Origin of the sequence: Streptomyces filipinensis, from assembly GCF_014649495.1 — a bacterium.
Classification (GTDB): domain Bacteria; phylum Actinomycetota; class Actinomycetes; order Streptomycetales; family Streptomycetaceae; genus Streptomyces; species Streptomyces filipinensis.
Genome location: NZ_BMTD01000001.1, coordinates 455,865 through 571,207, shown reverse-complemented (window position 1 = coordinate 571,207; position 115,343 = coordinate 455,865). Strand labels below are relative to the sequence as shown.

The following is a 115,343-nucleotide window of genomic DNA, read 5'->3' as shown; positions in this document are numbered from 1 at the left end:
ACCATCCCGGCGCGGACAAGGACCCCCCGAACTCCTGCACGGACAGAGCGGCGGTCAGCCCGGCGAAGGCCAGCCGGTCCGCCAGCGGCCACCCCGCCAGCGACCCCGTCACGAACCCGGCGACGAAGACGTCCCCCGCCCCCGTGGGGTCCAGCGCCTGCACGGCGATCGCCGGCACCTCCGCCGCCTCCCCCGTCCGCCGGTCCACCGCGTACGCCCCCTCCGGCCCCAGCGTCACCACGGCCACCGGTACGTACTCGGTCAGGGCATGCGCGGCGAGACGCGGACAGTCGGCCCCCGTGTACCGCTTCGCCTCCTCCGCGTTCGGCAGGAACGCCTCGCAGTGCTCCAGATCGGCGAGCCCGGCGAGATCCCAGGCCCCGGTCTCGTCCCAGCCGACGTCGGCGAAGATCCGGGCGCCCGCCCGTGCGGCCTGCGCGATCCAGGGCGCGCGCGTACCCGGCGTCAGCGAGGCCACGGCCGCACGGGCGCGGGGCACCCGGTCCGGGGCGCCGTCCTGGACGAACACGGCCTGCGGCGGCGGCTCGTGCCCGTGGGAGACCATCGTCCGCTCGCCCTCGTACGCCATGGACACCGTCACCGGCGAGTGCCAGCCGGGTACGGTCCGTGACGCGGACAGATCGATGCCCTCGCCCTGTTCCAGGGCGTCCCAGCAGTACTCGCCGTAGTGGTCGTCCCCGAAGGCCGCCGCGAGGGAGGTCCGCAGTCCGAGCCGGGCCAGGGCCGTGGCCATGTTGGCGACCCCGCCGGGGCTGGAACCCATGCCCCGGGCCCAGGACTCGGTGCCGCGCACGGGTGCCGAGTCCAGGCCGGTGAAGATGATGTCGAGGAAGACCGTGCCCGTCAGATAGACGTCCCACGGCGGGTCACCGGGTACGCGCAGCGCGGCGAGCGGGTCGATCTGGGACTGACAGCGCGCTGCCTGGGTGAGGTGTTCCGGTTCCTCTCCGGTGAGGGTGTGCGACGGGGTCACGGGCGCTCCCTGGCGTGGTGCGGATCTGGCCAGTGTGCACCACATGCAGGGCCGCGCAGGGGGTTACCAGCGGGGCATCACCGGTTGCCGCCACCCCGGTTCGGCCACCCGCATCGCCGCCGCGTCGTCGCGGTCCCGCAGCGCGCCGTCGTCGTCGGCCCACCGCCGGTGCAGCCGGGCCAGTTCGTCGCGGTCCAGCTCGACGCCGAGTCCTGGCGCGTCGAGGACCGCGACCCTCCCGTCGCGGAACCGCAGCCGCTCGGTGAGGACGTCCTCGGACTGCCAGGGGTAGTGGGAGTCGCAGGCATGGTGGAGACCCGGGACCGTGGCCGCGACCTGGGTCATCGCGGCGAGGCTGATCCCCAGGTGCGTGTTGGAGTGCATCGAGACCCCGACCCCGAAGGCGGCGCAGACCGCGGCGAGCTGCCGGGTGTTGCGCAGGCCGCCCCAGTAGTGGTGGTCACAGAGCACGACCTGCACGGCGTCGCGGGTGAACGCCTCCTTGATCTCCCCGAAGGTGGTCACACACATGTTGGTGGCGAGCGGGACCGCCGTTCCCGCCGACACCTCGGCCATCGCGGCCGTGCCCAGGGCCGGGTCCTCCAGGTACTCCAGGACGTCCCCGAGCTCCTTCGCCACCTTCAGCGAGGTCTCGACCGACCAGGCCCCGTTGGGGTCGAGGCGCAGCGGATGCCCGGGGAAGGCCTCGGCGAGGGCCCGTACGGCCGCGACCTCCTCGTCGGGCGGGAAGACACCGCCCTTGAGCTTGAACGACGTGAAGCCGTGCCGCTCCTTGAGCAGCCGCGCCTGCCGCACGACCCCGGCCGGGTCGAGGGCGGCCCCCCAGTCGTCCTGCTCGCAGGCCACGCCCGCCGGGTGGCGGGCCCACTTGTAGAACAGGTAGGCGCTGTACTCCACGCTGTCCCGGACCTTGCCGCCGAGCAGGGCGTGCACCGGCAGCCCGAGGGCCTTGCCCTGGGCGTCCAGGCAGGCGACCTCGAAGGCGGACAGCACCGACAGCCGCAGCTTGTCGGCGCTCTGCACCCCGCGCAGCCCGCCGGCGTCGACCTGTCCCTCGACCCGCGACGCGTCCACGCCGAGATCGATCCCGAACAGTCCGTTCACATCCATGACCGACCGTCCGGTGAGCCGTTCGGCCAGGGGACGGGCCAGTTCCAGGTACTTGGTGTCGCCGTAGGTCTCGCCGAACCCGGTGACCCCGTCGGCGGTGACGAGCTCCACGATCAGCCGGGGGGTGTACGGCTGGTGCACGCCCTGGGTGTTGAGCAGCGGCGGGTCGGCGACCAGGATCGGCGTCAGCCGCACCTCGGCGATGGTCAGGTCTCGGGTCACAGGGCGGCTCCTACGAGGTCGAGTCCGGCGGTGAGCAGGGCCTTGAGGTCGGCGAGGTCGGCGGGCGCGGGGTCGGTGAGCGGGGCGCGCACGGGTCCGACGCGCTGTCCGCGCAGCCGGGCCGCCGCCTTCACCAGGGACACGGCGTACCCGGGGGCGCGGTCGCGGAGTTCGGCGAACGGGACGTAGAACTCCCGCAGCAGCTTGTCGGCGCTCGCGTGGTCGGCGCCCTGGAGTGCGGCGAAGAAGGCGCCGGCGATCTCGGGGGCGAAGGCGTGCACGGCGGAGGAGTAGGCGGGGACGCCGACGGCGGCGTAGGCCCGGGCCTGGATCTCGGCGGTGGCGGCGCCGTTGAAGAAGAGGAAGCCGTCGGGGGCGGCGAGGGTGAGACGCTGGAGACGGTCGAGGTCGCCGTGCCCGTCCTTGAGGCCGATGACGTTCGGGACGCGCGCGATGCGCCGCAACGCGTCCACGGTGTAGGCGACTTGGCCGCGCTGGTAGACGATCAGCGGCAGCCGGGTGCGGTCGGCGAGCCGCTCCAGCTGGGCGGCGAGACCCCGCTGCGGGGCGTCGACCAGGTAGTGCGGCAGCACGAGCAGCGCGTCGGCGCCGGCCTCCTCGGCGATCCGCGCGAACCGCGCGGCCTGCGCCCAGCCGTATCCGGTCCCGGCGACGACCGGCACCCTCCCCGCCGTCTCCTCGACGGTGATCCGGACGACGGTCCGGTACTCGTCCTCGTCCAGCGAGAAGAACTCCCCGGTGCCGCAGGCCGGGAAGACCGCGCCGGGTCCGGCGGCGAGCCGGCCGGCGACATGGGCGCGCAGGCCCTCGGGATCGAGAAGGCCGTCGTCGCGGAACGCGGTGAGCGGGAAGGACAGCACACCGCGCGCCATCCCCTCGCGCAACCGCCGCGCCACTGCCCCGGGATGGGGATCGCCGCCCACCTGACCATCTCCTCTTATGAATGGCGTCTACATATGAGAACGAACGTAGCGCTTCTTACCCCGGCCCACGGCAGGCAAACCGAAAAGTGATCCAGATCGCACCCCCCGTTCTTCTGCCGGTACCGCGTGCTTGATACAACTTGCTCGCGCGTTCCTGTCCGTCGACGGTCGTCGCCCCCTCCCCTCCCCCGCACCCGTCCTTTCGCCTGCCCTGGGAACGCCCGTGTCCGCCCCCCTCCCCCGCCCCTGGCCTCTCGTCGCCCTTTTCACGGCCGGGTACCTCGCGCCGTATCTGCTGCCGACCACCGTCGGCCGGCTCGATTCCGGGCTTCCGCTCACCGCCACGCAGGCCGGGGCCATCGGCAGTGCGCTGCTCCTGGCCTCGGCGGCGGCCGGCTTCCTGCTGGCCTCCCGCGTCGACCGGACCGGCCCCCGCGCACTCGCCCGCCTCGGGCTCGCGCTCGCCCTCCTCGGCTACGGCGGTGCCGCCCTCACCACGCTCGTCCCGGCCGTCGTCGCGGGCGCGGTCATCGGCGGATTCGGGTCAGGTACGGTCACGGCGGTCGCCGCGAGCGGTATCGCGGCCCACCGCGATCCGCACCGGGTCACCACGCTGGGGCTCCTCGGGGTGTCCGCGCTCGCGGGCGCGGTCTGTCTGGCGGTGCCGCATCTGGGGCCGGGCCACGCTCAGCCGCTGGCGGCGCTCGCGCTCACCGCGCTCGCCAGCTGGCCGCTCACCGGGCGTCTGCCCGCCCGCCGGGCCGGTGCCGGGCCGGCCCCCCGCACGGCCGCCGCCCCGGCCACCCGCCCGCGACCCGCCGCCCGCCTTCCCCACCTCGGCTCCGGCCTGGTCCTCGCCGTCACGATGCCCTGCTGGTCCCTCGCCCAGAACGCCCTGTGGGGGATGAGCGGCCGCATCGGCCTGACCCAGGCCGGCCTGACGGAGTCCACGGTGGGAGCGGTGTTCGCCGTCGCCCTGGGGGCGGGACTGCTGGGAGTGACGGGGGCGGGGGCGATCGGCCCGCGGTTCGGCCGGGCGCTGCCCATCGGCGCCGGTACGGCCCTGATCGCCGGCTGCGTCGCGGTGAGCGCGTGCGCCACCCGTCTGACGTCCTTCGCCACGGGCGAGATCGCCTGGAACCTGCTCTACCCGATCGTGCTGTCGTACCTCATCGGCCTCGCCGCCTCGCTGGACACGCACGGCCGTTGGGCGGTGCTCGTGGGCTCCGCCTCGTCGCTGGGCACGGCGGCGGGACCGCTGACCGGCAGCCTGCTGGCCGCGCAGGCGGGCTTTCCGGTCATGGGCGCGGTCCTCGCGGCCGGGCTCCTGGTGATCGCGGCACCGATGACCGCGGTCGCGCTGCGGGCCGGGCGCAGGGCGCCGGCGGTGGTGGAGATCCCGGTGGACAGCCCGGCCGTGCCCGCCCGGCGTGCCTACGACACAGCGGCCGCCACGCCCTAGAGGACCCGGCGGCCACGCGCGCTAGAACTCGTACGCCGCCACCTCGGCGAGGTAGCGGGCCCGGCGCTCCTCGTCGTCCTCCAGGAAGGAGGCGAGGAAGGAGTTGCGGGCCAGCTCGCGCAGCCGGTCCCGGGAGAGGCCCAGGGTCGTGTGCACGGCCTCGAAGTTGTCGCCCGCGTAGCCGCCGAAGTAGGCGGGGTCGTCGGAGTTGACCGTGCACAGCAGCCCCGCGTCGAGCATGGCGGGCAGGGGATGGGCGGCGAGGGTGTCCACGGTCCGCAGGCGGACGTTGGACAGCGGGCACAGGGTGAGCGGGATCCGCTCCCGCACCAGCCGCTCGACCAGCTCCGGGTCCTCCACGCAGCGCAGCCCGTGGTCGACGCGCTCCACGCCGAGCACGTCCAGGGCCTCGCGGATGTACTCCGGCGGCCCTTCCTCACCGGCGTGCGCGACGCGGCGCAGCCCGAGCGCGGCGGCGGCCTCGTACACCTCCCGGAACTTCACCGGCGGATGTCCGACCTCGGCCGAGTCCAGGCCGACGCCGGTGATCCGGTCCAGGTACGGCCTGGCGGCCTCCAGCGTCTCCATGGCCGACTCGGCGGACTCGTCCCGCAGGAAGCACAGGATGAGTTTGGTGGAGACGCCGTGGTTCTCCTCGCTGCTGCCCAGCGCCCGCCACAGCCCCTCCACGACCGTGCCCAGGGACACCCCGCGGGCGAGGTGGGCCTGCGGGTCGAAGAAGATCTCCGCGTGCCGGACACCCTGCGCGGCGGCGCGGGCCAGGTAGGTGTTCGCCAGGTCCGCGAAGTCCCGCTCGGTGCGCAGGACGGCCATCAGCTCGTAGTACAGGTTCAGGAAGGACTGGAGATCCTCGAACCGGTAGGCCTCGCGGAGCGCGTCCGTGTCGGCGTACGGCAGCCGGACGCCGTTGCGGGCGGCCAGCTCGAACGCCAGCTCCGGCTCCAGAGTGCCTTCGATGTGGAGGTGCAGTTCTGCTTTCGGGAGGGGCATCAAAGCATCGTACGGGTGTTTTATCGCCGTTTCGGAACCGGCACCCGCTGCAGATCGTGCGCCACGGTCAGCTCTCCCTCGAAGCCGGCGGCCCGCGCCTGCCGTTCGAACTCCTCCGGGTCGGTGTAGCGCTGGCTGAAGTGCGTGAGGACGAGGTGCCGCACCCCGGCGTCCCGGGCCACCGTCGCCGCCTGTCCCGCCGTCAGATGGCCGTGCTCGACGGCGAGTTCCACGTCGTCGTCCAGGAACGTCGACTCGATGACGAGCAGGTCGCAGCCCTCGGCGAGCGCGTGCACGCCGTCGCAGAGCCGGGTGTCCATGACGAACGCGAACCGCTGCCCGCGCCGCACCTCGCTGACGTCCTCCAGCGCCACCTCCCCGATCCCGCCCTCGCGCTGCAGCCGGCCCACGTCCGGTCCCGTGATCCCGTGCGCGGCGAGCCGGTCGGGCAGCATGCGGCGGCCGTCGGGTTCGATCAGCCGGTAGCCGTAGGACTCCACCGGATGCGACAGCCTGCGGGCCTCCAGCGTGTACGACGAGGTCACCGCGAGGATGCCGTCGGCGGCGACCGGTTCCTCGGTGAGCCGGACCGTCTCCCGGTAGGCCGTCGCGTAGCGCAGCCGGTCGAAGAAGCGCTGCCCGGAGCGCGGGTAGTGCGCGGTCACCTCGTGCGGCACCTGGTCGAGGTTGATCCGCTGGATGACGCCGGCGAGGCCGAGGGAGTGATCGCCGTGGAAGTGCGTGACGCAGATCCGGTTCAGGTCGTGGGCGGCGACCCCGGCGCGCAGCATCTGCCGCTGTGTGCCCTCGCCGGGGTCGAACAGGATGCCCTGGCCGTCCCACCTCAGCAGGTAGCCGTTGTGGTTGCGGTGCCGGGTCGGGACCTGGCTGGCGGTGCCGAGGACGACCAACTCACGTACGGACATGGCTGGTCATCCGGGGGGCCACTGCATGCCACGGCCGCCGAGGACGTGCGCGTGGGCGTGCCAGACGGTCTGGCCGGCGCCACCGCCCGTGTTGAAGACGGTGCGGTAGCTGTCGAGCTTCTCCTCGTCCGCCACGGCCTGGGTCGCCGCCAGGACGTCAGCGGCGAGTTGCGGTGCTCCCGCGGCGAGTGCGGCCGCGTTCTCGTAGTGGGCCTTGGGGATCACCAGGATGTGGACGGGGGCCTGGGGATTTATGTCCCGGAAGGCGACGGTGGTCTCTGTCTCGCGGACGATCGTCGCCGGGATCTGCCCTGCGACGATCTTGCAGAACAGGCAGTCGTCCTGCGGTTCGCCTGCCATGCGTGTGCCTCCTCACGCTGATGATCAGTACCGGGGCATCGTAGTCGTATCAGGCCGGCATTCCCGGCGGAGTTTTCGCGGGCCGCTCCTCCAGCGCCTCCAGCGCGAGCCTGACCGCCTCGTCCAGTTGGGCATCGCGGCCCCGCGCCCAGTCCTGCGGGCGCTGGACGACCTCCACGTCCGGATCCACCCCGTGGTTCTCCACGTCCCACCCCACCCCCTCCAGCCATATCGCGTACTTCGGCTGGGTGACCAGGGTGCCGTCGATCAGGTGGTAGCGGCTGTCGATGCCGATGACGCCGCCCCAGGTGCGGGTCCCGACGACCGGGCCGATACCGAGGGCCTTGATCGCGGCGTTGACGATGTCGCCGTCGGAGCCGGAGAACTCGTTGGCGACGGCGACGACCGGGCCGCGCGGGGCGTCCAGGGGGTAGCTGGTGGGGCGCATGCCGCGCGGGAGGTCCCAGCCGATGATGCGGCGCGCCAGCTTCTCGACGACCAGCTGTGAGGTGTGGCCGCCGCGGTTCTCGCGGACGTCGACCACCAGGCCCTCGCGGGCCACCTCCACACGCAGGTCGCGGTGGATCTGCGCCCAGCCGGGAGCCTGCATGTCGGGCACGTGGAGGTAGCCGAGACGGCCGTCGGAGGCCGCGTGGACGTGCGCGCGGCGGTCGGCGACCCAGGCGTGGTAGCGCAGGGGTTCCTCGTCGGCGACCGGGACGACGACGGTGTGGCGGGGTTCGCCTCCGCCCGCCGGGGAGACGGTCAGCTCCACCGGGTGGCCCGCCGTGCCGACGAGCAACGGCCCCGGTCCCGTCACCGGGTCGACCTGGTGGCCGGCGACGGCGATGATCGCGTCGCCGGGGCGGACGGCGACCCCGGGGGCGGCGAGCGGGGAACGGGCGTCCGGGTCGGAGGTCTCCGAGGGCAGGATGCGGTCGATACGCCAACTGCCGTCCGGATGGCGGGAGACGTCCGCGCCGAGCAGACCGTGCCGGGGACCGCCGGCGCCGCCGGAGGGGATGACGTAGGCGTGCGAGGTACCGAGTTCGCCGTGCACCTCCCACAGCAGGTCGGTCAGGTCGCTGTGGGTGGCGAGGCGGGCCAGGAGGGGGCGGTAGCGGTCGAGGACACCGGTCCAGTCGGCGCCGCCGAGGTCGGGACGCCAGAAGTGGTCGCGCATGAGGCGGCCGGTCTCGTCGTACATCTGCCGCCACTCGGCGGCCGGGTCGAGGGTCTGCCGGACGCGGGCGAGGTCGACGGAGACGCTGGTGTCGCCGTCGTCGTCGCCGGTACGGCGGTCGCTGGGGACGACCCGGAGCCGGCCGTCGGTCCACAGCAGCACACGTTTGCCGTCACCGCTGACCTCGAAGTGGCCCGCGTCGGAGGCCAGGTGCTCCAGGCGCCGCTGGGCGAGGTCGTAGCGCTCCAGCTCGGTGTGCGGGTCGGGGTCCTCGGGGTGGGCGCGGGCTGCGCCGAGGACGCCCTGCACGGGGTGGCGCAGCCAGAGCACGCCGTCCTTGGCGGCGCGGAGGGTGGAGTACCGGCCGGCCTCCACCGGGAACGGGACGATGCGGTCGGCGAGGCCCTCCAGGTCGATGCGGGTGGCCGGGGTGCCCTCGCCGTCGGGGGTCTCCTCCTTCTCGGCGGCCTCGAAGGGGCGGCCGTGGCGCTGCGGGCCGAACGGCGAGGGCGTGGTGGCGGCCAGGGTGATCAGGTGCGGGCGGGCGCCGACCACGAAGGCGAGGTCGAAGACGTGCTCGTCGTAGACGGGGTCGAAGGCGCGGTTGGAGAGGAACGCGAGGTGTTTGCCGTCGAGGGTGAAGGCGGGGGCGTAGTCCTGGAAACGGAGCGGGGTCGCCTCGGTGACCGAGAGGTCGGTGGTGTGGGCGATGCGCAGCTGGGAGAGCGGGCGGGGGCCGGGGTGGGCCCAGGCGAGCCAGGCGGAGTCGGGTGAGAAGGCCAGTCCGGACACCTCGCCGTCGTCGCTGCGGTCGACCTCGCGGACCTCGCCGGTCTCCCGTTCGACGAGCAGCAGCCGGCCGTCGTGCGCGGCGACGGCGGCCCGGCCGCCGTCGGGGGCCACGGCCAGCTCCAGGACCCGGCCGAGCTGTCCGGCGGCGAGCCGGCGCGGGGTGGCGCCGGGCACGGTGCCGGTGGCCGGGGCGAACTCCAGGGCGTCGTCGCCCTCCGCGTCGGTCACCCACACCACCCACTCCTCGCCCTCCGCACGGAAGGCGCGCGGCATCCGGGCGCGGACGCCGGGGGTGGCGGCCAGTGCGCGGGCGGGGCCGGAGCGGTGGGTGACCCAGTGGATCCCGCCGCGTACGCAGACGGCGCTGCCGCGCGCGGTGTGGTCCGGGGACGCCTCGCCGAACCAGCGGGAGGCGTCCACCGGCCGGGGGCGCAGGTCGATCCGGGGCCCGCCGAGGCGCACGTCCAGCCGGCGCGGCTCGGCGCTCTCCAGGTCGTCCAGCAGCCAGAGTTCACCGGCCGAGGCGTAGACGACCCGGCTGCCGTCACCGGCCGCCTGCCGGGCGTAGAAACCTCCCCCGCGCTCGGCTTCGTCCGAGCCGGAGGCACCCCCGAGCGGGGTGTGGCGGCGCAGGTCGGAGCCGTCGGCGAGGGAGGAGTACAGGGCGCCGGTGCCCTCGTGGTCGGACAGGAAGGCGATCCGCTCCCCCGCCCACACCGGGCACTCGATGTTCCCGTCGACGTCCTCGTGCAGCCGGACGAACTCCCCGCTCCCGTCCCGGTCGATCCACAGCTTGCCCGCCGTACCGCCCCGGTAGCGCTTCCAGTGGGCGGCCTCGCGGCCCATCGGCGCGGACAGCAGCACGGTGGCCGGGCCGAAGGCCACGTCGCCGACCGGACCGTACGGCAGGGTCTCGGCGGGTCCGCCGTCCAGGGGAACGGCGTGCGCCCATGTGTGCCGGGAGCTGTGGCGCCCCTGTGCACCGAGCGCGAGCACCCGCCCGTCGGCGGTCCAGCCCCTGACCTCCGTTCGGCGGTTGCCCCAGTACGTCAGCCGGTCGGCGGGGCCGCCGTCGACGGGGGCGACATGTACCTCGGGCGCGCCGTCCCGGGTCGAGGTCCAGGCGAGGAACCGTCCGTCCGGGGACATCCGGGGCGTGGTCGCCGGCATGTTGTCGGCGCTGACCCGCCAGGCCCGGCCGCCGTCGAGCGGCGCGAGCCACACGTCGTCCTCGGCGACGAAGGTCACCAAGTCACCGTGCAGGTGGGGGAATCGGAGATAGGCGGCACCCTGAGTCACCCCGTCACTGTACGCAGTGACCGGTGTGCCCCGCTCGCGGTTCCGATCACTTGCCCTGCGCGGGCCAGCAGGTGGGGTCGCCCTTGCACCAGAGGGTCCGGGTGACGGTGACGGTCACCGTCGGCTGACCGCCGCCGGGCCGATAGGTGGGCGGCCGGTACGTCGGCGCCGGCCTGGCGTCGCAGTCGCCGAGCCCGTCGACGTGGAAGACCTGCCTGCCGCCGACCTTGGCCGTCAGATCACCGCGCACACATGCCCCGTCGACGGCCTTGGTCACCTTGCCGGTGAGGGTGATCTTCCGCCCGTCCCTGGTCTGGCCCCGGCAGTAGACGGAGATGACGGTGCTCTCACTGGGCGAGGGTGTTCTCGCCGGCTCGGCGCGGCCGTAGTCCCCGGTGCAGGTGAGCCAGTCGACGTCGATGCGCTGCTGCTTGAGCCTGGCGGTCGCGGTGGTGTCGGTGGTGTAGGCGGCGGAGGCGGAACTGAGGCCGGTCGGCTGACAGGCCACCACGGCCCCACCGGCCCCCACGACCAGCCCGGTGACGGCCAGGATCCGCACTCCGCGTCGATTCCCTCTCAAAACCCCCATGCAGGGCAGCGTGCCACCGGCCCGGGCACCGGGGAAGACCGCATACGGCCACTCACCCGTTCGGGGCGCGGCGCTGTGTCCGGGTCCCCGCCGGCCAAGCTCCTACCCGCGCAGCAGCAGCCACTGCTGGAGTTCGACCAGATTGCCCTCCGGGTCCTTGAGGTGGGCCACCCGCATGCGGTCGGTCATGGGGGCCGGGCCGTGCAGCAGGGTGGCGCCGCGGGAGGTGATCTCCGCGCAGTAGGCGTCCAGGTCGTCGACGCGCAGCACGACCAGGGAACGGTGACCGGTGACGGTCTCGCCCAGCTCACCCAGGACCTCGGCCATCATCGCCCGGTCCTGCAGCGCGATCCCCGCGGAGCCGACGTGCGGGCTGAACTTCTCGTACGGGCCCTCGGTCGCCCCGGACTGCGGCTTGAGGCCGAGGACGTCGGCGTAGAAGCCGTAGCAGGCGGCGAAGTCGCTGACCAGGAGCCGGACTTGGGCGAGTTCCACGGTGTCCCCCGGGTGTGTCAGGACCAGCGGCCGGTGCGGCCCAGCAACAGGGCCACGGCGGCGGTGCCGGCGGTGGATGTACGCAACACACTAGGACCGAGCACGCACGCCTTGGCACCCGCCTCCTCGAAGAGCGCCAACTCGTCCCGGGCGACGCCCCCTTCGGGTCCGACGACCAGCACGATCTCACCCTCGGCGGGGAGTTGCGCGGTGGCCAGCGGCTCGCTGACGTGCTCGAAGTCGGAGTGCAGCACGGCGGCGAAGTCGGCCTTGGCGAGAAGTGCGGCGACCTGCTTGGTGCTTGCCGCGTCCGTGACCTCCGGGAAGCGCAGTCGGCGGGACTGCTTGCCGGCCTCGCGCGCGGTGGCCCGCCACTTGGCGAGTGCCTTCAGGCCCCGGTCGCCCTTCCACTGGGTGATGCAGCGGGCGGCCTGCCAGGGCACGATCGCGTCGACACCGGTCTCCGTCATGGTCTCCACGGCCAGCTCGCCGCGGTCGCCCTTGGGGAGGGCCTGCACGACGGTGATCCGGGGGCTCGGCTCGGGTTCCACGGGGAACTCGAACGGCTCGACGACCAGGTGGTCCTTGCCCGACACGCTGACGACGACCCCGGCCGCGCCCCGGCCCCTGCCGTCCGTCAGCACCACGTCCTCGCCGGGCTGCAGCCGCCGTACGGAGACCGCGTGCCGCCCCTCCGGGCCCTCGACGTCGACGACCGAGCCCGGGCCCACGCCCTCCAGCGAGTCGACGACGAACACCGGCGCGGTCATCACAGGCCTCCCTCGGCCGACAACGCTGTCCTGGCGGCGTCGAGTTCCTCGGCCAGGACCTCCACCAGCCGCCCGGCCGGCAGCTCGCGGGCCATTCGGTGGCCCTGGCCCGCCCACAGCGCCATGCCCTGCGCGTCCCCGGCCTTGGCGGCGGCCTTGCGCAGCGGCGAGGTGAGGTGGTGGATCTCGGGGTAGGCGGCGGGGGCGTACGGGCCGTGCTCGCGCACGAAGCGGTTGACCAGTCCGCGGGCCGGTCGGCCGGAGAAGGCACGGGTCAACTCGGTGCGCACGAACAGCGGGTCGGTCAGCGCCTGTTTGTACACGGCCGCGGCGCCGGACTCGGGCGTGGCGAGGAAGGCGGTACCCAGCTGGGCCGCGCTGGCTCCGGCCGCGAGGACGGCGGCGATCTGGCCGCCGCGCATGATGCCGCCGGCGGCGACGATCGGGATGCGCACGGCCTCCCGTATCTGCGCGACCAGCGCGAGCAGTCCGATGCCGGAGCCGTCGTTCTCGGCGAGGTCCCGGTGGGTTCCCTGGTGCCCGCCGGCCTCCACGCCCTGCGCGATCACCGCGTCCGCGCCGGCCCGCTCGACGGCCCGGGCCTCCTCCACGGTGGTGGCGGTGACCAGTGTGAAGGTGCCGGCCCGGCGCAGTTTGTCGAACACCTCGCGGCCGGGCACGCCGAAGTGGAACGAGACCACCGGCACCGGGTTGTCGAGGAGCACCGCGAGCTTGGCGTCGTAGCCGTCGTCCCGGCCGCTGTCCGGGTCGCCCAGCTCGGTCTCGTACCACGCGGCCTCGCCGGCCAGCTGGTGGGCGTAGACCTCGACCGCGCCGGAAGGGGGCACGGCGCCCGCCGCTCCGGTGGGGCCGGTGCCCGCGCCGGGGTACTCGGGCTGCGGCATGAACACGTTCACGCCGAAGGGGCGGCTCGTGAGCCCCCGCAGCTGCTTGATCTCCTGGTACATGCCGTCGGCGGTCTTGTATCCGGCGGCGAGGAACCCGAGGCCACCGGCCTCGGAGACGGCGGCGGCGAGCTGCGGGACGGAGACTCCGCCCGCCATGGGGGCCTGCACGATCGGGTGGGGGAAGAGACCGGTCAGCGCGGAGGACATGACCGCATGTTGTCACGTCCTTCGAACAAGTCCGAATCGGGGCTTCCCCCGGCATAGGACAACGGCATACGGGGTGCCGCGGCACCCCGTACCCCACGTCCGAGCGCCCGTGGAACGCCGTCCGTCAGCCCCCGTCAGCGACCGTTGAACGCGTCCTTCAACCGCGAGAACAACCCCTGCTGCCCGGGCTGGAACTGCCCCTGGGGCCGCTCCTCGCCGCGCAGCTTGGCCAGCTCGCGCAGCAGGCGCTCCTGCTCCGGGTCCAGCTTGGTCGGGGTCTGCACCTCGACGTGCACGATCAGGTCGCCCCGGCCGCCGCCGCGCAGGTGCGTGACACCCCGGTTGTGCAGCGGGATCGACTGGCCGGACTGGGTGCCGGGCCGGATGTCGACCTCCTCCATGCCGTCCAGGGTCTCCAGCGGCACCTTGGTGCCGAGCGCCGCCGCTGTCATCGGGATCGTCACCGTGCAGTGCAGGTCGTCGCCGCGCCGCTGGAACATCGCGTGCGGCAGCTCGTGGATCTCGACGTAGAGGTCACCGGCGGGACCGCCGCCGGGGCCCACCTCGCCCTCGCCGGCGAGCTGGATCCGCGTGCCGTTGTCGACACCGGCCGGGATCTTGACGGTCAGGGTCCGGCGCGAGCGGACGCGGCCGTCGCCGGCGCACTCCGGGCACGGCGTCGGCACGACGGTGCCGAAGCCCTGGCACTGGGGGCAGGGCCGCGAGGTCATGACCTGGCCCAGGAAGGACCGGGTGACCTGGGAGACCTCACCGCGGCCGCGGCACATGTCACACGTCTGGGCGGAGGTGCCCGGCGCCGCGCCCTCGCCGTTGCAGGTGTTGCAGACGATCGCGGTGTCGACCTGGATGTCCTTGGTCGTCCCGAAGGCCGCCTCGTCCAGCTCGACCTCGATGCGGATCATCGCGTCCTGGCCGCGCCGGGTGCGCGAGCGCGGGCCGCGCTGCGACGCCGTACCGAAGAACGCGTCCATGATGTCGGAGAAGTTGCCGAAGCCACCCGCCCCGAATCCGCCCGCGCCGGCCCCGCCCGCCTGCGAGAGCGGGTCGCCGCCGAGGTCGTAGACCTGCTTCTTCTGCGGGTCCGACAGCACCTCGTAAGCGGCGTTGATCTCCTTGAACCGCTCCTGGGTCTTCGGATCCGGGTTGACGTCCGGGTGCAGCTCGCGCGCGAGCCGACGGAACGCCTTCTTGATCTCATCCTGCGACGCGTCGCGGCGCACGCCGAGAACGGCGTAGTAGTCCGTGGCCACTTACGACTCCGCCAGGATCTGTCCGACGTACCGTGCCACTGCGCGTACCGCTCCCATCGTTCCCGGGTAGTCCATGCGGGTCGGTCCGACCACGCCGAGCTTGGCAACCGCCTCGCCGCCCGAACCGTAGCCCACCGACACCACCGAGGTGGAGTTGAGTCCCTCATGGGCGTTCTCGTGCCCGATGCGCACCGTCACGCCCGGATCCTTCGCCTCGCCCAGGAGCTTGAGGAGCACGACCTGCTCCTCCAGGGCCTCCAGGACGGGCCGGATCGTGAGGGGAAAGTCATGCCCGAAGCGGGTGAGATTGGCGGTACCGCCGATCATCAGCCGCTCCTCGTTCTCCTCGACGAGTGTCTCCAGAAGAGTGGAGAGCACCGTCGAGACCGTACCGCGGTCCTCGGCCTCGAAGGCCTCCGGCAGGTCCTCGACCAGCTTCGGCACGTCCGTGAACCGCCGGCCCGCGACCCGGCTGTTCAGCCGCGCGCGCAGATCGGCGAGCGAGCTCTCGCCGAACGGCGCCGGGCAGTCGACCATCCGCTGCTCGACCCGGCCGGTGTCCGTGATCAGCACGAGCATCACGCGCGCGGGAGCGAGCGAGAGCAGCTCCACGTGCCGGACGGTGGACCGGGTCAGGGACGGGTACTGCACGACGGCGACCTGCCGGGTGAGCTGCGCGAGCAGCCGCACCGTCCGCGCCACGACGTCGTCGAGGTCGACGGCGCCCTCCAGGAAGTTCTGGATGGCCCGCCGCTCGGGCGCCGTCATCGGCTTGACGCCCGCCAGCTTGTCCACGAACAGCCGGTAGCCCCGGTCGGTGGGGATGCGCCCCGCGCTGGTGTGCGGCTGCGCGATGTACCCCTCGTCCTCCAGGGCCGCCATGTCGTTGCGGACCGTCGCCGGGGAGACCCCGAGGTTGTGCCGCTCGGTCAGGGCCTTCGACCCGACCGGCTCCTCGGTGCCGACGTAGTCCTGGACGATGGCGCGCAGTACCTGAAGCCTGCGTTCACTCAGCATTCGCGCGCACCTCCAGCACGTCGTCCCCTCTGTCCCGCGGTTCCGTCCGCCTGGCACTCTTCGTATGTGAGTGCCAGCGTTCCAGGGCCCAGTGTACGGCTGTCGGGTACACCCAGGGCAAGGTCGGTGCGGTCACGGGGGCTCGTGCAGCTAGCGTCGCGGCATGACGGTGACTTGGGAAGAGCTGGGGTGGGAGCGGCTGGCCGCCGGGATCGGGCGGTGCCGCCTGCCCGGCTGGGACTGCACGGCCGGGCTGGTCCTCGGGGAGGGTGCGGCGCTGATGGTGGACGCCGGCTCCAGCCTGGCCGAGGGAGCGCGGCTGCGGGCCCAGGCCGAGGCACTGGCCGGCGGCCGTGTGACCCATCTCGCGCTGACCCACCCCCACTTCGACCATGTCCTCGGGGCGGCGGCGATGGCGGGCGCGGAGGTGTACGGGGCGGTGGGCCTGGACGCGGTCCTCACGCACGAGCGGGAGGACCTGCGCCGGGACGCGATCGGAAACGGCCTGCCGGCCGCGGCGGCCGACGAGGCGCTGGACGCGCTGGCGCCGCCCCGGCACCTGGTCTCGGGTGAGTGGACGCTGGACCTCGGGGGCGGCCGCCAGGCGCTGCTGGCGAACGTGGGCCCGGGTCACACGGCCCACGATCTCGTGGTGCTCGTGCCGGGGGCTCCGGAGGTGGTCTTCTGCGGCGACCTGGTCGAGGAGTCCGGCGAGCCCCAGGCGGGTCCGGACGCGGTCCCGGCCCGCTGGCCGGACGCGCTCGACCGGCTGCTGGCACTGGGCGGCGAGGACGCGGCGTACGTGCCCGGTCACGGAGCGGTGGTGGACGCGGCGTTCGTGCGCCGGCAACGCGACGAGCTGGCCCGCCGCTTCGGCGTGTCGTGACACCTGGGTCCGGGCTTCTCCTATCGTCATCCGAATGCGCCAGTACTCCGCCGACCTGACCCCGCCGTGGAAGAAGCAGCAGCCCGCGCCGGAGGTGGCGGCGGAGCCGGGCCTGGTGGTGGAGGAGCCCGGCACCGGGTTCTGCGGGGCGGTGATCCGCTGCGAGGCGGGCACGGTGACCCTGGAGGACCGCTTCGGCAAGCACCGGGTGTTCCCGCTGGAGCCGCGGGGCTTCCTGCTGGAGGGGCGGGTGGTGACACTGGTCCGCCCGTCGTCCCCGGGTCCGGTACGCCCCACCCGTACCGCCTCCGGTTCCGTCGCCGTCCCCGGTGCCCGCGCCCGCGTGGCGCGGGCCGGCCGTATCTACGTCGAGGGCCGGCACGACGCGGAGCTGGTGGAGAAGGTGTGGGGCGACGACCTGCGCATCGAGGGCGTGGTGGTGGAGTACCTGGAGGGCGTGGACGACCTGCCCGCCCTCGTGGCCGAGTTCGGCCCGGGGCCGGACGCGCGGTTGGGTGTCCTGGTGGACCACCTGGTCCCGGGCACGAAGGAATGGCGGATCGCGGAGTCGGTGACGAGCGAACACGCGCTGGTGGTCGGCCACCCGTACATCGACATCTGGGAGGCGGTGAAGCCGTCGGCCCTGGGGATTGCGGGCTGGCCGCGGGTGCCGCACGGACAGGACTGGAAGACGGGGGTGTGCCAGGCGCTGGGGTGGCCGTCGGAGAACACCGGGGCGGTGTGGCAGGCGATCCTGAAGCGGGTGGGGTCCTACAGGGACCTGGAGCCGGAGTTGCTGGGGCGGGTGGAGGAGCTGATCGACTTCGTCACGGGTAGCGGTGGGGCCTGACGTCGGGCAGCGTGACGAACTCGGTGGGGATCTCTCCGGCTGCGCAGATCGAGCGTCTGACCGGCCGGCGTTCCGGGGCGATGCGCTCGCCGGAGTGATCAATCCACTAGATCCCGCACCACCGCGTCGGCCAACAACCGCCCCCGCAGCGTCAGCACAGCCCGCCCCTCCTCGTACGGACCCTCCTGGAGGAGCCCCTCCGCCAGCGCCCGCCGCGAAGCCGCCAGCCCCTCCTCCTTCAGCAGCGCCAGCGGCGCCCCCTCCCGCAGCCGCAGCTCCAGCAGGATGCGCTCGACCCGCCGGTCCTCGTCGGACAGCAGCTCACGCCCGGCCCCCGGCGACCGCCCCGACGCCAGTGCCGCCGCGTACGCCCCCGGGTGCTTGACGTTCCACCAGCGCACCCCGCCCACGTGCGAGTGCGCCCCGGGACCGGCGCCCCACCAGTCGGCGCCGCGCCAGTACAGCTCGTTGTGCAGACAGCGGCCCGCCTCGGAGGTGGCCCAGTTGGAGACCTCGTACCAGTCGAAGCCCGCCGCCGACAGGGTCTCCTCGGCGATCAGATAGCGGTCGGCGTGGACGTCGTCGTCGGTCATCGGGACCTCGCCCCGGCGGATCCGGCGGGCCAGCTGGGTGCCCTCCTCCACGATCAGCGCGTACGCGCTGACGTGGTCGGGGCCCGCGCCGATCGCCGCGTCCAGCGAGGACCGCCAGTCGTCGTCGCTCTCGCCCGGGGTGCCGTAGATCAGATCGAGGTTGACGTGCTCGAAGCCCGCCGCCCGTGCCTCCGCCACGCAGGCCTCGGGGCGGCCCGGGGTGTGGGTGCGGTCGAGCACGCGCAGCACATGCTTCTTCGCGCTCTGCATGCCGAAGGAGATCCGGTTGAAGCCGCCCTCGCGGAGGGTGGCGAGGTACGCGGGGTCGACGGACTCCGGGTTCGCCTCGGTCGTGATCTCGGCGTCCGGCGCCAGTCCGAACTCGTCGCGGATCGCCCCCAGCATCCGTACGAGATCGTCCGCGGCCAGCAGCGTGGGCGTACCGCCGCCGACGAACACCGTACGGACCTCGCGCGGGTCGTCGCCGAGCACCTTGCGCGCGAGCCGGATCTCGTCCGTCAGCGTGTCCGCGTAGTTGTCACGGGAGGCCAGTACGCCGCCCGTGCCGCGCAGCTCGGTGGCGGTGTAGGTGTTGAAGTCGCAGTAGCCGCAGCGGGTCGCGCAGTACGGGACGTGCAGATAGAAACCGAGCGGGCGGTGGGCGGCCCCGGCGAGCGCGGGTGCGGGCAGCGCGCCGTCGGCGGGGACGGGCTCGCCGTCGGGCAGGGCGGAAGGCATGCCTTCCATTGTCCAGCACCGGCGCGGTTACTCCGCCTGCAGCACCAGCAGGGCGAGGTCGTCCTCGGGCAGGCCGCCCCCGAAGTCGTGCACCAGGCGGCGGATCCTTTCCGCGATCAGTTCGGCGCTGAGCCCGGCGCAGCCGGACAGGGCGCGGGCGAGGCCGTCGCCGTCGTCGAACTGGCGGGGACCGGAGCGCCGCTCGGTCACCCCGTCGGTGACGCACAGCAGGCTGTCGCCGGGCCGCAGGTCGAGGGTCTCGCTGGTGTAGGTCTCGTCCTCGACGACGCCGAGCAGGGTCTGCGGGCGGGCGGCGGTGCGTACGGTGCCGTCGGGGCCGAGGACGAGCGGCAGCGGGTGGCCGGCGGAGGCGAGCGTGCAGCGGACCCCGCCGCCCTCGTAGGGGGTCAGCTCGCCGTAGAGCAGGGACAGGAAGCGGGTCTGCGGGCCGTCTCCGGGGGTCACGGGGCGGCCGCCCACGGCGACCAGGGCGCGGGCGGCGGCGTCGGCGGCCTCGGTGGCGTCGTCCAGGAGGAGCTGGTTGAGGCGGTCGAGGACGTCGGCGACGCGGTAGCCCTCGCGGGCGAGGAGGCGGAGCCAGGGGCGGGCGAGGCCGATCACGACCGCCGCCTCGGGGCCCTTGCCCTGGACGTCGCCGACGGCGAAGCACCAGCGGCCGTCGCCGGCCGGGAACAGGTCGTAGAAGTCGCCGCTGGGGCCGCCCTTGTCGCAGGGTTCGTACACGAGCGCGCTGCTCACGCCCGGGATCTCGGCGACGGCGCCGGGCAGCAGGCCGCGCTGCAGGACGGCGCTGATGGTGGCCTGGCGGGCGTACTGGCGGGCCGCGCCGATGGCGAGGGCGACCCGGCGGCTGAGGTCCTCCACGAGCCCGGTGACCTCGTCGGGGAAGCCGAGCAGCCCGCACCGGCCGATCACCAGCGTGCCGACCGGCCGGCCTCCCGCGATCAGCCGGAACGCCAGCGCCGTGCCGTCGCTGCCCTGCGGGCCGAGCGCGTGCCCGGGCCAGGGGTACGGCTCGGGGCCGGAGCGCAGCCCGTCGCGCGGGCAGGGCGGCTCCTTCTCCAGAGCGCAGCGCAGTTCCTCGATGCCGCTCTCGCTGGCGTGCCAGACCCGGTCGGGGCCCATGCCCGCCCCGCCCCGCACGGTCGCCTCGTCCTCCAGCCAGACGGCGCACCAGTCGGCGAGCCGGGGGACGATGAGCTGGCCGGTCAGGGCCGTGACCAGGTTCTCGTCCAGCTGCCCGGCGAGCAGGTCGGAGGCCTCGGCGAGGAAGGACAGCGCGCCCCGGCCGAGCCACTCCCGGTCGCCGTCGACGCGGTGCGGTTGCGGGGCGAGGTCCTCGGCGACCTCCAGGGCCGCGTCCGGCACGGGGGTGTCCGGGTCCTCGACACCGCCGGGGGGCAGCCGCGCCCAGACCGTCTTGGCGCCGGCGCGGTAGGTGACGCCCCAGGATTCGGCGAGCGTGGTGACCAGCCGCAGGCCGCGCCCGTACTCGGGGGTGTCGTACGGCGCCTCGGCGCCCAGGGCGTCGCGCGGGGCGCGGGAGGGATGGCGGTCGCCCACCTCCACGACGAACGCGCCGGTCTCCTCCAGCCGCCAGTCGATCTCCACGTCCGTACCGGCGTGCACGACGGCATTGGTGACCAGCTCGCTGACGACGGCCATGGCGTCGTCGACGAGCCGGGCCGAGACCCCGGGCGCCTCGGCCAGCACGGCCCGCACCAGCGCACGGGCGGACCCCGGTGCCAGGGGGCTTCCGGGCAGCGTCGTGCGCCCCTTGGTCTCCCTGGCCCGGGGCTCACTCTCCCGTTGCGTCGGTATGGCCGCCATGTCCATGCGGCCCAGGGTGACAGACCGGGGGCACCCATAAGCGGTGGGTTACCGAAATGGACAGAAGAGGGCGCCTTTTGAGCGCAGGCGAGCACAATCACCCAAGGGCTACGGGGCCGTGTCGACGCACGGCCCCGCCGAGGGGGGCGCGGCCGGCCATGAACGGCCCGCGGCCCCCGCTCACCGCACCGTCCCCTACTTCTCCCGCGCCCCGGCGTACATCTCGTCGATGAGGTGCTTGTACTCCCGCTCCACCACGGGCCGCTTCAGCTTCAGGCTCGGCGTGATCTCCCCGTGCTCCACATCGAGGTCGCGCGGCAGCAGCCGGAACTTCTTGATCGTCTGCCACTTCTGCAGCCCCGCGTTGAGCTGCCGCACATACCCGTCGACCATCTCCACCGTCTGCGGCGCGGCGACGATCTCGGCGTACGCCCTGCCCTCCAGGCCGTTCTCCTTCGCCCAGTCCAGCAGCGCGGGCTCGTCCAGGGCGATGAGGGCGGTGCAGTAGTTCCGGTCGGCGCCGTGCACCAGGATGTTGGAGACGTACGGGCACACGCCCTTGAACTGGCCCTCGACCTCGGCCGGGGCGACGTACTTGCCGCCGGAGGTCTTGATCAGGTCCTTCTTGCGGTCGGTGATGCGGAGGTAGCCGTCGGGCGACAGCTCGCCGATGTCACCGGTGTGGAACCAGCCGTCGGACTCCAGCACCTCGGCGGTCTTCTCGGGCAGCCCGTGGTAGCCCTCCATGATGCCGGGGCCGCGCAGCAGGATCTCGCCGTCGTCGGCGATCCGCACCTCCGTGCCGGGCAGCGGCTTGCCGACCGTGCCGGTGCGGTAGGCCTCGCCGGGGTTGACGAAGGAGGCGGCGGAGGACTCGGTGAGTCCGTAGCCCTCCAGGATGTGGATGCCGGCACCGGCGAAGAAGTAGCCGATCTCGGGTGCCAGCGCGGAGGCACCGGAGACGCAGGCGCGCAGCCGGCCGCCGAAGGCCTCGCGGAGCTTGGAGTAGACGAGCGTGTCGGCGACCTTGTGCTTGGCGGCCAGCCCGAAGGGGGCCGAGTGGCTGCCGGTGCGGCGGAAGTTGTCCTGGGTGACCTTGGCGTACTCGCGGGCGACCTCGGCGGCCCACTGGAAGATCTTGTACTTGGCCGGGCCGCCCTCGCGGGCCTTGGCGGCGACGCCGTTGTAGACCTTCTCGAAGATGCGCGGCACGGCCGCCATGTACGTCGGCTGCACCACCGGGAGGTTCTCGATGATCTTGTCGACGCGGCCGTCGACGGCGGTGACGTGGCCGACCTCGATCTGGCCGGAGGTGAGCACCTTGCCGAAGACGTGCGCGAGCGGCAGCCACAGGTACTGCACGTCGTCCATGGTGACCAGGCCGGTCGCGGCGATGGCCCGCGCCATGTACGCCCAGTTGTCGTGCGGCAGGCGCACGCCCTTGGGGCGGCCGGTGGTGCCGGAGGTGTAGATGAGGGTGGCGAGCTGGTCCCTGGTGATCGCGCCGACCCGCTCCTTGATCAGCTGCGGGTGCTGCTCCAGGTAGGCGGCGCCGCGCCGCTCCAGCTCGGCGAGGGTGATCACCCAGTCGCTCGTCTCGGCGCCGGCCGCGTCGATGACGACGACCTTGGTGAGGTCGGGCAGCTCGGCGCGCTTCTCCAGGGCCTTGGCGGCCTGGGCCGCGTCCTCGGCGATCAGCACCCGGCTCTCGGAGTCGGAGAGGATGAACGCCGACTCGTCCGCGTTGGTCTGTGGGTAGATGGTGGTCGTCGCGCCGCCCGCGCACATGATGCCGAGGTCGGCGAGGAGCCACTCGACGCGCGTGGAGGAGGCGAGGGCGACCCGCTGCTCGGGCTGCACGCCCAGTTCGACGAGACCGGCCGCGATCGCGTACACCCGCTCGGCCGCCTGCGCCCAGCTGAGCGACTTCCATTCGTCGGGGCCCTGGCCGGAGGCGGGCGGCACCGGGTAGCGGTAGGCCTCGGCGTCCGGTGTGGCCGCCACGCGCTCCAGGAAGAGGGCCGCCACGGACGGCGGACGGTTCTCGATCAGGGTCTGTGTGTCGCTCACGACATCCTCCGGGGGCCCGCGACGGTGCGGCTGACTCGGTGCGGCTGGGTTAACTCACGGTGGGGGTTTCGCGCTGTTGTTTAACTCGCGAGTAACTATCGAGCAGGGATCAGAGTAAGCCGCGACCGGCCGCTGCGTAAGGGGCATCGGCCTGTCACTTTCCACGCAGAGCGACCCTACGCACGCGTAGGGGCCCGCCGCACTTTCGTACGACAGGCCCCCACGCGCCCGTTTTACGGACACCAGCGGTTGTTACCGATGGTTACTTCTTGCCCTTGGCCGACCCCGCGCTGTCATCACTGGACAGGACGGCGATGAAGGCTTCCTGCGGAACCTCCACGGAACCCACCATCTTCATCCGCTTCTTGCCTTCCTTCTGCTTCTCCAGCAGCTTCCGCTTACGGGAGATGTCACCGCCGTAGCACTTGGCGAGGACGTCCTTGCGGATGGCGCGGATGGTCTCGCGGGCGATCACCCGCGAGCCGATGGCGGCCTGCACCGGCACCTCGAAGGCCTGCCGCGGGATCAGCTCCTTGAGCTTGGCGACGAGCCGCACGCCGTACGCGTACGCCTGGTCCTTGTGGGTGATCGCCGAGAAGGCGTCGACCTTGTCGCCGTGCAGCAGGATGTCGACCTTGACCAGGGAGCTGGTCTGCTCGCCCGTGGGCTCGTAGTCCAGCGAGGCGTAGCCGCGCGTCTTGGACTTCAGCTGGTCGAAGAAGTCGAAGACGATCTCCGCGAGCGGCAGCGTGTAGCGGATCTCGACGCGGTCCTCCGAGAGGTAGTCCATGCCGAGCAGGGTGCCGCGCCGGGTCTGGCACAGCTCCATGATCGAGCCGATGAACTCGGTGGGCGCGAGGATGGTGGCCCGCACGACCGGCTCGAAGACGTCGTTGATCTTGCCCTCGGGGAACTCGCTCGGGTTGGTGACCGTGTGCTCGCTGCCGTCCTCCATGACCACGCGGTAGACCACGTTGGGGGCGGTGGCGATCAGGTCGAGTCCGAACTCGCGCTCCAGGCGCTCCCGGATCACGTCCAGGTGCAGCAGGCCGAGGAAGCCGACGCGGAAGCCGAAGCCGAGGGCCGCGGAGGTCTCCGGCTCGTAGACGAGGGCGGCGTCGTTGAGCTGGAGCTTGTCCAGGGCCTCGCGCAGTTCCGGATAGTCGGAACCGTCGAGCGGATACAGCCCGGAGAAGACCATCGGCTTGGGGTCCTTGTACCCGCCGAGGGCCTCCGTGGCGCCCTTGCTCTGGCTGGTGACGGTGTCACCGACCTTGGACTGCCGGACGTCCTTCACACCGGTGATGAGGTAACCCACCTCACCGACGCCGAGGCCGTCGGCGGGGAGCATCTCGGGCGAGCTGACGCCGATCTCCAGCAGCTCGTGCGTGGCGCCGGTGGACATCATCCTGATGCGCTCGCGCTTGTTGAGCTGGCCGTCGATGACACGGACGTACGTCACGACACCGCGGTAGGAGTCGTAGACCGAGTCGAAGATCATCGCGCGGGCGGGGGCGTCCGCGACGCCGACCGGCGGCGGGATCTCCTTGACGACCTTGTTCAGCAGCGCGTCCACGCCGAGACCGGTCTTCGCGGAGACCTTGAGGACGTCGTCCGGGTCGCAGCCGACCAGGTTCGCCAGCTCCTCGGCGAACTTCTCCGGCTGGGCGGCCGGCAGGTCGATCTTGTTCAGCACGGGGATGATCGTGAGGTCGTTCTCCATCGCCAGGTAGAGGTTGGCGAGGGTCTGCGCCTCGATGCCCTGGGCGGCGTCGACGAGGAGGATGGTCCCCTCACAGGCGGCGAGCGACCGCGAGACCTCGTAGGTGAAGTCGACGTGCCCCGGAGTGTCGATCATGTTGAGGATGTGGGCCGTGCCCTGGTCGGGGCCCTCGGTGGGGGCCCAGGGCAGACGCACCGCCTGGGACTTGATCGTGATGCCGCGCTCGCGCTCGATGTCCATCCGGTCGAGGTACTGAGCACGCATCTGCCGCTGCTCGACCACACCGGTCAGCTGGAGCATCCGGTCGGCGAGCGTGGACTTGCCGTGGTCGATGTGCGCGATGATGCAGAAATTGCGGATCAGAGCCGGGGCGGTACGGCTCGGCTCGGGCACATGGTTAGGGGTCGCGGGCACGCAGGGTCCTGTCTCTTGAGGCGCCTTATGCCTCGGGTCGGATCGATACGTAGTCTCCATGGTCCCACGCGGAGGGACCGGACACCGTTTTGGGCCGCTCGCAGGGCCACTGGTACTGTAGATGGCTGTGCCTCATGCCCTCTCAGCGCGAGGCACGTCAGAGAAATTTTGGATCACCGGTACGGGACCCGTGCGGCCCCGCGCCTGAACCTGAAAAGGCTCCTTCGTGGCGAACATCAAGTCCCAGATCAAGCGGATCAAGACCAACGAGAAGGCTCGGCTGCGCAACAAGGCCGTCAAGTCCTCCCTGAAGACCGCGATCCGCAAGGCCCGTGAGGCCGCTGCCGCGGGTGACGTCGAGAAGGCCACCGAGCTGCAGCGCGCTGCCGCGCGTGCGCTCGACAAGGCCGTCTCGAAGGGCGTCATCCACAAGAACCAGGCCGCCAACAAGAAGTCGGCGCTTGCTTCCAAGGTCGCGACCCTCAAGGGCTGAACTCCCTTTCTGATCTGACCGCCGGAAGGACCCAGAGCGGGCCCTCTCTCATCCGCTCCCGCCCGGCACCCCGGACTCGCACGCGGCCTGCGTTCGCCACGCGGGTGCGAGTCCAACCAGCTTGAGCCGAAGGCCTCGGTGCTTCCCCTTCCCCAGGGTGGGCACCGGGGCCTTCGGCATGGGGTGAACGGCGCCGGGCGCCGGGGGCTGGGGCTGCTGGCCGGGGGCTGGGGCTGCAGGCCGGGGGGCGGGGCTGCTGGCCGGGGGGTGGGGGCGCTGGCCGGGGTCTGCCGGTCGGGGGCGCTGGCCGGAGGCCGGAGGCCGGGGACTGCTGGCCGGGGGTTGGGGCGCTGGCCGGAGGCCGGGGGCCGCTGTGCAGCGAACGGTTTCCGGGGTGGGTGGGCCGGGCCCGATGGTGAATGGGGTGGGCTGGGCTCGGTGGTGGGTGAGCTGAGCCCGGTGATGGCTGGGCTGAGCCCGGTGATGGCTGGGCTGAGCCCGGTGGTGGGTGAGCTGGGCGGAGTCCGGGGGTGGGGTCCTTGGCCGGAGCGCCGGCGGGGGCCCGTGCAGAGCGCCAGCGCGCCTACCCGCGCCCGCGCGACCGGGCGGCCCTAGCGATCACCACGACGGCCTTCTCCAGCGCGTACTCGGGATCGTCGCCGCCTCCCTTCACGCCCGCGTCGGCCTCGGCGACGGCCCGCATCGCCGCCGCCACCCCGTCCGGCGTCCACCCCCGCATCTGCTGCCGCACCCGGTCGATCTTCCACGGCGGCATGCCCAGCTCCCGCGCCAGATCGGCCGGCCGCCCCCCGCGCGCGGAGGACAGCTTCCCGATCGCCCGCACGCCCTGGGCCAGCGCGCTGGTGATCATCACCGGCGCCACGCCTGTCGCCAGCGACCACCGCAGCGCCTCCAGCGCCTCCGCCGTACGCCCCTCCACGGCCCGGTCGGCGACCGTGAAGCTGGAGGCCTCGGCCCGGCCGGTGTAGTACCGCCCGACGACCGCCTCGTCGATCGTCCCCTCCACGTCGGCGACCAGCTGGGACACCGCCGACGCCAGCTCCCGCAGATCACTGCCGATGGCGTCGCACAGCGCCTGGCACGCCTCGGGCGTCGCCGACCGCCCCGCCGCCCGGAACTCACCGCGCACGAACGCCAGCCGGTCCGCGGGCTTGGTCATCTTCGGGCAGGCCACCTCGCGGGCCCCCGCCTTGCGCGCGGCGTCCAGCAGCCCCTTGCCCTTGGCCCCGCCCGCGTGCAGCAGCACGAGCGTGATCTCCTCGGCGGGCGCCCCGAGATACGCCTTCACGTCCTTGACCGTGTCGGCGGACAGGTCCTGGGCATTGCGTACGACCACGACCTTCCGCTCGGCGAAGAGCGAAGGACTGGTGAGCTCGGCGAGCGTGCCGGGCTGCAACTGGTCCGGGGTGAGGTCGCGTACGTCCGTGTCGGCGTCGGCGGCCTTGGCGGCGGCCACCACCTCCCGCACGGCGCGGTCGAGCAGGAGGTCCTCCTGGCCCACGGCGAGCGTCACCGGGGCGAGAGGATCGTCATTCGCAGTCTTCCTGGCCATCGCTCACAGCATCCCACGCGCCACTGACAACGACCCCACACCCACGGGCGTCCTCACACCCTCCGGCTGCGGGCATCCCCCCACACCCCGGCGGCGGGCAGCGCGGGCGGGCGGCCCGACGCCGGGCCGGCCCCGACGCGCCCCACTCCGGCCGGCCCGAACACCAGCCACCAGCCACCAGCCACCAGCAGGACTACGGCTCCTCCCGCCACCCCTCCCACTCCCCCGCGAACGCGTCCAGCTCCACCGGGTCCAGCCGCCGCTCCGCGTCCCGCAGGACCACCAGCCACTGCGCGTCCTCGGCATCGTCCTCGCCGGCCAGCGCATCCCGGACGAGCTGCGGCTCCTCGGCCAGCCCGAACCGCTCCCCGAGCGCCTCGGCCGCCTCCTCGGCGGCATCCCGGTCGGGCAGCACCAGCACGTGTCTCACATCGCTCACGGGCCCATTCTCCGACACCCCACGACAACCGAACGGCCAGGTCAGCCTTGGACACCGTCAGAGGCACGGACTCCCGTCCCGCACCGTCGGCACACAGTCCAGCTCGATCCCGAACCGCTCCCGGTACACCGTCAGCACCTCCTCGTCCGTCTCCAACTCCCGTGTCCCGCGCTTCCCGTCACCGCCCGTCGTCTTCAGCACACGCCCGCTGAGCGTGATCCTCCCTCCGTCCTCGGTGACCCTTGAGCAGACCAGCGACCGGGTGAAGTGCGACAGCGGCGAGGTCCTGTGCCACCAGGCCCCGGCCACGAAGTCCCCGAGCACCCGGGGCCGGGTCTCCAGCCGGTACTGCGGGCTGCCGTCCCGTACGACGTCCAGGTCCCCGGCCCCCGTCGAGCCGCCACCGCGCGCCCCGGCCTCGTCCGGACCGGCCTCCACCACCCGGAACACACCACCCGGGTCGGCCTGCTCCGCGCGTTCCGCGTATCTCAGCGGGTAGTGGCTGTGGGCCCCGAACCCGACGTCCGCGAGCCATGTGTCCCCCTCCACGGTCCGCACCCGCAGGGCGAGATGGTCGTACGGGATGCCGAGCCGCCCCTCGTCGCCGTACACACGGGCCGCGAGCAGTTGGACCTCGTAGCCGAGAGCGGCGAGCAACGCGCCGAACAGGCCGTTCAGTTCGTAGCAGAAGCCACCCCGCCCGCGTCCCGCCACCTTGTCCAGCAGCCACTCCTCCTCCAGCTGGATCTCCTCGCCGAGGTGGATGGACAGGTTCTCGAAGGGAACGGTCCGCAGATGACACAGATGCAGCTCACGCAGCGCCTCGGCGGTGGGCCGGTGCGGGCGCTCGGCACCGATCCGGCGGAGATAGTCGTCGACCTCGTGGGAGTCCATGGCCCCAGTCTGGGCGAGGCCGGTCAGTCTCTGGCCACCCGCACCTCCCCACCCGTCCCTCCCGTTCCGCCGACCGCGAGCTCTCCGTCCCGGTCGGTGCGCAGCACCAGCGCGCCGCCCGCCCGCAGCGCGGCCACGGTCGCCGGAGCCGGATGACCGTACGGGTTGTCCGCGCCGCAGCTGATGAGCGCCACCCGGGGAGCCGCCAGCCGTATCAGCTCCGGGTCCTGGTAGGCCGAGCCGTGATGGGCCACCTTCAGTACGTCCACACCGGCCAGCTCGGCCGCCACCGGTGACCGCGACAACGCCTGCTGGGCCGGCGGTTCGAGATCACCCAGCAGCAGGAGTCTCAGTCCGCCCGCACGGACCAGCATCGCGACGCTCGCGTCGTTCGGACCGTCCGGTTCGGGCACCGGGCCCGGCCATGCCGGGTATCCCGGGTCCGACGGCGGCCGTGTGCTCGGCGGGGGCCACAGGATCCGCCAGGAGAGCGGTCCGGTACGCCCTTCCTCGCCCGCGACGGCCCGCGTGAGCGGGATGTGCCGCGCCGCGGCCACCCTGGTGACGAACTCCGCCTGCTCGGGGGGTTCCTCGAAGCCGGTGGTCTCGATCGCGGCCACCGAACGGCCCCGCAGGACACCGGGCAGTCCCGCCACATGGTCGGCATGGAAATGGGTCAGGACGAGCAGCGGGACGCGCGTGATGCCCAGCTGCCGCAGACAGTGGTCGACCAGCGCGGGATCGGGTCCGGCGTCCACGACCACCCCGGTCCCCTCGCCCGCCGCCAGCACGGTCGCGTCTCCCTGCCCGACATCGCACATCGCGAACCTCCAGCCCGGCGGCGGCCAACCGGTGATCACCCGGGTCAGGGGTGCCGGCCGCACCACCACCAGCACCAGCAGCACCGCGAGCAAGGCGGCCCACCACGGGTGTCGCGGCAGTCGCCGGACGGCCAGGACGAGAGCCACGGTGACCGCCGCCAGCGCCAGCGCTCCCGGCCAGCTTCCCGGCCAGCCCACTCCCGCGCCGGGCAGCGCCGCCCCCGTCCGGGCCACCCCGGCGATCCATCCGGCCGGCCAACTCGCGCACCAGGCCAGCGCCTTGGCCGGCCCCATCGCCAGCGACGCCCACACGAGCGCCGCGAACCCCAGCACCGTGGCCGGCGCCACCGCCACCTCGGCCAGCAGGTTGCACGGCACCGCCACCAGGCTCACGCGCGCCGACAGCACCGCCGTGACCGGGGCGCACACCGCCTGTGCCGCGGCGGCCGCCGCCAGCGCCTCCGCGAGCCTCGGCGGCACCCGGCGCCGCCGCAAGGCCTCGCTCCAGCCCGGTGCCAGCACCAGCAGCGCGCCGGTGGCCAGCACGGAGAGCAGGAAGCCGTAGCTGCGGGCCAGCCAGGGGTCGTAGAGCACCAGCAGCAGGACGGCCGTGGCCAGTGCGGGGACCAGTGATCTACGGCGCCCGGTGGCCAGGGCGAGCAGTGCCACCGCGCCGCAGACGGCGGCCCGCAGCACACTGGGGTCGGGCCGGCTCACGACGACGAACCCGAGCGTGAGCGCTCCGGCGAGCAGCGCGGTCCCCCGCAGCGAGAGCCCCAGGCGCGGGGCCAGACCCCGGCGCTCGGCCCGCTGGGCCAGGCCGGGCGGCCCGATCAGCAGCGCGAGCAGGATGGTGAGGTTGCTGCCGGACACGGCGAGCGTGTGCGTCAGGTCCGTCTCCTTGAACGCCTCGTCCAGTTCGGGCGTGATCCGTGAGGTGTCGCCGACGACCAGCCCCGGAAGGAGCGCCCGCGCGTCCTGCGGCAGATCGTCGGTCGCCTCCCGCAGCCCGGCCCTGAGCCGTCCCGCGAGCCGTTGCGGCCCGCTGGGGCCCGCCACGATCCGCGGCCCGGGCCGGCCGCGCACCCGCAGCACGGCCGCGGTCGGGTCTCCGCCGGTCAGTGCCGGCGCCAGCCGGCCGCCCACGCGCAACCGCGTGGACGGCAACAAGCCGAGCCAGGCATCACGCGCACGCCGCCCGTCGCGGACCCCGGCTCCCGCCGTGCCCCACGCCGCCGCACCGCCGTTCCGAGCAGCACCGCCGTACGGCGCGGGGATGTCCGCGTCGACGACCAGCAGTACCGGGGTCCGCGTCCGCACGCTCGTCCCGTCGGTCCGCGCCACGCGCCGCACCTCCGCCCGGGCCAGCACCGCCACCGGCGCCGCGTGATCGCCGCGCACCCGCGGCCGGCTCAGCCAGGGATCGCCGCTCACCTCCACCTCGGCGGTCACGGTCGCGTACCGCCGGGCCAGGTCGGGCACGGGACCGCGGCGTACGTCCGCCCCGTGCAGCCCGGCGGTGGCGGCCGCCGCGGCGACGCAGAGCAGCACGGCGGCGATCGGGGCGCGGGCCCACCCGGACCGCTGGAGCGTCCGTGCTCCTCGCGTCTTGCGTCCGTCCCGGCGGGTCGGCGAGGCCTCTGCGGGCCGTCCGGCCCGGCCGGAGCCGCGGGCCGACAGCAGAACGATCCCGCCTGTCAGGCAGGCGATCGCGAGGACGGCCGTCCAGGCCGCCGGTGCGTCCAGCGTCGCGGCCGCCGTGGCCCAGGCGGCGAGCGCGGGCGGCACCAGGCGCAGGTCCAGCGGCCCGGGCCGGTCGACGTGCGCGGCCCCGTCCTCCTCACGGTCACGTACCTCGGCGTCTGCGGCCCCCCGGTCCCGCGGCCGCCGGCCTCCTCGCCCGGCGTCCGCGAGCCCGCCGGGCCTTCCCCGTCCCGGCGGCCCGCCGCCGATCACTTGGCTCATGGCCGTACCAGATTCCGCAGATCGCCGAACCGGCGGTCGCCGATGCCGTTGACCTCGCGCAGCTCGTCCACCGAGCGGAAACCACCGTGCTGGGTGCGGTATTCGATGATGTGCTGCGCGAGCACCGGGCCGACTCCGGGCAAGCCGTCGAGCTGGTCCGCCGTGGCGGTGTTGAGGGAGACAGGCTGCGCAGGGCCCGCGCCCGCCGGTCCGGCGGCCGTCCCGGACGCCGGACCGGGGCCCGGTCCAGGCGGTGCCGCTGCCCCGGTGGGCGCGCCGACGACGACCTGTTCGCCGTCGACCAGGAACCGGGCCCGGTTGAGCCCCTCGGTGCTCACGCCCGGACGGGCACCGCCGGCCGCCCGCAGCGCGTCGGCCACCCGGGAACCGGCCGGCAATCGCCGGACCCCCGGCCTGCGGACCTTGCCGCTGACGTCCACGACGATCTGTCCGGCCGGCGTCGGCGACGCGCCCGCTCGCACAGCGGGCTTCGCGGCATCTTCCCTGTCGGCGTAGGGAGTGTGCGCGCGCACCACTTGGGGGGCGCTCACTGACTCCGTCCGCCCGGCCCAGAAGTGCTGCACGGCGAACACCGCGGCGACCACGAGGATCACGGAGAGCGCCACGACTCCACGCCGCTCCACGGCGAACTGTGTCTGCAACCGCACCGGCAGCCGCTCCCGCAACGCCAGCCGGGCCCGCTCCCGCCGACCGGGGCCGACCGGCTCCGAGGGCGCCAACGGGTTCAAGGCGTCGGCGGGTTCGGCTTCCGGTGACGTACGTGGCGCCGGTGGTGCCGTCTGGTCCGTCGGCACAGCGTTCGGTGGCGTGACCGGGCGAGGTGCGGCCGTGGTCGCTGCCCTCGCCGGACCCGGAGTGGTGACTGTCCTCGCCGGACCCGGAGTAGCCGCTGTCCTCGCCGGACCCGGACCGTGCAACAGGTCCGCCGTCACCGTCTCGGTCGCCAGGGGCGCGGGATCTTCCCCGTCCGGAGGCCCGTTCCCCGACTCCCGCCACCGTACGGCTCGTTCGCCGAAGAGGAGCTCGGCGCGGCGGCGCAGTTCCTCGGCCGGTGCCGGCGCGTGACGGGAGCGGCGGTGGTCGTGGCCACGGTGGTGGCGGACACGGCCGTCTGAGGTGGGACCACGGCCGGGGCCGCTGGTCGGAGTGGCTGTGCGTGAACGTGATCGAAGTGCCATGCGACGAGGATGGAACATCCCGCCGATTCGCGATGATCTTGGTCAATTCCCGGGGACGACGGCCCCGTTGTGGATAACACCGCCACCCGTACGAGTGAAGGATCAGCCCGCAGGTGATGGATCAGCGGGGTGAGACCACCGCTCCCAGCAGCCCGGGACCGGTGTGTGCCCCGATGACCGCCCCGACCTCGCTGACATGCAGGTCGGCCAGGCCGGGCACCCGTTCCCGCAGCCTGTCCGCGAGCGCGGCGGCACGGTCGGGGGCGGCGAGATGGTGGACGGCGATGTCGACCTCGGCGCTGCCCGCCCGGTCGGCGGCGATCTCCTCCAGCCGCGCGATGGCTTTGGACGCCGTACGGACCTTTTCGAGCATTTCGATGCGGCCGCCGTCGAGCTGGAGCAGCGGTTTGACGGCGAGCGCGGATCCGAGCAGGGCCTGTGCGGCTCCGATGCGACCGCCGCGGCGCAGATAGTCGAGGGTGTCGACGTAGAAGTATGCCGACGTGCCCGCGGCCCGCTTCTCGGCGGCCGTGACGGCCTCGTCAGCGGTCCCGCCTGCCTCCGCCGTCTCGGCCGCGGCGAGCGCGCAGAAGCCGAGGGCCATCGCGATCATCCCGGTGTCCACCACTCGTACCGGCACCGGTGCTTCACGCGCCGCGAGGACCGCCGCGTCGTAGGTGCCGGACAGCTCGGCGGACAGGTGCAGGGAGACGATGGCACGCGCGCCGGACTCGGCGACCCTGCGGTAGGTCTCCGCGAACACCTGCGGGCTCGGCCGGGAGGTCGTGACAGGACGGCGCTTCTGCAGCGCCTGGGCGAGCGAGCGTGTCGAGATCTCGGTGCCCTCTTCGAGTGCCCGGTCGCCGAGGACCACGGTCAGCGGCACCGCCGTGATGCCGTGACGCTCCATCGTCCGCGGCGGCAGGTAGGCCGTTGAATCGGTGACGATCGCGACATGGCGGGACATGAGCTGGAGGTTACCTGCCGTAGTGCTCGCGCGGCAGCCCGGCCCCTTCGAGGCGGGCCGGGACGGCCGCTCAGGTGGTGCTCTCGGGCCGGGGCCGCTTCTGCCAGGGGTACGCGGGCCGGGGCGACGGCGGGGTGATCGCCTGCGGCGCCTGCTCCTCGGCCGTGCGGGAGGTGCGCGAGCGGGCGTGCCTCCGCGCCGGGTCCTCCGCGGCGGACGGAGCCGTGGACGAAGCGGACGCGTCGGGCCGTCGACCGGGCGTCGGTGCGGGGCCGGCCGGGGTCCAGTGACGCAAGGCGTCGGCCTCGATGTCTATCTGGTCGCTGAGCGCTCCCAGATCGTCCTCGACGAAGCGGCGCGCCCGGTCGCGGACGGCCCAGCGCAGTGAGTCCGCGGACTTGGTGATGCGCTCGGTGCGGGCGCGCAGCTCGGGCAGCCGTGCGCTGAGCTCGGCCCGGTCCGGCTCCGACTCCAGGCGCCTGAGGTCGGCGTCCAGTTCGCGCCCGTGCGCGCTGAGCCGCTCGAAGAGACCGAGGGACTCCTTCAGCGACTCGTCCTCCGCCGCGCCCGCGCGCAGCGCGTCCTGGGTGGCGCGCATGGAGGTGCGCAGCGCGAGCCGCAGTTGGGCGATCTCGGCGGCCGGGCCGACCTGGACGAAGGACTTGGCGCGCAGCGTGTGGTCCTCCACCGTGCGCCGGGCCTGCTCGATCGTCCGGTCCACCCCGCGTCTGGCGGCGGCGACCGCTTTGACCGTGGCGTAGGCGCCCAGGCCGACGAGGAGCAGGAAGAGCAGGGTGAACACGACGATCACTGCTTCCACGACGCTCCTCCTCCGGCCGGCGCGGCACTCGCCGCTGCGCTTTCCACGGTAAACGCAGCGGGCAGGTTCGGAGTTCCAGAAAAACCCCGAACCTGCCCGTAGGGGACTACCCCGATACCGGTCTCACCGGCGTCCGGTCACCGGCTTACCGGCCGTGCCGGACAGGTGTCCGTCACGCCGGAACGATGTTCACCAGCTTGGGCGCCCGGACGATCACCTTGCGGATGCCCGCGCCGTCCAGCGCCGCGACGACCTTCTCGTCGGACAGGGCCACCTTCTCCAGCTCCTCCTCGGAGATGGCGGGCGGCACCTCCAGGCGGGCCTTGACCTTGCCCTTGATCTGCACGACGCAGGTCACGGTCTCGTCCACGACGTAGTCCGGGTCGGCGACCGGGAAGTCCTGGTGGACGACCGAGTCGGTGTGGCCCAGCCTGCGCCACAGTTCCTCGGCGACGTGCGGGGCCAGCGGGGCGACCAGCAGCACCAGCGACTCGGCCACGGACCGGGGCACGGCGGTGCCGGCCTTGGTCAGGTGGTTGTTCAGCTCGGTGACCTTGGCGATGGCGGTGTTGAAGCGCAGGCCCTCCAGGTCCTGGCGGACGCCGTCGATCGCCTTGTGCAGGGCGCGCAGGGTGTCCTCGTCGGGCTCTGCGTCGGTGACGGTGACCTCGCCGGTCGTCTCGTCGACGGTGTTGCGCCACAGCCGCTGCAGCAGCCGGAACTGGCCGACCACCGCGCGCGTGTCCCACGGGCGGGAGACGTCCAGCGGGCCCATGGCCATCTCGTACAGACGCAGGGTGTCGGCGCCGTACTCGGCGCAGATCTCGTCCGGGGTCACCGCGTTCTTCAGCGACTTGCCCATCTTGCCCAGCAGGCGGCTGACCTTCTCGCCCTGGTGGTAGTACGCGCCGTCGCGCTCCTCCACCTCGGCGGCCGGCACCGCGATGCCACGGCTGTCCCGGTAGACGTAGGCCTGGATCATGCCCTGGTTGAACAGCTTGTGGAACGGCTCGGGCGACGAGACGTGGCCCAGGTCGAACAGGACCTTGGACCAGAAACGCGCGTACAGCAGGTGCAGCACGGCGTGCTCGGCGCCGCCGACGTACAGGTCGACGCCGCCGTGCGGCTGGCCCTCGCGCGGCCCCATCCAGTACTGCTCGACCTCGGGGTCGACCAGCTGCCGGTGGTTGTGCGGGTCCAGGTAGCGGAACTCGTACCAGCAGGATCCCGCCCAGTTGGGCATCGTGTTGGTCTCGCGGCGGTACTTCTTCGGCCCGTCACCCAGGTCCAGGGTGACGTTGACCCATTCCTCGTTGCGCGACAGCGGCGTCTCGGGCTGGGTGTCCGCGTCGTCGGGGTCGAAGGTGCGCGGGCTGTAGTCCTCGACCTCGGGCAGCTCCAGCGGCAGCATCGACTCGGGCAGCGCGTGGGCGATGCCGTCCTCGTCGTAGACGATCGGGAAGGGCTCGCCCCAGTAACGCTGGCGGCTGAACAGCCAGTCGCGCAGGCGGAAGTTGACGGTGCCCTCGCCGATGCCCTTCTCCTGCAGCCATGCGGTGATGCGGGCCTTGGCCTCGGCGACGCCCAGGCCGTCCAGCGAGATCTCGTCGTTGGCCGAGTTCATGATCTTCGCGTCGTACGACCCGAAGGCGTTCTCCCATGTCGAGGTGTCGGTGCCCCGGCCGTCGGTCGGCTCCACGATGCAGTGGATCGGCAGCTCGAAGGCGCGCGCGAACTCGAAGTCGCGCTGGTCGCCCGCCGGGACGGCCATGATCGCGCCGGTGCCGTAGCCCATCAGGACGTAGTCGGCGATGAAGACGGGGATCTGGTCGCCGTTGACCGGGTTGGTCGCGTACGCGCCGATGAAGACACCGGTCTTGTCCTTGGCCTCGGCCTGCCGCTCGACATCGGACTTGGAGGCGGCCTGTGCGCGGTAGGCGGCGACGGCCTCGGCCGGGGTGGCGTGTCCGCCGGTCCACACCGCGTGCGTGCCCTCGGGCCAGGCCTCGGGGGTGAACTTCTCGACCAGCGGGTGCTCGGGCGCCAGCACCATGTAGGTCGCGCCGAACAGGGTGTCCGGGCGGGTGGTGAAGACCGTGATGCGTTCGCCGTCGATCGGGAAGTCGACGCGGGCGCCCTCGCTGCGGCCGATCCAGTTGCGCTGCTGCAGCTTGATCGCCTCGGGCCAGTCCAGCTCCTCCAGGTCCTCCAGCAGCCGGTCGGCGTAGGCGGTGATGCGCATGTTCCACTGGCGCAGCTTGGCCTTGAAGACCGGGTAGTTGCCGCGCTCGGACCGGCCGTCGGCGGTGACCTCCTCGTTGGCCAGCACGGTGCCCAGGCCCGGGCACCAGTTGACCGGCGCGTCGGAGGCGTAGGCCAGGCGGTACTCGCCCAGGACGTCGGCGCGCTCGCGGGCGCTCAGCTCGCTCCACGCGCGCGTGGTGCCCGGGATCGCACGCTCACCGGACTCGAACCGGGCGATCAGCTCCGAGATCGGGCGGGCCTTGCGCGCCTCCTCGTCGTACCAGGAGTTGAAGATCTGCAGGAAGATCCACTGGGTCCACTTGTAGTAGTCCGGGTCGATCGTGGCGAAGGACCGGCGCTTGTCGTGGCCCAGGCCCAGGCGACGCAGCTGGGCCTTCATGTTCTCGATGTTCGCCTCGGTGGACACGCGCGGGTGCGTGCCGGTCTGCACGGCGTACTGCTCGGCGGGCAGGCCGAAGGCGTCGAAGCCCAGGGTGTGCAGGACGTTGTGGCCGGTCATGCGCTGGAACCGGGCGAAGACGTCGGTGGCGATGTAGCCCAGCGGGTGGCCGACGTGCAGGCCCGCACCGGAGGGGTACGGGAACATGTCCATGATGAACTTCTTGGGCTTGGCGACCAGCTGCGGGTCGCCGGCCAGGTCACCCTTGGGGTTCGGCGCCGCGTAGGTGCCCTCGGCGTCCCAGAAGTCCTGCCAGCGTGCCTCGATCTCGGCTGCCATGGCGGCCGTGTAGCGGTGCGGCGCGGCCACCTCGGCGGCAGCGGGGTTCGTCTCGCTCATGATCCTCAAAGCTCCATCGATCGTCTCTGCCAGCGGCTGTGACTTCCAAAGAAACGAAAAAACCCCTCGCACAGGAGGGGAAGCCGCGCCGATGCCGACCTCGCGGTTCGACCGGGGTCGGTACTGATCAGCGCGGCCCGCTAAGCAGAAGGCGTACGGCACGCATGGCGCTAGGGTACCGCAGGCCCTGAGCAAGCCGCGACGGCCTTGAGCAAGCCGCGACGCGCTTCCGTATCCCTTGTGGACATGCCAGGAAGCCCCACCGGAACTGAACCAAGGTCAAGGATTACTTCGCGTACCGTCCGCTAAGGGACACCGTCCCAGTCACATCGTCCGTTGATAACAACGCAATAACTCAAACCCCGTACTGATCGGTATGGCGCCACTTAGAGTTCGGCAGCGGGACCGCTTTCCCGAAACTGCTCGGAGTTGCCCCCATGAACCCTCGTCGTAGTACCCGCTCCCTCCCCAAGCCGGGCCGCTCGGCCTATGGGGTGGCATCGGCTGTCGTCCTGCTGCTCATACCCGTGGTCGTGCTGGTCGGAGGCAACCAGTTCCGCGACTTCCTGAACTTCGGCGCGGGCGTGCTCTCCCTCGTCTCACTCAGCTGCTCGGTGATCTGGGGCCTGTTCGCCCAGGACCGGATCTTCCTCAACACACGGCAGCGGATCGTCGGCCAGGCGGTGCACCGGACGACGGCGGTCGCCTCGATCGCGTTCCTGCTGCTGCACATCACCACGAAGGTCGCGCTCGGCCACACCCAGCTGATCGCCGCGATCATCCCGTTCTCGCTCGGCGTCACCGGGATCGGCGGCCTGATCGGGCTGGGCTCGCTGGCCGGCCTGCTGATGATCTTCGTGGGCGTCACCGGCGCCCTGCGCAGCAACTTCGCCACCCCCGCCCCGGTCGCCGCCCGCTGGCGCGCCATGCACATGCTGGCCTACCCGGCCTGGTGCGCAGCGCTGGTCCACGGCCTCTACGCGGGTCGCTCGGCCAAGCCGGTCTTCGTGATCCTCTACAGCCTGTCCCTGCTGGGCGTGATGGGCGCCCTGGCGCTGCGCGCCGCCCCGCGCCCCGTCAAGCGCAGGGTCGCCGACCGGATGGTGGCACTGTTCGGCAGCTCCGAACGGCCGGGCCTGGAGGAGCTGGACGCCAGCCGTTCCCGGGTGGCCGAGCCGGCGCCCGCGGGCTTCGAGGGCCGACGCGAGCCCAGGGCGGCAGCCGCCCCTTCCGCGCCGCTCTACCAGTCCCCCGTCACTCCCGCCGCGGAACCCGCGTCGGGCTTCGCCGCCGCCTACCGCGCCGTCTCCGCGCCGGGCCGCCCCCAGCAGTCGTACGCGGCCGGCCAGGGGGCCCGCATGGACCTGCCGATGGACCTGCAGCCCACCGAAGCCGTCCCACGCGTGGACGGCCCCTCCAGCACATCGGGCAGCTGGCCGATCCCGTCCCCGCCGCCGGTCGGCGAGGCCCCGCGCTCCATGTACGACCCGCTCCAGGACACCGGGCAGACCATGCCGGTCTACGGCAATGCGGACGCGGCCGGTTACGGCGGAAGTGACATGTACGACACCCGTGAGACAAACGGCTTCTACGGCGCGTACAACCCGAGTGACACGTACAACAGCGGTCCCGCTACCGAAACGCTGCCCGGCGCGTCGTACGACACATACGACACACCGGGTTCGGGCGAACCTTGGAACATGCCGTCCGGAGGCTTTAAGTGAACGAGGCCCTGCCCGACGTCCCCGAAGTCCGCGTGGTCGGCCTTCCCCAGCTCACGTCGGGCTTCGACCTTGTGGAACGACTCGACCTGCCCATGCACCTGAAGGTGCACGGGCCGCTCGACCCGCTCGGCGGCGAGCAGCTCGCGCAGCTCGCCGAACGCATCAACCTCAAGGGCCGCGGTGGCGCGGGCTTCCCCTTCCACAAGAAGCTGCGTTCGGTCGCCGAGTCGGCGATCAAGCGCGGCGTGCGCCCGGTCGTGGTGGTCAACGGCAGTGAGGACGAACCGGCCTGCCGCAAGGACACGGTGCTGATCAACCGTGCCCCGCACCTGATCCTGGACGGCGCGCTGCTGTGCGCCGAGGCGCTCGGCGCACGGACGCTCGTGATCGGCGTCACGCGCGAGTCCACGCAGCGCTCCATGGAGGCCGCGCTCGCCGAACGCGGGCTGAGCAACAGCCGTAGATCGGCGCTACGCGCGTGGGTGCAGCGCAATCCTGTGAGGATGGTCACCGGGGCCGCCGCCTCGCTGATCCGCTCGATCGACGGCGGCCCGGCGATCCCCCCCGGCCGCAAGATCAGTGCCTCGCAGACCGGCGTGGGCGGCGCTCCCACACTGCTGTCGAACGCGGAGACGTTCGCCCAGCTGGCCATCGCCGCCCGCATCGGCCCCGAGCGCTACGGCAACACCGGCCTGTACGACGAACCGGGCACCGTCATGCTCACGGTCTCCGGTGCGGTCGCGCGCCCGATGGTGCTTGAGGTCCCCACGGGCGTGCCGCTGCGCTACGTGCTGCAGCTGGCCGGCGCCCCGCCGGTACCGCAGGGCGTGCTGACCGGTGGCTACCACGGCAAGTGGATCGACGCGGCGACCGTCAACGAGGCGATCGTCTCCCGTAACTCGCTGGACGCGGTGGGCGGTTCGCTGGGCGCGGGCGCGATCCTGCCGATCAGCCAGGAGACCTGCCCGCTGGGCGAGTCGCTGCGGGTGGCGCAGTGGCTGGCCGAGGAGAGCGCCGGCCAGTGCGGCCCCTGCTATCTCGGACTGCCCGCCGCCGCGCGCGGGATGGAGGACATCCTGAACGGCGGCGGTCCGGCCGCCCTGGAGGCGCTGAAGCAGGTCGCGAAGAACGTCAAGCGGCGCGGCGCCTGTTCGCATCCGGACGGCTCGGCGATGTTCCTGGAGTCGACCATCAAGGCGTTCACCGACGACCTGGCCGCCCATGTGCTCGGAAACGGCTGCGGACGGCCCGTGGAGGGCGTTCTGCCGCTCTTCGAGGGCGGCAGGGCCCCTGCGGGCATCGCGGGCGGCGGAGAGCCCGAGGAGACCGGTTCCAGCCGCCAGAAGATCTACGTCGACTGGACGCTGTGCCGGGGCCACGGACTGTGCGCCGACATCCTCCCCGAGGTGTTCGAACTCGGCGCCGACGGTTTCCCTACCGTCGCCCAGGCGCAGGTGCCCCGGTACGCGGAGGCGAAGGCGCTGCGCGCGGTGCGCCGCTGTCCGGCACTCGCCCTGCGCATCGAGGAGGACACGCGCGGGCAGGCACCCTCCCGGAACCTGCCGGTCGTCTCCCAGGGCCGCGGCCGGCGCGCTCTCGGCCGCTGAGCGCGCGAAAGGGGCGGGTCACCCGGCTCGGGTGGCCCGCCCCTTTCGCGCGGCCGCCCGTCCTTCGGCGCGCACCTTTGCGCAACACACCGAAGGCGGACCATCCTTCGGATGATCCGCCTTCGATTTCTGTGGAGCTAAGGAGAATTGAACTCCTGACCTCCTGCATGCCATGCAGGCGCTCTACCAACTGAGCTATAGCCCCTTGTTTTCTTTTGTTTCGCCCGGTTCCCCCGGCGACGTCGTAAACATTACAGGCCCGGGGACGCAGCGCCAAATCGGTTTCAGGCCTGGACCGATACGACCGCTAATGTCTGCTTTCGTGACCGTGATCGCGCCGTCAGCAGCCCACCGCCGCACGCCGGTCGCGCTGGGGGTGTGCCTGGCGTCCTTCGCGGCGTTCTGCGCTGCTCAGCGAGCCGCGCACGTGTCGATGATCGACCTGATGGTGTACCGGGCCGAGGGCGCCACCGTGCGCGCCGGCGGCGACCTGTACGCGCTGCGCGCGACGGCCGCGCACCTGCCCACCACCTATCCGCCGTTCGCGGCGCTGCTCTTCACCCCGCTGACCCTGCTGGACACCGCGCCCCTGCGGCTCCTGGCGACCGCCGGGAACCTCGCGCTCCTGGTGGTCTTCGTACGCCTGTCGCTGAGACTCGTCGGCCACGCGCGCGTGGACACCGTCTGGTGGGTCGCGGCGCCGGCCGTGTGGTGCGAGCCGGTGTGGACGACCCTGCGCTACGGCCAGGTCAACCTGCTGCTGGCCGTCCTGGTGCTGGGCGACCTGTCCCGCCGCCGCGCCGGCCGGCACGACCACCTGGCGGGAGCGGGGCTGGGGGTGGCCGCGGCGGTCAAGCTGACGCCCGCGCTGTTCCCGGTGTTCCTGCTCGCGACAGGGGTCGTGGCACACCTGCGGGGCAGGGACGCCAGGCCGTGGCTGGGGCACGCGCGCGGGGCCGGCGTCGCGTTCGCCGGGGCGACGCTGCTGGCGGCGGCCGTCCTGCCGTACGACTCGTGGCGGTTCTGGACGGACGTGGTGTTCCGCGTGAGTCGGGTGGGGCATGCCGAGGACACCGCCGACCAGGCCCTGCGCGGCGTCCTGGCCCGAGTTCTGCACACGCCCGACCCGGGAGCGCCCTGGGTGGCCGCGGCGGCCGTCGCGGCCGTCCTGGGCCTCGCGGCGGCCGTGGCGGCGGAGTTGCGCGGGCGGCGGGACTGGGCGGTGTGCGCCTGCGCCGTCACCGCACTGCTGATCAGCCCGGTGTCATGGACGCACCACTGGGTGTGGTGCGTACCCCTCGTGCTGCTGCTGTGGTCGCACGGGCCCAGGCCCGCGGCCCTGGGCACGCTGCTGGTCTTCTGCTCGTACGCCCCCTGGTGGGTGCCGCACGGCACCGGGCGCCCGGAACTGCACCAGAACACCACGGAGTTGACGCTCTCGGCCCTCTACGCGGCAGCCGGCGTGCTCTTCCTCGCGCTGACGCGGACATCGTTGCCGCGGCGCGGCAGCGGTGCGGGCGGCGTCAAGCCGTCACAAAGGAATAGAACCGCTTGAGTGTGCAGTGCTCCTCCAGGAGGCGGCCGTAGATCGGCTCACCCTCCAGTTCCCGGTACGTCTCGATCGGGTCGCCCTTTATGATCAGCGCCCGCGCGCATTCCTCGCACCAGTACTGGTAGTCGGGATTGATCGGTTCCATGTCACGGACGATCGGGGTACCGCTCCCGCACCAGTCGCACTTTCGCCTGTGTGCACCCATCGATCAGCTCCAGCTGTGGCCGCAGGCCGTGCACACGTAGGAGATTCCGCCGTTGTCGCCGAGAACCTGGGCGACATGCGCGGAACCACAGGAAGGGCAGCTCAGCCGCGTTGTCGTGTTCCGTATCAACGCCGCACCGAGGAGGTGGCCGACCTCCTCAAGGATGCTCGCAGGCATCGCTACTCCCTCCCGTCGGGCCGCGCCCCCTTCCGGCCGTTTGATTCTGCCACGGCCGGAGCAATACGGTCAGCGACGCCTCAGTACCAGTCCGGACACGGCCCCCGCCGCGGCCGTCGCGGCCAGCGCCCAGGCGCACACCCAGAACGCCTCCGCAGAGCTATACGAGCGCACGACGCCGAGTGACTCAAGCCGGTTCAGGAACAGTGTGCCGAAGGAGGCCACGCCGATCAGCTGACCGAGCTGGGCGACCGTCGCCAGCAGGCCGCTGGCGTCCGCCGCGTCCTCGGGGCGCACGGTGGCGAGCGCGCCGGTGAGCGTCGGGCTGAAGGCGAGCGCGAGCCCGGCGCCCACGCCGGCGTATCCGGCGTACAGGACCGCTCCCCCGTCGCCGCCCGTGTGGAAGGCCACCCCCACGACGGCCACGGACACCGCGGTCAGCGCGAACCCGGCGGGGGTCAGCACGCGCCGCAGGCCCGCGGGCCACCTTCGCCAGGTCACGCTGACGGCCCCGAAGACGGCGGCGGTCGGGGCGAAGCCCAGGCCGGCCCGCAGCGCGCTGTAGCCGAGGCCGCCCTGGACGTGCAGGGTCAGGGCGAACAGGAAGCCGGCGTTGACCGACATCACGGCGAGGATGCGGAAGACGGCCAGGCCCATCCCGGGATGGCGCAGCACCCGGGGTGCGATCAGCGGGGCGCCACCGCGCCGGGCCAGTCGGGACTCGTATCCGCAGAACAGCCCGAACAGCAGCGCGGCTCCGGCCAGCGACAGCCAGGACCACACCGGCCAGTCCTCCTGCTGCCCGAGCACCAGCGGCACCGTCAGCATCGACACGGACGCGCCCAGCAGCACCAGTCCGGGCAGGTCGAGCGCGCGGGACCGCCCCTTTCCGCCGGCGCCGCCCAGCGGCAGCACGCGGCGGCCCAGTACCAGCAGCAGGACGCCCACCGGCACGTTGACCAGGAACACCGGCCGCCAGCCCGTGCCGAAGAGATCGGCGCTGACGAGCACGCCGCCCGCGATCTGGCCGGCCGCCGCGCCGACGGCGAGGACCGCTGAATAGGCGCCGAGCGCCCGGGCCCGCGCCTCGCCGGTGAACGTGCGCTGGATCAGGCTGAGCACCTGCGGGATGGCGGACGCCGCACCGGCGCCCTGCACCAGACGGAAGACGATCAGTTCGGTCGCCCCCTGCGCCAGGCCGCAGGCGAGCGAGGCCGCGGTGAACAGGGCGACGCCGGCGAGATGCACCCGGCCGTGGCCGAGCCGGTCGCCGAGCCGGGCACCGGTGATCATCAGAACGGAGTAGGAGATGGTGTAGCCGGCGATGACCAGCTGCAGATCGGCGCCCGTCGCATGGAGTTCGGAACCGATGGTGGGGGCGGCGACGTTCACGATGAAGACGTCGAGGGCCGCCATGAACAGGGCGGTGAGCAGGACCGCGAGGAGCAGCCGGGGCCGGTTGTCAGTGCCGGGTGCTTCACTGTGGGTGACGGATGATCCCGCACCGTTCGCGGTGGCGAGGTCACTGTCAGTGGCGGATGGTTCACTGATCTCAGGGTGGGGAGCGGGCCCGGGGCCCGGTCCGGACCGGGATGTCGTCGTCATGGCGTCGAGCCTGACGACGAGCCGGTACCGGTGCCGAGTGCCCGGTGATGCTGGTACTGCCAGCACCTGGCAGGACCGGGCCCGGCTGCCGACGATGGAAGACGGGGACGACGGGGGGCTTGACGATGGCGATGGAGCCGACGAACACGACGAGGGCGGCGCGGGCGCCGAGCACGCAGCGGCGCAGGCCGGAGCTGGCCGTCTTTCTGCGGAGCAGGCGGGCGCGGGTGACACCGGCCGACGTGGGGATGCCACCGGGCCTGCGCCGGCGCACGCCCGGGCTGCGCCGGGAGGAGGTCGCCCAGCTCTCCGGCGTGGGCGTGACCTGGTACACATGGCTGGAGCAGGGCCGGCCGATCAACGCCTCGCCGCAGGTGCTGGACGCGGTCGCGCGCACGCTGCGGCTGGACGCGCCGGAGCGGGAGCATCTGTACCGCCTGGCGGAAGTCCCGTTCGAGGCGGCGGCGCAGGATCTGCCGCGCCGGGTCGCCCCGCGGGTGCAGGACGTCATCGACGCCCTCGACCCGCTGCTGGCCGTGGTCTACAACGCGCGTTACGACGTCCTGGCCGCGAACCCGGCGTACCGCGACCTGTTCACGGTGCCGGAGGCCGGTGCGATCGGCGCGCCGAACGTGTTGTGGACGCTGTTCACGCTGCCGGAGGAGACGTGCCCGGTGGTGCACCGGGAGCACGAGCTGCCGGTGATGGTGGCGACGCTGCGGTCGGCGTACGGCCGGCACGTGGGCGAGCGGGCCTGGGAGGACTACATACGCGCGCTGTCGGCGGCGAGCCCCTGGTTCGCGAGGCTCTGGGCGAGCGGCGAGGTGATACCCCCGGGCCCTCGGGTGAAGACGTTCCGTCACGCGGCGGTGGGTGACATGCGGCTGTCCTCGCAGTCGCTGTCCATCGACGGGATGCCCGAGTGCCGGATCGTGGTCTACACACCGGAGGACGAGAGGTCACGCGCGAAGGTCGCGGCGCTGCGGGAGCGAAGAGAGCGGCTGTGGCCCCCGACCCTGACAACAGAAAACCCCGCCCCCTGAGGGGACGGGATCCTCATCACCGATCTTTGACAACTCAACAGAGTGTCGATCTGTGGAGCTAAGGAGAATTGAACTCCTGACCTCCTGCATGCCATGCAGGCGCTCTACCAACTGAGCTATAGCCCCGTGTCTTCCCGCTCGGCGGGCCGAACAAGAAGAACTTTAGCCTGTGACCTGCCAGAAAGTGAAATCCGGGGTCCGCGAGCCTGCGACGGCTCAGTCGTCGTCGCCGAGGACGGGCTCCGGGAGGGTGCCCGCGTTGTGCTCCAGCAGGCGCCAGCCGCGGGCGCCCTCACCGAGCACGGACCAGCAGCAGTTGGAGAGGCCGCCGAGGCTCTCCCAGTGCCCGGCCTCCAGACCCAGGAGCCGGCCGATGGTGGTGCGGATGGTGCCGCCGTGGCTGACGACGACCAGGGTGCCGTCCTCGGGGAGCTTCTCGGCGTGCCCCAGGACGACGGGTGCGGCACGGTCGGCGACCTCGGTCTCCAGTTCGCCGCCGCCGCGGCGAACCGCCTCGCCGCGCTTCCAGGCGGCGTACTCCTCGCCGTAGCGGGCGATGATCTCCTCGTGCGTCAGTCCCTGCCAGACGCCCGCGTAGGTCTCGCGGAGGGCTTCCTCGCGGGTGATGTCGAGGCCGGTGAGGGTGGCCAGCTCCGCGGCCGTGTCCGCCGCCCGCTGCAGGTCCGAGGAGATGATGGCGTCGGGTCCCAGGGAGGCCAGCAGCCGGGCGGCGCGACGGGCCTGGCCGATGCCGGTCTCGGTCAGCGCGACGTCGGTGCTGCCCTGGAAGCGGCGCTCGACGTTCCAGGCGGTCTGGCCGTGCCGCCACAGGATGATGCGGCGGCCGCGGCTCCTGCGGTCGGACACCTCTCCGGTGGCGCTCATCACCACTCCCCGCCGGGTTCCTGCTCGGCCTCGGCAGCCTGCAGCTTGGCGTGCTCCTCGGCCTTGCCGCGGGTGGCCTTGGCGTCGGCGGGCAGCTCCAGTTCGGGGCAGTCCTTCCACAGCCGCTCCAGAGCGTAGAAGACCCGCTCCTCGCTGTGCTGGACGTGCACGACGATGTCGACGTAGTCGAGCAGGATCCAGCGGGAGTCGCGGTCGCCCTCGCGGCGTACCGGCTTGGCGCCGAGTTCCTTCTGCAGGCGCTCCTCGATCTCGTCGACGATGGCCTTGACCTGGCGGTCGTTCGGCGCGGAAGCCAGCAGGAAGGCGTCCGTGATCGACAGCACGTCGCTGACGTCGTAGGCGATCACGTCGTGGGCGAGCTTGTCGGCCGCTGCCTGGGCGGCGGTGTGGATGAGCTCAAGGGAACGGTCGGTGGCGGTCACTACGAAGCTTTCGGTCGGCGGTCGCTGGACCTCAAGGGTCTCACGGACCGCCCGGCGCACCCCACGCGATTACGGTGGCACGTGGGGTGCGCGGGCTGGGTCAGGACGCGGCGGGCCTGTAGTCCTGGCCGAGGACGACCGAGACGTCGGCACCCGAGGAGACGGTTCCCTTGGTCACGGAGCCGCCGGGCAGGCCGAGGGTCTTGGCGACCTGTGTGGCGTCCGCCTTGTGGGAGGCGTCCGAGTAGACCACCTTCGAGGCGGTCTGGGCGCCGGAGGCCGTGCCACCCTCCAGGAAGGTGAAGCCGCCGTTGAGGAGGACCACGCGGGCCTTCTCGCTGTCGTCCTTCACACCGGTGGCGTTCCGCACCGAGACCCGGACCGCGGAGCCGGCGTCGGGGCTCTTGGCGGTGCCGCCGAGGATGTTCTTCACCACGCTGTCGCTGGTCTGCGCGGTCAGGGTGCCGTCGGCCTGCACGGGCAGCAGGGCGGTCTTGTAGTCGCCGCTCTTGGCGAGGTCGGCGAGCCTGGCGAGGAAGGTGCCGAGGTCCTTGTCGGTGAGCGGCGGATCGAGGATCTGCGCGAGCGTCTGCACGGTGGTGGTGGCCGACGACGGGTCGGAGGACAGCTTGCGCAGTACGCCCTGCATGACCTGGCCGAACCGCTCCAGCTGGACGTTCTGGGACTCGCCGGCGGCACGGTAGGTGGCGTAGGCGACCGCCATCTTGCCGCTGAGGGTCTGGGCGCTGCCCTTGTGGACGAGCGGCTCGGCGCCCTTCTTCTTTGCGTCCGGGTCGGGCACGTCCGTGTTGGTGTCGAGGTCGATGTTGCCGACCAGGTCGACGAGGTTCTGCAGGTAGGGGGTGTCGAGGCGCCAGGTGCCCTGGATGTTGGTGCCGAGGACGGTGTCGAGCTGGTCGCGGGTGCCGGAGGCGCCGTCGCCGTCGACCGACTTGGCGAGGGTCGTGGTGGAGCCGTCGTCGTCGCTCAGCGCCAGGGAGTTGGGCAGCAGTACGGTGCTGCCCTGCTTGGTGGTGGTGTTGTCCACCAGCAGTGCCGTGGAGGTGCCGCCCTTGCCGGTGTTGTGCAGGTGGACGACGATCACGTCGCGTTTCTGGGCGCTGACGGGCGTGGCCGCGCCGGGCTTGGAGCCGGAGGAGGACAGGCCGGGCAGTTTTCCGGCGTACCAGAGGTAGCCGACGCCGCCGACGGCGACGAGGGCGAGGACCACGAGGAGGGCGATGATGCGGCTGCGTGCGCGGCGGCGGGCCTCCTCGCGGCGCTCGGTGCGGTTCTCGGTGAACTTCAGCCAGTCGATGACGTCCTCGGAGTCGCCGTCCGGCTCCTCGACGAACGCGAACTGCTCGGTGTGGTAGTCCGGTTCGCCCTCGTCCCGCGGCTCCTCGGGCTGGGCCGGGGCGTGCGGGTGCTCCGCCGGGCCGGCCTGCTGCGGGATGTAGGCGGTCTGCTCGGTGACCCGGGGCTGCTGTCCGCTGCTCGCGGGCTGCCCGTAGGGGTCGTAGCCGCCGCTGTGCTGGGTGCCGGCGCCGTAGGGGGCCTGGGAGCCGTACGGGTCGTACGCCGGCGCCGGCCGGCCGGAGTCGTACGAGGGCACCGGCGGCTGCTGGCCGGTGGCGTACGGGTCGTATCCGTAGCCCTGCTGCTGGGTGTACGGGTCGTAGGTCGCCTGCTGGGCCTGCTGTGCCGGGACCTGCCGGTACACGGGCTGGCCGTACTCGTCGTAGCCCACGAGTTCGTACGGGCCGGCGCCGTAGCCGCCGTCACCCGCGTCGTATCGGTCGTTCACCGGTGCCCCTCTCGGCTCACTCGCCGCGGTACAGCTGGCGCTTGGCGATGTAGCGCACGACTCCGTCCGGCACCATGTACCAGATGGGGTCTCCCTTGGCGACTCTCGCCCGGCAGTCCGTGGAGGAGATGGCCATGGCCGGAACCTCGACGAGGGAGACACCGCCCTCCGGCAGACCCGGATTGGTCAGGTGGTGGCCGGGCCGGGTGACGCCGATGAAGTGGGCGAGGGAGAACAGTTCCTCGCTGTCCCGCCAGGTCAGCAGCTGGGCGAGGGCGTCGGCGCCGGTGATGAAGAACAGGTCGGTGTCGGGGTTGAGGGCGCGCAGGTCACGCAGCGTGTCCACGGTGTAGGTGGGACCACCGCGGTCGATGTCGATGCGGCTGACGGAGAACTGGGGGTTCTCGGCGGTCGCGATGACCGTCATCAGATAGCGGTCCTCGGCCGGGGAGACCTTGCGGTGGGACTTCTGCCACGGCTGGCCGGTGGGCACGAACACCACCTCGTCCAGCTGGAACTGCGCGGCGACCTCGCTGGCCGCCACGAGGTGCCCGTGGTGGATCGGGTCGAAGGTTCCGCCCATGACGCCCAGGCGTCGCTTGCCCGTGTGGACGGGGCCGTTGCCCGGGCCGTACTGCGGGTGCTTCACCGTGTCGTCGGCGCTCTCGTACGCCGGACCGGTAGGCATGTCCTGCTCTCCCATGCGTGCAGACCCTACCGGCCCGGCCTGTGGCGTCCGGCCGGGGACGGGGTCCCTGCTCAGCGGTCGCGGTTGAAGCGGGTGGTGATCCACAGCAGGAGCAGCAGGATGACCAGGGCGCTGCCGCCGGTGATGGCAGGGTTGAGGCTGTCGTGGTTTCCGCCGTGCGGCTCGCCCTCGGCGGCAAGGGTGACCAACTGGGCTGCGGCGCTGTGGAAGCTCATCTTCGGCAGGACCTATCGCGTGTGGGCGGGATAAAGATGTCGGCTCATCGTAAGCGGGCGGCCGCGCGGCGATCACGCCGACTCCTCCGTTGGGGACGGCCACCGGAACTTCCGCCGGCCGTCAGTCGTCTTTCTGCTTGTAGCCGCGCAGCAGGAACCAGGCCGTCAGTACACAGCCCAGGATCATCACGATCAGGACGATGCGGAGCATATTCCCGGACCCGTGCTGCTGGACGGCGCTCGTGGCGGCCTCGGTCAGCCGGGCGGCTGCGGGGTGGTGATCCATGCGTGGACTCCTTCGGCTGTACTGCCCGTCCACGGTATCTCCGCCTAGGCTGGGCCCCGCCTCGGGGGCACAGTGGCACTCACACGCACATGGGGGAAGACATGCCCGATGACGGCCAGCAGCAGACGGGGCACGAGCGCGTGCCGAGCAGGCAGCGCAGGCGCTTCCCGGGGATCTCCTCGCGTGCCTACGAGCATCCGGCCGACCGCTCCGCCCTGGTCGCGCTGCGCAAGCTGAGCGGGTTCGACACCGTCTTCAAGGCACTCAGCGGGCTGCTGCCCGAGCGGAGCCTGAGACTGCTGTTCCTGTCCGACTCGGTGCGGGTCTCCGAGCGGCAGTTCCAGCACCTGCACGACATGCTGCTGGACGCCTGTCACATCCTGGACCTGGAGAAGGTCCCGCCGATGTACGTGACGCAGGACCCGCAGCCGAACGCGATGTGCATCGGCCTGGACGAGCCGATCATCGTCGTCACCACGGGGCTCGTGGAGCTCCTCGACGAGGAGGAGATGCGGGCGGTCGTCGGGCACGAGGTGGGACACGCGCTGTCCGGGCACTCGGTGTACCGCACGATCCTGCTGTTCCTGACCAGCCTGGCCCTGAAGGTGGCCTGGATCCCGCTGGGCAACCTCGCGATCATGGCGATCATCACGGCGCTGCGGGAGTGGTTCCGCAAGTCGGAGCTCTCCGCGGACCGGGCGGGGCTGCTGGTGGGACAGGACCTGCGGGCCTCGATGCGCGGTCTGATGAAGATCGCGGGTGGCAACCATCTGCACGAGATGAACGTCGACGCGTTCCTGGAGCAGGCCGAGGAGTACGACTCCGGGGGTGATCTGCGCGACTCGGTGCTGAAGATCCTGAACGTGATGCCCCGCTCGCATCCGTTCACCACCGTGCGGGCCGCCGAGCTGAAGAAGTGGGCCGAGTCCCGCGACTTCCAGCGGCTCATGGACGGCCACTACCCGCGGCGTGACGAGGACAAGGACACCTCGGTCAGCGACTCCTTCCGCGAGTCGGCGGCCAGCTACGCGAGCGATGTGAAGACCTCCAAGGACCCGCTGATGAAGCTGGTCACGGATCTCGCGGGCGGCGCGGGGGACCTGGGCGGCCGGGTCCGCCGAGGCTTCGAGGGCTTCAAGACCCCGCCCCCGCCGAAGGACGGCCCGGCGGACACCGCGGAATAGAGCCGGCCGGCGTCACACCGTCGGCTGAGCCCTGGTGGCCAGCGTCCCGCACAGGGCCGCGGGGCTGTCCGTCTCGTAGGGATCGGTGCCCGCGGGGGCGCCGGTGCGGGCCGTCTGGCCGGCCAGGAGCGGGCGGAGGTAGGCGGCGGAGTCCTCGGCGCAGGCGAGCGGGCCCGCCTGCACAGAGGACGTGACCAGCTGGACCTGGTGGGTGCGCAGGTCGTCGCGGGTCAGGCGGAAGGTCAGCTCGCGGCGGACGGTGAACAGGGACGCGGGTGCGTTCGCCGCGGCGCCGGTGGGGCGCAGGGCGTAGACGAAGGTGTGGTCGGCGGTGACCTCCAGCGTGCCCGTGTCGGTCTCGGTGGCCTGCAGGTCGCCCTGGACGCGGACGCGGTCGTCGGCGAGCTGGACGCGGGAGGGGTCGAGACGGACCAGCCAGCCGGTGGCGGCGTGCCGGCCGTCCGCCGCCGGGTGGCGGATGCTCTGGTCGAACTGGTCGAGCTGGTCGGCGTCGAGGAGGGTCCGCGCGGGGTGCACCTGGCGGCCGGTCAGCACCTCGGGGTAGAGCGAGGAGCGGACGATGTAGTCCTTGGCGGTGGTGAGGGCGGTCACCACCTGGCTGTCGGAGAAGTGGGCGGTGCTGCGGGAGGCCGGCAGGGGTATGCCCTCCGCGCCGATCTCGAACTGGTCGGCGGGGCTGTGCGCGTACAGGCTCTCGGCGTCGGAGGCGCCCGGCACCCTTCCCGTCGGGGCGAGCGGGATCACCGTCGTCCGCAGGGGTTCCACGGTGCGCCGGGCCTGCGGCGTGCTGTAGGGGTGGCGGACGCCCATGTAGACCGCGGTGCCGAAGGCGACGGCGATCAGCAGGACGAGGATCAGGGCCTGCCGGGTGAGTCCGCGGTGCAGGTGCGGGCGGCGGCGTACGGCGGGCGCGTGGTCGGTCATCCGTTCCTCGGCGGAGTACTCCTGGAGGCGGGCAGCACGGACGAAGGACTCGTCGAACACGACGGATCGGTACTCGTCCTCTCCACCGGCGGGGCCGCCCTCGGGTGTGCCCTCCGGTGGGTCTCCAGGCCCGCCCATACTTTCAGAGTAGGTCTCGTGGGCCTCAGGTAAACGCCCTGCTACACGACAAGTTCTGACAGGTGCTCACCAAGAGTGGGGCGGGAGTTCAGGGGGAGCGCGGGATGGCCGAGGCCGCCGGCTGGGAGGTCTCGGCGGAGGCGGAGGGGGCGGCGGCGCTGCCCTGCTCCAGACCGGTCGAGGCGGGGGTGGGTATCCCGTCACGGGTGTCGGCGGAGCCGCCTCGGTAGACGGCGGCGAAGGCCAGGGCGACCATGCCGATGCCCATCACGACGGCCAGCACCCAGGCCACGGGCCGGTGCCAGCGGACCTGTCTGCCGTAGGAGCCGAAGGGGCCGTGGCGGTCGCCGAGGACATAGGTGTCCTCCAGCTCGTCGTCGTCCGGATCTTGACCGAAATCGGTCCCCTCGGGACCGTAGGCGTCGTCGTAGCGCTCGCCTCGGGCGTGGGCGCGGCGGGCCTCCGCCTCGGAGGCCTCGGCTCTGGCCTGGGCAGCGGCCAGGAGGCGTTCGACGGCGGTCGGCTCGTGGAACGTCGCCGCCTGTACGAAGGCCTCGTCGAAGACCACGGAGGCGAACTCTTCGTCCGACACCCCGCGGTCGTGGTCGTCGTCGGGCTCCCAGCCGTCACGGAACGGCGTGCCCCCCACGTCCTCCGGCACGGATCCAGAGTAGACCTGGGGGGTCAATTTGGGCAGACGGTATGGAAATTCATCCGCCTGATGAGACACCTTTCGGACGTGCCGCCGCACCCCGGGGCCGCACGGCGGCCGCCCCCGGGACGTACGGCCGAACGGGTGGGTCTCAGGGGCGCACGTGGCCGTCGCCGGTGACGATGTACTTGGTGCTGGTCAGCTCGGGCAGGCCCATCGGACCGCGCGCGTGCAGCTTCTGCGTGGAGATGCCGATCTCCGCGCCGAAGCCGAACTGGCCGCCGTCGGTGAAGCGGGTGGAGGCGTTGACGGCGACGGTGGTGGAGTCGACCAGCTGGGTGAAGCGGCGGGCGGCCTGCTGGGAGGTGGTGACGATCGCCTCGGTGTGGCCGGAGGTCCACAGCCGGATGTGCTCGACGGCCTTGTCGAGGGAGTCGACGACGGCGGCGGCGATGTCGTACGAGAGGTACTCGGTCTCCCAGTCCTCGGCCACGGCCTCCACGACCGTCGCCTGGGAGTCCTTGGCGTAGGCCATCACGCGCTCGTCGGCGTGCACGGTGACGCCGGCCTCGGCGAGGGCGTCGAGGGCGCGCGGCAGGAACTCGGGCGCGATGTCCTGGTGGACCAGGAGGGTCTCGGCGGCGTTGCAGACGCTGACCCGCTGGGCCTTGGAGTTGATCAGGATGTCGATCGCCATGTCGATGTCGGCGGCCGCGTCGACGTAGACGTGGCAGTTGCCGGTGCCGGTCTCGATGACGGGGACGGTGGACTCGCTGACCACGGTCTGGATGAGGGAGGCGCCGCCGCGCGGGATGAGGACGTCGACCAGGCCGCGGGCGCGCATCAGCTCGCGGACGGAGTCGCGGCTCTCGCCGGGCACCAGCTGGACGGCGTCGGCGGGCAGCCCGGCGCCGCCGACGGCGTCGCGGATGACGCGGACGAGGGCGGTGTTGGACTCGTAGGCGGAGGCGGAGCCGCGCAGCAGGACGGCGTTGCCGGCCTTCAGGCAGAGGGCGGCGGCGTCGACGGTGACGTTCGGGCGGGCTTCGTAGATGATGCCGACGACGCCGAGCGGCACCCGGACCTGGCGCAGGTCGATGCCGTTGGGGAGGGTGGAGCCACGGACGACCTCACCGACCGGGTCGGGCAGCTTCGCCACGTCCCGGACGTCGGAGGCGATGGCGCGGACCCGCTCGGGGGTGAGGGTGAGCCGGTCGACGATGGCCTCGCTGGTGCCGCTCTCCCGGGCCTTGGCGATGTCCTTGGCGTTGGCCTCGACGATCTCGCTGGTACGGACCTCCAGGGCGTCGGCGATGGCGAGCAGCGCGTCGTCCTTCTCGGCGCGCGGGAGCGGCGCGAGGTCGGCGGCGGCGGCCTTGGCCCGGTAGGCGGCCTGGGTGACCGGGGACATCGAGTCGTACGGCGAGAGCGTGGTCATGGGGGAAGGGTAGTGCGCGGCGCGGCACCGTTCAGCCGTCGTCCCACACCCCGAGACACCCTAAAAGGGGCGAACCACTCCCCCTGGGGCTCGGGCAGCCCAGATCCGGCGCCCGGACGCTCGAAACCCGCCGCTCGCTCCGGCGCCCGCCCGCTCGGAGCCGCCGTCCGGCCCGCGTCCGGCCCGCGTGCCGCTCACGCTCACGGCCTCCCGCTCAGAACGGATGCACTCCCACCGGCGTGGCCGGCGCCGGGCCGTAGCCCTCGGCGATGCGGTGGTGGTAGGTCTCGCGGTCGATGACCTCCAGGCCGACGATCTCCCAGGCGGGCAGCCCGGCACTCTGCCGGTGCTCGCCCCACAGGCGCAGTGCCACGGCGGCGGCGTCGTGCAGGTCGCGGGCCTCTTCCCAGTACCGGATCTCGGCGTGGTCGGTGGCGTATCTGCTGGTCAGCAGGAAGGGGTGGTCATGCGCCAGCTGTTCCAGGGCCCGGCGCAGGTCGGACAGGGGGACGTGCTCCCCGGAGACGCTGAGGGTGACGTGCCACAGCCGGGGCAGGTCCTTGGGCTCCTCGTAGACGTCCCCGGCGGCGACGCTCGTCAGAGCACCGCGCGACGTCGCCCCAGGGCGCGCTCGTCTCACGACGGCCTCCTTCACGCATGGCTCGCATGGCCCCTTGATGGAACGTGTTCCTGCAACACGTCCCAGACACAAAGTTGAGCAGGCCGCAGGGCTCCGCGTGGTGGTTTTACGGAACGTCCCCCACCGGGGTCGGTCCTTACGCCCCGTTTTACGCGTTGCTTTGCGACAGTCACGCGTGCAGGAGCACCAGGTCGTCCCTGTGTACGACCTCGCGTTCGTACGCCGGGCCCAGCTCGCGGGCCAGCTCGCGGGTCGAACGCCCGATCAGCCGGGGGATCTCCTTGGCGTCGAAGTTGACGAGCCCCCGGGCCACCGCGCGGCCCGCCGTGTCGCGCAGCTCGACGGGGTCGCCGGCGCTGAACTCGCCCTCCACGGCGGCGATTCCGGCGGGCAGCAGGGACGTGCGGCGCTTCACGACGGCGTCCACCGCGCCGTCGTCCAGGATCAGCGCGCCCTGCGGGGTGGAGGCGTGCTGCAGCCACAGCAGCCGGTCGGCGGAGCGCTTGCCGGTCGGGTGGAAGTAGGTGCCGGTGTCGCCGCCGCTCAGCGCGTCCGCCGCGTGCACGGCGCTGGTCAGCACCACGGGGATGCCGGCGGCGGCCGCGATCCGGGCGGCCTCGACCTTGGTGACCATCCCGCCGGTGCCGACCCCTGCCTTGCCCGCGCTGCCGATCTCGACCTCGGCCAGGTCCTCCGGCCCGCGCACCTGAGCTATCCGGGACGTGCCGGGCCTGCTGGGGTCGCCGTCGTAGACGCCGTCGACGTCGGAGAGGAGGACGAGGAGGTCGGCGTGGACGAGGTGGGCGACGAGGGCGGCGAGGCGGTCGTTGTCGCCGAAGCGGATCTCGTCGGTGGCCACCGTGTCGTTCTCGTTGACGATCGGGAACGCGCCCATCGCGAGGAGCTTGTCGAGGGTGCGGGAGGCGTTGCGGTGGTGGGCGCGGCGGCTCATGTCGTCGCTGGTGAGCAGGACCTGGCCGACGCGGACGCCGTAGCGGGCGAAGGAGGCGGTGTAGCGGGCGACGAGCAGACCCTGGCCGACGCTGGCGGCGGCCTGCTGGCGGGCGAGGTCCTTGGGGCGGCGGCGCAGTCCCAGCGGCGCGAGGCCGGCGGCGATGGCGCCGGAGGAGACGAGCACGACCTCCCGCTCTCCCCCGCTGCGGCTCTTGGCCAGCACGTCGACCAGCGCGTCCACGCGGTCGGCGTCCAGTCCGCCGGCCGCGGTGGTCAGCGACGAGGAGCCCACCTTGACGACGATCCTGCGGGCCTCGCCCACGGCCTGCCTTGCCCTTGCCACCTTGTCCTCTGTTCCTTCTGCCGCTGCGCGCGGTTCCGGCTGCCCGTACGGCAATCTACGCGAAGTGGATCGCCCGGCGCCCACCGGTCCAGCCTCCGGACAGGCGGTGCGTAGCGCTTCGCTCACGGTGTGCGCACGGCAAAGGGTCGCACCAGACGCCGGACACCGAGGTCGTCTCCCACGGATCGTAGTTCGGCGCAGGGCACGAGCCCGGCGCCCGCCGTGTGGTGGGCCGCCCGCTGCGGCGGGCGCTGCAGTCGGGCAGGCAGTAGCGGACCGGGCCGGTCAGGCGGCCGCCTTGAACTCCCTCGCCGACATCATGCGCCGCACCTTGCGCAGCGCCCGGCGCAGGAAGGAGTTGGCGGCGGCCTCGCGGTAGCCGTGGAAGGCGCGCGCCTCGCGGGGCTCGGCGAGGTAGATGTCGTCGGGAACACCGGCCGTCTTGGACCGGAAGTGCGGGTAGACGAGGTAGACGCGGGTGCCGCGCTTCTCCAGGATCGCGGCGGCCTGCTTCTTCGCCTTGACGAACTTGACGACGTCGAGCAGCAGATCGGACCGCTGCAGGGCGACCAGGTGCAGCCGCAGCCGCTCGTGGACCTTCAGGCGGCGGGCCACGCCGGGCGTCCAGTAGGCCTCCATCAGCGGCTTGGCCAGCTCCAACTTGTGCCGGCGCACCTCTTCGCTGTCGGTGAGGAACTTGGGCCCGAACTGCGGGAGCAGGGTGATGAGGAAGGGCCGGAGCATCAGCAGGTCGCGCTTGTCGCCGGCCGGGACCATGTCCGCGATCAGCTTCATCAGGGCGCGCGCGGAGTCGAAGCGCAGGGTGTAGCTGCCGGACTTGGTGACGTGCTTGCCGTCGTCGCGGCCGACCAGGTAGTAGCAGGGGTAGTCGGCGAGGACGGAGACGCCGTCCGCGCGCAGGTACGCCTCCAGGGTGAACAGGGCGTCCTCGCCGGTGAACAGCGACTCGTCGAACCGCATGCCGTGCTTCTCCAGCAGTTCACGGCGGAACAGCTTCTGCGCGCTCAGCGTGAACTTGATGTTGGAGGAGAAGACGTCGGTCCGGCCGAGGGTCTTGCCCCACATGGACTTCGGAGCGATGCGGTTGATGCCCTCGACCTTGCCGAGGACCACGTCGGTGCCGTTCTCGTCGCCCATGGCGACCATGCGTTCCAGGGCCTCGGGGCCGAGCCGGTCGTCGGCGTCGAGGAAGAAGACGTAGCGCCCGGCCGCCTTGCCGAGGCCGACGTTGCGGGGACCGCTGGGGCCGCCGGAGTTCTCCTGGTGGATGACCGTGACCGGCATGGGGGCGCGGGCCGCGAACTCGTCCAGACACTGCGCGGTGCCGTCCGTGGAACCGTCGTCGACCGCGATGACCTCCAGGCGCGCCGGGTCGATGGTCTGCGCCTCGACGGACGCCAGGCACTCGACCAGGTACGGCATCGCTTCGTACGCCCCGATGATCACGCTCACATCAGGCTGCGGCACGACGGTCACTCTTCCCCCTTGTCAACGGAACTTTCCCAGGACATTCCCGGAATATTCCCCGCGTTTCACCTTATTGGCGCCCTGTTAGACGGGCGACTGGTGCAAGCGGTTGCCCTGTGCGGGGCAATCAGTGGTGTACGTCACACAGGATTCGGAAAGCAGGGATCCGCTCACCGCTCCCGCCCTACAGTACGTAGGGTCGGTAAGAGACCCTCATCCCAGGTAAGAGACGCGAAAGGGCCGGCCCCGGGATCGCTCCCGGGGCCGGCCCTCGTGACGGCGGGCTCAGCCCGCGTGGTGACGGCGGGGATCAGCCCGCGTTCACACCGTCCGGGTCGCCGGCGGACGCGGTCCGCTGCCCGGGCACCGCGTTGGTCAGCTCGGCGGTCTCGGCGGGGTCCGCGTTGGCGGCGCCCAGCCGGGACTCCTGGCCGACGTTGCGGGCCTCGGACTTCAGGGCCAGACCGGCCACCGCGGCGTTGAACTGGTCGATGGACCGCGGCTCGTCCGGGCCCAGCAGATACCGCTTCAGCTCCGTGCGGGCGCCCATCAGCGGGTCGGCGGACGGGTCGCGCACGGCGTCCAGCAGGCCGCCCAGCTCGGCCGCGTCGTTGGACAGGATCACCGCGGCGCGCACGGCCGTGTTCTGCCGCCTGAACTCCTCGTGGCCGAGCTCGCCGGAGTCGGTGACCGCGTAGGGCTTGCCGCTCGCGATGAAGTCGGAGACCACCGAGGAGATGTCCGAGACCATCGCGTCGGAGACGTTGAAGCAGTCGTACAGGCGCGGTTCGGCGCCCGTGATCACGCGGTGCTCGTGGGCGGGGAAGGAGCGCCAGTAGGCGGTGTTCCACTCGGTGCGCAGCCGGGCGATCTCCTCGTGCCGGGCCACGTCGACGACGCCTTCGCGGGTGGCCTCGGCCTCGTCGCCCCGGTCGCCGCGGGCCGCGGCCAGCTCGGCGAGCCGCGCCTCGATCCGGGCCAGCTCGGCCTTGGCCGCGGCGATGGCAGCCCCGTCGCCGGTGAAGCGGGAGTCGGCGCCGCGCTCGGCGGCGGCCTTCTCGACCAGCGCGGTGATCCGCTTGTGCGCGGCGCCGGCCTCCTTGCTGACGGTGCCGGTGAACGGGTGCGGCTTGTACAGGACGCGCACCGGCGGGTCGGCCGCGACGAGCTTGCGCACGATGTTCTCGCCGGCGAGCACGACGGAGGTGTTGCCGGGGTTGCCGTCCCAACCCTCCCAGGTCGGCGCGTAGAGAACCGTCGGGATGCGGTCCTCGGGCACGCCCTGCCAGCTCTGGATCGGCGCGAGCTGCGGGCGGCCGACCTCCACGATGTCGTCGTCCCGGACGCCGACGTCGGCGATGGCGTAGCGGTCCCGGCCGGCCCGGCCGGCGGTCCACACCTCGTCGTAGACCTTGCTGTACGGGTTGACGCTGGCGAGCTTGTCACTGTCGCCGTGACCGATGAAGACGTGCTTCATCGTGGGCACGCGCAGCATGTGGATGTTCTTGCCGACGTTGGCCGCGTACAGGGCGACGCGCACGGTCGACAGGTCCATGTTCATCAGGTGCACCCCTCCGGGCACGCAGATGACGGGGACCGTGGTCGGCGCGAGGCTGTTCAGGATGGCCCGCTCGCGCAGGATGATCAGCGGCCGGGTGTCCAGCTGCTCCATCGTCTCCAGCCACATGTTGACCTGGTACGCGGAGTCCTTGGAGCCGGAGAAGTACAGAGCCGTCTCGGGCTTGTAGGAGGCCAGCCAGTCGTCGACCGCGGCGAGGACCACATCGCCCCTCGGCGGGATCTTCCGACCGCGCACGAACGGCACGAGCACCAGGACGTACAGCACACCCAGGGCGACGGTGAGGCCGATGCCGGCGAAGCCGGCGGCGGAGGAGTCCAGCTCGGCGGAGACCAGGATGCCGACCATCGCGCACAGGTCGAGGTGGAGCATCTTCTCCGCGCTGCGGTGCAGCAGCTTGCGCGGCGGGGCGTCCGGGATGCGGATGCGGGACTTCAGGTCGATGTTGCGGGTGGCGACCGGCATCCGGCGGCGGTTGCGGATGAGGGTGACCAGCGCGCCGTGCGGGGCCTGGAGGCCGTAGAAGGCGATGAAGCAGGCGACGGCGCCGTAGAAGATCAGGTCGTCCGCGTGCGACAGACGGGCCAGCAGCAGGATCAGCAGCAGCTGCCGGATCAGGAAGCGGATCGACAGGCCCGCCCGGATCTTGCTGAGGCGGTTGATCAGGTAGCTGCCCTTGCGGTGCAGATAGTGGTCCGCCAGGTACGTCACGGCGGCCAGGGCCGCGAAGGCGGGCACGCTCGGGACGAGCGCGGCCAGCATGAGCGCCGGGAAGCCCAGGATCATGAGGGCCGCCGCGGTCAGCTCGGCCGCACTGCCCACCCGGGCGACGCGAATAGCGGTGGATATCACGGAGAAACCTGCTCTGGGAGGGGGAGTGCCGGTTCGCGAAAGATGTAAGAGATGTAAGAGATGTGTGCGATGTACGGATTCAGGCCTCTGCTAAACGCCCGGTGAATGAGCGACGGCAGAGGCCTGAATTCCGAAAAGGTATTGACGAATTATTACACGCCGTCCTGGCGGTCCAGGACCGTGGCCAGCGCCTGTTCGAAACCGGAGGCCTTCGCGGCACCCGCCGTCGGGTCCTGCTGGCGGACGTCGATGACATGGCCGGTCAGCTCGGACAGCAGCACGTCCAGGGACGTACCGGCCACGGCCTCGGAGGAAAGCAGCGAACCCGCGGGCTCCTGGCCGAAGGCCTTGGTGCGCATCGGGGTGGCGGTGCGCTCCGGGTTGATGCAGTTCACGCGGATGCCGTCGCCGGCCCACTCGTCGGACAGCGCCTGGGTGAGGTTCACCATGGCGGCCTTGGTGGAGGAGTACAGGGAGTACTCGGCGCGGCCGCGGGTGTAGCTGCTGGAGGTGTACAGCAGCAGCTGGCCGTTGGTCTCGGCGAGGTACTTGTAGCTGGAACGGGCGATCTGCACCGGGGCCAGGTAGTTGACCTTCAGCGCCTCCTCGATGGTGGCGTTGTCGGTCTCGGCGAGCTTGCCGATGCGCAGCACGCCCGCGGTGTTGACGACGTAGTCGATCCGGCCGGTCTCCGCGTACGCCTTGGACAGCGCGTCGTCGACCTCCTCCGGGTTCTCCACGTGGGTGCCGGTGGTGGAGCGGCCCAGGGCGTAGACGTTCGCGCCGTAGGACCCGGCGAGTTCGGCGATGTCCTTGCCGATGCCGTAGGAACCGCCGAAGATCACGATGGTCTTGCCGGTGAGGAGCTCGCGGTAGGCCTCCTCGCCGTTCTGCTCGGGCGCGGCGGTGGAGGCGAGCTGGAACAGCTTGTCGGCGATGAAGACGTCGACCGGCTGGGTCACCTTCATGTTGTACTCGTCACCCGCGACGACGTGGATCGGCACGTCCGGCAGGTACCTGAGCACGACGGAACAGTCGTCCGTGGCCTGGAAGTTGGGGTCGCCCGCGGCGACCTCGTAGGCGCGGCGGATCGTGGACAGCTTGAACGCCTGCGGGGTCTGGCCGCGGCGCAGCCGGGAGCGGTCCGGGATCTCGGTGATGAACTCGCCGTCCTCGCCGTGGGTGCGGGTCACGATGATCGTGTCCGCGGACGGGATGGCGACGTCCACGGCCTGGTAACGCTCCAGCGCCGCCACGCAGTCGTCGATGACCCGCTGCGAGAGCAGGGGGCGCACGGCGTCGTGGAAGAGGACGTTACGGTCCTCGCCCTCGGCCAGACCCTCGCCGAGAGCGGTGATCGCACGCTCGGTGGTCTCGTTCCGCGTCGAGCCGCCCTCGATGATCTTCTTCACCTTGGTGAAGCCGGCCTTGGCGACGATCTTCTCGATGTCCGGCACATAGCCCGGCGCCATCAGCACGATGATGTCGTCGATCGAGTCGGCCCTCTCGAAGGTGGTCAGGGTGTGCTCGATGACTGCCTTGCCGGCGATCTTCAGCAGCTGCTTGGGGATCGACAGACCCACCCGCTGACCGGTGCCACCGGCCAGGATCACTGCGGTGGTACGGGGCTTGGCTATGCGCTGGGACACAGGTGACCTACCTTGGGGCGACAGGGAACCGTGAAATGGTCCCACTTTCGGTAAGCGCAGTGCAAGGTGAGCGACATCCCATGCATATGTGAGCGCAACCTGTCATTCACCTGGCACGCATGGTGATTGCGCTCGGGCCCCGCGAACACCCGTGAATTTGCTGTGAGTAAGTCCACAGGCTCCTCCCGGAGCCCTGCCCACGCCCCGTTCGGCGCCGCCGGAACGGCTTCGGACAGCGGTGTCCGGGCACCCGCACGCCCGGCGCGGGGTCACTATCTTCACGTCTGCGGCGTGGGGGAACACACGTTCTTCATAGCGGGCACGGCGCCGCCCCGGACAAGGCGGGAATACGGTGCGGCCGGCACTTGATTGCCACGGAATTCCACATCAAGATTGCGCAGCTTTTCGGTCTCGCCGGGAACAAGGGCCGCTGCGCGGTGCGGCGCGTACGAGCGCACCGCGGGACCGACGTGGGTCCCGCGGTGCCACTGCCGCTGCTGTCGCCCCCGCCGTCAGACGACCTGGACGCCGGGCTCGTCCGTCTCCACCCGCAGCCGGGCCAGCGTGCTCGCCGTGGCCTGCGGCCTGACGACGGTGTCGACGACGCGGACCGCCGCGTCGACGCCGTCGCAGCGGATGTCGAAGAGGTGGTAGCCGCGGTGCGCGTCGATCACCTTCCAGTGCGGGTTGTCCGCCTTCAGCGGGTCCCACTGGGCATGGAAGGCGTCCTGGTCCTGGTCGCCGTTGGTGGAGATGGACGTACCGACGAACTCGGCGCCGACGACGTCGGAGTCCGGGTCGGCGAAGTCCTCCCTGAGGTCGCTGATCATCGTCAGGTGCCGGTCGCCGCTGAGGACGACCGGGTTGCGGATGCCGGCGAACTCCTCCAGCAGGGCGTTGCGTTCGGCCTGGTAGCCGTCCCAGGCGTCGTAGTACCAGAGTTTGCCGTCACCGGGCAGCAGATCGGTCTCGGCCATCATGATCTGCGAGGCGATCAGGTTCCAGCGGGCCGGGGAGTCGTGCAGCCCGTCGAGCAGCCACTGCTTCTGCTCGGCTCCCAGCATGGTCATCGAGGGCGACTCGGCGCCCTCCTGCGTGGTCGCCTGGTCGCTGCGGAACTGCCGGGTGTCCAGCACGTTGAGCCGGGCCAGGCGGCCGAACTCCAGGCGGCGGTACATCTGGATGTGCGGGCCGGTGGGGATCGCAAAGGCTCGCACCGGCATGTGCTCGTAGTACGCCTGGAAGGCCGCCGTCAGCCGGGCCACGAACGCGTCGTGCGACTGCTTGTCCGGGTCCTGCGGGATCTCGCCGGCCCAGTCGTTGTCGACCTCGTGGTCGTCGAAGGTGACCACCCAGGGCGCGTTCGCGTGCATCGCGGCCAGGTCGGGGTCGGTGCGGTACTGGGCGTACCGGTTGCGGTACTGCTCCAGGGTGTACGGCTCCCCCTTGCCCTCGTGCCGCCGCACGGCCGTCGACGAGGGCGCGGACTCGTAGATGTAGTCACCGACGAAGAGGACGACGTCGGGGTCCTGCGCGAGCATGTCGGCGTACGGCGTGAAATAGCCGTGCTGCCAGTTCTGGCAGGAGGCGAGGGCGACGCGCAGCGAGCCGCCCCGCTGGTGCGGGTGGGGCGCGGTGCGGGTGCGGCCGGCGGGCGAGAGCTGGCCGCCGGCCCGGAAGCGGTACCAGTACGGGCGGTCCGGGCGCAGCCCGCGGACGTCCACGTGGACGCTGTGGCCGAATTCGGGCCGGGCCTGGGCGGTGCCCCGGCAGACGCTCCGGTGGAACCGCTCGTCCTCGGCGAGCTCCCACTCCACGGGGAAGACCTCGTCGGGCATGCCGCCGCCGTTGAGCGGGTCGGGCGCGAGTCTGGTCCACAGCACGATGCCGTCGGGCAGCGGGTCGCCGGAGGAGACGCCCAGGGTGAACACCCCGTCGGGGAGCGGGGTGCCCGCGGCGCGGGCCGTGCCCGGCAACCACAACTGGGCGGAGGCCGCGGCACCGAGTACGGCGGCCCCGGCGGTCAGAAAGCGGCGGCGATCGGGCGATGCTGCGGTCATGCGCTGACTCCCTTGCCACGGTGGCCTCTTCGGACACGGGGAAACTCCCACGGCCGGACGGTCCGCCTGCTGAACGAAGTCAATCGCGAGCATGACAAATGAGGAGACGGCAGGAGATCCGTTCCGGCATGGGAACACCCTCGCTCCACAACAGATCTGACGACAGATCGGAAACGCGCCGGAGAATCAGGAACCGAAGCGGTAACCCAGCTGCGCGCCCGTGGCCACCGTGCCGAGGGTGCCGCTCGCGAAACCGAACGAGCCGGTCGGGGTGATCCCCGCGGAGGTGCCGCGCAGCACCCACACGGCCCCGGCCTTCGTGTTCTCCCCCGGGGCGCCCACGGCCAGGTCGGCCCGACCGTCGTGATCGGCGTCCACCAGGCGGACGGCCGTACCGAACCAGTCGCCCGACTCGCCGGCACCGGGCACGCCCGCGGTGTCCTGGCTGAACGCCTTCGCGCCCGTGCCCGTCGGGCCGTTGGCGGTGCCGCGCAGGGTGACGACCCGTCCGCCGCCGCTCGCGCCGGGCACACCGACCGCGATGTCGCGGTAGCCGTCGCCGTCGATGTCCGCGATCGAGAGGCCGGTGCCGAAGCCGGACCCCGGCACGGCGGCACCCGGGACGCCGGGGCTGTCCTGGTTCATGATGACCGCCTTCGTGCCGTCGGGGCCGGCCGCGGTGCCCGGGATCCAGGCGATCCGGCCGCCCTTGGCGAGCGGGGTGTCCACATCGCTGTCGGCCCCCTCCATCGCCCGGCCGACCACGATGTCGGCGTAGCCGTCCCGGTTCACATCACCGACGGCGAGGCTCTCGCCGCCCTGCATCGCGTAGCCGCTCTTGTCACGCACCATCGTGTACGGGTCGAGCCCGTCGTGGGTGCCGGTCCAGACGGCGACCCCGCGGGCGTCCCACTCGTCACCGTCGTTGACGGCGGCGACGACGTCGGTGATCCCGTCGCCGTTCACGTCACCGGCGGCCAGGTCCAGGAAACGGCTGTCCTCGTGGTCGGTGACCACCTGTCCGCCGTGCGTGGTGGAGCCGTCTCGCGCGAACGGCCCGCTGAACACCCGCACGTTCTGCGCGCTCTCCACGGTGACCACTTCGGGTGCGCCGTCCCCGTTGACGTCCCCGACCGTGAGATGGCCGTGGGCGCCGAACGCGTCGTACGCCTTCCCGCCGGCCAGAAGCGCCCCGCCGGACAGCCCCTTGGGGCCACCCCAGAGCACCTCGATCATCCCGGCGTCGGTGCCGGCGGCCGAGTCCTCCCCGCCGACGCCGACGACCAGGTCGGCGTAGCCGTCCCGGTCGAGGTCGGCGGTGGACACGGCGCTGCCGAACGCGTCGTCGGTCTCGGCGCCGCCCGGCACGCCGGCGCTGTTCTGGCTGAAGACCTGCCTGGTCGAGGTCTTCAGCCCGCTCGACGAGCCGTAGACGACGGCGACATAGCCGGCGCCCTTCCTGCCGTCCACGGTCGCCGTGGGCGCGGCGACGGCCAGGTCGGCGTAGCCGTCCCCGTTGAAGTCGTCGTGCAGGTGCCTGCCGCTGGGCACCGACGCGGTGGCCGCGTGGGCGGGGACCGCGAGAGCGCCGGCGGCGAGGGCCATGCCGGTGGCGATCGTGAGGGCGCGCCGGCGAAGACGGGGGTGGGACACGGGAGCTCCGGGAGCCGTGCAGACAGGAGTGCGGCGCCGAGAGAGCTCGGCGCCGCACCGTTCGACTCACCGGGGCGGGGTGCGGTTGCCCTGGAGTGTGCCGCGGGTTTTCGCGGCGTTCATACGACGGCGGGTCCGGGGCCTGCGGATGCCGTTCCGGCCGACGCGCCGGGCCGGGGGCGGCAGTCCCCGGCCGGCGACGGCAGCCGGCCGCGTCCTACTCGAACGGGTCGAAGTCGTCGTACTCGCCCTGCGCCTCGTCCCGCTCGGCCTGCTTGTCCCGGCGACGCTGGGCCGCGGGCCTCGGCGCCTCGAAGCGGTGGTCCTCGCCGCGGCGGCCCAGCATCTCCGCACCGGCCATGACCGTCGGCTCCCAGTCGAAGACGACGGCGTTCTCCTCGGGACCGATGGCGACACCGTCGCCGGACCGGGCGCCCGCCTTCATCAGCTGCTCTTCCACACCGAGGCGGTTGAGCCGGTCGGCGAGATAGCCGACGGCCTCGTCGTTGTTGAAGTCGGTCTGGCGCACCCAGCGTTCGGGCTTCTCGCCGCGCACCCGGAACAGCGGCTCGCCGTCGGCCTCCTCGCGGGTGACGGTGAAGCCCGCGTCGTCCACGGCCTTGGGCCTGATGACGATCCGCGTCGCCTCCTCCTTCGGCTTCGCGGCACGCGCCCGGGCGACCAGCTCGCCGAGCGCGAACGACAGCTCCCGCAGCCCGATGTGGGCGACGGCCGAGACCTCGAAGACGCGGTAGCCGCGGGCCTCCAGGTCGGGACGGACCATCTCGGCGAGGTCCTTGCCGTCGGGCACGTCGACCTTGTTCAGGACGACGATCCGGGGGCGGTTGTCGAGACCGCCGTACTGGCGCAGCTCCTCCTCGATGATGTCGAGGTCGGAGAGCGGGTCGCGGTCGGACTCCAGGGTCGCGGTGTCCAGCACGTGCACCAGCACGCTGCAGCGCTCCACGTGCCGCAGGAACTCCAGGCCCAGGCCCTTGCCCTGGCTGGCGCCCGGGATCAGACCCGGCACGTCGGCGATGGTGTAGACGGTCGACCCCGCGGTCACCACGCCCAGGTTGGGCACGAGGGTCGTGAAGGGGTAGTCGGCGATCTTCGGCTTGGCCGCGCTGAGCACGGAGATCAGCGAGGACTTGCCGGCGCTCGGGTAGCCGACGAGGGCCACGTCGGCGACGGTCTTCAGCTCCAGGACGATGTCCTGCAGGTCCCCGGGCACGCCGAGCAGCGCGAAGCCGGGCGCCTTGCGGCGGGCGGAGGCCAGCGCCGCGTTGCCGAGGCCGCCCCGGCCGCCCTGCGCGGCGATGTACGACGTGCCGTGTCCGACCAGGTCGGCGAGCACGTTGCCCGCCTTGTCCAGGACGACCGTCCCGTCCGGCACCGGCAGGACCAGGTCCTCGCCGTCCTTGCCGGAGCGGTTGCCGCCCTCACCGGGCTTGCCGTTGGTGGCCTTGCGGTGCGGCGAGTGGTGGTAGTCGAGCAGCGTCGTGATCGACTGGTCGACGGTGAGGATGACGTCACCGCCGCGGCCACCGTTGCCGCCGTCCGGGCCGCCGAGCGGCTTGAACTTCTCCCGGTGTACGGAGGCACAGCCGTGGCCTCCGTTACCCGCGGCGACATGCAGTTCGACGCGGTCCACGAAGGTGGTCATGGTTCAGTGCCTCCAGAAAAGTACGGGTATGTCCAGTTGTTAACACAGGTGTTCACGCGAACACACTGGTCAACACGCGAAAGGCGGACCCGCCTTCCCGACCGGGAAGTGAGGTCCGCCTCGCGAAAGCGTTCGGTGCTGAATCAGGCGATTCAGGCGACCGGAACGATGTTCACGACCTTGCGGCCACGGTGGGTACCGAACTCCACCGCACCGGCCTGCAGCGCGAACAGCGTGTCGTCGCCACCGCGGCCGACACCGGCGCCGGGGTGGAAGTGGGTGCCGCGCTGGCGGACCAGGATCTCACCCGCGTTCACGACCTGACCGCCGAAGCGCTTCACGCCGAGCCGCTGGGCGTTGGAGTCGCGACCGTTCCGGGTGGACGATGCGCCCTTCTTGTGTGCCATGTCTCCTCAGTCCCTTACTTCGCAGCCGTGGGGATCGACGTGACCTTGATCGCCGTGTACTGCTGGCGGTGGCCCTGCCGACGGCGGTAGCCGGTCTTGTTCTTGTAGCGCAGAATGTCGATCTTCTGGCCCTTGTGGTGGTCCACGACCTCGGCCTGGACCTTGATGCCGGCCAGCACCCACGGGTCGCTGGTCACGGCGTCGCCGTCGACAACGAGCAGGGTCGAGAGCTCGACCGTGTCGCCAACCTTGGCAGTGGAAATCTTGTCAACCTCAACGATGTCGCCGACAGCAACCTTGTGCTGGCGACCACCGCTGCGCACGATGGCGTACACGCGGATCTCTCTTTCGCTCGTCAGAACCGGCACCCCCGCAGGCCAGCCGCCCATGACACATGGGCGACCTCTCCCGGCCCGCCTTGCGTCCGGGAGGAAGAGGTTTACGGGGATGTGGCGCGCTCAGTGACACGCCGACGGTCAAGGTTACGGGGCACGGCCGAGGGGGTCAAACCGGGCCCCGGGGTGTGCGGCCGGTCACACGGACCAGGCCGCAGCACGGCCGCACGGGTGTGCGGCCGGTCACCTGACCGGCCGCACACCGTGGGCATCAGCCCTCGTCGGCGGGGGCGGAGACCGTGGTGGTCTTCTTCGCCGTCGACTTCGCGGCGGCCGTCTTGGCGGTCTTCGCCGCCTTCTTGGCCGTCGTCTTCTTCGCGGCCGTCTTCTTGGCCACCGTCTTCTTGGCCACCGTCTTCTTGGCCACCGTCTTCTTGGCGGCAGCCTTCTTCGCCGTGGCCTTCTTGGCGGTCTTGCGGGCCGCCTTCTTGGCCGGAGCGGCCTCCTCGGCCGTCTCCACGGCGACCGGGGCCTCCTCCGCCGCACCCGACGGGACGACCACGACGGCCGTTTCCTCGGCGGCGGTCGGCGCGCTGGCCACACGCACGGCACGGCGCCGCGTGCGGGCCGGGGCGGGCGTCTCGGCGGGCGCCTCGTCGGCCTGGGCCGGCGCGACGGCCTCGGGCTGTGCCGCCGGCGCCTCGACCGCGGGCGCGGTCTCGGGCACCGTCACCACGGCCGCCTCGGCCCCCGCGGGGGAACCCGCCGGCGCCGACACCTTGCGGGTCGCACGACGACGCGTACGGCCCTTGGGCGCGGCCTCCTCGACGGCCTCGGCCTGCGGCGCCGGAACCACCTGGTCCTCGACGGCGGCGGGCTCGGCCAGTGCCTCGGCGGCCGGCTCCGGACGCACCGGACGCGCCGCCGTCTCCTGGGCGGTGACGTCCTGCGCGGTCGGCGCGACGGCGGCCTCGGTCCTCGGGGCCTCCTCCTGGGCGGCCTCCGCCTGCGGAGCCCGGTCACGGGAGGCCTCGGCCTTCGGGGCCCGCGCCGCCTTCGGCGCGCCCGCCGGAGCGGAGGCCCGGCGGCTCGCCCGGCGCCGCGTACGGCCACGGGTGGCCGCCGCCTCCGCCTCGGCGACGCTGCTGTACAGCTCCTCGTCCGGCGTGAACTCGGGGGCCGGCAGGGCGACCGGCTCGGCGACCTCGGCGGCCACCTCGACGGCGGTCTCCACCTCGGGCTCGACGGCCTCACCGGTCTCCACGGCCACGGCGGCGGTCTCGTGCACGTGCTCGTGCGCGTCACCGCCCCGGCCCCGCTTCTTGCGCTTGCCGCCACCGCCGCCGACGGCCGTCGGCTGCTCCATGTGCACGATGACACCGCGGCCGTTGCAGTGCACGCAGTTCTCGGAGAAGGACTCCAGCAGGCCCTGGCCGACCCGCTTGCGCGTCATCTGCACCAGGCCCAGCGAGGTCACCTCGGCCACCTGGTGCTTCGTGCGGTCGCGGCCCAGGCACTCCAGCAGACGGCGCAGCACCAGGTCGCGGTTGGACTCCAGGACCATGTCGATGAAGTCGATCACGATGATGCCGCCGAGGTCGCGCAGCCTGAGCTGGCGCACGATCTCCTCGGCCGCCTCCAGGTTGTTCCTGGTGACCGTCTCCTCCAGGTTGCCGCCCTGGCCGGTGAACTTGCCGGTGTTGACGTCGACGACGACCATGGCCTCGGTCCGGTCGATCACCAGCGAACCGCCGCTGGGCAGCCAGACCTTGCGGTCCAGCGCCTTGGCGAGCTGCTCGTCGATCCGGTAGGTGGCGAAGACGTCGACCTCGGAGGTCCACTTCGACAGCCGTTCGGCGAGGTCGGGGGCGACGTGCGAGACGTACCCGTACACGGTGTCCCAGGCCTCGTCACCGCTGACGATGACCTTGGAGAAGTCCTCGTTGAAGATGTCGCGCACGACCCGGACGGTCATGTCCGGCTCGCCGTACAGCAGCGTCGGGGCGTTGCCGTTCTTCGACTTCTTCTGGATGTCCTCCCACTGCGCCTGCAGCCGCTCGACGTCGCGGCGCAGCTCGTCCTCGCTCGCGCCCTCGGCGGCGGTGCGCACGATCACGCCCGCGTCCTCGGGGACGATCTTCTTGAGGATGGTCTTCAGCCGGGCCCGCTCGGTGTCGGGGAGCTTGCGGCTGATGCCGGTCATGGAGCCCTCGGGGACGTACACGAGGTAGCGGCCCGGCAGGGAGACCTGGCTGGTCAGTCGCGCGCCCTTGTGCCCGATCGGGTCCTTGGTGACCTGCACGAGGACCGACTGCCCGGACTTCAGGGCGGACTCGATGCGGCGCGGGCCGTTGGCCATGCCCAGCGCCTCGAAGTTGACCTCACCGGCGTACAGGACGGCGTTGCGGCCCTTGCCGATGTCGATGAAGGCGGCCTCCATCGACGGCAGCACGTTCTGGACCTTGCCCAGGTAGACGTTGCCGACGTACGAGGTCGACTGCTCCTTGTTGACGTAGTGCTCGACGAGCACGCCGTCCTCAAGGACGCCGATCTGCGTGCGCTCGCCGTGCTGGCGCACGACCATCACACGCTCGACGGCCTCGCGGCGGGCCAGGAACTCGGCCTCGGTGATGATCGGGACGCGCCGGCGGCCCTGCTCCCGCCCTTCCCGGCGGCGCTGCTTCTTGGCCTCCAGACGGGTCGAGCCCTTGATGGACTGCACCTCGTCGGACGGCTCGGCCTTCGGGCGGGGCTCACGGACCTTGACGACCGTGCGCTCCGGGTCGCCCTCGCCGGGCTCGGCGTCGACGCCGGTGTCACCGGCGCGGCGACGGCGACGACGGCGACGACGGCTGCTGGAGCTGGAGGACCCGGCCTCGTCGTGGGCCTCCTCGGCGTCCTCTTCTTCCTGCTCGGCGGTGTCCTCGGCGTCCTGCGCGGCCTGCTCGGCGGCCAGTTCCTCGGCGTCGGCCTCGGCGTCCGCGCCCTCGCCGTCGGCGGCCTCGCCGCGACGGCGACGACGGCCGCCCCGACGGCGACGGCGACGCGAACCGGACTCCTCGAAGCCCTCGGCGCCCTCCGACTCCTCGCCGTCCTCGGGCTCCTCGCCCTCGGCGAGGTCCTCGGCGGGCTCGTGGGTCTCCTCCGGCTCTTCGGCCTCCTCGGCCTCCTCCGGCTCTTCGGCCTGGACGGCCCGGGTCTCCTCGGCGACGGCGGCGCCCTTGCGGCGACGGCGGCGGCGCGAGCCGGACTCGGCGCGCTCCTCCGCGTACTCCTCGGACTCCGCCGGCTCGGCGGCCTCCGCGGCCGCCTCGGCGGCGGCGCGCTCCGGGGTCTGGAACCTCGGTTCGGTGAACACCGGCGCCTGGAACACGGCGACGGCGGGGCGGGCGGGCCGGCGCGGGGACCCGGCCTCGGCGCCCTCGGTCTCGGCCTCGGCGGCCGGCGCGGACTTGGCGGGCTCGGAGAACCCGAACACGGGGCGCACCGCCCGGCGCCGGGCCCGTCGCGGCGCGGCTTCCTCGGCGGGCGCCTGTGCCGCGGGGGCCTGCGGGGCCTGGGCGGCGGAGGCGGGCTCGGTGGTGTGCGTGGTGACGGGGACCTCCGGGGTGTGCGCGCCGGCGTCGGCGGACGCGGCCTCGGCGGCGGTCTTCTCGGCGTCGGCGGCGGCCTCGGCGGGCGTGGAGGCGCGGCGCGTGGCGCGGCGTCGGGTACGGCGCGGGGCTGCCTCCTCGGCGGCACCGCTCACCTCGGCGGCCACGGGGACCTCGACGGATGCCTCGGCGGTGGGGGCCGCCTCGGCGGTGACCGCGGCCGGGGCCTCCTCGGCGGCGGCCTTCGGCGCCCCGGCGGGCGCGGAGGCGCGGCGGGTGGCACGGCGGCGGGTACGGCCGGCGGAGGCCGCCTCCTCGGCCGGGGCCGGCGCCTCGGCGGCGGCAGGCTCCTGCGCAGCACCGGCCGCCACGGACGCGGCAGCCGACGGCACCGTCCCGGCGGTGGCCGGTACGACGGTCTCCCCGGCCTCCGCGGACGCGGGCGCCCCGGCGGGCGCGGACGCACGGCGGGTGGCACGGCGGCGAGTACGGCCGGCGGACGCCGCCTCCTCGGCCGGGGCCGGCGCCTCGGCGGCGGCAGGCTCCTGCGCAGCACCGGCCGCCACGGACGCGGCAGCCGACGGCACCGTCCCGGCGGTGGCCGGCACGACGGTCTCCCCGGCCTCCGCGGACGCGGGCGCCCCGGCGGGCGCGGACGCACGGCGGGTGGCACGGCGGCGCGTGCGGCCGGCGGGAGCGGCTTCGGTGGAGGCGGCGGCCTCGGCGGCCTCCTCGGCCTCGGCGGCCTCCTCGGTCACAGCGGCCTCGGCGGTCGCGGGAGCCTCCGCCGCTGCGGCGGCGCCGGTCGGCGTGGACGCGCTGCGGGTGGCGCGGCGGCGGACGCGGCGGGGCGCGGCCTCCTCGCCGACGACGACCTCGCCGCCCTCGGCGACGGCTGCGGGCTTCTCGGTCTCGGCGACGGCGGGCGCCGCCACGACGGCCTCGGCGGCCGACGGCGCCCCGGCGGGGGCGGACGCGCGGCGCGTGGCACGGCGGCGCGTGCGGCCGGCGGGAGCGGCCTCTTCCGCGGCCTGTGCGGTCTCTGCGCTCACGGCGGCCTCGGCGGCCTCTTCCGCCTCGACCGCCTCAGGGGCCTCTCCGGCGGCCACGGCCCCTTCGGCGTCCTCGGCGATCTCGTCGGAGTCCGCGGCCGGTATGGCCGGCATCGTGACCTCGGCGGACGCCTCGGTGCCGGCCGGCGAGCCGGCGGGGCGCGAGGCGGCACGGCGACGCCTGCGCGGCGGCAGGGTGTCGCTCGGAGTGTTCAGTTCGGAGCCCGTTGCGGACTCTGTGGGTTCGGTCGGCTCAAGCATGCGGGCGTTTCTCCCGTCAGGCTCCCGGGCGCCGCGCCTGGTCCGACGCCGGTCCCAAGGGACCGGCCGCCGTTGACGTCCGCGGCCCGCGCGATGCGCGATGGCCGCCGTCCGGGGCGCGGGCGCCGCACGGGAGCACTCTGTGTCCTGTCTCGCCGGTTCCGTACGCCTTGTCGGTACGGCCTGGCGAAAGTCTTCTGGTCGGTGCGCTGCCCGACCCAGGTGGCTCCCGAGTACAAGGGCGGCGCTACGACGTCCGTCCCTACGCGGGACCTTCCGGCGTCGGCGCCGTCGCGGCGGCGGCCGGCTGGGCCGTCAGGGCCTCGGCTGCCTCGCGGTCGGGCGCGAGCGGGTCGGTCACCGTGCCGGTCTCTTCATCGAACAGCCCCTGCGCCAGCCTGGTCACCGCTGCGGGGACCGGCGGCGCCAGGTCGGCCACGGCGCGGAGACCGGACAGGACGTCGTCGGGTCGTACGGCAGGCGTCACGTGCCGAACAACCAGCCGCAGTATCGCACAGGGCTGGTCGGTCGGCCTATCAGCCGGTGAACCGTGCGTTTCCAGGCTCACCACCGCGGGGCGGGCGTCGAAGGTGCGGACGCCGTTCTTGGTCATCCGCTGCACCTCGACGGTCTCGGCCTTCTGGAAGGCCAGGGCCGCGCGCTCGGCGTCGGCCGGGTCGACGCCGTCCAGCCGCAGCTCCCAGACGGAGGCTGTGAGCCGGTCGGCGAGGCCCGAGGTCCGCGCCTCGACCGCGTCGACGATGTCGAGCCCGGCGGGCAGCGACTCGTCGAGGAGGACGCGCAGCGTCTCCGGGTCGCGCGCCGCGGTGAGCGCGATCTCCAGATACTCCGCCTCACTGCCCGTGCCGGTGGGTGCGGCATTGGCGTACGACACCTTCGGGTGCGGCGTGAACCCGGCCGAGTACGCCATGGGCACCTCGGCACGGCGCAACGCCCGCTCGAAGGCGCGCTGGAAGTCTCGGTGGCTGGTGAACCTCAGGCGGCCGCGCTTGGTGTAGCGCAGTCGGATGCGCTGCACCGCGGGTGCGGGCGGCGGGCCTTCGGGCTGTCGCTTGCCCAGTGTCCTAGTCCTTCGTGAGTGCGGTCGTACTGCCACCAAGAGTACGTGTCGCGGGCCCCTGAGGTTCCCGCCGGTCCACGGCGGCCGGCCGGCGGGGCTCGCCGAACAGCATCCGCCGGAAGTCCGCGCGGGCCTGCCGTACCGTGTCGCGGGCGCCGGCCAGCGCCTCGCGCACGGCCCGGCTCACCACGCGCGCGCCCTCGGCGACGGGCCGCAGGACGGCGTCCCGGACGACATGGCCGACCGGGGTGAGGACGGTCCGGTACACCCAGCGCACCGGCTCCACGAAGATCCACCGGAAGAGGGTCCCGAGCGCCCGGCCGACGGCCCGGGAGATCCGTCCGGCGATCCGCCAGGCGTGCCCGAGGGCGTCCCCGACCTCCCGTGCCACGACGGCGAGGAACCGGCCGACGGGCGCGAGGACCCAGCGCCACAGCACGAGGGCGGGCAGCACGAAGAGGACGCGGAGGGTCCAGTACACGGCGACTCCGATGCCGGTGGCGATCACGCCCAGCAGCCGTCCCAGCCCTCGTACGCCCCAGGCGACGGCACGTCCGACGGGCGCGAGGACCCGGTCGTACAGCCATCGCGCGGGCACGACCAGCAGGTACCGCACGAGCCAGGCGACGGCCGTGTACACGCCCATGCCCACGGCGGCCAGCACGGCGCCGATGCCCCTCAGCAGCCGGGCGACCGCGCGCCCGACCGGGAGCAGCAGGCGCGCGTACACCCAGCCGAGCCCGGCGCCCGCCCCGCGCGCCAGCCACGCGACGGCGTACCCGACGGGCGTGAGGACGTACCGGTGGAACCACCCGGCCGGTACGACGACGAGCACGGTGCAAAGCCAGGCCAGCGCCTTGCCGACGGGGACCAGGACATAGCGCCACAGGCCCACGAACGGCCCGACGAACAGGGCCTTTGCGACCCAGAGGAGCGCCCGGCCGAGCGGCCGGAACACGGTGTCCCGCAGAAACCTTCCGGCGATGACGAGCGCGTCCCACGCCATCCGCACCGGCACCACCAGCACCAGGACGACGATGCGCAGGGGGATGCGGATCGCGACGGTGAGACAGCCTTCGGGCTGCGGGGACCGGGGAGGCGGCTGCTGCAGTTCCATACGGGGAGAGACGCCCCGGGCGCTCTTTCGGATCCGGCTAGGTCACCCGCGCCTTGTACGACTCCGGATAGCGCTCGGTGAACTTCACGGCCACGACCAGCAGGGCGATCGGGATGACCCAGTTGAACCAGTCGTCCTGGGCGGGGAGGAGGACCGCCAGCCAGGTGGAGATCGCCATCAGGGCGAAGGCCGTGCCCCACACGGCCGTCAGCACGCGGTTGATGTGCGTGAAGACCGGCGAGTGCCACAGCTCCCGGGGAGTGGTCTCCCGGGCGTACTGGGCGGTGAAGGGGTCGGCGAACAGCGATCCGAACGCGACGGCGGCCACCAGTCCGTTCGAGATGACCTGGGCGTACGTCTCCACCCAGAGGAGCTGCCCGCGGCTCAGGGCCAGCCCGAGGACCGAGAGCACGGCGAAGAACACGATGCCGGTCATGTCGAGGACACGGAGTTTGCCGTGCAGCATGTCCTGTCCCGACAGCACGACCGAGGCGACCAGTGCGGCGAGGGCCGCGTACTCCCAGGTACTGGGACCGGCGACCACTCCGAAGATGATCCACGGGGCGAACGAGAAGAAGACGCCGCCCCCGCTGACGGGCTTCCGGGCCGGGGCCTTCGTCGCCGTCGGCTGCACCATGGGAGTTCCTCCCGTCCGGTCTCGGCCATTCCCTCCCCTCCCATCGTGCCGCCGCAGGCCCGGCCGCCGCCCGTCGTGCGGTCCGGGGACCGGCCCCCTGGCGTGAACATGCCGCGGTCGCCGACGCGGGTGTGGTCCGCGTGGCGGACGGCCGGTGGCACCGGCCGGGCCCCGGGGTGTGGACGACCGCCCGGCCTCGGTCTAGGGACGGCCGTTCGGCGGTGGCAGGTCCTGTTCGGTCCAGATCGTCTTGCCGCTCGGGGTGTAGCGCGTGCCCCAGTGGTGGGTCATCTGGGCGATGATGAACAGGCCCCGGCCTCCCTCGTCGTCGCTGGCCGCGTGCCGCAGATTGGGCGAGGTGTGGCCGGTGTCGGAGACCTCGCAGGTCAGCGTACGGTCACGGATCACGCGCACCTGGATCGGACCGCCGACGTAGCGGATGGCGTTGGTGACCAGTTCGCTGACGATGAGTTCGGTGGTGAACGCCAGGTCGTCCAGGCCCCAGTCGCCGAGCTGCTTGCTGACGGCGGTACGGATGGTGCCCACCGCAGCCGGGTCCGGAAGCAGCGCCCACTCGGCGAACTGGTTCCGGTCGAGCCGTCGGGTGCGGACCACGAGCAGCGTCGCGTCCACGTCCACCGCGCCGGGCAGCAGGGTGGTCACCGCCCTGTCGCACAGCGACTCCAGGGACTCCGACGCACCGGCGAGGACCCCGGACAGTTGGGCGAGCCCGGCGTCAGGGCCGTCGGCCGCCTGGAGGAGGCCGCCCGTGAAAAGGGCGAGGAGACTGCCCGGCGCCAGCTCCACGTCCGTGCTCTGGTAGGGCACGCCGCCGAGGCCCAGCGGCGGTCCGGGCGGCAGCTCCAGATGTTCGACGACGCCCGTGTGCGGTTGGACGACCGCCAGCACCGACTCCCCGGCCCGCGCCATGCTGCACCTGCCCGAGAACGGGTCGTACACCGCGTACAGGCAGCTCACGCCCAGGGCGGCGTCGGCGTGCTGCCTCCGGTGGCCCGGGGGGTGGCCGCTCCCGCTCTCGTCCGCGGTCTGGTCGACCAGGTCGTCCAGGCGGAACAGCAGTTCGTCCGGGGCCAGGTCCAGCCGGGCCAGGACGCGGACTCCCGTGCGCAGGCGTCCCATGGTGGCGGCGGCGCGCAGACCGTGACCGAGCACGTCCCCGACGACCAGGCCGACCCGGGTTCCGGACAGGGGGATGACGTCGTACCAGTCGCCGCCCACCCCGGAGCCGCTGTCGGCGGGCAGATAGCGGCTGGACGAGTCCACGGCCGCGTGCGACGGCAGGCGGCGCGGAAGCAGGCCCCGCTGGAGCTTGAGGGCCACGCCGTGTCCCCGGGTGACCACCGGCATCAGCAGCAGGCCGATCAGCAGGGCGCCCAGCCCCAGGACCGTGACCCCGCCCGTTCTGCCGATCAGCGGCAGGTCGACGCTGGTCGTGCCGTACCGGGGGTCCGCGTAGACCACGAAGGTGGCGTAGAGGAACAGCAGGGCCATGAACAGCCCGCCGAGCCCGGGCAGCACGCCTTTGAAGACCAGGTCCTTGGTACTGCGGGTGAGGACCCTGCGGTGGTACCAGACGCAGGCGAAGCCGGTCAGTCCGTACTGGAACGCGATCGCGAGACCGACGGACTCGACCGAGTCGGCCAGGATGTTCTGGCTGAACGACGCGAGCAGGACGAACAGGGTGATCGAGGCCGCTCCCATGCCGACGGTCCCCCAGGTCGGGGTGAGAAACCGTCGGTGGACCCGGGCGAACCGGGAGGGGACCGCCTTGTGGACCGCCATCGAGAAGACGGTCCTGGCCAGGGGCAGGATGGTGGTCTCGGCGGAGGCCAGCGCGGAGGTCAGCACCATCAGGATCAGCAGTCTCGACAGCAGCAGCCCCGTGCCCTGGTTCCCGAACACGGCCGCGCCCAGTGCGGAGAGCACATCGTCCGCGTTGTGCGGGTTGCCGAGGCCGATGCCCGAGGTGCCGACGCCCGCGAAGGCCTGCGCCGAGGTGGACACCAGCCCGTACATGACCAGGAGCAGCACGGTGGACAGGACGGCGGCGCGGCCGGGGATCCGCCTGCTGTCGACGGTCTCCTCGTTGACCGAGAAGGCGGTGTCCCAGCCCCAGTAGATGAAGACGCCCGCGAGGACGCCCGAGGTCAGCGCCGTCGCCGAAGGCACCTGGAAGGGGTTGAACCAGGAGGCGGACACATGGATCGCCGTCGGCGGGGGGTCGGTGTAGACCCGGACCAGCGCGGCGACGGCGAAGAGGACCAGCATCCCCACTTCCAGGCACAGCAGCCAGCGCTGGACGGCCGCCGAGAACTCGATGCCGACGTAGCAGACCACGGTCAGCGCGGCGATCCAGACGACGCCCGCCGCGGTGGTCCACAGCCGGCTCTCCGCCAGGCCGTCCAGGCCGACCAGCCGGAAGCCGTAGGCAGCGGCGATCGCGGCCAGGTTCGCCATCACGATGATGTTGGCGACGATGAGGCCCCAGCCGCCCATCCAGCCGGTGCGCGGCCCGAAGGCGCGGGTGGCCCAGGTGAAGGTGGTCCCGCAGTCGGCGTTGCTCGCGTTGAGCTCCCGGAAGGCGTACGCGACGAACAGCATCGGGATGAACGCCAGCATCGTGACGATCGGTGCCTGCAGTCCGACTCCGGCCACGATGATGCCCAGCGTGGCGGCCAGGCTGTACGCCGGGCCGGTGGAGGCCAGACCCATCGCCACGGAGGAGAACATGCCCAGGGCGTCGTTCTTGAGCCCTTTTCGGCCGGCCGCCGTCCCCGGAGCGGGGCGGTCGACGGACTCGGCGCCGCCAAAGTGCCTCACACTTGATTGCAACGCCGGGGCGCTCGCCTCCGCAACAGCGCGGGCGCGGCGGGGAACACCACTGAGCCCCCTCCGCACCAGGGAGGGGGCTCAGAAAGTCGCCTGTCGCCGGTCGGCGAACTGGGTGTGGGTCGCGCACCCTCCGCCTTCGGCGCTGTCACGGAGGCGTCAGTAGTTGCTGGGGATGACGCAGAAGTCGATGTGGCTGAGGTCCGCGAACTTGCCGCTCGGGTTGATCGGGGCGTGCAGCGATCCGTCCATCGTGATGCCGTTGGGGAAGCCCGTCGTGCTGTCGTACGTGTAGACGTTGGCGCCGCCGGTCCCGCCCTTGGCGACCACCTTGATGGCGGAGCGGTGATCGGCCGTGGGGATGTCGAAGCTGAACACCTGTCCCGCGGTGGTGTCGGTGACGGTGATCGTGAAGTTTCCGTCACCGGGGATGTTGACGCTTCCGGTGGTGGGATCCTCCACGCGGAACCCGGTCGCGCCCGTGGGACAGGAAACGGGCGGGTTGTCGTCCACTTCGATGGGCTGCACGCCTGCGTCGCTCGGCGGACCCGCCTGGGCCAACGCGGGGCTGGCGGCGATGCCGAGTGCCACGGTCGCGGTCAGACCGGCGCCGACGAGCCTCGCCCCCCATCTCGCCCGTCCCGACCGCGTCCTTGCTGGCGCTGCTACTCGCATGGGGAGAATCCCTCCTTGTTCCTCGGGTACCGGACCTCGGATACCTGATCTCGCCCACGCGGACTCTCGCTCCCTTTCCCCGGGCAGTTCGAGCTTTGAACATCAGTCCGCCGCCAGGCGCCCCAACATTCGCATGGTCGGAATGTAATTCCGGTTCACGACTCCTCCTCTTAGGCCGTTCGGGCGGACTGATTCCGCGACCGCCGGGAACCCATTCCCGGCGAGGCCGTTTCCGGGAATTCACAGCACCGCTCCGAGAAAGAGGGGCGCGGCCTCCGGCCCCCGCACATCCGGTGGCGCGATCCCGTACATCGGACAACGACCTCTCGCCAGCCGAGCAGGACAAGCAGGCACCCAGGAACCCAGGCACGCAGGCACGCAGGCACGACGATCACGGCTCAGGCGGAAGAAGCCGCTTCCCGCCCGTCGTCTTCGTCCCGCCCGTCGTCGAAGACGAAGAGCGGTTTGGTGCCATGCGCGGGTGTTTCGGCGAGCGAGACGGCTTCAGCGAAGCGTTCGAGCGGGAACGGCCGGCCCTGGGGGATGCTCAGCACTTCATCGGCCACGAGGCCGCGCACCCGGGCCAGCGCCTGCAGCGCATCCTCGGGGGAGGCGGTGCCGAACCAGCGGTTCAGCCAGAAGCCACGGACCGCCTTGGTCTCGTAGATGAGCGAGCGTGCCTGCAGCGGGATGGTCAGCGCCGCCGGGTCGGTCTGCCGATGGGTGGAGAGCGCGCCGTAGACCACGACCTGTCCTCCCGGAGCCAACGCCTGGGACACCTGGGCGCCCACGGGGCCCGCGACGCAGTCGATGGCTTTGCGCACTCCGGCCGGTCCTGCCAGCTCGGCCACACGCTGCAACAGGTCCTCGTCCTCGGTGCAGACGACCTGGTCGCCACCGAGCATCGTGATCTCCTCGACGGCGTCGCGTCGCCGCACGACGTTGATCGTGCGGACACCCAGATGCCGGGACAGCTGAATGACCAGCCGGCCGACGGTGGAGCCCGCGGCCGTCTGCAACAGCCATTCACCTGGCTGTACGTCGAGTTCGCGCGTCACGAGGAGCAGCGCGGTCAACGGGTTGACCGCGAGCTGGCAGGCGCTGGAGTCGCTCAGACGGTCGGGGACCGGCAGGAGCCGTCGCGTATCGGCGACAAGGAATTCCTGCCAGGTGCCGGCCACCTGGGGCCCGGGCACGGCCGGGACGGCAGCGACCACCACGCGCTCGCCGGTCTTCACTCGCCCGGTGTCGGGGCCCAGGGCCTCGATACGGCCCACGCATTCCATGTGACCCCCGACAGCGGGAAACTCGGGGGCGAAACCGTAGCGGCCGCGCAGCACATGCAGATCACTGGCGTGCACCGGGGTCGCCTTCACACGGATCAACGCCTGACCCGCTTGCGGCGTGGGCACAGGCCGGGTTTCCAGCCGCAGGACATCGGCAGGCTCGCCGACCTCTGCGGCCACGAGCGCGCGCATGGATCGAGGCATGAGTGATCTTCCGCCTCCCGGCGCCCGGCGGATCGGCGGGCGCTCCGTACGAAAACGGCGCGCGGGGTCCGTGCGGCCTCCTGAGGTCCGCGATCAGGACCTCTCGCCGCAGCGCACCGCTCTGCGTCGCGTCTGTCATCCCACGCTACGCCGGGCCCCGGAAAGATTCCCGGCGGCGGACGAGGAGGCGAAGCGACGACTGCGGCCGGTCGCCGCAGCCACCGTCATGCGTGGAGCTAAGCTGCCTCGGACCGCGCCGCGCGGATGCCCGGGGCGGGCTGCTGCGCGTCCTCGAACGGCAACGTCTCTTCCTCCCCGAAGGCAGGGGCCTGGAAGGGGTTTGTCGTCGGAGGCGGCGATGCTGCGGTGGAGCAGCGGGGTTGCCCGTCCGGGGCGGAGAACAGCGGCATCAGATCGATGAGAGGTCTCTCTTTCGTGACAGGCCCCTGTGGGGGCCTGGTGTGCGGCGACCGTGCACAGCGGTCCTACAGCTTGGTCATCTTGGCGTACGGGCTCAGGATCCGCATTTGCGACGAGCCGAAATCCACGAGCGCCGCGATGCCGTCCTCGATGCCGATCACCCGGCCGAGGCCGTACACGTCATGGGTCACCTGGTCGCCCACGGCGAAGTGCTTGGGAGCCGGGGCGACCGGGGCCTTGAAGGGGCTGGTAGGCAGATGACGCTTCGGTGCAGCAGGCTTTGTCATGGCTCAGTATGAGCCTACGCGGATACCCGCTCGCTGTGGCCGGCGGCACAGATCCACACCGGACCGGCCGCGCCACGCCGCTGACCTGGGCTTTCGAGAGGCGGAGAAGCGAAAATTCAACCCTCAGTTCCCCTGCCTGGGTCCGGCCTTCGGGCCCGCGACGTAGTGGGAAGAGTGACCTGTGTCCGCTACCGTCGACCTACGCGGCTGGGAAGGTCCGCGTAGCAGGGGGTGGCCGAGAACCATGATCTGGTGGCAAGCGTGCCTGTGGGGCTTAGGCGGAGCTGCGCTCGTCGAGATACGTCAGATGTGGCATCTCTGGCATCAAACTCATAGCTGGCCATGGGTGGATGAGAAAGAGCAGACCAAGGTCGCGGGATACGCGATCGCCGTCAGCCTGCGACTGATCATGGCCGTTGGCGTGAACGCCGTATACGTGGCGTCTCACCAGATCGCCGGCCCTTTCGCGGCATTCACCATTGGTGTCAGCGCACCTGTGATTCTGCAGCAGATCATGGTCCAGGCTCCCAACGAGGCCGTGTCGTCTTCACCCGCGGCGAGCTCCGTGCCGCCTCCCTTGCCGGGCGGCCGACGAGCGGCTCCACAGGACACAGCGCAGCCGGGGGACGTCGATGTCCGCTGACAGGCATTCGTTGCTGAGTGATGTCCGTTCCCGCCTCACCGGTCCTCGTCTCCAGGTTCTGCCTCCGGGGCAGGGTCTGTGGTCATGGGTTCGAGCTGCGCTCGCCTGGCAGCCCATCGCGCCTCAAGGCCTCGGGCGGACTGAGGCATCCTCTTCTTCGGAGGGCCGACGCGGAAGAGCGACGAAAGAGGCGCACGGCCTTCCCGCCCGCCGGGAATCCTCCCCCCACGACTCGAACTCCGAGCTTCGTATCGATGCGGCGATTTCACTGTGCGCCGAATCGATCAAGGCACTCAGGGGTGATCGGCGCCTGCGGAACAGGCATCTCATCCAGCCCGTGGCCGCCATGCTGAAAACTGTCCGTCAGACGTTCGCCGGCGCCGCTGAAGCCGACGACGCCAGGGACGGCTCCCTGGGTCAGGCCCTGGTGACGAGTTCCGATCTTGTTCGCACCATATTCGGAGCCGACGCCCTCGGTAGGGCCGCGGTGGAAGCAGAGGTGCTCGCCGGTGCGCTTTCCGGGGCCGAACCTCTGGTCGAGGCCCTCATCGAGGCCAGGGATCACCTACGTGACCGCGCCCGCGACCTCAAGGCCGCGATCGAGCCTGTCGAGGCCTATGTCTACAGGCCGCCCACCAGCCTCCAGCTCGACACGCCCGATTTCCATCCTCGCGACGCCCGCAACCTTCGCGTTTTCAACCGAGCGCACGAGCGCTTGCGCGCCGCGGTGGACGCGTTGGTCAGCGACGTCGAGGCGGCTGGTGAGCAACTGGAAGGGGCGGCGGACGACTTCCGAGGCGCCGACCTGTCCGCGGAAGAGCTGGAAGGCGTGGATCTCGCGGGTGTGGTCTGGGACGCCACCACCCAGTGGCCAGTCGAGTGGGCGGAGCGGATCGCCCGGACCTCGGGCGAAGTACGGCCTGGGGTGCTCGTGGTCCTGCCGAGGCTGTCCGGCGACTTCACCGCTGTGGACGGGGTCGGCGTCTGACCGGCTCAGGTGTTCACGGCGGCGTTCACGAGTGTCTGGTCAGGGTGCACCAGTTCATGTCGTCGGGGTCCCCTACGGTCAGACCCACCGACAAGCGCCCCTTGTCCCGGTAGAGGCCGAACGGGGTTTCCTCGTCCCCTATGGTCACATCGAGTTCCTGCCCGGCACCCGACTTGTGGATCTCCCAGGTGCCATCCCCGCTGAGTCTTCGCGTGATCTTGCCGTTGAGATCCATGTCGGCAGGGATGCCGGTGGCGGAGGCCGACCGGTCCGGCCGCAAGGTCAACGTGGTGCCGCAGTCCCCGGCGCGCCAGGTGCCTATGAGCTGAGAGTCGTGGACGTTCTTCGCCTGCGGATACCCGCCCCATCCCGTGCACGCGGAGACCGACAACGCCATCGGGGCCGAGATCAGCGCCCACTTCCATGCGCGGCTGTTCATCGCCCGCCCCCTTCGTACCGGTGGCCGTATCTTAGGCTGCGCGTGACCGCTCGCAGCCGGCGTCGGGTGCCCCGCTGTTTTTTCGCCTGCCGAGCCAGCGGGCGCGGATGCACCCACCGGGGGGTGTCGGACGGGCATCGTCGGAGGCGTTCCCGTGAGGGGCTCAGCCAGGCTGCTCAGCCAGGCCCCCAGGTCCCTCCGCGAGCCAGGTAAGACGCCCGCCGTCATTGGAGGGTCCCTTGTTCGCAGACCCTGCGGGCGACCTCGCGCAGTTTGATGGTGTTCGCCTGTGAGTAGCGGCGCAGTACGTTGAACGCTTCTTCCTCGGTGAGGCGGTGGCTGCCCATGATGATGCCCATGGCCTCGCCGATGACATGGCGGGTGGCAACGGCCTGTTGCAGTTGGGCATGAGTACGGGCGGTGGAGAAGGCGACCGCCGCATGGGAGGCCAGCAGTATCCCGGCCGTCTCACTGACGTCGCGGAACGCCCCGGTCTTGCGGGAGTAGAGGTTCAGCGCGCCAAGGTCTTCGTCCTCGGTGAACAGCAGGAAACCCATCATGCTCCCGATGCCGAGCGCATGGGCCTGCGGGGCGTAGGCGGGCCAGCGCTGGCGCTGGTCGGTGAGATCCTCGATGCGAAAGACCCGCTCCCCCTGCGAGCTGCGGGCCGCGTCGAAGCACGGCCCTTCACCTAGCCGCTGCTGCAGCTGGTCGCTGTCGATGACCATCTGGTGGGTGGGGGCAAGGGTCTCCCCCTCTGTGCCGTGCAGCACGAGGATGCCGGCCGCGTCACAACCCTCGACCAGCTCCGTGGCTGATCCGGTGATTCGCTGGAGTGTGGTGTCCACCGAGTCCTGCGCCAGGAGATCACGTGCCATGGACGCCATCTGCTGTGCGAACCGCTCCCAGTCCAAAACGCCCCCTCTCACGTATCCGCTGTACAGGAGCGCTTATACCCAGCTTCCCCCGCGAGTCTCAGGCGCGGTGGCAGATGGAGGCGCGGCTGAGCGGACCGCTCGGATCACCGGCCGCAGGCGCATCCGGCCGCTGCCGGGGTCTCCTCCGTGGCCTGGCTGGTGCAGCAGCCGTCGCCGGTGGCGTTGGGGTCGGCGCTCTTACCGAGGGTGTCGGCGTCGGCCTTCACCACATAGACCTCCCAGGGCTCCTTCCCGGGGCCGTGCACCCAGACCTTGTCCTGGAGGGCGTAGCAGCAGAACGTGTCGTTCTCCTCGAAGGTGGCCAGGCCGGCGTCCTTGAGTCGGCTGGTGGCGGCGTTGACCTGGTCGGTGGACTCGACCTCGACGCCGAGGTGGTCCAGGCGGGTTTCCTCGCCGGGCGCGCCCTCGATGAGCACGAGCTTGAGCGGGGGCTCTGTGATGACGAAGTTGGCGTAGCCCTCGCGCCGCTTGGCCGGTTCGGCGCCGAACAGCTTCGAGTAGAAGGTGATCGACGCCTCCAGGTCACTGACGCGCAGGGCGAGCTGGGCACGGGACATGGCAGGACTCCCATCGGCTTGCATTGATGTCTGTCGATGCAAGCTTGTGCCGTGAATCGAAGACTGTCAACATAGAGGCATGTCGAAGCAAGAGCTTGTGGTGCTCGGACAGAACGACGAGAACGGCGCGTGCTGTCCCGGGCTGGTGACAGCACCGCTGGACGAGGACCAGGCGGCGGATCTGGCGAAGCTGTTCAAGGCGCTGGGCGACCCGGTACGGCTGCGCCTGCTGTCGTTGATCGCCTCGCGGGCGGGCGGTGAGGTCTGCGTCTGCGACCTGACCCCGGCCTTCGACCTGTCGCAGCCGACGATCTCGCATCACCTGAAACTGCTGCGACAGGCCGGTCTGATCGACTGCGAGCGACGCGGCACATGGGTCTACTACTGGGTGCTGCCCGCCACCCTCGACCGGCTCGCCGCCTTCCTGAAGACGTCACAGACGGCCGAGGCCACCGCGTGACCGCCGCACTGGGGCGCCGGGCCCTCGCCGAAGCTGTGGGGTCGGCCGCGCTGGTCGCGGTGGTCGTCGGCTCCGGCATCCAGGCCACCGAGCTGTCCAGGGACGTCGGCGTACAACTGCTGGCCAACTCGCTGGCCACCGTCCTCGGCCTGGGCGTGCTCATCGCCCTGCTCGGGCCGGTTTCCGGTGCCCACTTCAACCCGGTCGTCACCCTCGCGGCCTGGTTCACCGGCCGTCACAGCCAGGACGGGCTGACCGCGCGGGACGTCGCCGCCTATCTCCCGGCCCAGACAGCGGGAGCCATCGCCGGTGCCGTCCTGGCCGACGCCATGTTCGGCAAGCCGCTCGTGCACTGGTCCACCCATGACCGCTCCGCCGGTCACCTGTGGCTGGGCGAGACAGTCGCGACCGCCGGACTCATCCTGCTGATCCTCGGACTGACCCGCACGGCACAAGCCCACTTCGGCCCCGTGGCGGTGGCGTCCTACATCGGCGCCGCCTACTGGTTCACGTCCTCCACCTCGTTCGCCAACCCGGCAGTCACCATCGGCCGCGCCTTCACCGACACCTTCGCCGGCATCGCCCCCGCCTCGCTCGGCCCGTTCATCGCCGCCCAGCTGGCCGGCGCCGCGCTCGGACTGGGGCTGGTTCTCGCCGTCTTCGGACGCCCGGCACCCGCACCCGTCAGCACCGCACGCCTCCCGGGCGAACCCGAACCCGCCCCCCTCACGCTCCCCTGCCCAGCCCGCTCCCCGGAAAGACACACGCCATGAACACCCCTGCCGAGCGCCCGTCCGTGCTGTTCGTCTGCGTCCACAACGCCGGGCGCTCCCAGATGGCCGCGGCGTTCCTCACCCACCTTGGCGGAGACCGCGTCCAAGTGCGCTCCGCGGGGTCCGCGCCGGCCGACGCGGTCAACCCGGCCGTGGTCGAAGCGATGGCGGAGGCGGGCATCGACATCTCCGCCGAGGTGCCCAAGATGCTCACCGTCGAAGCCGTCCAGGACTCCGACGTGGTCATCACGATGGGCTGCGGCGACAGCTGCCCCGTCTTCCCGGGCAAGCAATACCTCGACTGGGAGCTCCCGGACCCTGCCGGACAGGGCGTCGACGCCGTGCGACCCATCCGCGACGAGATCGAGAAGCGGATTCGCGGGCTGCTCGATGAGATCGCCCGGTGAGCTGAGCACGACCACCAAGGGCGGCGGAGCGGCTGTGGGCGGCAGCTGCTCCGGCGCGAGTGATCATGGCCCGGTAAGCCTCCGGTGCTCGGCCAGTCTGTGGACCTGCCCGGTAAGGCACGGAGTGGAGGCCATGATCTTCGAGGCTTGAGAGACTGGTCGCCGCGACAAGAACGCCCGCGCCGGTCAGCGGGGCAGACGAAGGGCGACAGCCGCTCCCCGGCCTACGTTGTCGGCGTGGACCGTGCCTCCATGCGCGGTGGCCACCGCCTGCACGAATGCGAGGCCCAGGCCGGACCCGTCGCCGGTGCGGCTGGCCTCGGCGCGGGCAAAGCGGTCGAACGCTCGCGGCAGGAACTCCGGCGGGAAGCCGGGGCCTTCGTCCGTGACGCTCACCAGCAGCATGTCCTCCTCGACCGTTGCCGTGAGGCGGACGGTCCCGTGTCCGTGCCGCAGGGCGTTGCCGACGAGGTTGCCGATGGCAGGTCGCAGCCACCGGGCGTCGACGTCCACGATCACGCGGGCGGTGTCGACGGTCAGCGCGCGCCCGGCCCGCTCCGCGGTGCGCCGGTGCGGGGCGACGGCGGCGTCGAGAAGGTCGGCGAGGGGCACGGATGCGCGGGTGATGTGCCCCGTGCTGCCGAGTTCCTCCAACTCCAGCAGTGCGTTGGAGAGGTCGATCAGGCGCTGGACCTCGGCGTCCACGGAGCGCAGCGTCTCGGTGAGTTCCCCTGCGGTGCGGGGGCGGTGCAGGGCTACGTCGAGTTCGGCACGCATCAGGGTGAGCGGGGTGCGCAGTTCATGGCTGGCGTCCGCGACGAACCGGCGCTCGCGTTCGGCGGATGCCTCCAGGCGGTCGAGCATGTGGTTGAGGGTGTGGCCGAGACGGGTGATCTCGTCGTCCCGGTCGACGGGCACGTCCAGGCGCGGGTTCTGGGTGCCGTCGGCGAGGAGGGCGGCGCCGACGCGGTAGCGCTCGACGGGACGCAGCGCGCCGCGGGCGGTGCGGTAGCCGACGTAAGAGGCGGCGATCAGGGTCAGGCCGGAGGCGATGGCCAGCTGGGCGAGGAGTTCGCGCAACGCCTCGTCGCGATGGCCGCGCCGGACGGCGGCGATCACGATCCGGCGATGGCCGTCGGCCGTGACGCGGCGGGCCTGGAGGCGCAGGGTGTCCGAGGTGATGGGCAGCAGGGAGCCGACGTCACGCCGGACCGTAGTGCCACGCGCGACGGAGTCCCGTTCGGCCGGAGTGAGCAGCATCTGGTGTCGGATGGCTCCGCTGGAGTCCAGCACCCGGCCGTGCGCGTCGAGGATCTGCCGGAGGCTGCCGCTGGGGCCGGGCGGGAGTTGCACTCCGTGGCGTACGGCGTGGTCGAGGCTGCTCTGGTAGGTGGTCAGGTCGTCGTCGAGCTGTCGGTCCAAGGCCATCTGGACCCGCCAGTAGACGAAGCCCGCCGCGCCCGTCAGGACCAGCGACATGGTGATGGCCACAGCCAGGACGAGGCGTGTGACCACGGGCAGCCGACCGAACTTCGGCAGCGGCCGGCGAGGCAGGGTCACGGGGCGGTCTCCAGCCGGTAGCCGCGTCCGCGCAGTGTCGTGATCGTCGTACGACCGAAGGCCCGGTCGACCTTGGCGCGTACCTTGGATACATGCACGTCGATGGCGTTGCTGCGCAGATCGGTCTCGCCGTCCCACACCTCTTCCAGCAGCCGCAGCCGCGACACGACGCATCCGGCGTTCTCCATCAGCACGCGCAGTACCGCGTACTCGCGCCGGGAAAGCTCCAACTCGCTGTTCGCACGCCAGGCGCGCTGTTGCCCGGGGTCCAGGACCAGGTCGCCGACCTGGAGCCGGCCGGCCGGGTCAGGGCGGCGCCGGGATATCGCGCGCAACCTGGCCAGCAGCTCCTCCATGGCGAACGGCTTGACCACGTAGTCGTCGGCCCCGGCGTCCAGCCCGGCGACGCGCTCGCTGATCGCTCCGCGCGCTGTGAGCAGGACCACGGTCACGTCGATGCCCTCGCTACGCAGTGTCCGGCACACTTCCACGCCGTCCATGCCGGGCAGCATCACGTCCAGCAGTACAGCGTCCAGCCGGGGGTCGCGGGCGGCGGCGAGCCCTGAGGGCCCGTCGTAGCGGCCCTCGGCCGTGTGTCCGGACTCGGTCAAGTAGCGGACGACCAGATCGGTCAGGCGGGTCTCGTCGTCGACGACCAGGCAGTGCATGCCGGGCAGAGTAGCCGCCCGTCGGCCACGGCCCGCCGACGGGAAGTCTTCATGGTCTGTTCATGTGACATCCCTACCGTCATCGCGGTCGCGGTGCTCCGCGGACCGCGACCGGTCCGCCGTTCCGACGCGCCGCGACGGAACGGAAGGGACAGCCATGCACGCACTGGTGCTCGCCGCCAAGGGCATCACCCACCACATCGCGGTCACCGACCTGGTGACCCGCGGCGGTCTCGACGTCATCGCCCTGCTGATCCTGGTCGGCTGGCTCTACCGCCGCCGGCCCAGCGTACCGGCGATGCCGCTGGTCCTGGCCGCGCTGAACATCGGCCTGTTCGCCGCGATGAGCACGATCAGCGCCGGCAAGTTCCCGGCCGGGGTCGGCTTCGGACTGTTCGGCATCCTCTCCCTGGTCCGTCTGCGCAGCGCCGCCTTCACCCTGCGGGACGTGGCCTACACCTTCGTGACCCTCGTGATAGCCCTCTGCACGGGGCTGCCGCAGCGCCAGATGTGGCTCGTCGTCGCGCTGGACGTCGTGGTTCTGGTGGCGGTGCTCGTGGTCGACGACCCGAAGTCGTACGAGCCGCCGACCCGGGCGGTGAAGCTCACCCTCGACCGGATCTACCCGGACCCCGCTCTGATCGCCGAGGACGTGGCCCTCCGCTTCGGTCAGGCGCCGTTGTCCGTGGTCGTGGACGAGGTCGACTACGTCCGCGAGACCACCCGGGTCTCCGCCCGCTACCCAGCCGAGCCGCGGGAGCCCGCGTTCATACCCGGCTCCGAGCCGCGCGAGCCGGTGATGGCGCCATGACCCCCTGCTCCTCCCTCACGGCGGAGCTGGGCCTGGAGAATCTGCGCGGCGCAACGCTCGCCGAGGTGGACGCGGCCGCGGCCCTCCAGCACCGGGTCGACCGCAAGTACCTGGTCCCGCTCGATCGCGCCCGCCGCCTCATCGCCCGCCTCTCCGACAGCCACCACGTCCTCGACCTCGGCGGCCGCCGTACGACGAGCTACCTCAGCACCTACTTCGACACCGAGCAGCTCGGCTCCTGGCGGGCGCACGTCCAGGGGCGCCGACGGCGCTGGAAGGTCCGCACCCGCCTGTACGCGGAGGACGGGCTGTGCCGGGCGGAGGTGAAGACGAAGGACGGCCGCGGTGCCACGGTCAAGCACGCCCTGAAGGTCCCGGCCGCCGAGTACGGCGAACTCACCGCACAGGTGACCGAGTTCGTCGACCGAGTGCTGGACCGGGCCGGTGTCCCCGTCACTGCCAAGGAACTGTCCGCCGCTGCCGAGGTCCGCTACGTACGTGCGACCCTCGCCGACCTCGACCACGGCAGCCGCGTCACCCTCGACGGCACCCTCAGCTGCCACCGCGACGACCGCACCGCCGCACTCGACCCCGGGCACGTCCTGATCGAGACCAAGGGCGGAGCGCAGCCCGCCTCCGCCGACCGTCTGCTGCTCGGCATGGGCGTCCGGCCGGTCTCGCTCAGCAAGTACATCGTCGGCCAGTCCCTCCTCACCCCGGGCCTGCCCGACAACGACGTACGCCGGCTCGCCCGCGCCCACTTCACCACCGTGGTGAACCCCGCACCGCTCCCCGCCGAAAGGATCCGAGCCGCATGAACGTCCTGCGCGGTATCAAATGGCAGTACGCCCTGATCGCGCTGCTCGCCGTCGCGGCCATCGCCGTCGGCGCGCTACGGCCGCAGTTGGTCATGTCGGCCACCTCCTCGAAGAAGAAGCCCAGCGCGACGGACAAGGTCAAGCAGGATCCGCCGCCCCCGCTCTTCACCGACGCCGAGATCGCCGCCGTCGGCAAGAAGGCCGACGACCAGCGCAAGAAGGCCGACACCCTCTTCGCCCAGTGGAAGAAGGTCCACGGCACCACCCGCGACGACAAGGCGTTCGCCGCCTGGGCCGCCCAGCAGGTGCCCGCCCCGCCCACAGCCTCCCAGCGCACCGCCGAACTCCACCAGGACCAGCAACTCGCCAAGGCCCGCACGACGGCGGGGAAGAAGGCCGCCACCTGGCTGGAACTCCACGGCAAGAAGGACATCTGGAAGCTCTACCTTCACGACCAGCGTGAACTGATCCCCGCTCAGCAGGGCAAGGCCGAGAAGACAGAGCTCAAGGCTGCCCTGAAGTCGGCCAAGACGATCAGCGACCAGATCGCCGCCAAGGACAAGCAGCCGGCCCCCTACGTCCTCGACCCCGGCCTGCGCCCGGAAAAGCACATCAAGCCCGGTGCCAAGGGGCCGTACTCCTACCCCTCCAGCCACGCCGCCCGGGCCGCCGCCGCCGTCACCTACCTCGGCTCGCTCTCCCCGCACCGGGCGGAGGACTACCGCTGGATGCAGGACGAGGTCCTCTACTCCCGCCTCTACATGGCCGGCCACGTCACCAGCGACATCACAGCCGGCCTTCTCCTCGGTGACCTGATCGGCGACTACGAACTCGCCGTCAGCGGCCACTGACGACCGCCGCCGTACTCGGCGCGCCGTCCGTGCGGGGTTCATCCGTCAGCGGGATGGCGCCGTACGGCGGTGAGCCTCGGAGACGATGTGCGGGGCGTGTCCGGGCCCCGGCAGCGGCGTCCGAGAGCGGGCGCCCCGGCGGTGACCTTCGGCGCTCCTTGGGGCCGGTCCGCCCTACTCCAGGGTCTTCGCGGCGTTGCGGATGACCTCGAGGACAGCGTCGGGCTGAGAGAGCATCGGGACGTGGCTGCTGTCGAGGCTGACGGTCGTGGCCTTCATCCGTTCGGCGGAAGCGCGCTCCCGGTCCGGGTTCACCGTGCGGTCCTGGGTGCCCACGATGTACCAGCTCGGCTTCGCTCGCCAGGCATTGCCGGGTACCTGCTGCTCGAAGAGGTCCGCGATCGGCGGGTTAGCGGTCGCCAGCACGAGCTTTTGTTCCTCCGGCGGCAGGTCGCCGCAGAAGTCGCCGATGCCCGACTCCTTGAGGTAGATGCGGTTGTCGGCGACCTCGAGGTGCTCGAAGACCGGCGAGCTGGGAAACGCGGCCAGGTGCTCCTGCGAGGTCTCGTCGTCGTCCGGGGCAAGCGCGCAGATGTACACCAGGGCGCCCACCCGGTCGTGCACGCCCGCCTTGGTGATCAGCGTGCCGCCGTAGGAGTGGCCCACGAGCACGACCGGGCCGGGCACGTGGTTGATCGCGCGGGTTACGCAGTCGACGTCGCCTGCGAGCGAGTCGAGCCCATGCTGCGACGCGAAGACCTCGCGACCCTCGGCCTGGAGTGCGGGGATGAGCTTTGCGAAGCACGAGCCGTCGGCCCACAAGCCGTGGGCCAGCACGATGCTGGCTTTTCCGGCCATGAGTACCCCCTTTGTCGCTACGTCGCTACCTCTAGCGGAGATCCACTTGGTTTGATCCTCTTTGTTCAACCCTAGGTGGGAACTACAGGTGCCGCTCGCCCGACACGAGGCCCAGGTCGTCCGACCGGCCGACCCCCTGCCTCGCCCACCACTCACTTCAGCCGACTCGCAGGCTCACACGCCGTCAGACACCGACGAGCCCCCTCCCCATCAGGGAAGGGGGCTCGACAGGTCACACAGGGATGCACGTCCGATCGAACGCCTCGCCCGCCTCAGTGCGTGTGACCACTCGAAGCCGGCGTCGGACCCGCGTTCTTGACCGTCAGCGGCAGCAACTTCCTGCCCGTCGGGCCGATCTGGATATGGGTGTCCATCTGGGGGCACACGCCACAGTCGAAGCAAGGAGTCCAGCGGCAGTCCTCGACCTCTGTCTCGTCGAGGGCGTCCTGCCAGTCCTCCCAGAGCCAGTCCTTGTCCAGGCCGGAGTCGAGGTGGTCCCAGGGCAGGACCTCCTCGTAGGTGCGCTCGCGGGTGGTGTACCAGTCGACGTCCACGCCGAAGGGCTCCAGGGCCTTGTCGGCGCAGGCCATCCAGCGGTCGTAGGAGAAGTGCTCGCGCCAGCCGTCGAAGCGGCCGCCGTCGTCGTAGACCGCGCGGATGACGGCGCCGATGCGGCGGTCGCCGCGGGACAGGAGGCCTTCCACGATGCCCGGCTTGCCGTCGTGGTAGCGGAATCCGATCGAGCGGCCGTACTTCTTGTCGCCGCGGATCTTGTCACGGAGCTTGGCCAGGCGGGCGTCCGTCTCCTCAGCGGAGAGCTGGGGCGCCCACTGGAATGGGGTGTGGGGCTTGGGGACGAAACCGCCGATCGAGACCGTGCAGCGGATGTCGTTCGAGCCGGAGACCTCGCGGCCCTTCTGGATCACGTGCGTCGCCATGTCGGCGATCTGGAGGACGTCGTCGTCGGTCTCCGTGGGCAGGCCGCACATGAAGTACAGCTTCACCTGACGCCAGCCGTTGCCGTAGGCCGTGGCGACCGTACGGATCAGGTCCTCCTCCGAGACCATCTTGTTGATGACCTTGCGCATGCGCTCCGAGCCGCCCTCGGGGGCGAAGGTCAGGCCGGAGCGGCGGCCGTTGCGGGTCAGCTCGTTGGCCAGGTCGACGTTGAAGGCGTCGACGCGCGTGGAGGGCAGGGAGAGGCCGATCTTGTCGTCCTCGTAGCGGTCCGCGAGGCCCTTGGCGATGTCGCCGATCTCGGAGTGGTCCGCCGAGGACAGCGAGAGGAGGCCCACCTCCTCGAAGCCCGTCGCCTTCAGGCCCTTCTCGACCATGTCGCCGATACCGGTGATCGAACGCTCGCGCACCGGGCGGGTGATCATGCCGGCCTGGCAGAAGCGGCAGCCGCGCGTGCAGCCGCGGAAGATCTCCACCGACATGCGCTCATGGACCGTTTCGGCCAAGGGGACCAGGGGCTGCTTGGGGTACGGCCACTCGTCCAGGTCCATCACGGTGTGCTTGGACACGCGCCACGGGACGCCGGAGCGGTTCGGCACGACGCGGGCGATACGGCCGTCGGGGAGGTACTCGACGTCGTAGAACGCCGGGATGTACACCCCGCCCGTCTTCGCCAGGCGGAAGAGGACCTCCTCGCGGCCGCCGGGGCGGCCCTCGGCCTTCCACTCGCGGATGATCCGGGTCATGTCGAGCACGGCCTGCTCGCCGTCGCCGATGATCGCCGCGTCGATGAAGTCGGCGATCGGCTCCGGGTTGAAGGCCGCGTGGCCGCCGGCCAGGACGATCGGGTCGTCGATCGTGCGGTCCTTGGACTCCAGCGGGATTCCGGCGAGGTCCAGGGCGGTGAGCATGTTCGTGTAGCCGAGCTCCGTGGAGAAACTCAGCCCGAACACGTCGAAGGCACGGACAGGCCTGTGGCTGTCCACCGTGAACTGCGGGACGCCGTGCTCGCGCATCAGCGCCTCGAGGTCCGGCCACACGCTGTAGGTGCGCTCGGCGAGGACGCCCTCCTGCTCGTTGAGGACCTCGTAGAGGATCATGACGCCCTGGTTGGGCAGACCCACCTCGTACGCGTCCGGGTACATGAGCGCCCAGCGGACATCGCACTCGTCCCACGGCTTGACCGTGGAGTTGAGCTCTCCGCCGACGTACTGGATGGGCTTCTGCACATGCGGGAGCAGTGCTTCGAGCTGCGGGAACACCGACTCGGCGGCTTCGGCAGGCATCTCGCGAACCTTCGTGAGCTGACAGGGGTGACCATCAAGCGTAACCCGCCCGGCGGGCTCCCCCGCACGCTCAGCCGGACGCCGTGCGCCTGATCTCCTTCCACAGGCCGGGCAGCTCGGCCTCGGCCTGCGCCGCCCGTGCCTCCTCGCGGCCGTACAGGACCCCGTACGTGAACGCGCTCTCCCCCGCCGCGTGCGCCACCGCGGACAGCTCCCGCAGGGTCAGCCGGGTCATGACACTGTCCTGGTGGTCGCCGAGCAGGGTGGTGAGGGACTTCATGCCCTGGGTCAGGGAGCGGGCCGGTTTGCCGAGGGCCGGGGTGGCCGCCTCGGCCGCGTACCGGGTGCGTTTGGCCTTCTTGCGGGCCTCGTGCACGGCGTTGTCGCGTTCCTCGCCGGGCGGGGCGCCGATCGCCTGCTCGACCAGTGCGGACAGGGCCGCCAGGTCCTTGTCGACGGCCTTGGTGAGCACCTTCTCCGGCTGTTTCCCGGCGGCCTTTCGCACCGGCGGGTCGGCGAGCAGGGAGTCCAGGGTGTCCAGCAGGGTCAGATAGCGGCGGGAGTCCAGGACGCCGGTGAGGTGGGCGTGCGCTCCGCCGTGCCGGGCGTCGGCCCAGGCGGCGAGGCGCTCGCGGACGGGGCCGGTGACCAGGTGGGGCGGGAGCGCGTCCAGGGCCGCGGTCAGGCGTTCGGCCATGACCTCCTGGTCGCGGTCGAGGCCCAGTTCGCCCGCGAGCCACTTCAGCTCGGCGCCTACGGGGTCGGTGACGGCGCGGTCGAGGACGGAGCGGAAGCTGCGCAGGGTGCTGCGGGCCCGGCGGGTGGCGACCCGCATGCGGTGCACGGAGTCGGGCACGTCCCGGCGGACCGCGGGGTCCAGCTCGACCAGTACGTCCCGCTGGGCGCGGAGATAGGCGAGCACGTGGTCGCCGGCCGTCCTCGGCGCCGCGGGTTTGTTCTTCCCGGGGCGGTGGCCTCCCGTCTCCTTCAGGGCCCGGGCGAGCTTCGACGGCGCCGCCGAGGGGCGTACGCCCGCCTTGCGCAGTCGTTTCTCCACCAGGTCGAGGAAGGCGGGGTCGCCGGCGTCGGCCAGTTCCACCTCGATCTCGGTCCACTGGGCGGCCCCGCTCCCGCCGGCGAGCCGCTCGGCGGTCACGGCGTCGACACTCGCCTCGGCCAGCAGGGTGCCGTCGGCGTCGACCAGGTGGCGCACATCGCGGGCGGAGCGGAGCCGGACCAGCGGGATCAGCTCGGCGTCCCGGACCCGGGAGCGGACGAGGGCGGCGATCTCCTCGGGGACGGTGTCGGAGAGCGGGGCGCGGATCTCGTCCCGCACGCCGGGGGCGACCGGGAACTTCAGGTGCCAGCCCGCGTCCGAGCCTCCGGTGCGGCGGCGCAGGGTGAGGGAGGCTGCGGCCAGACGTTGGTCGGCGGTGTCGTAGTAGGTGGCGTCGAGTTCCGCCAGGCCCTTGTCCAGGACGGCCGCCACCCCGCCGACGCCGGTCAGGTCGGGCAGCCCGCTGTCGTCGGACTCGTACTTGCGCTCGATCTCGCGTTTCGCATCCGCCATGAATTGAATCTAGTGGGCCGCGAGGCGGCGCGGCAGGGCCCGTCCCGGGTGAATGACCGGAAAACTCCCGCCGTCCACCCGGTGAACCACCTCTCGGAGCCCCCGCCTCGGGGCTACGCCGACATGGGTCTCTGGACCTTGATCGACTGCAGCAGTCCCACGGCCACCCAGACCGCGAACATCGACGAGCCGCCGTAGGACACGAACGGCAGGGGCAGACCGGTGACCGGCATGATGCCGAGGGTCATACCGATGTTCTCGAAGGCCTGGAACGCGAACCAGGCGACGATCCCGGCGGCGACGATCGTCCCGTACAGCTCGGTGGAGTCGCGGGCGATGCGGCAGGCGCGCCACAGCACCACGCCGAGGAGGAAGATGATGAGGCCCGCGCCGACGAAGCCCAGCTCCTCCCCCGCGACCGTGAAGACGAAGTCCGTCTGCTGCTCGGGCACGAACTGGCCGGTGGTCTGCGAGCCGTGGAAGAGGCCGGCGCCGGTCAGGCCGCCGGAGCCGATGGCGATGCGGGCCTGGTTGGTGTTGTAGCCGACGCCCGCGGGGTCCAGGTCGGGGTTGGCGAAGGCCGCGAAACGGTTGATCTGGTACTCGTCCAGGATGTGCAGCTGCCAGATGGCGACACAGCCGATCACGCCGGCGGTGAGCAGGCCGAAGATCCAGCGGTTGGAGGCGCCGGAGGCGAGCAGCACGCCCAGGATGATGGACACCATGGCCAGAACCGTGCCGAGGTCGGGCATGAGCAGCACGATCAGGATCGGTACGGCGGCCAGGCCGAGTGACTGCAGGACCGTGCGGTGGTCGGGGTACGGCTTGTCCCCGGCGTCGACCCGGGCCGCCAGTATCATCGCCATGCCCAGGATGATCGTGATCTTCACGAACTCGGCGGGCTGGAGCGAGAAGCCGCCGCCGAACACGATCCAGTTGCGGCTGCCGTTGATGGTGGCGCCGAGCGGGGTGAGCACCAGCAGCACCCCGAACAGCGAGACGCCGTAGAGGATCGGCACGGCGTTGCGCAGGGCGCGGTGGCCGAGCCAGATCGTGCCGATCATCAGGGCCAGCCCGATGCCGAGGTTCATCAGGTGCCGGATCAGGAAGTAGTACGGGTCGCCCTGGTTGATCTCGGTGCGGTTGCGGGTCGCGGAGTACACCAGCAGCGAGCCCATCAGGGACAGCGCGACGGCCGCGCACAGGATGGGCCAGTCGAGCCGGCGGGTGAGCGAGTCACGCGCGAAGATCCTGGTCCAGCGGGCCCGCTCGGGTCCGTACCGGGAGACGGAGAAGCTGTTCGCGCCGGTCATGAGGGCATCCTCCGGCTTCCCCTTCTGCGGTGCGGCCGCCTGCGGGTGTTGCGGTTGCCCGTGCCGGGCGAGGCCGTGGTGGCGGGCTGCTGGTCGTCCCCGTTGCTGGGGTTGTTCTCCTGGGCCTTCTCGGCGTCCTTCGCGGGGTCGCCGCTGACCTTGGGGTTGATGATCGTGCCGTCCGGACGGACCTTCGGCAGGCCCGTCTGCGGCTTGGGCAGCAGCGCCTTCTTCTTGTCGATGGAGCCGTCGCCCTGGACGCCGTACAGCGCGCTGTAGATGTTGCGCACGGCCTCACCGGCCGAACCGGAACCGGTACCGGCCTGGGAGATCGTCATGATCACCGAGTAGTCCTTGGAGTACGTGGCCAGCCAGCCCGTGGTCTGCTTGCCGTAGACCTCCGCCGTACCGGTCTTGCCGTGCAGCGGGATCTTGTTCTGCGGCCAGCCGCCGAACTTCCAGGCGGCCGTACCGCGGGTGATGACGCCCGCGAAGGCGTCGTCCATGCCCTTGAGGGTGGCCTGGGTGACGGGCAGCTTGCGCTGCACCCGGGGCTTGATCTCCTGGACGGTCCTGCCGTCGGCGCTGATGATCGCCTTGCCGATGGTCGGGTAGTACTCGGTGCCGCCGTTGGCGACGGCGCCGTAGATCATCGCCTCCTGGATCGGCGTGACGAGGGTGTCGCCCTGGCCGATGGAGTAGTTGATCTCGTCACCCTCGCGCATCTTGTTGCCTTCGAGGCAGTTCTCGTAGGCGATCTTCTCGACGTAGGAGCCGTCCTTCTTGCCGCTCTTGCACCAGGCGTCCTTGTTGGCCTTCCAGTAGTTCAGCTTCCACTGGCGGTCGGGGACGCGGCCGGTGACCTCGTTGGGCAGGTCGATGCCGGTCTCCTTGCCGAGGCCGAACTGGTGGGCGGTCTTGAAGAAGTAGTCCTTCGGCTCGCCCTTCTTGGGGTTGATGCCGCCGTCCTTCTTCCACTCCCTGTCGGCGAGGCCGTAGAAGACCGTGTCGCAGGAGACCTCCAGGGCGCGGCCGAGGGAGATCGGGCCGAAGTTCTCGCCCTCGAAGTTCTTGAAGACCTGGCCGCCCACCGAGTACGAGCTGGTGCACGGGTAGCCGCCGTCCCAGACGTAGCCGGCGTTGACCGCGGCGGCCGTGGAGACCACCTTGAACGTGGAGCCGGGTGCGGCCTGACCCTGTATGGCCCGGTTGAGCAGGGGGTAGTCGGAGTCCTTGCCGGTGAGGGCCTTGTAGTCCTTGGCGGAGATGCCGCCCACCCATACGTTCGGGTCGTAGGTGGGCGCCGAGGCCATCGCGACGATCCGGCCGGTCTTGGCCTCCATGACGATGACGGCGCCGGAGTCGGCCTTGTAGTTCTCGCCGGTGATCTTGTCGTACTGCGTGCGGGCGGCCTTCATCGCCTTGTCCAGCTCGTACTCGGCGACGCGCTGCACCCGGGAGTCGATGCTGGTGACCAGGTTGGAGCCGGACTCGGCCGCATCCGACTTGGCCTTGCCGATGACCCGGCCGAGGTTGTCCACCTCGTAGCGGGTGACGCCGGCCTTGCCGCGCAGCTCCTTGTCGTACTGCCGCTCCAGGCCGGAGCGGCCGACCATGTCGGAGCGCAGATAGGGCGAGTCGGTGTCCTTGGCCTTCTGGATCTCGGCGTCGGTGACGGGCGAGAGATAGCCGAGCACCTGCGCGGTGTTGGACTTGCCCGGCCCCGCGTAGCGGCGCACGGCCTCGGGCTCGGCGGTGATGCCGGGGAAGTCCTCGGAGCGCTCGCGGATCTGCAGGGCCTGCTTGGGGGTCGCCTCGTCGGTGATCGGGATCGGCTGGTACGGCGAGCCGTTCCAGCACGGCTGGGGGGTCTTGGCGTCGCACAGCCGGACCTTCTGGATGACGTCCTCGGGCTTGAGGGCGAGGACGCCGGCCAGCTTGGTGAGGACCGCCTTGCCGTCGTCCTTCTGCTTGAGCAGGTCGGTGCGGGAGGCGGAGACCACCAGGCGGGTCTCGTTGTCGGCGAGGGGCACGCCGCGGGCGTCCAGGATGTCGCCGCGTACGGCGGGGTCGACGACCTGCTGGACGTGGTTGCCGGACGCCTCCTTCTGGTACTGGGCGCCCTCGCGGATCTGCAGGTACCACAGCCGGCCGCCGAGCGTGCCGAGGAGGGAGAGGACGAGGATCTGGATCACGACGAGCCGGATCTGGACCCGTGGGGTCCGCCCGGTCTCGGGGATGTTGGTCACTGCGGCTGTGTCCCCCTCTCAGTGCGGCGGTGCGAGTACGCGTACGAATGATGAACGACCAGCCTGTGAGCCCGCGTTCCGCGCCGGCTGACCCGTTCGGGTGAACTGCGGGGCCCTCACAGCCGCTTGACCCCCTTGATCCGGCCGACCCGCGCGGAGCGGGTGCGGGCCTTGGCCTTCAGCGCGCCGAGGCCGCCGCGCTGGCTGCCGATACGCAGGCCGGTGCCGGAGGAGAGCCAGCCGCTGGAGATGTCGCCGGCCTTGGCGGCGGGGCCGCTCTCGGCGAGCGGGTCGTTGTCGGAGCGGCGGGCCAGCCACATGATCCCGGGGACCACGAACGGGGCGAGCAGCAGGTCGTACAGGGCCGCCGAGAACAGCAGCCCGGGCAGGCCGACATGACGGGCGGCGGTGTCCCCGACCAGCGCGCCGACGCCCGCGTACAGCAGCGTGGAGCCGATCGCGGCGGCGACCACGACGGCCATCGGGCCGGTCGCCGACTTCAGGCGGCCGTTCTCCGGCCTGATGAGTCCGGCGAAGTAGCCGGTGACGCACAGCACGAGGGCGTAGCGGCCGGCCGCGTGGTCGGCGGGCGGGGCGAGGTCGGCGAGCAGGCCGGCGCCGAAGCCGACGAGGGCGCCGCCGACATGGCCGTACACCATGGCGAGGCCGAGGACGGTGAGCAGCAGCAGATCGGGGACGGCGCCCGGCAGATGCAGGCGGGCGAGGACGCTCACCTGGATCACCAGGGCCACGACGACCAGCGCGCTGGAGAGCAGGATCCGGTTGAGGCGCATGGAAGAGTCAGCTCCTACTGCTGCTCGTCGGTCGTGTCGTTCGTCGTGCCGTTCGCGTCGGCCGAGGGCGTCACGGTGACGGTGACCGTCGGCGTCGGGACCGGTTTGGGCTTGGTCGGCAGGACCTCGTCGCGCGGGTCCTTCTTCGGGGCCTGGACGACCACGCCGACGATGTCGAGCTTGGTGAAGCCGACGTAGGGGGTGACGTAGATCGTGCGGGTGAGGCCGCCGTTGGACGGTTCGACCCGGGAGACCACACCGACCGGCACGCCCGGCACGAACGGCCGGTCGGCCTCCGAGCCGAAGGTGACGAGCCGGTCGCCCTTCTTCACCTCCGCCTTGCCGTTGAGCAGTTCGACGCGCAGCGGGCGGTCGCCCTGCCCGGAGGCGAAGCCGAGTTCGTCGCCGCCCTCCATGCGGGTGCCGACGGTGAAGTCGGGGTCGTTGGCGAGCAGCACGGTGGAGGTGTCGGGGCCGACCGTGGTGACCCGGCCGACGAGCCCGTCGCCGTTGAGGACGGTCATGTCGCGCTTGATGCCGTCGTTGGCGCCGGCGTCGATGGTGATGGTCCAGGAGAAGCCCTGTGCCGCTCCTATGGCGATGACCTGGGCGCCCTTGATGCCGTACTGGCCCTCGCCGGCGATCTTCAGCATTCTGTCGAGCTGGTTCAGGCGGCTGCGGTTGCGGTCGTCGCTGCCGAGTTTCGCCTTGAGGGCCGCGTTCTCCTTCTCCAGCGTGGCGAGCCGGTCGTGCCGGCTGCCGGAGTCCCGGATCGCCGAGACGGCGTTGCCGACCGGGTCGACCGCCGAGGCCAGCCCGTTCTCGACCGGGCCGAAGACCGCGGCCGCGGCCTGCCGGGCACCGTCGACCGGGGAGTTCCTGCCCCCACGGATGTCCACCGTGATCAGCGCGAATGCGATGGCAACCAGCAGGACCAGGAGCAGCCGGCTCTCTTTCGTGTCCCTCACGTGCGGCGGCCGTGCCCTTCCTCAATAGGAATTCGGGGGCCCCTTTGCGGGCGCGATATACGAAACGCAAGCCCTGGGGGCCCATTTGTGGGAGCTTATGCCTCTCATCAACGATCCGCCGCACGAGAGGAGAAGGTCTCGTACGGCGGAATCGAAGTGTTATGTCATCTGCGCGGCTGGGCGTCCAGGACCTGCTGCAGCGCCTCGAACTCCTCGACGCACTTGCCGGAGCCGAGCGCGACGCTGTCCAGCGGGTCCTCGGCGATGTGGATCGGCATGCCCGTCTCTCGCCGCAGCCGCTCGTCGAGCCCGCGCAGCAGGGCTCCGCCGCCGGTCAGAACGATTCCTCGGTCCATGATGTCGCCGGACAGCTCCGGCGGGCACTTGTCGAGGGTCGTCTTGACCGCGTCCACGATCGCGTTGACGGGCTCCTCGATCGCCTTGCGGACCTCGGCGGCCGAGATCACGACGGTCTTGGGCAGCCCGGAGACCAGGTCCCGGCCGCGGACCTCGGTGTGCTCGTCGGCGTCGAGGTCGTAGGCGGAACCGATCGTGATCTTGATCTGCTCGGCCGTGCGCTCGCCCAGCAGAAGGCTGTACTCCTTCTTGATGTACTGGATGATCGCGTTGTCCAGTTCGTCACCCGCGACCCGGATGGACTGCGCGGTGACGATGCCGCCGAGCGAGATGACCGCGACCTCCGTGGTGCCGCCGCCGATGTCCACCACCATGTTGCCGGTGGCCTCGTGGACCGGCAGACCGGAGCCGATGGCGGCGGCCATGGGCTCCTCGATGATGTGCACCTGACGGGCACCGGCCTGGGAGGACGCCTCGATCACGGCACGGCGCTCGACACCCGTGATGCCGGAGGGCACACAGACGACCACGCGCGGCCTGGCCAGATACCGCCGCTTGTGGATCTTCAGGATGAAGTAGCGGAGCATCCGCTCGGTGATCTCGAAGTCGGCGATCACACCGTCCTTCAGCGGGCGGACCGCCACGATGTTGCCCGGCGTCCGGCCGATCATCTTCTTCGCTTCGGCACCGACCGCGAGGATCCCACCTGTGTTGGTGTTGATCGCGACGACGGACGGCTCGTTGAGAACGATTCCGCGACCCCTGACGTACACCAGCGTGTTGGCGGTCCCGAGGTCGACAGCCATGTCACGGCCGATGAACGACATTGAGTTCCCCATCCGGATTCATCTGGCCTTCCCGAGCTTTTGAGGGCATGTCAGGACGGCGAGGCGGGTGCTGTGACGTGAAGGCTTCCATCGTAAACGCGCCTGCACGGACACTGCGCGAGGGTCTCCGCCATTGTCACCAGATGGCGGGCCGCCCCGCTTGTGGAGACGGTCCAACGGAGGCACGCGTTCCCCCGATCGGCAAGGCATATGCCAAGGGACGGCCGGAAATGTACGGCCGTCCCTGGTCAGGCGCCACCCGGCGAAGCTGACGCCCCCTCAGAAAAATTACCGAAAACTCAAACGGCCGCGGCTCACACCCGGCCCGGGAAGAAGATCTTCACCTCGCGCTCGGCGGACTCCTCGGAGTCGGAGGCGTGGATCAGGTTCTCGCGGACGATCACGCCGTAGTCACCGCGGATCGAGCCGGGTGCGGCGGCGATCGGGTCGGTCGGACCGGCGAGCGCGCGCACCCCCTCGATGACCCGCTCGCCCTCGACGATCAGCGCGACGACCGGACCGGAGGACATGAACTCGACCAGCGGCTCGTAGAACGGCTTGCCCACGTGCTCGCCGTAGTGCTGCTCCAGCGTCGCGCGCTCCAGGGTGCGCAGTTCCAGCGCGGTGATCTGCCAGCCGGCCTTGCGCTCGATCCGGCTGATGATCTCGCCGGTCAGGCCGCGACGGACAGCGTCGGGCTTGAGCAGGACGAGGGTGCGCTGGCTCACGGGATGACTCCTTCTGACGTCTGCGGTGGTGGGACGAGGTTACAGGGCGTGTCGGGGCGTCCGTTACGCAGCGTCAGGTGCAGAGGAAGCGGACTCCGCCTGAGCGGCGAATCTGGCCTTCGCCTCGTCCACCTTTCTGCCGAAGTGCACGGACGCCCACCACAGCGCCGCGAACACCGCACCCATGAAGTACATCGTCGGCACGAAGACGCCGGAGGCGATCAGCGCGAGCTGCAGGGCCCAGCCGAGCGCCACCCCGCCGGGCCGGGTCACCATGCCGCACAGCAGCACGCACAGCAGCATGGCGATACCGCTGACCAGCCACACCGTGGAGACCGACAGACCCGGGTCCTTCATGGCGACCAGCCCGGCGAACCCGATGATGAAGAACTCGCCGATCAGGGTGGATGCACAGAGCGTACGCATCGTGGAATCTCAGCCCTTCCCCAGCAGCAGCCGGGCCTCGCCGACGGTGATGACGGAACCGGTGACCAGCACGCCGCCGCCCGCGAACTCGCCCTCCTCCTCGGCCAGCGTGATCGCGGCCTCCAGGGCGTCCGGCAGCCGCGGCTCGACCTGCACCCGCTCCTCGCCGAACACCTCGACGGCGATCGCGGCCAGCTCGTCCGCGTCCATCGCGCGGTGGCTGGAGTTCTGCGTGACGACGATCTCGGCGAAGATCGGTTCGAAGGCCTCCAGCAGGCCCCGCACGTTCTTGTCGCCGCTCGCGCCGACGACACCGATCAGCCGGCTGAAATCGAACGCCTCCTGCACGGCCTCGGCGGTGGCCCGGGCGCCCGCCGGGTTGTGCGCGGCGTCCAGCACGATCGTCGGGGAGCGCCGCACGACCTCCAGGCGGCCCGGCGAGGACACGGCCGCGAAGGCCTTGCGGACGGTGTCGATGTCCAGCGGCTCCGCGCGCTGCGCGCCGACGCCGAAGAACGCCTCGACGGCGGCGAGGGCGACGGCCGCGTTGTGCGCCTGGTGGGCGCCGTACAGCGGGAGATACACCTCGGGGTACTCGCCGCCGAGTCCGCGCAGCGTGAGCAGCTGCCCGCCGACGGCGACCTGCCGGGCCACGACCCCGAACTCCAGCCCCTCACGGGCCACCGTGGCGTCCACCTCGACGGCCTTCTTCAGCAGCACCTGCGCCGCGTCCACCGGCTGCTGCGCCAGGATGACGGTCGCGTCCTGCTTGATGATCCCGCTCTTCTCGCCGGCGATCTCCCCGGTCGTCTCGCCCAGGCGGTCGGTGTGGTCCAGGTCGATGGGGGTGATCACGGCGACGTCACCGTCGATGACGTTCGTGGCGTCCCAGGAGCCGCCCATGCCGACCTCGACGACGGCCACGTCGACGGGGGCGTCCGCGAAGGCGGCGTAGGCCATGCCGGTGAGGACCTCGAAGAAGGACAGCCGGTACTCCTGCTGCCCGTCGACCATCTCGACGTACGGCTTGATGTCCTGGTACGTCTCGATGAACCGCTCGGCGGAGATCGGGGCGCCGTCCAGGCTGACGCGCTCGGTGATCGACTGCACGTGCGGGCTGGTGTAGCGGCCGGTGCGCAGCTCGAAGGAGCCGAGCAGGGCCTCGATCATGCGGGCGGTGGAGGTCTTGCCGTTGGTGCCCGTGATGTGGATCGAGGGGTACGACCGCTGGGGCTCGCCGAGCACGTCCATCAGCGCGGCGATCCTGCTGACCGAGGGCTCCAGCTTGGTCTCGCCCCAGCGGGTGGCCAGCTCCGCCTCGACCTCGCGCAGGGCCTTGTCGACCTCCGGGTCCTCGGGCCGCGTGGGGACGTCGGCGTACGGCTGCCCGCCCTGGGTGCGCAGGGTGCGGCTGCCGGCCTCGATCACGGCGAGGTCGGGGTCGCGGGTGGTCTCGGCCTCGACGATCTCGTCGAAGCTGTCGAGGGGGTCGGGCTGGTCGGTGCCGTTCGGGTCGCTCACGGGGCCCAGTCTACGGAGCGGGAGTGACAATGAGCCGGTTCGGGGGTGGTTGCTCTCTGTTGCCGGGTGCGGGTCCGTCGTGGCTGGTCGCGCAGTCCCCGCGTCCCGTGGGCAGGCGAGGGCCCCGGCGCCTCAGATGCGCCGGGGCCCTCAGCCACGCGGAACGAACTAGGCCGGCGGCAGCTTCTCCAGCTGGGCCGTGATGCGGGCGATGTCCTCCTCGGCCTTGGAAAGACGCGTACGGATCTTGTCCACCACGTTGTCCGGGGCCTTGGCGAGGAACGCCTCGTTGCCGAGCTTGGCCGTGGCCTGGGCCTTCTCCTTCTCGGCGGCGGCCAGGTCCTTCGCGAGGCGCTTGCGCTCGGCCGCCACGTCGATCGTGCCGGACAGGTCGAGCGCGACCTCGGCGCCGGCGACCGGCAGGGTGGCCGTGACCGTGAAGGAGTCGCCCTCCGGCTGGAGGCGCAGCAGCTGGCGGATGGCGGCCTCGTGGGGGGCCAGGGCCGTACCGTCCAGGGAGAGGCGGGCCGGGACGCGCTGGCCCGGCTGCAGGCCCTGGTCGGCGCGGAAGCGGCGGACCTCGGTGATGACCGACTGGAGGGTCTCGATCTCCTGCTCGGCCGCCTGGTCGCGGAATCCGCTGTCCTTGGGCCACTCGGCGATGACGACCGACTCGCCGCCCGTCAGGGTCGTCCAGAGGGTCTCCGTGACGAACGGGACGACGGGGTGCAGCAGCCTGAGGGTGACGTCGAGGACCTCGCCCAGGACCCGCTTGCTGACCTCGGCCGGCTCGCCGCCCGCCTGGAAGACGGTCTTGGACAGCTCGACGTACCAGTCGAAGACCTCGTCCCACGCGAAGTGGAAGAGGGAGTCCGACAGCTTGGCGAACTGGAAGTCGTCGTAGTAGGTGTCGACTTCGGCGACGACCGAGTTCAGCCGGGAGAGGATCCAGCGGTCCGTCGCCGACATCTTCGACGGCTCCGGCAGCTCGCCCTCCACCGTCGCGCCGTTCATCAGCGCGAAGCGGGTGGCGTTCCAGATCTTGTTGGCGAAGTTGCGGGAACCCTGGACCCAGTCCTCGCCGATCGGGACGTCGACACCGGGGTTCGCGCCACGGGCCAGGGTGAACCTGAGCGCGTCGCTGCCGTACTTGTCCATCCAGTCCAGCGGGTTGACCGCGTTGCCGAAGGACTTCGACATCTTCTTGCCGAACTGGTCGCGGACCATGCCGTGCAGGGCGATGGTGTGGAACGGCGGGGTGCCGTCCATCGCGTACAGGCCGAACATCATCATCCGGGCGACCCAGAAGAAGAGGATGTCGTAGCCGGTGACCAGGACGGAGTTCGGGTAGAACTTCGCGAGCGACTCGGTCTGTTCGGGCCAGCCGAGGGTGGAGAACGGCCACAGGCCGGAGGAGAACCAGGTGTCGAGGACGTCGGTGTCCTGCTTCCAGCCCTCGGCCTCGGTGCCGGGCGGCTCCTCGTCAGGACCGACGCAGACGACCTCACCGTCCGGGCCGTACCAGACCGGAATCCGGTGGCCCCACCACAGCTGGCGCGAGATGCACCAGTCATGGAGGTTGTCGACCCAGTCGAAGTACCGCTTCTCCATCTCCTGCGGATGGATCTTGACCTTGCCCTCGCGGACGGCGTCACCGGCGGCCTTGGCCAGCGGGCCGACCTTGACCCACCACTGCATGGACAGGCGCGGCTCGATGGTGGTCTTGCAGCGCGAGCAGTGGCCGACGGAGTGGACGTACGGCCGCTTCTCGGCGACGATCCGGCCCTCGGCGCGCAGCGCGGCGACGATGGCGGAGCGGGCCTCAAGCCGGTCCAGGCCCTGGAAGGGGCCGTGGGCCGTGATGACCGCGTGCTCGTCCATGATCGTGATGGACGGCAGGTCGTGCCGCTGGCCGATCTCGAAGTCGTTCGGGTCGTGGGCCGGGGTGACCTTGACGGCGCCGGTGCCGAACTCGGGGTCGACGTGGGTGTCCGCGACGACCGGGATGGAACGGTCGGTCAGCGGGAGCCGGATGAGCCTGCCGATGAGGTGCTGGTAGCGCTCGTCGTCGGGGTGGACGGCCACGGCGGTGTCGCCGAGCATCGTCTCGGCGCGGGTGGTGGCGACGACGATGGTGTCGTCCCCCTCGCCGTACTTCATGGAGACGAGCTCGCCGTCGTCGTCCTGATACTCGACCTCGATGTCCGAGATCGCCGTCAGACAGCGCGGGCACCAGTTGATGATGCGCTCGGCGCGGTAGATCAGCTCGTCGTCGTAGAGACGCTTGAAGATGGTCTGGACGGCCTGGGACAGGCCCTCGTCCATGGTGAACCGCTCACGCGACCAGGCGACGCCGTCACCGAGGCGCCGCATCTGCCCGGAGATCTGCCCCCCGGACTCGCCCTTCCACTGCCAGACACGCTCGACGAAGTCCTCGCGGCCGAGGTCGTGCCGGGACTTTCCCTCCTTCCCCAGCTCGCGCTCGACGACGTTCTGCGTGGCGATACCGGCGTGGTCCATGCCGGGCTGCCACAGCGTCTCGTAGCCCTGCATGCGCTTGCGGCGGGTCAGGGCGTCGATGAGGGTGTGCTCGAAGGCGTGCCCCAGGTGGAGCGAGCCCGTGACGTTCGGCGGAGGGATGACGATCGTGTACGGCGGCTTGTCGCTCTTGGCGTCCGCCTCGAAGTAACCGCGCTCTACCCAGCGCTCGTACAGCGGCCCCTCTACGTCGGCCGGCGCGTACTGGGTCGGCAGTTCGGAGTCGGGCGCGGGTGGCTGCTGCTGAGCGTTCTCGGTCACGGGGGTCAGTTTAGAGGTGTCACGGGGTGGTCCCGAAACGCGTTTGTTCTGTAACGGTGCGGCCCCCGGTGCCGCGTCGTTCCGGGGCCTGGGCCAGGATGTCAGGAACACATAAGCATTCAAGGGGGAACCCAGAAATGAGCAACAACCAGCCGGGCCCGTACGGCCAGCCGCCCCAGCAGCCGGGTCCGTACGGCCAGCCGGGGCAGCCGGGCCCGTACGGCCAGCCGGGGCCCTACGGCCAGCCGGCCCAGCCGGGCCAGCCGGGCCCGTACGGCCAGCAGCCGCAGGCTCCGCAGCCCGGCTACGGCTACCCCCAGCAGGCCCCGCCGGCTCCCCCGCAGCCGGGTTACGGCTACCCGCAGCAGGGTGTCCCGCCGCAGCCGAACCCGTACGGCCAGCAGCCCCCTTACGGCCAGCAGCAGCCGTACGGCATGCCGCAGCCGCCGCAGGCGGGCGGGGGCAAGAAGAAGACGGGCCTGATCATCGGCGGGGTCGCCGTGGTGGCGGCCCTCGCGGTGGGGGCCTACTTCGCGTTCAGCGGAAGCTCCGCGAACATCGCGGACGACGGCCCGCACAAGCTGACGGCTCCTGAGGCAGTCCTCAACGGCACGTACACGAAGGACGCGTCGAGCTCCGGCGACAAGGTCACCCCGTCCGACCTCAAGGACTTCGAGAAGGCCGGCGTCAAGGATCCCCAGGGCGTCAGCGCCACCTACAAGAACGGCAAGGGACTCACCGCGAGGGGCCTCTCCTTCAGCGGCGTCTACGGCACGATCGACAACCCCGAAGCCGTCCTCGACGCCATGTTCGCCAAGGCCAAGCAGGAGTCCGAGAAGGACCAGAGCGACTCGGACCTGAAGGGCAAGCTGCTCGGCACCCCGGAGAAGGTCGACCCGGCGGGCTTCTCCAACGGCATCATGAAGTGCCAGGTGATCCAGCTCGACAACACCAGCTCGTCGTCCGGCGGGACGGCGAAGTCGGTCAAGGTGCCGGTCTGCATCTGGGCCGACCACAGCACGATCGCCCGGGTCACGGCGTTCAGCGTCGCCACCTTCGCCACCGGTGACGGCGGCACGATCGACGACACGGCGGGTCTCGCGGCCAAACTGCGCAACGACGTCCGCGTCAAGGCCTGACGACGCCTACAGCTCGACGACGAAAGGGCCCCGGTCGAACGACCGGGGCCCTTTCCCACATCTCGGGTACGCCGCCGAAACCGACCGCCACACCATCCCGCCCGTACACTCGATCGGCCCATGATTGACTTGTACGCGTCATCCTGTCCGGCGAAGGAGAGCGTCACGTGAGAGCAGCGAGGATCGGCCAGGCACTTGCAGCGGCGGGCATCACGGCGGCCGCGGTACTCACCCCCGTCGCAACCGCTACGCCAGCGGCGGCGTACGACCCCTCCAGCCCCTGCAGCAACTACGTCGGAAACCACGGCTACCGCGTGGGCCCCAAGGTAGAGGCCGCCTGCCACAACCTGGCGTTGCACCCTGGGGTGGGGTGGTTCCCCAATCCCTACTGCGTCCATGGACTTATCGTGATCGGAGTCGAGGCGGGGGTCGCTCAAAACGCCTGCGTCCGCGCTCACCTCTGAGGCCCCTGGAGCCCGAGGAGTTCGGCGCGACGGGCCGGATACGTCAACGCAGAGGGGCGCTCGGCGGCCGGTGGGTCGGCCGAGCGCCCCTCTGTGCAGTACGTGCGAGTGACGGCTACGCCGACTTCTGCTCGCCTGAGCCGCGGCCTCGGGCGTCTCGGGGGATCAGGGTCGGGTTGACGTTGGAGAGGACCACGTCGGCCGTGATGACCACGCGGGCCACGTCCTTGCGGGACGGGACCTCGTACATCACGCCCTGGAGGACTTCCTCCATGATGGCGCGCAGGCCTCGGGCGCCGGTCTGGCGGAGGATGGCCTGGTCGGCGATGGCCTCCAGCGCCTCGCGCTCGAAGTCCAGCTCCACGCCGTCGAGTTCGAACAGGCGCTGGTACTGCTTGACCAGGGCGTTGCGGGGCTCGACCAGGATCTTGAGGAGTGCCTCGCGGTCGAGGTTGTGGACCGAGGTGATCACCGGGAGGCGGCCGATGAACTCGGGGATCATGCCGAACTTGACCAGGTCCTCCGGCATGACGTCCTCGAAGACGTCCTTGGACTCCAGCTCCCGCTTGGAGAGGATCGTGGCGCCGAAGCCGATGCCCTTCGCCCCGGCGCGCGCCTCGATGATCTTCTCCAGGCCGGCGAAGGCACCGCCCACGATGAACAGGACGTTCGTCGTGTCGATCTGGATGAACTCCTGGTGGGGGTGCTTGCGGCCGCCCTGCGGCGGGACCGAGGCCGTGGTGCCTTCCAGGATCTTGAGGAGGGCCTGCTGGACGCCCTCGCCCGACACGTCACGGGTGATCGACGGGTTCTCGCTCTTGCGCGCGACCTTGTCGATCTCGTCGATGTAGATGATCCCGGTCTCGGCCTTCTTGACGTCGTAGTCCGCCGCCTGGATCAGCTTCAGGAGGATGTTCTCGACGTCCTCTCCCACGTAGCCCGCCTCCGTGAGCGCCGTCGCGTCGGCGATCGCGAAGGGCACGTTCAGCATGCGTGCCAGGGTCTGCGCGAGGAGCGTCTTGCCGGAGCCCGTGGGCCCCAGCAGCAGGATGTTGGACTTCGCGAGCTCGATGGCGTCGTCACGGCCGCCGGCGCCGCCGTTCTCGCCCGCCTGGACCCGCTTGTAGTGGTTGTACACCGCGACGGAGAGGGCCTTCTTGGCCGCCTCCTGGCCGACTACGTAGCCTTCGAGGAACTCGTAGATCTCGCGGGGCTTGGGCAGCTCCTCCCAGCGCACCTCGCTGGTCTCCGCGAGCTCTTCCTCGATGATCTCGTTACAGAGATCGATGCACTCGTCGCAGATGTACACACCGGGCCCTGCGATGAGCTTCTTGACCTGCTTCTGGCTCTTGCCGCAGAACGAGCACTTGAGCAGATCGCCGCCGTCACCGATGCGTGCCACGGTGTGCTTCCCCTTCGCCTGGGAGACGCCTGGACGCGAGATCCAGCGGCTCCTGGTGCTGCCTTATGTCCGACGGTACCTTGCCGGGCCCGGTGTTCGGGCCCCCCTTGGCAGGGTTCACTTTGACGTGCACGGTGCCAAGAGGGGCTGAATGCGAGGCGCTCCGCCTCAGCGGACCGAGCTGTTGTTCAGCTTGCGGGTGGAGATGATCTGGTCGACGAGGCCGTACTCCAGCGCCTCCTCGGCCGTGAGGATCTTGTCGCGCTCGATGTCCTCACGGATCTTCTCGATGGGCTGGTTCGAATGCTTGGCCAGCATGTTCTCCAGCTGGTCACGCATCCGGGTGAACTCCTTGGCGATGATCTCCAGATCGGAGAGCTGGCCGCGGCCGGTGGAACCCGCCGGCTGGTGGATCAGCACGCGGGAGTTCGGCAGGGCCATCCGCTTGCCGGGCGTACCGGCGGCCAGCAGGATCGCCGCGGCGGAGGCCGCCTGGCCCATGCACACCGTCTGGATGTCGGGCTTCACGAACTGCATGGTGTCGTAGATCGCCGTGAGGGCGGTCATGTCGCCACCGGGGCTGTTGATGTAGATCGAGATGTCCCGGTCCGGGTCCATCGACTCCAGGCACAGCAGCTGCGCCATGACGTCGTTGGCGGAGGCGTCGTCGATCTGGACGCCCAGGAAGATCACGCGCTCCTCGAAGAGCTTCGCGTACGGGTCGTACTCGCGGATGCCCTGGGAGGTGCGCTCGACGAAGCGCGGGATGACGTAGCGGCTGTCGGGGCGGGGCCCTTCGTACATGCCGCTGGCGGCGCCGGGGAAGTTGCTCATGGGGTGTTCACCGTCCTGGTGGCGTTCTGGGGGCTTCGGTCTCGGCGGTGCGTGGCGTGGCCGGGCCGGTCAGGCACCGGTGCCTCCGCCTCCCGGAACACCCGAGGCGTGCGTGATGATCTCGTCAATGAGACCGTACTCCTTGGCCTCTTCCGGGGTGAACCAGCGGTCGCGGTCGCCGTCGCGGATGATCGCCTCGACGGTCTGGCCGGAGTGCTGCGCGGTCAGCTCGGACATGCGCTTCTTGGTGCGCAGCAGGTACTCGGCCTGGATCTTGATGTCCGAGACCGTGCCGCCGAGGCCCGCGGAGCCCTGGTGCATCATGATGTCGGCGTGGGGCAGCGCGAAGCGCTTGCCGGCGGCGCCACCGGTCAGCAGGAACTGACCCATCGAGGCGGCCATGCCCATGGCGATGGTGACCACGTCGTTCGGGATGTACTGCATGGTGTCGTAGATCGCCATGCCGGCCGTCACCGAGCCGCCCGGGCTGTTGATGTAGAGGTAGATGTCCTTGTCCGGATCGGCGGCAAGGAGCAGCAGCTGTGCGGTGATCTTGTTGGCGATGTCGTCGTCAACCTGCTGCCCGAGGAAGATGATCCGCTCGTTGAGCAGCCGGTTGTAGACCTGGTCGCCGAGGCCACCACCGATGGAAGGCTCGCCGGCGGCTGAGGGCATCAGATTCGTCACGTATCCACCTGCTCGTCTTACGACGGCGCCGGGCCGTCTCATTGTTCTGCCTTTCATGGACCCTAACGCGGCGGTCCCTTCGGGGAATCCCGGAGAGGTGGGTGTTCGCCGGGGGCGTAGCGCTCCGCTGAGGTGTCGGTGCGGTCCGTGGGGGGCGTGGCGCGGGGACGACACAGGCCCCCGGGAAAGCTCCCAGGGGCCTGCGTACGCGCTTCGGAGGCGCTGGGGGCCGGATCAGCCCTCGGCGTTCTCCTCGGAGGTCTCCGACGCCTCGGCGGCCTCGGTCTCCTCCTCCTCGTCGTCCAGGTCGACGATCTCGCCGTTGGTGTCCTTCACCGTGGCGGCCTCGACCACGACGGCCAGGGCCTTGCCGCGAGCGACCTCGCCGACCAGCAGCGGCACCTGGCCGCCCTCGACGACGGCCTGGGCGAACTGGTCGGGGGACATGCCGGAGGAGGCCGCACGCCGCATGAGGTGCTCGGTGAGCTCCTCCTGGTTGACGTTGAGGTTCTCCTTCTTGACCAGCTCGTCGAGGACGAACTGGGTCTTGATGCCCTTGACCGCGGCGTCGCGGGTCTCGGTGTCGAACTCCTCGGCGGTCTTGCCCTGGATCTCCAGGTACTTGTCGAGGGTCAGGCCCATCTGGCCGAGCTGGTGGTGCTCCAGGTTGTGCTTGCGGGTGTTGATCTCGTCCTCGAGGAGCTTCTCGGGGACCGGGACCTCGACCAGCTCCAGGAGCTTCTCCAGGACGCGCTCCTGCGCCTGGGTGGCCTGGTCGAACTGCTTCATGTTCGCGAGGCGCTTGCGGCTGTCGGCCTTGAGCTCGTCCAGGGTGTCGAACTCGGAGGCGAGCTGCGCGAACTCGTCGTCCAGCGCGGGCAGTTCACGGGCGGCGACCTGGGAGACCTTGACGGTCACCTCGGCCTCCTTGCCCGCGGCGGAGCCGCCCTTCAGCTCGGAGGTGAAGGTGGCCTCGCCACCGGCCTCCAGGCCCTTCACGGCGTCATCGATGCCGTCGAGCAGCTCACCGGAGCCGATGGTGTAGGAGACGCCGTTGGCGATGCCGTCCTCCAGCACCTCGCCGTCGACCTTGGCCTCCAGGTCGATGGTGACGACGTCGCCGTCCTGGGCAGCGCGCTCGACCGGGGAGGTCGAGGCGAAGCGCTCGCGCAGCTGCTCGACCGACTTCTCGATGTCCTCGTCGGTCACCTCGACGGCGTCGACCTCGACCTCGATGCCGGAGTAGTCCGGGATCTCCAGGGCCGGGCGGACGTCGACCTCGGCGGTGAAGTTCAGCGTCTCGCCGTCCTTCAGCTCGGTGATGTCGACCTCGGGCTGGCCGAGCGGGTTCAGCTCGGCCTCGTTGACCGCCTCGGTGTAGAACTTGGGCAGCGCGTCGTTGACGGCCTCTTCCAGGACCGCACCGCGGCCGAACCGCTGGTCGATGACACGGGCGGGGATCTTGCCCTTACGGAAGCCCTTCACCGTGACCTGCTGGTTGATCTTCTTGTACGCCGCGTCGAGGCTGTCCTTGAGCTCCTCGAAGGGCACCTCGACAGTGAGCCGAACCCGGGTCGGGTTCAGGGTCTCCACGGCGCTCTTCACGGTTCGGTCTCCTTGTGGCTGACTTCTTGGTTTCTGCCGGAGCCAGACTGGTCCGGCGGATTTCGCCGCCCGGAGGAGTTCGTAGGCCGAGTGGGCCGGGACACACGGGCGCGCAGCTTGCATAGTAACCGCAGCCGGTCAGCGCCCCAAAAGGCGATCATCGCGACGTCGCGAGCCGTTGGTCGGGGTGGCGGGATTTGAACCCACGGCCTTCCGCTCCCAAAGCGGACGCGCTACCAAGCTGCGCCACACCCCGTCTGGTGCGTCACGTAGGGTACATGCCCCGGGGGATTACGTCGGCCGTATTCCGACGAGAGCGGCGCGCGGGACGGCCCGGCGGTCGACTCGTTGGCCTCGACGGCGGGCGACCCGCTACGATGCCTCCAGTGCCGCGGTCACCGACCTGCGGCGCACTGTCGCGGGCGTAGCTCAATGGTAGAGCCCTAGTCTTCCAAACTAGCTACGCGGGTTCGATTCCCGTCGCCCGCTCTGTACGGCCCAGGGCCAGGCGGAGGATCAATCCTCCGCCTGGCCCTGATCGTTTCCCGGGGCTTCGGCCGGTCCACCTCGGCGGGTGGCGGCAACCCCGTGACCTCTCAGTGCTTGAGGGAGCCTTTGGTCCGTTCTCTCGCGCCGCGCATCATGCCCCGCGCTTCGAGAGCGGCGCCCTTTGCTTCGAGGGTTCCTTTGTGCGCGGCGTGGGCCGCCTTCCGCACGGTCTTTCCGATCACCTGTTCGGCCTTCGCCTTGGCCCGTTCTCCGGCACTCATCTCAGTACCTCCCCGGCGTCTCACGGGCCGTGTGCCCTGGAAGCGGGCGGCAAAACCATCCTGGAGGACCCGCCGATCATGGACGGCCGAGGTGCTGCGGCTCTGCGCCGGCGGTAAGCGGCGAGCAGCGGCAAGCTCAGCCCCTGGTGTGCTCAGAGGGTCTTCACGTCCACGCTGTAGACCGAGCGCCGGCCGTAGAGGACGTAGAGGGCGTCGCCGGACAGGACGGGGGCTCCGGGGATGTCGGAGGAGCCGTCGATGGCGCTGTCGTCGCGGCCGGGGAGTGTGCCGGCCACCCGGCCGGTGCGCAGGTCCAGGGCGGCCAGGCGGCCGTTGGGCGAGGCCAGGTAGAGCCGGGTGGCGGAGGCGGTGGGCGGGCCGGGCTGCTCGACGGTGGAGTTGCTCTGCCACAGCTCGCGTCCGGTGGCCGGGTCGACGGCCCGGACGCTGCCGCTGGTCAGGGTGAGGTAGAGGGTGCCGCGCAGCAGGTAGGCGGCCGAGGCGGGGCGCGGCGGGGACAGCCGTACCGTCGTCAGGATCTGTGAGGTGAGGTCGATCAGGGTCAGGCCGCTCAGCTTCTGTGCGGCCGGATCGGCGCCGAGCACCAGGTGCCGGCGGGCCTCGCCCAGCAGGGAGAGGCCGCCCGTGGCCGTCCGTGTCCAGCGGGCCTTGCCGGTGGCGGGGTCGAGCTGGGCGATCGTGGTGCGGTCCGGGTCGCCGTGGGCGTCGGGGGTGTGGCAGACCAGGTAGACCTGTCCCGCGGCGCCGGACAGCCGGCAGTCCCCGTCGTCCGTGCCGCCGTAGGGCATCCGGTGGCGCCAGCGGACGGTGCCGTGGGCGGCGTCGAGGAGGGCGTAGGAGTCGGAGGCCTTGCCGTAGGTGGTGAAGACGCCGGCCGGGGTGGCGACGGCACCGCCGGTGTCCGGGCCCACGCTGTCCGTGTTGTCGGCGACGACGGTCTTCCAGACGGCCCTGCCGGCGGCCGTGTCGAGGGACTGGACGGTGTAGCGGGTGCGGATCTGCGGCTCCTGCGCCGTCCCGACGGCGTGCTCCTCGCTGCCGATGGCGTACACGCCGCCGGGACGGGTGCCGATGACCGTGCCCCCGCCCGGGCTCAGGGACACGGGCGTGGCGTCCACGGGCAGGGTCCAGGAGTTGTGGCCGTCGGCCAGCGCGAACCGGGCGGCCATGACGCTGTCGCCGGCGCACACCAGCGACGTCCGTGAGGTGACGCACCCGCTGAACGGTCCGT

At 71.3% G+C, this 115,343-nt stretch carries 96 protein-coding genes and 4 tRNA genes (2 of these 100 cut by a window edge); 19 read left to right on the top strand and 81 right to left on the bottom strand.

Features of this window, described 5'->3' with window-relative positions; genetic code table 11:
- The 3 genes from IE244_RS02500 to IE244_RS02490 form a co-directional block, all read right to left on the bottom strand.
- Window positions 1-994, bottom strand: partial view of a carbohydrate kinase family protein gene (locus tag IE244_RS02500; RefSeq protein WP_191870937.1) — the 5' portion only. 164 nt of this gene lie to the left of the window's left edge; 994 of the gene's 1,158 nt are visible here — the first part of the coding sequence; the start codon lies at window positions 992-994; its stop codon lies beyond the left edge, outside the window.
- A gap of 63 nt (window positions 995-1,057) precedes the next feature.
- The gene (locus tag IE244_RS02495; protein ID WP_191870936.1) at window positions 1,058-2,347 is read right to left on the bottom strand and encodes a glucarate dehydratase family protein; all 1,290 of its coding nucleotides are present in this window, start codon (window positions 2,345-2,347) and stop codon (window positions 1,058-1,060) included.
- Window positions 2,344-3,240, bottom strand: coding sequence for a 5-dehydro-4-deoxyglucarate dehydratase (locus tag IE244_RS02490; RefSeq protein ID WP_229853955.1), 897 nt, complete (start codon window positions 3,238-3,240; stop codon window positions 2,344-2,346). The genes IE244_RS02495 and IE244_RS02490 overlap by 4 nt, the downstream gene beginning before the upstream one ends.
- A gap of 274 nt (window positions 3,241-3,514) precedes the next feature.
- Between IE244_RS02490 and IE244_RS02485 the strand changes: the two genes are divergently transcribed.
- A complete protein-coding gene (locus IE244_RS02485; RefSeq protein WP_191870935.1) occupies window positions 3,515-4,753 on the top strand; it encodes an MFS transporter in 1,239 nt (412 codons plus the stop codon).
- A gap of 21 nt (window positions 4,754-4,774) precedes the next feature.
- Here IE244_RS02485 and IE244_RS02480 read toward each other — a convergent pair whose 3' ends face one another.
- The 10 genes from IE244_RS02480 to hrcA all read right to left on the bottom strand — a co-directional run bounded on the left by IE244_RS02480 (window position 4,775) and on the right by hrcA (window position 15,581).
- Complete coding sequence (locus IE244_RS02480; RefSeq protein WP_191870934.1) at window positions 4,775-5,764, bottom strand: adenosine deaminase; 990 nt, start codon at window positions 5,762-5,764, stop codon at window positions 4,775-4,777.
- 20 nt (window positions 5,765-5,784) lie between these two features.
- Window positions 5,785-6,690: a ribonuclease Z gene (locus IE244_RS02475; protein WP_191870933.1), complete on the bottom strand. Its 906-nt coding sequence runs from the start codon at window positions 6,688-6,690 to the stop codon at window positions 5,785-5,787.
- A gap of 6 nt (window positions 6,691-6,696) precedes the next feature.
- Window positions 6,697-7,050, bottom strand: a complete 354-nt coding sequence (locus IE244_RS02470; protein WP_191870932.1) for a histidine triad nucleotide-binding protein — start codon at window positions 7,048-7,050, stop codon at window positions 6,697-6,699.
- 49 nt (window positions 7,051-7,099) lie between these two features.
- Entirely contained in the window at window positions 7,100-10,324 is a 3,225-nt protein-coding gene (locus IE244_RS02465; protein WP_191870931.1) for a S41 family peptidase, read from the bottom strand.
- A gap of 46 nt (window positions 10,325-10,370) precedes the next feature.
- Entirely contained in the window at window positions 10,371-10,913 is a 543-nt protein-coding gene (locus tag IE244_RS02460) for a hypothetical protein (protein WP_191870930.1), read from the bottom strand.
- A 102-nt stretch (window positions 10,914-11,015) separates the two neighbouring features.
- On the bottom strand, window positions 11,016-11,408 hold the full coding sequence (locus tag IE244_RS02455) for a VOC family protein (RefSeq protein WP_191870929.1): 393 nt from the start codon (window positions 11,406-11,408) through the stop codon (window positions 11,016-11,018).
- A 17-nt stretch (window positions 11,409-11,425) separates the two neighbouring features.
- A complete protein-coding gene (locus IE244_RS02450; RefSeq protein ID WP_191870928.1) occupies window positions 11,426-12,178 on the bottom strand; it encodes a 16S rRNA (uracil(1498)-N(3))-methyltransferase in 753 nt (250 codons plus the stop codon).
- Complete coding sequence (locus tag IE244_RS02445; RefSeq protein WP_191870927.1) at window positions 12,178-13,293, bottom strand: nitronate monooxygenase; 1,116 nt, start codon at window positions 13,291-13,293, stop codon at window positions 12,178-12,180. The genes IE244_RS02450 and IE244_RS02445 overlap by 1 nt, the downstream gene beginning before the upstream one ends.
- 134 nt (window positions 13,294-13,427) lie before the next feature.
- Window positions 13,428-14,564, bottom strand: coding sequence for a molecular chaperone DnaJ (gene dnaJ, locus IE244_RS02440; RefSeq protein WP_031158804.1), 1,137 nt, complete (start codon window positions 14,562-14,564; stop codon window positions 13,428-13,430).
- Entirely contained in the window at window positions 14,565-15,581 is a 1,017-nt protein-coding gene (hrcA, locus tag IE244_RS02435) for a heat-inducible transcriptional repressor HrcA (RefSeq protein ID WP_031158801.1), read from the bottom strand.
- Window positions 15,582-15,744: 163 nt separating this feature from the next.
- On the opposite strand from hrcA, the gene IE244_RS02430 reads away from it, so the two are divergent.
- On the top strand, window positions 15,745-16,467 hold the full coding sequence (locus IE244_RS02430; RefSeq protein ID WP_191870926.1) for an MBL fold metallo-hydrolase: 723 nt from the start codon (window positions 15,745-15,747) through the stop codon (window positions 16,465-16,467).
- A gap of 34 nt (window positions 16,468-16,501) precedes the next feature.
- On the top strand, window positions 16,502-17,317 hold the full coding sequence (locus IE244_RS02425) for a DUF3097 domain-containing protein (RefSeq protein WP_191870925.1): 816 nt from the start codon (window positions 16,502-16,504) through the stop codon (window positions 17,315-17,317).
- 98 nt (window positions 17,318-17,415) lie between these two features.
- On the opposite strand, the gene hemW is transcribed toward IE244_RS02425, so the two are convergent.
- From hemW to lepA, 4 genes are all read right to left on the bottom strand, one after another.
- A complete protein-coding gene (gene hemW / locus IE244_RS02420) occupies window positions 17,416-18,648 on the bottom strand; it encodes a radical SAM family heme chaperone HemW (RefSeq protein ID WP_191870924.1) in 1,233 nt (410 codons plus the stop codon).
- Window positions 18,649-18,675: 27 nt separating this feature from the next.
- Window positions 18,676-20,499, bottom strand: coding sequence for an ATP-binding SpoIIE family protein phosphatase (locus IE244_RS02415; RefSeq protein WP_191871399.1), 1,824 nt, complete (start codon window positions 20,497-20,499; stop codon window positions 18,676-18,678).
- A 195-nt stretch (window positions 20,500-20,694) separates the two neighbouring features.
- Window positions 20,695-22,569, bottom strand: a complete 1,875-nt coding sequence (locus IE244_RS02410) for an AMP-dependent synthetase/ligase (protein ID WP_191870923.1) — start codon at window positions 22,567-22,569, stop codon at window positions 20,695-20,697.
- A 262-nt stretch (window positions 22,570-22,831) separates the two neighbouring features.
- Entirely contained in the window at window positions 22,832-24,706 is a 1,875-nt protein-coding gene (gene lepA / locus IE244_RS02405; RefSeq protein ID WP_191870922.1) for a translation elongation factor 4, read from the bottom strand.
- Between the two features lie 226 nt (window positions 24,707-24,932).
- Here lepA and rpsT point away from each other — a divergent pair, with 226 nt between their 5' ends.
- A complete protein-coding gene (gene rpsT / locus IE244_RS02400; protein ID WP_061922887.1) occupies window positions 24,933-25,199 on the top strand; it encodes a 30S ribosomal protein S20 in 267 nt (88 codons plus the stop codon).
- A 583-nt stretch (window positions 25,200-25,782) separates the two neighbouring features.
- On the opposite strand, the gene holA is transcribed toward rpsT, so the two are convergent.
- The 8 genes from holA to leuS all read right to left on the bottom strand — a co-directional run bounded on the left by holA (window position 25,783) and on the right by leuS (window position 36,920).
- Window positions 25,783-26,772 carry a DNA polymerase III subunit delta gene (gene holA / locus IE244_RS02395; protein ID WP_191870921.1) on the bottom strand — a complete coding sequence of 330 codons (990 nt, stop codon included), beginning with the start codon at window positions 26,770-26,772 and terminating at the stop codon, window positions 25,783-25,785.
- A gap of 193 nt (window positions 26,773-26,965) precedes the next feature.
- Entirely contained in the window at window positions 26,966-27,211 is a 246-nt protein-coding gene (locus IE244_RS02390; RefSeq protein ID WP_078963231.1) for a hypothetical protein, read from the bottom strand.
- Between the two features lie 57 nt (window positions 27,212-27,268).
- Entirely contained in the window at window positions 27,269-28,105 is an 837-nt protein-coding gene (locus IE244_RS02385; RefSeq protein WP_191870920.1) for an arylamine N-acetyltransferase family protein, read from the bottom strand.
- 23 nt (window positions 28,106-28,128) lie between these two features.
- Window positions 28,129-30,891, bottom strand: coding sequence for a ComEC/Rec2 family competence protein (locus IE244_RS02380; RefSeq protein ID WP_191870919.1), 2,763 nt, complete (start codon window positions 30,889-30,891; stop codon window positions 28,129-28,131).
- Window positions 30,888-32,090 carry a helix-hairpin-helix domain-containing protein gene (locus tag IE244_RS02375; protein ID WP_191870918.1) on the bottom strand — a complete coding sequence of 401 codons (1,203 nt, stop codon included), beginning with the start codon at window positions 32,088-32,090 and terminating at the stop codon, window positions 30,888-30,890. The genes IE244_RS02380 and IE244_RS02375 overlap by 4 nt, the downstream gene beginning before the upstream one ends.
- A 121-nt stretch (window positions 32,091-32,211) precedes the next feature.
- Window positions 32,212-33,057 (bottom strand): DegV family protein, encoded by an 846-nt coding sequence (locus IE244_RS02370; protein ID WP_031158770.1) that lies wholly within the window; start codon window positions 33,055-33,057, stop codon window positions 32,212-32,214.
- A gap of 70 nt (window positions 33,058-33,127) precedes the next feature.
- Window positions 33,128-33,877 (bottom strand): hypothetical protein, encoded by a 750-nt coding sequence (locus IE244_RS02365; RefSeq protein ID WP_191870917.1) that lies wholly within the window; start codon window positions 33,875-33,877, stop codon window positions 33,128-33,130.
- A gap of 172 nt (window positions 33,878-34,049) precedes the next feature.
- Complete coding sequence (leuS, locus tag IE244_RS02360; RefSeq protein WP_191870916.1) at window positions 34,050-36,920, bottom strand: leucine--tRNA ligase; 2,871 nt, start codon at window positions 36,918-36,920, stop codon at window positions 34,050-34,052.
- A gap of 437 nt (window positions 36,921-37,357) precedes the next feature.
- Here leuS and IE244_RS02355 point away from each other — a divergent pair, with 437 nt between their 5' ends.
- Together IE244_RS02355 and IE244_RS02350 are read left to right on the top strand one after the other, a co-directional pair.
- Entirely contained in the window at window positions 37,358-38,644 is a 1,287-nt protein-coding gene (locus tag IE244_RS02355; RefSeq protein ID WP_191870915.1) for a cytochrome b/b6 domain-containing protein, read from the top strand.
- A complete protein-coding gene (locus IE244_RS02350; protein ID WP_191870914.1) occupies window positions 38,641-40,251 on the top strand; it encodes an NADH-quinone oxidoreductase subunit NuoF family protein in 1,611 nt (536 codons plus the stop codon). The genes IE244_RS02355 and IE244_RS02350 overlap by 4 nt, the downstream gene beginning before the upstream one ends.
- A gap of 132 nt (window positions 40,252-40,383) precedes the next feature.
- Here the strand turns inward: IE244_RS02350 and IE244_RS02345 are convergent.
- Window positions 40,384-40,456, bottom strand: a tRNA-Ala gene (locus IE244_RS02345).
- 117 nt (window positions 40,457-40,573) lie between these two features.
- Between IE244_RS02345 and IE244_RS02340 the strand changes: the two genes are divergently transcribed.
- On the top strand, window positions 40,574-41,806 hold the full coding sequence (locus IE244_RS02340; protein WP_191870913.1) for a glycosyltransferase 87 family protein: 1,233 nt from the start codon (window positions 40,574-40,576) through the stop codon (window positions 41,804-41,806).
- Here IE244_RS02340 and IE244_RS02335 read toward each other — a convergent pair.
- The 3 genes from IE244_RS02335 to IE244_RS02325 all read right to left on the bottom strand — a co-directional run bounded on the left by IE244_RS02335 (window position 41,775) and on the right by IE244_RS02325 (window position 43,601).
- Window positions 41,775-42,008, bottom strand: coding sequence for a hypothetical protein (locus tag IE244_RS02335; RefSeq protein WP_006136074.1), 234 nt, complete (start codon window positions 42,006-42,008; stop codon window positions 41,775-41,777). The two genes, IE244_RS02340 and IE244_RS02335, sit on opposite strands and share 32 nt — an antisense overlap.
- A 3-nt stretch (window positions 42,009-42,011) precedes the next feature.
- A complete protein-coding gene (locus IE244_RS02330; protein ID WP_191870912.1) occupies window positions 42,012-42,185 on the bottom strand; it encodes a hypothetical protein in 174 nt (57 codons plus the stop codon).
- Between the two features lie 69 nt (window positions 42,186-42,254).
- Window positions 42,255-43,601, bottom strand: a complete 1,347-nt coding sequence (locus tag IE244_RS02325) for an MFS transporter (RefSeq protein ID WP_229853954.1) — start codon at window positions 43,599-43,601, stop codon at window positions 42,255-42,257.
- A 314-nt stretch (window positions 43,602-43,915) separates the two neighbouring features.
- Here IE244_RS02325 and IE244_RS02320 point away from each other — a divergent pair, with 314 nt between their 5' ends.
- The gene (locus tag IE244_RS02320; RefSeq protein WP_229853953.1) at window positions 43,916-44,833 is read left to right on the top strand and encodes a helix-turn-helix transcriptional regulator; all 918 of its coding nucleotides are present in this window, start codon (window positions 43,916-43,918) and stop codon (window positions 44,831-44,833) included.
- Window positions 44,834-44,886: 53 nt separating this feature from the next.
- Here the strand turns inward: IE244_RS02320 and IE244_RS02315 are convergent.
- From IE244_RS02315 to IE244_RS02285, 7 genes are all read right to left on the bottom strand, one after another.
- Window positions 44,887-44,959, bottom strand: a tRNA-Ala gene (locus IE244_RS02315).
- A 90-nt stretch (window positions 44,960-45,049) separates the two neighbouring features.
- Window positions 45,050-45,718, bottom strand: coding sequence for a histidine phosphatase family protein (locus IE244_RS02310; RefSeq protein ID WP_191870910.1), 669 nt, complete (start codon window positions 45,716-45,718; stop codon window positions 45,050-45,052).
- On the bottom strand, window positions 45,718-46,161 hold the full coding sequence (gene rsfS, locus IE244_RS02305) for a ribosome silencing factor (RefSeq protein ID WP_191870909.1): 444 nt from the start codon (window positions 46,159-46,161) through the stop codon (window positions 45,718-45,720). The genes IE244_RS02310 and rsfS overlap by 1 nt, the downstream gene beginning before the upstream one ends.
- 100 nt (window positions 46,162-46,261) lie before the next feature.
- The gene (locus IE244_RS02300) at window positions 46,262-47,968 is read right to left on the bottom strand and encodes an LCP family protein (RefSeq protein WP_191870908.1); all 1,707 of its coding nucleotides are present in this window, start codon (window positions 47,966-47,968) and stop codon (window positions 46,262-46,264) included.
- A 16-nt stretch (window positions 47,969-47,984) separates the two neighbouring features.
- Window positions 47,985-48,671 (bottom strand): nicotinate-nucleotide adenylyltransferase, encoded by a 687-nt coding sequence (gene nadD / locus IE244_RS02295; protein WP_229853920.1) that lies wholly within the window; start codon window positions 48,669-48,671, stop codon window positions 47,985-47,987.
- Window positions 48,672-48,727: 56 nt separating this feature from the next.
- Window positions 48,728-48,892 (bottom strand): hypothetical protein, encoded by a 165-nt coding sequence (locus tag IE244_RS02290; protein ID WP_031158747.1) that lies wholly within the window; start codon window positions 48,890-48,892, stop codon window positions 48,728-48,730.
- A 121-nt stretch (window positions 48,893-49,013) separates the two neighbouring features.
- A complete protein-coding gene (locus IE244_RS02285; protein WP_031158746.1) occupies window positions 49,014-49,178 on the bottom strand; it encodes a hypothetical protein in 165 nt (54 codons plus the stop codon).
- A 101-nt stretch (window positions 49,179-49,279) separates the two neighbouring features.
- Here IE244_RS02285 and IE244_RS02280 point away from each other — a divergent pair, with 101 nt between their 5' ends.
- Window positions 49,280-50,362 (top strand): M48 family metallopeptidase, encoded by a 1,083-nt coding sequence (locus IE244_RS02280; RefSeq protein WP_191870907.1) that lies wholly within the window; start codon window positions 49,280-49,282, stop codon window positions 50,360-50,362.
- A gap of 12 nt (window positions 50,363-50,374) precedes the next feature.
- Here the strand turns inward: IE244_RS02280 and IE244_RS02275 are convergent, their stop codons facing one another.
- The 21 genes from IE244_RS02275 to IE244_RS02175 form a co-directional block, all read right to left on the bottom strand.
- Entirely contained in the window at window positions 50,375-51,445 is a 1,071-nt protein-coding gene (locus IE244_RS02275) for an SCO2583 family membrane protein (RefSeq protein WP_191870906.1), read from the bottom strand.
- 88 nt (window positions 51,446-51,533) lie between these two features.
- On the bottom strand, window positions 51,534-52,106 hold the full coding sequence (locus IE244_RS02270; protein ID WP_229853919.1) for an SCO2584 family spore wall biosynthesis protein: 573 nt from the start codon (window positions 52,104-52,106) through the stop codon (window positions 51,534-51,536).
- 142 nt (window positions 52,107-52,248) lie between these two features.
- Entirely contained in the window at window positions 52,249-53,535 is a 1,287-nt protein-coding gene (locus tag IE244_RS02265; protein ID WP_191870904.1) for a glutamate-5-semialdehyde dehydrogenase, read from the bottom strand.
- Between the two features lie 214 nt (window positions 53,536-53,749).
- A complete protein-coding gene (locus tag IE244_RS02260; RefSeq protein ID WP_191870903.1) occupies window positions 53,750-54,175 on the bottom strand; it encodes a DUF8830 family protein in 426 nt (141 codons plus the stop codon).
- Window positions 54,176-54,344: 169 nt separating this feature from the next.
- Window positions 54,345-55,451: a glutamate 5-kinase gene (proB, locus tag IE244_RS02255; RefSeq protein WP_191871396.1), complete on the bottom strand. Its 1,107-nt coding sequence runs from the start codon at window positions 55,449-55,451 to the stop codon at window positions 54,345-54,347.
- 306 nt (window positions 55,452-55,757) lie between these two features.
- Window positions 55,758-56,960 carry a glycosyltransferase family 2 protein gene (locus IE244_RS02250; protein ID WP_373305699.1) on the bottom strand — a complete coding sequence of 401 codons (1,203 nt, stop codon included), beginning with the start codon at window positions 56,958-56,960 and terminating at the stop codon, window positions 55,758-55,760.
- A gap of 310 nt (window positions 56,961-57,270) precedes the next feature.
- The gene (locus IE244_RS02245; protein WP_191871394.1) at window positions 57,271-59,361 is read right to left on the bottom strand and encodes a CDP-glycerol glycerophosphotransferase family protein; all 2,091 of its coding nucleotides are present in this window, start codon (window positions 59,359-59,361) and stop codon (window positions 57,271-57,273) included.
- 182 nt (window positions 59,362-59,543) lie between these two features.
- Window positions 59,544-61,040 carry a bifunctional cytidylyltransferase/SDR family oxidoreductase gene (locus IE244_RS02240; protein ID WP_191870902.1) on the bottom strand — a complete coding sequence of 499 codons (1,497 nt, stop codon included), beginning with the start codon at window positions 61,038-61,040 and terminating at the stop codon, window positions 59,544-59,546.
- Window positions 61,041-61,552: 512 nt separating this feature from the next.
- On the bottom strand, window positions 61,553-63,100 hold the full coding sequence (locus IE244_RS02235) for an alkaline phosphatase D family protein (protein ID WP_191870901.1): 1,548 nt from the start codon (window positions 63,098-63,100) through the stop codon (window positions 61,553-61,555).
- Window positions 63,101-63,286: 186 nt separating this feature from the next.
- A complete protein-coding gene (locus IE244_RS02230; protein WP_229853918.1) occupies window positions 63,287-64,753 on the bottom strand; it encodes an FG-GAP-like repeat-containing protein in 1,467 nt (488 codons plus the stop codon).
- A 217-nt stretch (window positions 64,754-64,970) separates the two neighbouring features.
- Window positions 64,971-66,419 (bottom strand): GTPase ObgE, encoded by a 1,449-nt coding sequence (obgE, locus tag IE244_RS02225; RefSeq protein WP_191870900.1) that lies wholly within the window; start codon window positions 66,417-66,419, stop codon window positions 64,971-64,973.
- Between the two features lie 152 nt (window positions 66,420-66,571).
- Entirely contained in the window at window positions 66,572-66,826 is a 255-nt protein-coding gene (gene rpmA, locus IE244_RS02220) for a 50S ribosomal protein L27 (protein ID WP_023550764.1), read from the bottom strand.
- A gap of 14 nt (window positions 66,827-66,840) precedes the next feature.
- Window positions 66,841-67,161: a 50S ribosomal protein L21 gene (rplU, locus tag IE244_RS02215; protein ID WP_009188585.1), complete on the bottom strand. Its 321-nt coding sequence runs from the start codon at window positions 67,159-67,161 to the stop codon at window positions 66,841-66,843.
- A 271-nt stretch (window positions 67,162-67,432) separates the two neighbouring features.
- A complete protein-coding gene (locus IE244_RS02210; RefSeq protein ID WP_444545073.1) occupies window positions 67,433-71,920 on the bottom strand; it encodes an Rne/Rng family ribonuclease in 4,488 nt (1,495 codons plus the stop codon).
- 409 nt (window positions 71,921-72,329) lie between these two features.
- Window positions 72,330-73,106 carry a TIGR03936 family radical SAM-associated protein gene (locus tag IE244_RS02205; protein WP_191870898.1) on the bottom strand — a complete coding sequence of 259 codons (777 nt, stop codon included), beginning with the start codon at window positions 73,104-73,106 and terminating at the stop codon, window positions 72,330-72,332.
- Between the two features lie 46 nt (window positions 73,107-73,152).
- Entirely contained in the window at window positions 73,153-74,265 is a 1,113-nt protein-coding gene (locus tag IE244_RS02200; protein WP_191870897.1) for a hypothetical protein, read from the bottom strand.
- A gap of 37 nt (window positions 74,266-74,302) precedes the next feature.
- Window positions 74,303-74,902, bottom strand: coding sequence for a hypothetical protein (locus tag IE244_RS02195; RefSeq protein ID WP_191870896.1), 600 nt, complete (start codon window positions 74,900-74,902; stop codon window positions 74,303-74,305).
- Window positions 74,903-75,103: 201 nt separating this feature from the next.
- Window positions 75,104-77,743: an amino acid permease gene (locus tag IE244_RS02190; RefSeq protein ID WP_229853917.1), complete on the bottom strand. Its 2,640-nt coding sequence runs from the start codon at window positions 77,741-77,743 to the stop codon at window positions 75,104-75,106.
- 168 nt (window positions 77,744-77,911) lie between these two features.
- Window positions 77,912-78,280: a hypothetical protein gene (locus IE244_RS02185; protein ID WP_229853916.1), complete on the bottom strand. Its 369-nt coding sequence runs from the start codon at window positions 78,278-78,280 to the stop codon at window positions 77,912-77,914.
- A gap of 545 nt (window positions 78,281-78,825) precedes the next feature.
- Window positions 78,826-79,905, bottom strand: coding sequence for a zinc-dependent alcohol dehydrogenase family protein (locus tag IE244_RS02180; protein ID WP_191870895.1), 1,080 nt, complete (start codon window positions 79,903-79,905; stop codon window positions 78,826-78,828).
- 497 nt (window positions 79,906-80,402) lie between these two features.
- Window positions 80,403-80,624: a hypothetical protein gene (locus tag IE244_RS02175; RefSeq protein ID WP_191870894.1), complete on the bottom strand. Its 222-nt coding sequence runs from the start codon at window positions 80,622-80,624 to the stop codon at window positions 80,403-80,405.
- Between the two features lie 244 nt (window positions 80,625-80,868).
- Here IE244_RS02175 and IE244_RS02170 point away from each other — a divergent pair, with 244 nt between their 5' ends.
- Window positions 80,869-81,267 carry a hypothetical protein gene (locus IE244_RS02170; RefSeq protein ID WP_191870893.1) on the top strand — a complete coding sequence of 133 codons (399 nt, stop codon included), beginning with the start codon at window positions 80,869-80,871 and terminating at the stop codon, window positions 81,265-81,267.
- A 337-nt stretch (window positions 81,268-81,604) separates the two neighbouring features.
- A complete protein-coding gene (locus tag IE244_RS02165) occupies window positions 81,605-82,255 on the top strand; it encodes a hypothetical protein (RefSeq protein ID WP_191870892.1) in 651 nt (216 codons plus the stop codon).
- Window positions 82,256-82,280: 25 nt separating this feature from the next.
- Here IE244_RS02165 and IE244_RS02160 read toward each other — a convergent pair whose 3' ends face one another.
- The 3 genes from IE244_RS02160 to IE244_RS02150 form a co-directional block, all read right to left on the bottom strand.
- Entirely contained in the window at window positions 82,281-82,694 is a 414-nt protein-coding gene (locus IE244_RS02160) for a hypothetical protein (protein ID WP_191870891.1), read from the bottom strand.
- Between the two features lie 224 nt (window positions 82,695-82,918).
- Window positions 82,919-83,581 carry a GAF and ANTAR domain-containing protein gene (locus IE244_RS02155; protein ID WP_191871391.1) on the bottom strand — a complete coding sequence of 221 codons (663 nt, stop codon included), beginning with the start codon at window positions 83,579-83,581 and terminating at the stop codon, window positions 82,919-82,921.
- Window positions 83,582-83,715: 134 nt separating this feature from the next.
- Window positions 83,716-84,189: an ArsI/CadI family heavy metal resistance metalloenzyme gene (locus IE244_RS02150; protein ID WP_191870890.1), complete on the bottom strand. Its 474-nt coding sequence runs from the start codon at window positions 84,187-84,189 to the stop codon at window positions 83,716-83,718.
- A 79-nt stretch (window positions 84,190-84,268) separates the two neighbouring features.
- Between IE244_RS02150 and IE244_RS02145 the strand changes: the two genes are divergently transcribed.
- Genes IE244_RS02145 through IE244_RS02135 form a run of 3 tightly spaced genes read left to right on the top strand, consistent with a single transcriptional unit; the run spans window position 84,269 to window position 85,829 of the window.
- Window positions 84,269-84,649, top strand: coding sequence for an ArsR/SmtB family transcription factor (locus IE244_RS02145; RefSeq protein WP_191870889.1), 381 nt, complete (start codon window positions 84,269-84,271; stop codon window positions 84,647-84,649).
- Window positions 84,646-85,422 carry an aquaporin gene (locus IE244_RS02140; protein WP_229853915.1) on the top strand — a complete coding sequence of 259 codons (777 nt, stop codon included), beginning with the start codon at window positions 84,646-84,648 and terminating at the stop codon, window positions 85,420-85,422. The genes IE244_RS02145 and IE244_RS02140 overlap by 4 nt, the downstream gene beginning before the upstream one ends.
- Window positions 85,419-85,829: an arsenate reductase ArsC gene (locus IE244_RS02135; RefSeq protein ID WP_191870887.1), complete on the top strand. Its 411-nt coding sequence runs from the start codon at window positions 85,419-85,421 to the stop codon at window positions 85,827-85,829. Before IE244_RS02140 ends, IE244_RS02135 begins: the two co-directional genes overlap by 4 nt.
- Before the next feature lie 186 nt (window positions 85,830-86,015).
- On the opposite strand, the gene IE244_RS02130 is transcribed toward IE244_RS02135, so the two are convergent.
- Entirely contained in the window at window positions 86,016-87,389 is a 1,374-nt protein-coding gene (locus IE244_RS02130) for a HAMP domain-containing sensor histidine kinase (protein WP_191870886.1), read from the bottom strand.
- A complete protein-coding gene (locus IE244_RS02125) occupies window positions 87,386-88,057 on the bottom strand; it encodes a response regulator transcription factor (RefSeq protein WP_191870885.1) in 672 nt (223 codons plus the stop codon). Before IE244_RS02125 ends, IE244_RS02130 begins: the two co-directional genes overlap by 4 nt.
- 157 nt (window positions 88,058-88,214) lie before the next feature.
- Here IE244_RS02125 and IE244_RS02120 point away from each other — a divergent pair, with 157 nt between their 5' ends.
- The 3 genes from IE244_RS02120 to IE244_RS02110 are packed head-to-tail and all read left to right on the top strand — an operon-like array spanning window position 88,215 to window position 90,537.
- Entirely contained in the window at window positions 88,215-88,868 is a 654-nt protein-coding gene (locus tag IE244_RS02120) for a DUF4956 domain-containing protein (protein WP_191870884.1), read from the top strand.
- Window positions 88,865-89,686, top strand: coding sequence for a polyphosphate polymerase domain-containing protein (locus IE244_RS02115; protein ID WP_191870883.1), 822 nt, complete (start codon window positions 88,865-88,867; stop codon window positions 89,684-89,686). The genes IE244_RS02120 and IE244_RS02115 overlap by 4 nt, the downstream gene beginning before the upstream one ends.
- A complete protein-coding gene (locus IE244_RS02110) occupies window positions 89,683-90,537 on the top strand; it encodes a phosphatase PAP2 family protein (RefSeq protein ID WP_191870882.1) in 855 nt (284 codons plus the stop codon). Before IE244_RS02115 ends, IE244_RS02110 begins: the two co-directional genes overlap by 4 nt.
- Window positions 90,538-90,711: 174 nt before the next feature.
- On the opposite strand, the gene IE244_RS02105 is transcribed toward IE244_RS02110, so the two are convergent.
- The 12 genes from IE244_RS02105 to IE244_RS02050 all read right to left on the bottom strand — a co-directional run bounded on the left by IE244_RS02105 (window position 90,712) and on the right by IE244_RS02050 (window position 107,190).
- Entirely contained in the window at window positions 90,712-91,395 is a 684-nt protein-coding gene (locus IE244_RS02105; protein WP_191870881.1) for an alpha/beta fold hydrolase, read from the bottom strand.
- A gap of 272 nt (window positions 91,396-91,667) precedes the next feature.
- Window positions 91,668-93,638: a TIGR03960 family B12-binding radical SAM protein gene (locus IE244_RS02100; RefSeq protein ID WP_191870880.1), complete on the bottom strand. Its 1,971-nt coding sequence runs from the start codon at window positions 93,636-93,638 to the stop codon at window positions 91,668-91,670.
- 70 nt (window positions 93,639-93,708) lie between these two features.
- Entirely contained in the window at window positions 93,709-95,208 is a 1,500-nt protein-coding gene (locus IE244_RS02095) for a CYTH and CHAD domain-containing protein (protein WP_191870879.1), read from the bottom strand.
- Between the two features lie 113 nt (window positions 95,209-95,321).
- Window positions 95,322-96,521, bottom strand: a complete 1,200-nt coding sequence (rodA, locus tag IE244_RS02090) for a rod shape-determining protein RodA (RefSeq protein ID WP_191870878.1) — start codon at window positions 96,519-96,521, stop codon at window positions 95,322-95,324.
- On the bottom strand, window positions 96,518-98,770 hold the full coding sequence (gene mrdA, locus IE244_RS02085; RefSeq protein WP_191870877.1) for a penicillin-binding protein 2: 2,253 nt from the start codon (window positions 98,768-98,770) through the stop codon (window positions 96,518-96,520). The genes rodA and mrdA overlap by 4 nt, the downstream gene beginning before the upstream one ends.
- A 116-nt stretch (window positions 98,771-98,886) precedes the next feature.
- Window positions 98,887-99,564 carry a rod shape-determining protein MreD gene (mreD, locus tag IE244_RS02080; RefSeq protein ID WP_191870876.1) on the bottom strand — a complete coding sequence of 226 codons (678 nt, stop codon included), beginning with the start codon at window positions 99,562-99,564 and terminating at the stop codon, window positions 98,887-98,889.
- Window positions 99,565-99,578: 14 nt separating this feature from the next.
- The gene (gene mreC, locus IE244_RS02075; RefSeq protein WP_191870875.1) at window positions 99,579-100,532 is read right to left on the bottom strand and encodes a rod shape-determining protein MreC; all 954 of its coding nucleotides are present in this window, start codon (window positions 100,530-100,532) and stop codon (window positions 99,579-99,581) included.
- 164 nt (window positions 100,533-100,696) lie between these two features.
- Complete coding sequence (locus IE244_RS02070) at window positions 100,697-101,716, bottom strand: rod shape-determining protein (protein WP_031158632.1); 1,020 nt, start codon at window positions 101,714-101,716, stop codon at window positions 100,697-100,699.
- Window positions 101,717-102,030: 314 nt separating this feature from the next.
- The gene (gene ndk / locus IE244_RS02065) at window positions 102,031-102,444 is read right to left on the bottom strand and encodes a nucleoside-diphosphate kinase (RefSeq protein WP_031158630.1); all 414 of its coding nucleotides are present in this window, start codon (window positions 102,442-102,444) and stop codon (window positions 102,031-102,033) included.
- Window positions 102,445-102,507: 63 nt separating this feature from the next.
- On the bottom strand, window positions 102,508-102,870 hold the full coding sequence (locus IE244_RS02060) for a DUF4233 domain-containing protein (RefSeq protein ID WP_191870874.1): 363 nt from the start codon (window positions 102,868-102,870) through the stop codon (window positions 102,508-102,510).
- A gap of 9 nt (window positions 102,871-102,879) precedes the next feature.
- On the bottom strand, window positions 102,880-104,391 hold the full coding sequence (folC, locus tag IE244_RS02055; protein WP_191870873.1) for a bifunctional tetrahydrofolate synthase/dihydrofolate synthase: 1,512 nt from the start codon (window positions 104,389-104,391) through the stop codon (window positions 102,880-102,882).
- Window positions 104,392-104,559: 168 nt separating this feature from the next.
- The gene (locus IE244_RS02050; RefSeq protein ID WP_191870872.1) at window positions 104,560-107,190 is read right to left on the bottom strand and encodes a valine--tRNA ligase; all 2,631 of its coding nucleotides are present in this window, start codon (window positions 107,188-107,190) and stop codon (window positions 104,560-104,562) included.
- A gap of 137 nt (window positions 107,191-107,327) precedes the next feature.
- Between IE244_RS02050 and IE244_RS02045 the strand changes: the two genes are divergently transcribed.
- Window positions 107,328-108,329 carry a hypothetical protein gene (locus IE244_RS02045; RefSeq protein WP_191870871.1) on the top strand — a complete coding sequence of 334 codons (1,002 nt, stop codon included), beginning with the start codon at window positions 107,328-107,330 and terminating at the stop codon, window positions 108,327-108,329.
- Between the two features lie 579 nt (window positions 108,330-108,908).
- On the opposite strand, the gene clpX is transcribed toward IE244_RS02045, so the two are convergent.
- From clpX to IE244_RS02020, 5 genes are all read right to left on the bottom strand, one after another.
- Entirely contained in the window at window positions 108,909-110,195 is a 1,287-nt protein-coding gene (gene clpX, locus IE244_RS02040; protein ID WP_191870870.1) for an ATP-dependent Clp protease ATP-binding subunit ClpX, read from the bottom strand.
- 168 nt (window positions 110,196-110,363) lie between these two features.
- The gene (locus IE244_RS02035) at window positions 110,364-111,029 is read right to left on the bottom strand and encodes an ATP-dependent Clp protease proteolytic subunit (RefSeq protein ID WP_031158621.1); all 666 of its coding nucleotides are present in this window, start codon (window positions 111,027-111,029) and stop codon (window positions 110,364-110,366) included.
- 69 nt (window positions 111,030-111,098) lie between these two features.
- On the bottom strand, window positions 111,099-111,704 hold the full coding sequence (locus tag IE244_RS02030) for an ATP-dependent Clp protease proteolytic subunit (protein WP_107423707.1): 606 nt from the start codon (window positions 111,702-111,704) through the stop codon (window positions 111,099-111,101).
- A gap of 246 nt (window positions 111,705-111,950) precedes the next feature.
- Window positions 111,951-113,321: a trigger factor gene (tig, locus tag IE244_RS02025; RefSeq protein WP_191870869.1), complete on the bottom strand. Its 1,371-nt coding sequence runs from the start codon at window positions 113,319-113,321 to the stop codon at window positions 111,951-111,953.
- 179 nt (window positions 113,322-113,500) lie between these two features.
- Window positions 113,501-113,577, bottom strand: a tRNA-Pro gene (locus tag IE244_RS02020).
- 162 nt (window positions 113,578-113,739) lie between these two features.
- Between IE244_RS02020 and IE244_RS02015 the strand changes: the two genes are divergently transcribed.
- Window positions 113,740-113,810: transfer RNA gene (locus IE244_RS02015), tRNA-Gly, on the top strand.
- A gap of 107 nt (window positions 113,811-113,917) precedes the next feature.
- On the opposite strand, the gene IE244_RS02010 is transcribed toward IE244_RS02015, so the two are convergent.
- Together IE244_RS02010 and IE244_RS02005 are read right to left on the bottom strand one after the other, a co-directional pair.
- Window positions 113,918-114,091, bottom strand: a complete 174-nt coding sequence (locus IE244_RS02010; protein WP_191870868.1) for a hypothetical protein — start codon at window positions 114,089-114,091, stop codon at window positions 113,918-113,920.
- 152 nt (window positions 114,092-114,243) lie between these two features.
- Window positions 114,244-115,343, bottom strand: partial view of a serine/threonine-protein kinase gene (locus IE244_RS02005; RefSeq protein ID WP_191870867.1) — the 3' portion only. It continues 1,060 nt past the right edge of the window; 1,100 of the gene's 2,160 nt are visible here — the last part of the coding sequence; its start codon lies off the right edge, out of view; the stop codon is at window positions 114,244-114,246.

Excerpts from the sequence above, each read along its gene's own strand:
- IE244_RS02145 (WP_191870889.1), top strand. The coding sequence starts at position 84,269 with ATGTCGAAGCAAGAGCTTGTGGTGCTCGGACAGAACGACGAGAACGGC.
- IE244_RS02475 (WP_191870933.1), bottom strand. The coding sequence starts at position 6,690 with ATGTCCGTACGTGAGTTGGTCGTCCTCGGCACCGCCAGCCAGGTCCCG.
- IE244_RS02355 (WP_191870915.1), top strand. The coding sequence starts at position 37,358 with ATGAACCCTCGTCGTAGTACCCGCTCCCTCCCCAAGCCGGGCCGCTCG.
- IE244_RS02095 (WP_191870879.1), bottom strand. The coding sequence starts at position 95,208 with ATGGCGGATGCGAAACGCGAGATCGAGCGCAAGTACGAGTCCGACGAC.
- hrcA (WP_031158801.1), bottom strand. The coding sequence starts at position 15,581 with ATGCTGAGTGAACGCAGGCTTCAGGTACTGCGCGCCATCGTCCAGGAC.
- IE244_RS02430 (WP_191870926.1), top strand. The coding sequence starts at position 15,745 with ATGACGGTGACTTGGGAAGAGCTGGGGTGGGAGCGGCTGGCCGCCGGG.
- IE244_RS02115 (WP_191870883.1), top strand. The coding sequence starts at position 88,865 with ATGACCCCCTGCTCCTCCCTCACGGCGGAGCTGGGCCTGGAGAATCTG.
- IE244_RS02030 (WP_107423707.1), bottom strand. The coding sequence starts at position 111,704 with ATGCCCTCAGCCGCCGGCGAGCCTTCCATCGGTGGTGGCCTCGGCGAC.
- IE244_RS02375 (WP_191870918.1), bottom strand. The coding sequence starts at position 32,090 with ATGGCACTTCGATCACGTTCACGCACAGCCACTCCGACCAGCGGCCCC.
- IE244_RS02125 (WP_191870885.1), bottom strand. The coding sequence starts at position 88,057 with ATGCACTGCCTGGTCGTCGACGACGAGACCCGCCTGACCGATCTGGTC.
- IE244_RS02235 (WP_191870901.1), bottom strand. The coding sequence starts at position 63,100 with ATGACCGCAGCATCGCCCGATCGCCGCCGCTTTCTGACCGCCGGGGCC.
- IE244_RS02380 (WP_191870919.1), bottom strand. The coding sequence starts at position 30,891 with ATGAGCCAAGTGATCGGCGGCGGGCCGCCGGGACGGGGAAGGCCCGGC.
- IE244_RS02280 (WP_191870907.1), top strand. The coding sequence starts at position 49,280 with ATGCCCGATGACGGCCAGCAGCAGACGGGGCACGAGCGCGTGCCGAGC.
- IE244_RS02490 (WP_229853955.1), bottom strand. The coding sequence starts at position 3,240 with ATGGCGCGCGGTGTGCTGTCCTTCCCGCTCACCGCGTTCCGCGACGAC.
- IE244_RS02320 (WP_229853953.1), top strand. The coding sequence starts at position 43,916 with ATGGCGATGGAGCCGACGAACACGACGAGGGCGGCGCGGGCGCCGAGC.
- IE244_RS02385 (WP_191870920.1), bottom strand. The coding sequence starts at position 28,105 with ATGGACTCCCACGAGGTCGACGACTATCTCCGCCGGATCGGTGCCGAG.
- IE244_RS02100 (WP_191870880.1), bottom strand. The coding sequence starts at position 93,638 with ATGCCTGCCGAAGCCGCCGAGTCGGTGTTCCCGCAGCTCGAAGCACTG.
- IE244_RS02070 (WP_031158632.1), bottom strand. The coding sequence starts at position 101,716 with ATGTCGTTCATCGGCCGTGACATGGCTGTCGACCTCGGGACCGCCAAC.
- holA (WP_191870921.1), bottom strand. The coding sequence starts at position 26,772 with ATGGCCAGGAAGACTGCGAATGACGATCCTCTCGCCCCGGTGACGCTC.
- IE244_RS02170 (WP_191870893.1), top strand. The coding sequence starts at position 80,869 with ATGATCTGGTGGCAAGCGTGCCTGTGGGGCTTAGGCGGAGCTGCGCTC.
- IE244_RS02210 (WP_444545073.1), bottom strand. The coding sequence starts at position 71,920 with ATGCCGGCCATACCGGCCGCGGACTCCGACGAGATCGCCGAGGACGCC.
- IE244_RS02325 (WP_229853954.1), bottom strand. The coding sequence starts at position 43,601 with ATGGCGGCCCTCGACGTCTTCATCGTGAACGTCGCCGCCCCCACCATC.
- nadD (WP_229853920.1), bottom strand. The coding sequence starts at position 48,671 with ATGGGAGAGCAGGACATGCCTACCGGTCCGGCGTACGAGAGCGCCGAC.
- IE244_RS02200 (WP_191870897.1), bottom strand. The coding sequence starts at position 74,265 with ATGGAACTGCAGCAGCCGCCTCCCCGGTCCCCGCAGCCCGAAGGCTGT.
- leuS (WP_191870916.1), bottom strand. The coding sequence starts at position 36,920 with ATGAGCGAGACGAACCCCGCTGCCGCCGAGGTGGCCGCGCCGCACCGC.
- IE244_RS02010 (WP_191870868.1), bottom strand. The coding sequence starts at position 114,091 with ATGAGTGCCGGAGAACGGGCCAAGGCGAAGGCCGAACAGGTGATCGGA.
- IE244_RS02330 (WP_191870912.1), bottom strand. The coding sequence starts at position 42,185 with ATGCCTGCGAGCATCCTTGAGGAGGTCGGCCACCTCCTCGGTGCGGCG.
- IE244_RS02470 (WP_191870932.1), bottom strand. The coding sequence starts at position 7,050 with ATGGCAGGCGAACCGCAGGACGACTGCCTGTTCTGCAAGATCGTCGCA.
- IE244_RS02450 (WP_191870928.1), bottom strand. The coding sequence starts at position 12,178 with ATGACCGCGCCGGTGTTCGTCGTCGACTCGCTGGAGGGCGTGGGCCCG.
- IE244_RS02175 (WP_191870894.1), bottom strand. The coding sequence starts at position 80,624 with ATGACAAAGCCTGCTGCACCGAAGCGTCATCTGCCTACCAGCCCCTTC.
- mreD (WP_191870876.1), bottom strand. The coding sequence starts at position 99,564 with ATGCGCCTCAACCGGATCCTGCTCTCCAGCGCGCTGGTCGTCGTGGCC.
- IE244_RS02180 (WP_191870895.1), bottom strand. The coding sequence starts at position 79,905 with ATGCGCGCGCTCGTGGCCGCAGAGGTCGGCGAGCCTGCCGATGTCCTG.
- IE244_RS02370 (WP_031158770.1), bottom strand. The coding sequence starts at position 33,057 with ATGTCCCGCCATGTCGCGATCGTCACCGATTCAACGGCCTACCTGCCG.
- IE244_RS02110 (WP_191870882.1), top strand. The coding sequence starts at position 89,683 with ATGAACGTCCTGCGCGGTATCAAATGGCAGTACGCCCTGATCGCGCTG.
- IE244_RS02480 (WP_191870934.1), bottom strand. The coding sequence starts at position 5,764 with ATGCCCCTCCCGAAAGCAGAACTGCACCTCCACATCGAAGGCACTCTG.
- IE244_RS02195 (WP_191870896.1), bottom strand. The coding sequence starts at position 74,902 with ATGGTGCAGCCGACGGCGACGAAGGCCCCGGCCCGGAAGCCCGTCAGC.
- IE244_RS02290 (WP_031158747.1), bottom strand. The coding sequence starts at position 48,892 with ATGAGCTTCCACAGCGCCGCAGCCCAGTTGGTCACCCTTGCCGCCGAG.
- IE244_RS02060 (WP_191870874.1), bottom strand. The coding sequence starts at position 102,870 with ATGCGTACGCTCTGTGCATCCACCCTGATCGGCGAGTTCTTCATCATC.
- IE244_RS02335 (WP_006136074.1), bottom strand. The coding sequence starts at position 42,008 with ATGGGTGCACACAGGCGAAAGTGCGACTGGTGCGGGAGCGGTACCCCG.
- obgE (WP_191870900.1), bottom strand. The coding sequence starts at position 66,419 with ATGACCACCTTCGTGGACCGCGTCGAACTGCATGTCGCCGCGGGTAAC.
- IE244_RS02275 (WP_191870906.1), bottom strand. The coding sequence starts at position 51,445 with ATGGGCGGGCCTGGAGACCCACCGGAGGGCACACCCGAGGGCGGCCCC.
- rodA (WP_191870878.1), bottom strand. The coding sequence starts at position 96,521 with ATGACCGGCGCGAACAGCTTCTCCGTCTCCCGGTACGGACCCGAGCGG.
- hemW (WP_191870924.1), bottom strand. The coding sequence starts at position 18,648 with ATGCCTTCCGCCCTGCCCGACGGCGAGCCCGTCCCCGCCGACGGCGCG.
- IE244_RS02045 (WP_191870871.1), top strand. The coding sequence starts at position 107,328 with ATGAGCAACAACCAGCCGGGCCCGTACGGCCAGCCGCCCCAGCAGCCG.
- IE244_RS02265 (WP_191870904.1), bottom strand. The coding sequence starts at position 53,535 with ATGACCACGCTCTCGCCGTACGACTCGATGTCCCCGGTCACCCAGGCC.
- IE244_RS02310 (WP_191870910.1), bottom strand. The coding sequence starts at position 45,718 with ATGAGCGCCACCGGAGAGGTGTCCGACCGCAGGAGCCGCGGCCGCCGC.
- IE244_RS02035 (WP_031158621.1), bottom strand. The coding sequence starts at position 111,029 with ATGAGCAACTTCCCCGGCGCCGCCAGCGGCATGTACGAAGGGCCCCGC.
- IE244_RS02120 (WP_191870884.1), top strand. The coding sequence starts at position 88,215 with ATGCACGCACTGGTGCTCGCCGCCAAGGGCATCACCCACCACATCGCG.
- IE244_RS02105 (WP_191870881.1), bottom strand. The coding sequence starts at position 91,395 with ATGGCCGGAAAAGCCAGCATCGTGCTGGCCCACGGCTTGTGGGCCGAC.
- IE244_RS02425 (WP_191870925.1), top strand. The coding sequence starts at position 16,502 with ATGCGCCAGTACTCCGCCGACCTGACCCCGCCGTGGAAGAAGCAGCAG.
- rpmA (WP_023550764.1), bottom strand. The coding sequence starts at position 66,826 with ATGGCACACAAGAAGGGCGCATCGTCCACCCGGAACGGTCGCGACTCC.
- IE244_RS02460 (WP_191870930.1), bottom strand. The coding sequence starts at position 10,913 with ATGGGGGTTTTGAGAGGGAATCGACGCGGAGTGCGGATCCTGGCCGTC.
- IE244_RS02155 (WP_191871391.1), bottom strand. The coding sequence starts at position 83,581 with ATGGCGTCCATGGCACGTGATCTCCTGGCGCAGGACTCGGTGGACACC.
- IE244_RS02285 (WP_031158746.1), bottom strand. The coding sequence starts at position 49,178 with ATGGATCACCACCCCGCAGCCGCCCGGCTGACCGAGGCCGCCACGAGC.
- IE244_RS02150 (WP_191870890.1), bottom strand. The coding sequence starts at position 84,189 with ATGTCCCGTGCCCAGCTCGCCCTGCGCGTCAGTGACCTGGAGGCGTCG.
- IE244_RS02445 (WP_191870927.1), bottom strand. The coding sequence starts at position 13,293 with ATGTCCTCCGCGCTGACCGGTCTCTTCCCCCACCCGATCGTGCAGGCC.
- IE244_RS02160 (WP_191870891.1), bottom strand. The coding sequence starts at position 82,694 with ATGAACAGCCGCGCATGGAAGTGGGCGCTGATCTCGGCCCCGATGGCG.
- IE244_RS02415 (WP_191871399.1), bottom strand. The coding sequence starts at position 20,499 with ATGGCGGCCATACCGACGCAACGGGAGAGTGAGCCCCGGGCCAGGGAG.
- IE244_RS02135 (WP_191870887.1), top strand. The coding sequence starts at position 85,419 with ATGAACACCCCTGCCGAGCGCCCGTCCGTGCTGTTCGTCTGCGTCCAC.